Genomic DNA, 115,343 nt, shown 5'->3' on the forward strand with positions numbered 1-115,343 from the left:
CGCCACCTCGCGCGCATGCGGATACGGCGAGCGCGGTTCGGCGTAGGTGTCGTCGCCGTCGTCCCAGATCGCGATCAGTCCGAGGTTTTTCGCGGGTGCGAACACCGCACTGCGGGTACCGACCACCACCAGTGCCGTCCCGCGCAGCACCGCGAGCCAGCGCCGATACCGTGCGGCAGGTCCGAGGCCGGCGGACAGGCCGACCGCCGAATCCCCCATCAGCCGAGTGCATTCCGCCAGCACCCGATCCAGATCTCGCTGATCCGGCACCATCAGAATCGCGCTACGTCCGCGCCCGACCACCGAGGCGGCCAGTTCCGCCAAGCGGCGCGGCCAGTCCTCCCCCGGCAACGCCTGCCACGCCGCCCGTGGTCCCTTGCCTTGCTCCAGTGCGGTCATGAACGCCGGGCCGTGGATATACCGTCCCCACGGGCCGTGGTCGACGGTGACCTGCTGGTCGTCCTGGGCTGTCGCCGACCCAGACACAGGCTCGGCACTGTCGTCCGCTGCGGCTGTGGTTCGACTCGGGTCGGCCGCCGAATCCGCTGCTGTTTCCGCGGCATTCGAGGCGTTCGATTCCGGCGCGGCATCGGTGCCCGATGACACGGACGAATCTTCTTGCGTCCCTGCGGACTCAGCCTTCTCCGAGGGGGCGTCGGCCGAGCTACCCTCGTCTGCCGCACGATCACCGTTCACCGAATCAGCCACTCCACCAGCGGAATTCGCATTCGGCGGCACATCGGAGGACGACTGCATCGGAGGGGTAGCACCATCCGTGCCGGACGACACGGACGAGACATCTTGCGTCGCTACAGGATCGGCCGCGGCCGTCACAGCACCCTCGCGAAACTCCGGAGCGACGGCCGGATCGAGCGCGACGGAATCGGTCTCGATTCGATCCGAAACGGTGGTCGGGGATGCCGACTCCGACGACTGCACTGGCTCATTAACGCCTGCTGGCGTAGTCGAGACACGTTGCGCGGCAACAGAGCTCACCGCGCTGGCAGCACCGGCTGAGGCAGTCGAATCCACCGCCGGTTTATCCTCTACCGAATCAGCTTCGACCCCAGCCGAATCGGCAACCCCCACATCCGACGCCGACTTCACCTTCAGCGGGACACTCGCAGCCGAACCACCGCGCCGCTTCCCAGCCTTCGTCGCAGCCGACGAATCCTCTTGTGCGGCATCTGCTTCGGCAGATTTTTTCTTCGCCCCACCGGTTTCCGTGCGCGCATGCCTCGGCGGAATCGCCAACCGCAACACATCGGCACGAGTACCCGCATACCGGGCAGCCACCGCGGTAGCAAGCTGCAAAATCTCAGGCGTCAGCACCCGCTCACCGGAAACAACCCGCTCCAGCGCGACCAGCTTCCCACCGTGATCACTGTGCGTACGACGCTCCAGCAGATACCCGTCGACCAGCCGCCCCGCAAACCGAACGCGCACCCGAACACCCGGCTGCGCAAGGGCATCCAGTTCAGGCGGCACCAGATAGTCGAAGTCCCGGTCCAAATGCGCCGGAGACAGCAACGGGAGCACCCGAGCGATCGGGTGCTCCACGGCTGCGGGGCCCGCTGGCGGTACCCCCGGGATGGCGGGGGTGTCCGCCGCGGGTTTGTTCACTCGGGTGGCGTCGGCCTACAGGCCGACGGCCGCTCGCAGCTTGTCCGCCCAAATCGGATGGAGCCTCCCAGGGCAGGACGACACGCCCACACCGGCACCGGCCCCATCCCTACAGCCCGACGGCTGCGCGCAATTTATCTGCCCTGTCCGTGTGCTCCCAGGGCAGGTCGACGTCGGTGCGGCCGAAGTGGCCGTAGGCGGCGGTCGGTGCGTAGATCGGGCGCAGCAGGTCCAGGTCGCGGATGATCGCGCCGGGGCGCAGGTCGAAGACCTCGGAGATGGCGGCCGAGATGCGGGCCGGGTCGACCTTCTCGGTGCCGAAGGTCTCCACGAACAGGCCGACGGGCGCGGACTTGCCGATGGCGTAGGCCACCTGGACCTCGACGCGGTCGGACAGGCCGGCCGCGACGACGTTCTTGGCGACCCAGCGCATGGCGTACGCGGCCGAGCGGTCCACCTTCGACGGGTCCTTGCCGGAGAAGGCGCCGCCGCCGTGCCGGGCCATGCCGCCGTAGGTGTCGACGATGATCTTGCGGCCGGTCAGGCCCGCGTCACCCATCGGGCCGCCGAGCACGAACTTGCCGGTCGGGTTGACCAGCAGCCGGATGTTCGAGGTGTCCAGCGAGGGCAGCTCGAGGTCGGCGATCACGGCCTCGACGACCTTTTCCCGGATGTCGGGGGCGAGCAGGTTGTCCAGGTCGATGTCCGCGGCGTGCTGGGTGGAGATGACGACGGTGTCGAGCCGAACCGGGCGGTCGCCGTCGTATTCGATGGTGACCTGGGTCTTGCCGTCGGGCCGCAGGTAGGGCAGCACGCCCGATTTGCGAACCTCGGTGAGCCTGCGGGAGAGCCGGTGCGCGAGCGCGATGGGCAGCGGCATGAGTTCGGGGGTATCGGTGGTCGCGTAGCCGAACATCAGGCCCTGATCGCCCGCGCCCTGCTTCTCGATCTCGTCGTCGGACCCGCCGACGCGCGCCTCGTGCGAGGTGTCCACACCCTGGGCGATGTCGGGCGACTGCGCGCCGATCGCGATGTTCACACCGCAGGAGTTGCCGTCGAAACCCTTTGCCGAGGAGTCGTATCCGATCTCCAGCACCTTTTCCCGGACGATGCGGGGAATATCGGCGTAGGCGGAGGTGGTGACCTCACCGGCGACGTGCACCTGGCCTGTGGTTACGAGAGTTTCCACCGCGACCCGGCTGCGCGGGTCTTCCGCAAGCAACGCGTCGAGAATGGAATCGCTGATGGCGTCACAGATCTTGTCCGGGTGACCTTCGGTCACGGACTCACTGGTGAATAGCCGGCTGCCGGACGTGCGCACAGTTCTTCCCTCTCCCTCAACGGGTATTCCTCTGGTTTGCGACAGTAACGCGATGCCGTCACCCCGCAACCCTTCATCTCAGACTATGGCAAACCACTGACGTTCCGAGCGCCGAGAGACCTCTATCTCAGACAGTTCGTCGCCCGGACCCCCCGGGCACCACGGTGCCGATGGCTTGCCACTCGGATCATTATCCAGTCTTGCAATCGATTTCAGCGCAACAATGGCCCGAGCGCGTCGAGCACCCGGCTGGCGAGCAGCGCCTTCGACCCGTGGTCGAGCGACTGTTCGGTACCGTCCGCACCGAGCAGCCAGCCGTTGTTGGTGTCGACCTCGAACGCCTTGCCCTCGCCGACCGCGTTGACCACCAGCAGGTCACAGCCCTTGCGGGCCAGTTTGGCGCGCGCGTAGGTGAGCACATCGCCGTGCTCGTCACCGGTCTCGGCGGCGAATCCGACGATCGCGGTGCCGGGCAGATGCCCTTCCCGGCGCGCCTGCACCAGACCGGCGAGAATGTCGTCGGTCTTGGTCAGCGCGATGACGTCCGGCTCGCCGGCGCCCTTCTTGATCTTGGCCGCGGCCACATCGGTGGGCCGGAAGTCGGCCACCGCCGCCGCCATGATCACCGCGTCCGCGCCGACGGCGTGCTTGTCGACCGCGGTCTTGAGCTGTTCGGCGGTGGTGATGTGCACCAGGTCGACCGCCGCGGGCGCGGCCATCTCGATGGTGTTGCCCGCGATCAGCGTGACGTGCGCACCGCGCTGGGCCGCGACCCTGGCCAGGGCATAGCCCTGCTTGCCCGAGCTGCGGTTGCCGAGAAAACGCACCGGATCCAGCGGTTCCCTGGTGCCGCCCGCGGTGATGACCACCCGGCGGCCTTCCAGGTCGCGCGGGATGGCGTCGGCGCGTTCGAGCAGCAGCGTGGTGAGCCCGAAGATCTCCTCCGGCTCGGGCAGCCTGCCCGGTCCGGTATCGGTGCCGGTGAGCCTGCCCGCTGCGGGTTCCATGACGATCGCGCCGTGCGCGCGCAGTGTCGCGACATTGGCCACGGTCGCCGGATGCTGCCACATCTCGGTGTGCATCGCGGGCGCGAACACGATCGGACATCGGGCCGTCAGCAGCGTGGCGGTGAGCAGGTCGTCGGCGCGACCGGCGGCCGCGCGCGCCATCAGGTCGGCGGTCGCCGGGGCGATGACCACGAGGTCCGCCTCCTGGCCCAGCCGAACGTGCGGCACCTCCGGCACATCGGTGAACACGTCGGTGTGCACCGGGTTACCGGAGAGCGCTTCGAAGGTTGCCTTGCCGACGAACTGCAGCGCCGACTCGGTGGGGATCACCCTGACCTTGTGCCCGGTCTCGGTGAACCGCCGGACAAGCGCGCAGGCCTTGTACGCGGCGATCCCTCCGCCGACGCCGACGACGATCCGTGTGGTCACTACGACGCCTCCGGCCTAGTTGAATTCACTGCGAGCAGTCCGGCTACTCGCCTTCGACGTGCTCGAGCAGGTCGGAGTGGATCTCGCGCATCGCGACCGAGAGGGGCTTCTCCTGCAGGCCGGGCTCGACCAGCGGGCCGACGTATTCGAGGATGCCGTCGCCGAGCTGGTTGTAGTAGTCGTTGATCTGACGCGCCCGCTTGGCTGCGTAGATGACCAGGGCGTACTTGGACGACGTGCGCTCCAGCAGCTCATCGATCGGGGGGTTGGTCAGGCCGATCGGAGTGTCGTATGCGGGAACGGTCTTGCTGTCCGTACTGCTCACTAGGGGGGCTCCTGCGCGTTGGAAGGGTTACGAACTCGAATTTGTGCTAACGAACAACGATACCAACTGCTCACAGGCGGTGGTCACCTCGTCGTTCACGATGACGATGTCGAACTCGTCACAGGCCGCCAATTCGGTCCTGGCGGTTTCCAGCCTGCGCGCGATCACCTCGGGTGATTCGGTGCCGCGCGACGTGAGCCGGGATACCAATTCCTCCCAGCTGGGCGGGGCGAGGAAGGCGAGCGTGGCTTCGGGAATTGCCTTGCGTACCGCGCGTGCGCCTTCGAGGTCGACCTCGACCAGTACGGGCAGACCCTCCGCGAGGGCGGCCCGTACCGGCGCGGCCGGGGTGCCCGAACGTTGCAAACCACCGTGTATATCCGCCCACTCGAGTAGTTCGCCCGCCGTGATCATGGCGTCGAACTCTTCCCTGGACACGAATCGATAGTCGAGACCGTCGACCTCCCCGGGCCTAGGGGCCCGAGTCGTTGCCGACACACTGAAGATCAGGTGCGGCAGTCGCTCGCGGACACAACGGACCACGGTCGACTTTCCGACGGCCGAGGGGCCGACCAGTACAACCAGCCGACCCTTCCGCGTTTGTTCGACCACCCTCGTTATCAGGCGTCGAAGTCGAACCGGGCGAGCAGCGCCTTGCGCTGCCGATCGCCGAGTCCGCGCAGACGCCGGGTGGGGGCGATCTCCAGTTCGCTCATGATTTCCGCTGCCTTGACCTTGCCCACCTTCGGCAAGGCCTCCAGCAGCGCCGACACCTTCATCTTGCCGAGAATCTCATCGGATTCGGCATCGGTGAGGACCTGCTTCAGGTTGGTGCCGCCTCGCTTCAGGCGCTCCTTGAGCTCCGCCCGAGCGCGGCGAGCGGCAGCCGCCTTCTCCAAAGCAGCGGCGCGCTGCTCGTCAGTCAGCTGGGGAAGGGCCACGGTTCCTCCGTCTCATCGTTCATTGCATCAACTCCTGCCGGTAACCCGGCAGTCTCAGCGACCGTACCCACGACCTCCGCCGATTGCGAACCCACCCCCCAGGTCAGCGCATGATTCCGGATGCCGTAGACGCGAGAGCAGCACGTTCCGCACCGTTCCTCTGTCGCTGCGCAGATCGTACCGCCGAAATCACGAAATGCCTCGTCAGCAGGGGGTTTTCATGATTGACACAGGTTAGCGGAAGGGTTGCTATGACGTGACACGTGTCGCCAGCAAACCTGCGCCCAGCCGACCAGGAACTTTCTCGGAAATGCCCGCGTGTCGCGTTGTCCGTCAGCGTGTCGTGGGCCACAGACAGGTCGAATGACCGATTCGGCAGCACCGCAGCGCCGATCGATTGTCGATCCGCCCGGCCGAGTTGTCGAGAGGCAGGTCAGGAGATCGCCCCGCTGGGCTGATCCAGGCCCGTCAGCTCACCCCGGGCACCAACGGGCCCGGAAACGGGCGTAGCGGGGCACACAGGCCCCGCTACGGGCCGTATGCACACGTGCACATGAGCCCCGGAAAAGCAGCGAGACCGGCGCGGATGCGCCGGTCTCGTTGGTCATTTCCGCAGGAACGCGAACGCGTCCTGCAGTTCGTTCAATCTGGCGCGTAAGGCCGGAACCGACGGCCCGTCGCGCAACACCTCCCGCGAGACGGCAGGCACCGCGGCCGCCAGCATCCCCTCCGAGACCAGGTCACGGATGGTTTCCGGGCCACCGCCCTGGGCTCCGACACCGGGCATCAGGATCGGCCCGTTGAGCGCGGACAGGTCCGGCGCCTCGGTCAACGTCGCGCCGATCACCACGCCGACGGACCCGAATTCCGCGCCCTTGTTCCGCGCGGCGGCCTCGTCGACCATCGTCTGGGCGATGGTGCGGCCGTCCCCCGCGACGACCCGCTGTACCTGCGCCCCTTCGGGATTCGAGGTGGCGGCGAGCACGAAGACCCCGCGGCCGTTGGCCTCGGCCAGGTCCAAAGCCGGTGCCAGCGAGCCGAATCCGAGGTACGGCGAGACCGTCACCGCGTCCGACCCGAGCGGGCCGTCGGCGAGCCAGGCCTGCGCGTAGGCGTCCATGGTGGAGCCGATGTCGCCGCGCTTGGCGTCGGCGAGCACCAGTGTGCCTGAGCCGCGCAGCACCTCGATCGTGCGCTCCAGCACCGCGATTCCGGCCGAGCCGTAGGTCTCGAAGAACGCGACCTGCGGCTTCACCAGCGCGACACAGCCGTCGAAGGCTTCGACGCAGATCTCCGCGAACTTCTCCAGTCCGTCCGCGTCGGCGCCGAGGCCCCAGGACTCCAGCAGGGCGGGGTGCGGATCGATGCCGACGCACACGGGGCCGAATTGCCCCATGGCGTGCTGCAATCGGTCACCGAAGGTCTGCACCGCATCCACTCCGTCCGTCGACCTCGGCTCAGCCACGCAGCACCGAATGCAGTTCCTGCAGCGAACGCACCCCGATCCCGCCGTTGATGCTCGCCTCGATGCCCTGCACCGCGGCGGCCGCGCCCTGCACCGTGGTGATGCACGGGATGTTCACCCCGACCGCGGCGCTGCGGATTTCGTAGCCGTCCACGCGCGGACCGGAGTTGCCGTACGGAGTGTTGAACACCATGTCGATCTCGCCGTCCCTGATCATCTCGACGATGGTCGGCTGCGGCGCGTCGGTGTCGGCGCCCACGGTCTCCGGGTCCGAGTGCTTGCGCACCCGCTCACACGGAATACCGTTGCGGCGCAACATCTCCGCCGTTCCCTCGGTGGCCAGGATGCGGAACCCGAGGTCGTTGAGGCGCTTGACCGGGAAGACCATGGCGCGCTTGTCCCGGTTGGCGATCGAGACGAACACGGTGCCCTCGGTGGGCAGCGAACCGTAGGCCGCGGTCTGGCTCTTGGCGAAGGCGGTGCCGAAGTCGGCGTCGATGCCCATCACCTCGCCGGTGGACTTCATCTCCGGGGAGAGCAGCGAATCCACGCCGGTGCCATCGGCCTTGCGGAACCGGTGGAACGGCAGCACGGCCTCCTTCACCGCCACCGGTGCGTCGAGCGGGACGTGCCCGCCGTCGCCCTCGCTGGGCAGCATGCCTTCCTTGCGCAGCTCGGCGATGGTGGCGCCCAGCGCGATCCGCGCGGCCGCCTTCGCCAGCGGCACCGCGGTGGCCTTGGACACGAACGGAACCGTGCGGCTGGCCCGGGGATTCGCCTCGAGCACGTAGAGCACGTCGTCCTTGAGCGCGTACTGCACGTTCAGCAGGCCCTTGACGCCGATGCCCTTGGCCAGCGCGACCGTCGAGCGGCGGACCGCCTCGATGTCGCTGCGGCCCAGGGTGATCGGGGGCAGTGCGCAGGCGGAGTCACCGGAGTGGATGCCCGCCTCTTCGATGTGTTCCATCACACCGCCGAGGTAGACCTCTTCGCCGTCGCACAGTGCGTCGACGTCGATCTCGATGGCGTCCTCCAGGAACCGGTCGACCAGCACCGGATGCTCGGGGCTGAGCTCGGTGGCCCGAGAGATGTAGCCCTCCAAGGAGTTCTCGTCGTAGACGATCTCCATGCCGCGTCCGCCGAGCACGTAGGACGGGCGAACCAGCACCGGGTAGCCGATGCTCGCGGCGATCTTCTTTGCCTGCGCGAAGGTGGTCGCGGTGCCGTACTTCGGTGCGGGCAGTCCGGCCGCGACCAGCACGTCGCCGAACTCGCCGCGGTCCTCGGCCAGGTCGATGGCGGCGGCGCTGGTGCCGACCACCGGGACGCCCGCGTCGGTGAGCCGCTGCGCGAGGCCGAGCGGGGTCTGCCCGCCCAGCTGCACGATCACGCCCGTGACGTGCCCGGACTCGGTTTCCGCGTGGTACACCTCGAGCACGTCCTCGAAGGTGAGCGGCTCGAAGTAGAGCCGATCGGCGGTGTCGTAGTCGGTGGACACGGTCTCCGGGTTGCAGTTGACCATGACGGTCTCGTACCCGGCCTGCGACAGCGTCTGCGCCGCATGCACGCACGAGTAGTCGAACTCGATGCCCTGGCCGATCCGGTTCGGACCGGAGCCGAGGATGATCACCTTGTCGCGCTCACGCTGCGGCGCTACCTCGGATTCCGCGGCGGGATCGAGCTCGTAGGTCGAGTAGTGGTACGGCGTCTTGGCCTCGAACTCGGCGGCGCAGGTATCGACCGTCTTGAACACCGGACGGACCCCGAGCCGGTGCCGCAGCGACCGAACGCCGGTCTCCCCCGCCAACTCCGGGCGCAGCGCGGCGATCTGACCGTCGGACAGGCCGTAGTGCTTGGACCGGCGCAGCAAGGTCTCGTCGAGCACCGGCGCGTCCATGATCTCCTGGCGCAGCTCGACCAGGCCGGCCACCTCGGCGACGAACCACGGGTCGACACCCGAAGCGGCAGCGACGTCTTCGATGCTCGCGCCGAGTCGCAGCGCCCGCTCGACCTGGTAGATGCGACCCTCGATCGGGGTACGCAGGTCTTCCAGAATCGCTTCGACGTCAGTCCATTTGCCGTCTGCCTGAGTCCAGAAGCCCGCGGCCTTGGTCTCCAGTGAGCGCAGCACCTTGCCGAGCGCCTCGGCGAAGTTGCGGCCCAACGACATTGCCTCGCCGACCGACTTCATGGTGGTGGTCAGCGTCGGGTCGGCACCGGGGAACTTCTCGAACGCGAACCGCGGCGCCTTGACGACCACGTAGTCCAGGGTCGGCTCGAAGCAGGCCGGGGTCTCCTTGGTGATGTCGTTGACGATCTCGTCGAGGGTGTAGCCGATGGCCAGCTTGGCGGCGATCTTGGCGATCGGGAATCCCGTTGCCTTGGAAGCCAATGCGGACGAGCGCGAGACGCGCGGGTTCATCTCGATGACGATCAGGCGACCGTCGGCCGGGTCCACCGCGAACTGGATGTTGCAGCCGCCGGTGTCCACGCCGACCTCGCGCAGGATCGCGATGCCGAGGTCACGCATCTTCTGGTATTCGCGGTCGGTGAGCGTCATGGCCGGGGCCACGGTCATCGAGTCGCCGGTGTGCACGCCCATCGGGTCGACGTTCTCGATGGAGCAGACCACCACGACGTTGTCGCGGCTGTCGCGCATCAGCTCGAGCTCGAATTCCTTCCAGCCCAGGATGGATTCCTCGATGAGCACGTTCGCGGTCGGCGAAGCGGCCAGGCCGCCGCCGGCGATGCGGTCGAGATCCTCGTCGTTGTAAGCCATTCCGGAGCCGAGCCCACCCATGGTGAACGAAGGCCGCACCACGACAGGGAATCCCAGCTCGGCGACCGTCTCGCGCACCTCGTCCATCGTGTAACAGACACGGGAGCGGGCACTTTCGCCGCCGACCTTAGCGACGATGTCCTTGAACTTCTGCCGGTCCTCACCGCGCTGGATGGCGTCGAAGTCGGCGCCGATCATCTCGACGTTGTACTTCTCCAGCACGCCGTTCTCGTGCAGCGCGACCGCGGTGTTCAGCGCGGTCTGGCCGCCGAGGGTGGCCAGAATGGCGTCGGGGCGCTCCTTGGCGATGACCTTCTCGACGAACTCCGGCGTGATCGGCTCCACGTAGGTGGCGTCGGCGAACTCGGGGTCGGTCATGATGGTCGCCGGGTTGGAGTTCACCAGTGAAACCCGCAGGCCCTCGGCCCGCAGGACCCGGCACGCCTGGGTGCCGGAGTAGTCGAACTCGCAGGCCTGGCCGATGACGATCGGCCCGGAGCCGATCACCAGGATGTGCTTCAGATCGGTGCGGCGTGGCATCAGGCCCCTTCCATGAGACCGGCGAAGCGGTCGAAGAGATAAGCAGCGTCGTGGGGTCCGGCGGCGGCCTCCGGGTGGTACTGCACCGAGAACGCGCGGCCGTCGATCAGGCGCACGCCCTCGACGGTGCCGTCGTTGGCGCAGACGTGGCTGACCTCGGCGCGGCCGAACGGGGTGTCGAACTGTTCGCCCTGCTCGCCTTCCAGGGCGAAGCCGTGGTTCTGCGCCGTGATCGCGATGCGACCGGTCCCGTGCTCGATCACCGGGATGTTGATGCCGCGGTGGCCGAACTTCATCTTGTAGGTGTCGCGGCCGAGCGCGCGGCCGAGGATCTGGTTGCCGAAGCAGATGCCGAACAGCGGCACGCCCCGCTCCAGCACGCTCCTGGTCAGCGCGACCGCGCCGTCCTGGGTGGCCGGGTCGCCGGGGCCGTTGGAGAGGAAGACCCCGTTCGGCTTCAGGTCAAGGATCTGCTCGATCGAGGCGTTCGACGGCACCACGTGCACCCGCATGCCGCGCTCGGCGAACATCCGCGGGGTGTTGGTCTTGATGCCGAGATCGACTGCGACAACGGTGAATCGGGGATCGCCGGTCGGCTCGATGGTGTACACCGAGTCGGTGCTCACCTCCTCGGCCAGGTCGGCGCCGAGCATGGACGGCTGGCCGGTGACCCGGCCGAGCAGCTCGTCGGTGTCGGCGAGGGCGGCGCCGGAGAAGATGCCCGCCTTCATCGAGCCGCGGGTGCGCAGGTGCCGCACCAGGGCGCGGGTGTCGATGCCCGCGATGCCGACGATGTCCTGGCGTTGCATCGCCTCGGGCAGCGTGCTGGTGGCGCGCCAGTTGGAGGCGCGGCGGGCGGGGTCGCGGACCACGTAACCGGCGACCCAGATCTTGCCGGACTCGTCGTCCTCGTCGTTCCAGCCGGTGTTGCCGATCTGCGGTGCCGCGGCGACCACGATCTGGCGGTGGTAGCTGGGGTCGGTGAGGGTCTCCTGGTACCCGGTCATCGCGGTGCAGAACACCGCCTCACCGAGCGTCTCGCCCACGGCGCCGTAGGCCGCGCCGCGGAATACCCGGCCGTCCTCCAGCACCAGAGCAGCGTCTTGTTGCGTCGTCGCCCATCCCGTCGCCCGACCTCCACCCCCCATGGAATCGCTGCGCGATACTGCGGTCATTCGTCGTCTCCCGTCGTCGTGCTGGTCTGGTCCGCCTGCAGGCCACGCGTCCAAGCCGGGTACACCGACTTGTCGTCGCCGCGGAAACCGGTATCTATCTCGGTTCCGGTGGGCAGCTTCCAGCGAACTACCAGCACACCATCTTCTGTCATCACTTTGCCCGCATGCCCGCGCTCGGTGCGCACCGCGGTGATGGATTCCTGCGGGATCCAGATCACCGTCGCGCCGTCACGCTCGAGCAGAATTCCTCGTTCGAACCGGGTGAGTTCCGCCGTGGCCCGGAAACCCAAGTCGCCCACCGCGATCCGGTCCTGCCAGCTGGGCGCCATGGTGCTGCCGAGATACAGTCCGGTGGTCGGCTCGAGCAGCTGGGCGCCGAGATCGGCGGGCACGGCGGGCAGTTCGCCGATGCTGCTCACCTGGCGCGCGGCCCGGTTCTGCCAGCCCCGATACATCAGCCAGATGCACAGGGCGAACAGCGCGGCAAGCCCGATTACCCACAGTGTTCTCTCCACTTACGGACCTCCTCGGTTACCCACCGCCTTGCCCTCGCGGGCGGTCACCCGCCCCCTGAGCAACGTCGTTGTCACTCGGGCCGGGAACGTCATGTCCTCGAACGGGGTGTTGTTCGAGATGCTGGCGAGCTCCTTGGCGCGCACCGTCCAGCTGGCCTCGGGGTCGACCAGCGTCAGGTTCGCCGGCTCACCGACCTCGATCGGCCTGCCGTGCTCGTCGAGCCCGACGATCGCGGCGGGCTGCTCGCTCATCACCCTGGCGACACCGCGCCAGTCCAGCAGACCGGGCTGCACCATTGTCTGCACGATGATCGACAGGGCGGTCTCCAGGCCGAGCATGCCGGGGCGGGCCGCGGCGAACTCGCAGCACTTGTCCTGCTCGGCGTGGGGGGCGTGGTCGGTGGCGACGCAGTCGATGATGCCGTCGGCCAGCGCCTGACGCAGCGCGGCGGCGTCGGAGGCCTCGCGCAGCGGCGGGTTGACCTTGTTGACCGCGTCGTAGGTCTCCAGGCGCGAGTCGTCGAGCAGCAGGTGGTGCGGAGTGACCTCGGCGGTGATCGAGATGCCTTGCGCCTTCGCCCATTTCACCAGCTCGACGGTGCCCGCGGTGGAGGCGTGGCAGATGTGCACGCGCGCACCGGCATCGCGGGCCAGCAGCGCGTCGCGCGCCACGATCGACTCCTCGGCGGCGCGCGGCCAACCGGCCAGGCCGAGCCGGGCCGCGGTGGGGCCCTCGTGCGCGATCGCGCCGACGGTGAGCCGCGGCTCCTCCGCGTGCTGGGCGATCAGCACGCCGAGAGTGTTCGCGTACTCCAGCGCGCGACGCATCAGCAGCGGGTCGTAGACGCAGTGGCCGTCGTCGGAGAACATCCGCACCGCGCCGACACCGGCTGCCATCGTGCCCATCTCGGCGAGCTGCTTGCCCTCGAGACCGACGGTGACCGCACCCACCGGGTACACGTCGACCAGGCCGACCTCTTGCCCGCGCCGCCACACGTGATCGGTGACGACCACCGAGTCGGCCACCGGGTTGGTGTTGGCCATCGCGAACACCGCCGTGTAACCGCCCAACGCGGCTGCGGCGGAACCGGATTCGATGGTTTCGGTGTCCTCGCGGCCGGGCTCGCGCAGATGCGTGTGCAGATCGACGAAGCCGGGCAGCAGGATCTGTCCGGCGGCGTCGATGACTTCCACGTCGTCGCCTGCGGCGGGATCGGCGCCGATCTCCCGGATCACACCGTCGGCGACCAGCACGTCGACCGGCTCGCCCTCGCCATAAACCAAGGCGCCCTTGATCAACAGCTCGGTCATGCCACCGCCTCCTGCGTACCGACCAGCAGCCGGAACAGGACGGCCATGCGCATGTGTACTCCGTTCGTCACCTGTTGCAAGATCGCGGCCTGCGCCGAATCGGCCACCGGCGAGGCGATTTCCATGCCGCGCAGCATCGGGCCGGGATGCAGGACCGTCGCGTGCTCGTCCAGCAGCGCGAGCCTGCGTTCGGACAGTCCGTAATTGATCGAGTATTCGCGGGCCGACGGGAAGAAGCCGCCGTTCATCCGCTCGGCCTGCACACGCAGCATGAGAACCGCGTCGGCGCCGGGCAATTCGGCGTCCAGCGAGTGCGCGATCCTGGCGGGCCAGGCGTCCACGCCGACCGGCAGCAGGGTCCGCGGCGCGACCAGCACCACCTCCGCACCGAGGGTCGCCAGCAGGAAGACGTTCGAGCGGGCCACCCGGCTGTGCAGGATGTCACCGACGATGACGACCCGCTTGCCCTCGATATCGCCGAGCCGCTGACGCAGGGTCAGCGCGTCGAGCAGCGCCTGGGTGGGGTGTTCGTGCGTGCCGTCGCCCGCGTTGATGATGGCCGGGCCGGAGGTGCGGCCGGACTGCACCGCCCAGGCGTCCATCCAGCGCGCGATCTGGTGTGCCGCACCGGAAGCCGGATGCCGCACGATCAGCGCGTCGGCACCCGCGGCGTGCAGGGTGAGTGCGGTGTCGCGCAAGGATTCGCCCTTGGAGACCGAGGAGCTGCTGGCGCTGACGTTGATCACGTCGGCGCTCATCCACTTGCCCGCGACCTCGAACGACACCCTGGTGCGGGTGGAGTTCTCGTAGAACACCGTCATCACGGTGCGTCCGCGCAGGGTCGGCAGCTTGTGCACCTCGCGGCCGAGCAGCGCCTGCTCGAAACGTTCGGCCTCGTCCAAGTACTCCGTCGCGGTGGCGCGATCCAAATCGCCGACAGTCAAAAGGTGCCTCACGCGTCCGCCTCCTGGCGCAGATAAACGCCGTCGCGGCCGTCGTGTTCGGTGAGCAGGACCGAGATGTCTTCGGAGCGCGAGGTGGGCACGTTCTTGCCCACGTAGTCGGCGCGGATCGGGAGTTCGCGGTGGCCGCGGTCGATGAGCACCGCGAGTTGCACGGCGCGCGGGCGGCCGAGGTCGCGCAGCCCGTCCAGGGCGGAGCGCACGGTGCGGCCGGAGAAGAGGACGTCGTCGATCAGCACGACCAGCGCGTCTTCGATGCCGCCCTCCGGGACCGAGGTGCGCTCCAGCGGCCGGTGCGGCCGGGTGCGCAGATCGTCGCGGTAGAGGGTGATGTCGAGCGAGCCGAGGGCCGGGCGGACGCCGGAGAACTCCTCGATCTTGTCGGTGAGCCGCGCGGCCAGCGAGGTGCCCCGGGTGGGGATGCCGATCAGCACGACGCGCGGCGCGCCTTGCTCACCCGCGTCCAGCGCGGTCTTCTCGATGATCTGATGCGCGATACGCGCGATGGTCCGGCTCACATCGGAAGCCGACAACAGCTCCCGCCCCGCCTCCACCCCCTCGGGGGTGTGTCGCTGCGATGACTCGGCAGCGCCGGACTTGGCGGCCCGTTCGGGCACGGCCATGCCGACCTCCTTCCCCGCCTCACCGGACGGTCCGTTAAAGGATGTCTTACGGCAAGCAGCGTAACAGCGGTCCAAACCCGACTTTCACCAGGTGTAGCACGGTGTGAGCGGGGCCACGGCCGGGCTGTGAGCGGGGCCACGCTGGATCATGAGCGCACCGCGATGATCGAGTCGGCTGCCCGTCCCACCGGTTGCTCGGGACTCATCTGCACGATGCACGGTCATCGCCGGAAACCTGATGGCGGCACCACCTTTGACAATCCGCGTCGAGCGGAACCGTCGGCTGGGCGGTCGTTGCAGTGCGCCCAGCGAGCTTTCCATCCGGAACCGACATCAGCGACGAATGTATCGCGGAGCCGCTGCGCAATGTCGGCAGCGCTGCATCGATCAGACGTCTGCCGATCGCGCGGAGCCGATATTCCGAAGAGTTCGATCACAACTCGGATTGCTTTACGAAGTGCTGAGCACAGTTGATCCTGGCGATGCCGCGTTATATGCCGCCCCGACCGCCGAGTACGCCGCCGAGGCCGTCGGCTTCACCGATGGTGTCCCCGGTTACGACGCCGACGCCGACTCCGCCGCGATCGCCGCGTGGGCGGCAGCTGACAGAACGCGCGGTACTGCCGATGTGTGCGTGTCCTCGAGGCAGCCGGAACCCACCCTCGCCACCGCCCGGCCGATCAGGCGACAGCAAGAGTGTTCGATGCCGAAATACTTAAGGGGCGACACGGAATTGGTCGCGTAGGTGTGGGTGTTCGAGGTGGATGTAGCTTTCCTGACTGGCGACAGTGGGGGAGCAACGATAGACGCCGTCGTTGAAGACCTTGGAGTAGTAGACGTCGACGTGGCCGTCGTAATCGGCAAGGAAACAGCGCATTGATTCGGGATCGGCGGGTAGTTCGTCGAGTATCTGATCGAAGACGCTTCGGTGATAGGCGATCGCGTGCGTAGTAACCAGGCCAGGTGCGTGGCGTAGGAACGCAGCGTTCGGCGCTGGGTTGTCGATGCCGAGTGGGTTTTCTTGATCGGAGTAGAAGCCACCCAGGTAGAACAGTTTCCACGGCACCCGCATCAGTTCGCGCACGCTGTGGCGCAGGACCCAGATAGTGCCGTTCAGGAAGACAGCGTCGTCCTCGAACACCAGGATGCTCTCCAGACTTTGCACCCGCGCCATTTCTATGGCCCGCCGGTGGGACAAGGCGCAGCCGAGTTGATAGCGCTCCGGTGTGAGGGTCGCGGGCAGACGTTGGACTTTTTCGGCGATCCCTAGGGAGACGAAGCGCGCGCTGATGCGAGTCCATCGTTGGGGTTGATGATCGGAGTTGATGCAGACGATGGCGCCGAATGCGTCGAAGGGATCGTTTCGTTCGGCCAACCAGGTGGCGAGGTGTTGATCGACCCACAAGCCCCCTCGCCCTTCGGTGTAGTGCTCGAGGATCGGTTCGACGGCAGCGCCGATGTCTTCCCAGCACAGCAGGTATGTGAAGAACTGCTGTGCCGACCAGGCAGACTCCGGGCCGTCGTCCAACGCGTTGCGCCACCGCAAGAAGGGCAGCGAGAGGCTGCGTCCGCCCCGGCTACGGAACTTCTTGTGTAGGTAGCCGGGTGGGCCTGAGCTCATGCCGAGCCGCGGATGGATGCCAGGCCAGCAGTCCCTGTGGCAGGCGAAGACTCCCAGATCGTGCATTCCGATCTCGGAGACCTCCCCTGATGGGTGCGGATCCCCGCTGGCAACACCGAAGCGGCCGCGGTGCCAGACCGGCTCGAGATGGGTGAGGTCTGGTTCCGGGCTCCTGTTCAGGGGGCCTTGCAGTAAGTCCCGGTGTTGCGGGTGTGCCGCCGCGAACGCTGCCAGGTCGGTGAGTGCCGAATCTTGCAGGACCGTTCCCGGGCTCAGGCACAAGACCCAATCGGCCCGCGCCTCAGCGAAAATCGAGTTCAAGGCGGCGGTCCCGGGCCGCCATGTCAGCCACCGCAGTACCCAGCGAGAGCTGGTCTGCGAACGCGCCGCATCGAGCAAGACCTGATCTTGCGCTGCGCGGGCGACGATCACGATCTCGATCTGGTCTAGCCCGTCCAACGCACCCAGCGTGACCAAGGTCTGCTGGAGTTGATCGTCCTCGGCCACGATGCCGACGGTGAGTTGCGGGCGGTCGATCCCGGACTCCGCTACCACGGTGCAGGCGCTGCTCTCCCGCACGAGAGCGGTCATCTGATCCACCCCCGCAACGCGAAACGAGCGCCCGCTGGATCGTCGGCGGCGCCGTGCACGGGCTGCAGTTCGACGGGCCGAGTTACCGGTCGCAGCTCGGACCAGAACGAGGAGGGGAAGAACATGATCGTGTCGTGCTCGACCGGGCAGTCGCGGTACCCGGCGTCGATGATCGGCTGCCCATTACCGATCCCGACGTCGTAGAGGCGCAGCTGACCGCCACTGAAGCGGCGAGGCCTGGCATGCAGCCAATAGATGAAGCTCACACAGGCCGAGTCTGTGGCGCCAGCGGGATCCACGGACACCTCTGCGCTGGGCCGCCCGCGGTCGTCGCCCGTAACCAGCGCGAAGGAAAGGCGGGGGCTGGCTGGCGGTTGCACACCCAGGAGGTCACAGACCACGCCGGCGCGCCTGCCGACAGCGTCCGCCAGACCGTCGATGCCGCCAGGCTCCCGGCCGTTGTCCGCACCGAGCCCCTCGATGAGCTGCTGCAGCAGCTGGTCGGCTGCGGCGACGCCGAGCAGGTCATGGAAGCGACAGAGCGGAGCGGCCAACACCGGACCTGCCTGCCCCGACCGCAGTTCCGCTACCGCGCCTACTACTGTCCCGGCGGCCTGCGATCCGGGTGCGGACGGCTCCACTCATTCTCCTTCCCGCCTGCTGATGCCGATGGCCTCGAGACTCAGTTCTGATAGCGGCGCTGCGGGTACCCCGGGGCAATGAAGGAGAACCCGTAATTGACTTCGCCGCTGACTTCTTTCGTGTCTCCCGGGGCGACGGTAATCGCGGTGCCTGAGCAGTCCGTGGATTCATACACTTTCAACGGTTTATCCGTTTCGTTATGAATCTTGGCCTTCCCGTCGCTGCCGACGTCGCCACGGGTACACGGGCCGGACTCCAGCGCATAGGTCATCGTTTCCCTGCCGTCGTCGATCTTGATTTTTCCGTCGGCGGCGGTTGCCGATGCCGGAAGCAGCGCTCCGAGCCCGGAAGCGAGGGTGACCGCCCCAGCCAAAGCTGCGATTCGCTTGTTCAGGTCAGTTCGATTCACGTTTGTTCCTTTCATGGAACGCTCGACGCCCGGCGACTGTCCGCGCAGGGCTGCGGTCACAAGTGCTGTCTTTGCCGAATCAGTATTCGTAGCCGAGGATCTTCTGGATGGAAGCACGGATCGTGCGGCAAGTCCCGGAGCCGCGGTTTATCGATGGTCAAGCCATACCGGTCGGCCTCACATGCCCAGGTTTGTCCGACCGCAGGTGCGGGATATCGCGATGGTCGTCGCTGGCGTGAGCGTAGAGATCGGCGAGTCGGGCGGTGGTGTGCTGGTTGGAGAACCGCGTCAGTGATGCCTGTGCTCGGCGACCGATCGCGGTCAGTGCGGCGCGATCGGTGCTGAGCAGTGTGAGGGTCTCCGTGAGAGCAGCGGCATCGCCGGGCGGAACGAGAAAACCGGTACGACCGTGGTCGATGATTTCGGCACAGCCGCTACCGGTGGTGGAGATGACGGGTTTGGCGTGTGTCATCGCCTCGACCACGGTGTAGGGCAGGTTGTCGTGGTGGGACGGCAGGACGACCAGGTCGGCGGCGGCGATAGTGCGCTGTAGCTGCTCGCCGCGCTGCTCGGGCAGCAACCGGCATCGGGGTGGATCAGCGTGGCGGCCCAGTATCTGCCGTATTCGTGTTTCGGCCAGGTTCTTCCATGGTGCTTCCTGGCTGACGAAGCTCACCGTAGCGTCGGCGCCCTGATCGAACCAGTCCCGCAGTGCCTGAGCGAGTGTGAAGACACCTTTGTGTTCGGTCAGGTGACCGAAGTACAGCACGCGCAGCGGCATGCGCGGGTTGCTCTCCGCATTCGGGGAGGCACCGATGTCCGGCAGACGCGGGATCGGATTGGGGATCACCGGAGGTTGGCGCGGCAAGTCCCACAGGCGGGTGGCGATTTCGGCCAGCCACATACTCGGGCTGGTCACCAAGGCCGAACGCCGAATCTGCTCGCCCTCCAGCGCGAGCACGTCGCGGTCGGTCACGCTCGGCGCACCCCCTCTGCGTTCCAGGAGGTATGTGTAGGGCGTGTGCAGTCGGGTGGCTACCGGGACCGAACGGCCGAGCAGGGCGGCAAACCCCAAATAGTCTGCCGCTTCGACACAGTCGATGGGGTGTCCCTGCTGTATCCAGGAGCCCACCGCGTCGCGGAACGCCTCGGCGTAGCCCCGCGGAGTGGGTGCGGCGACGGGGACCGTGAGGACGCGAACCCGGTCGATCGAGGCGGGTGTGGTGCCACCACCGGGCGCGAACACGGTTACGTCGTGGCCCAGGCTCGCGGCTTGGTCGGCGAAGATATGACAATAGGTGGCGATCCCGCCGGGACTGCCCTCGTACCACCATTCGGGTGTCAGCAACGCGAGATGCACGGCCATCCTCGGATCAGCGTGTCTGATGGCCAAGCCACAGCGACCGGCCCAGAACCGTATTCGTCGCCACGCCCGCTGCGGATGGGGTGCTGCTCTCCCGCCGCGGGATCGCGAACGAGTGGGGTCGGCCTCCTTCAACCGGTAGGCCGAGCGCAGCACCAGCGCCTCGCGAAATGCTGGCTTTGGCTAGGGAGCGCCGCTCCGTTGGTGACATGCCCGACGATCATCCGTCAGCTGGTCGATATTGAGCCCGGTGAAGCTGGACGGCTCTCAGGTCCGAGTAACAGGATGAACGGCGAGCCGACTCAGCTGGCCCGCCCCCTTGGAGCGGAGGCCTAATGGTCTGCGGTGACCTCACCCGGGTCCGGACGTGTCGAAACAGCGGATCGGCAGTTCGGTCGCGAACACCGCACCTCCGAAACACGGGCCGTCGTCCGAAGCGGCTGTGAGCGGGGCACGCTAGATCATGCGCGGACGGCGATGATCAAGCCGACGCCGGGGTTGTCCACCGGACGGTCGAGCGGGGCGACGAGTTCGGACCGGCTGCGGAAGGTGGTGTGCCAGCCGCGGTCCGCGAGCCAGACTGCGGCGTCGGGACCCAAGCCCGCGAGCCGGTCTTCGCCCTCGTGCCCGGCGCGGACGAGCCGGCGGAGTTCGCTGTATTGGGCGGGGTTTTCGTCGACCGCGAATCGGACGACGTCGAAACGGCTTGCCGGAGCGGAGAGTTCGGTCAGTGTTTCGGCGAGCCACAGGGCATCCGCGCGGGACAGGTATCCGAGTACCCCTTCGTCGACCCAGTGCGTCGGGACGTCGGGCTGAAAACCACGTCCGATTAGCGCTAGCACATATGTTCGATCAGAGGTAGATTCGCTGGCATGTCGACACCGCTGCAGGGATCACTGCTCGACGGGTTCGGTGATACCGAATTCGGGTCGCTTCGCGCCGCGCGGCGCACGGTGCTGGACCACGGCGCCTGGGTGGATGTGCTGCCCGGGTGGTTGTCGGGCGCCGACGCGCTGTTCGACCGGCTGGTCGACGATGTGCCGTGGAAGGCCGAACGGCGGCCGATGTACGACCGCGTGGTGGATGTGCCGCGGTTGCTCAAGTTCTACGAGGAGCACGAGCCGCTCCCCGATCCGGCACTGGCCGACGCGCGACGGGCGTTGAGCGAGCACTATCGGCGTGAACTCGGCGAGCCGTTCCGCACGGCCGGGCTGTGCTATTACCGCGACGGACAGGACAGCGTCGCCTGGCACGGCGACAACTTCGGCCGCGGCGCGACCCAGGACACCATGGTCGCGATCGTGTCGATCGGTGCGCCGCGCGCACTGCTGCTGCGCCCGCGCGGGGGCGGCGAGAGCATTCGATACCAGGTGGGGCACGGCGATCTGCTGGTGATGGGCGGCTCCTGCCAGCGCACCTGGGAGCACGCCGTGCCGAAAACACGGAAGCCGACCGGGCCGCGGATCAGCATCCAGTTCCGCACCCGCGGCGTGCGCTGAAACGGGTGCACGCGGCAAGCCTTGACATGAACCATTGTTGAGGTTGGAGGCTGATCCCCATGAGCACGGACACCTTTCAGCCGCCCCTGGTCAGCGACACGACCGTCGACCACACCGCCGATATCGCGGCCATCGAGCAGATCATCGGCAATGCCGAGACCGCGTACAACACCAACGACGCCGAATTGATGACCGCCGACTTCACCGCGAACGCCACAGTCGTCAATGCGGTGGGCGCACTGCTGACCGGACGCGACACACTGCTCGAAGCGAATCGTCGTGGGCTGGCCGGTTTCCTGAAGGACCAGTACGTCCGCTACGAAGTCACCGACATCACCTTCCTGCGCCCCGACGTGGCAGTCGCCCACAAGGTGGCGCGGGCGACCACGGCCGACGGCGGGCTGATCGATATCGACCACGCGATGATCGCGCTCTACGTCCTGGTCAAGGAGGACGGGCGCTGGTGGACCGCGGCCAGGCAGAACACCCTGATTCCCCAGGGCGAATGACCACCTCCCCCCAACGGCGCAGCGCCGCAACAGCACCGAGGGGTGCGGCGCTGCGCCGGTACGTCTGGACGGACCGCGCACCTCCTAGAGACGCCCCGAGGGGGTGCCGATCCCGACAACCGGTGCGACCGTCAGCCCAGCGCCGCGCCAGTAGGTCTGAACAGATCGCGGGACCGCACCCGCTCGCCTGATCAGCACTCTTTCTCGGGAGCCGCACCTCGTAGGGATGCCCCGATCGGGTGCCGATTCCGACAACAGGTGCGGCGGTTGGGCCAGCGCCTCACGCAAGTCCCGCCGGGTGGGACTGTGCGGCAGCCCCTAGTTCGGTGCGGGTTCGGGGAGGCGCGGGAGGCGGTTACGACGCAGGGCTGCGGCGTGGGACCAGATGGCGCATTCGTCATCCTCGGTGATCGGTCCGTGGTGGTCGGGCCCGAGGACGTCAACGCGGGCGCGACGGGCGGTGGTCACGCGGCTGCGGTAGTCCCGAAAGATCTGCACTTCACCGTTGCACTCCGGGTAATCCAGATAGTGATAGTCCATGCCGAAGTAGTCATAGGTGCCCAGCGTGGCGAGAGATTGCGCCAGCTCACGCAATTGGTCGGCCGCGCCGAAAAGGGTGACCAAGCCGCCGATCCGATCCACCCGCAGCCAACCGGTGGGCTGCGGCAGGTAGTGGTCGTATCGTTCGATGACGTCCTTGGCACGCCACGCCCGCACCTCTTCGACCGCCCCGTTCAATCCGAAGGTCTGCCAGCGCACGGTGCCTTCGGAACGTTCACGGAACGGCAACCGGCGCCGCAACGCCACCGCCGCCGCCCTGGTGAAGACGGTGAGCTCGGACGGCACGAACACGATCGGATCCGACGGCGCCCCGTCGAACGGATTCGAGTCCAGCTGCGCCGGATCGAGCACGACGAGGGTGCCCGGCCGCCGCTGATACGCCAGCCCCCACACCAACCGCGCCAGCACCCGCGCACCGCGCCAGTCGGTCAGCACATGCCAGGTGTCGTGAAAACGGTTGGTGGCGAAGCGGAAATCGCTGCCGGGGCGCAGGCTGACGACGGTGTACACCCGTCCGTCGAGCACCATCGTGCGCCGATGCAGCTTCAGCATCTCGTCGGTGGCCGAACGGTGTCGCGGCCGCCTGTCTTGCGCGGCCACGTGTACCTCCGGTTCCTGCCTCGCGTTCCATTCAGGACACCACGGCGCTACCGGCGGCGGCAACGGATTTTTACCGCGACGCCGAGCGCGGTGCGCCGTTAGATTGACAGCATGAGCAATCCTGGGGCGGGGGTCTTGGCCGTGATGCCGCTGCACACGATCAGCGAGGTCTACGGCGAGGCCGGGCTGCGCGAACGATTACTGCTGGAGATCGCGGACCTGCCGGACGCCGACCGGCTCACCGACGCGCTGGACCTGGCCACCGAACTCCACCGCGACGATCGCTACGGGCGCGAGCCGTATCTCAATCATCTACTGCGCGTGGCTATTCGGATCATCAGCCACTACCGGGTCCGCGACGGCGATCTGGTCGCCGCGGGCCTGCTGCACGATGCCGTCGAGGATCATCCGGTGGAACTGGCCGGCGACCGGCCGGGACCGGCCACCGCAGCGGCCCTCGCCGAACTCGCCGACCGCTTCGGCGAGCGGGTGGCCGAGCTGGTCGCGGCCGTCACCAATCCCGAGCCGGACCCGTCGATCGACCGGCACCTCCAATACCGCGAACATGTCGCCGCCAATCTCGAGCAGTCCCCGTGGGCCAGGATCATCAAGCTCTCCGACTTCACCGACAACGGGGTGGGCATCCTGTATGCGACCGAGCCCGCCATGCACAAGCTCGCTGCCAAATACCGTCCCCTCACCGCCATTTACCGTGACCTCGTCACCCGAGCGGACACACCCTTGGACGACGAGGTGAAGCAGCACATCCTCGGCCAACTCGACAGTGCGGACGAACGTTTCGAGGCCATCCTCGCTCCCGAGTGACATCGACGGCCTAGGCTCTGTGTCGAAGTCCGGCCGGATGCATCCGGGGGCTGGATGGGACTTCGACACAGGGCCTAGCCCTTTCGGATGACATCCGGGCCGCCGGGTCGGCAAGGTAGCGCGCCGATGGCATCGTGAGGCGCATGCGACTTCGAAGGACCGGCGGCCTCCTGCTGACAGCGGGAGTCTCGGTGTACCTGGCCGCGGTGGTGACGCTGATCGCGACGGGGCACACGATGATGCGTGTCTCGGCCACCTCCGACGAGACCGTGGCGCTCTGGACGGCCGGCCTGACGGTGGCCGGTGGGCTGGCGGTCGCCTGGCTGGTGCCGCCGAAGCGACGCGACGACGTCCTCTTGCCGACCGCCGATTCGCGTGCGATCGAACGTCAGGCGTGGTGGCTGCTCGCGCTCGGGCTCGGCTTCGCGGTCGCCTTCTACCTCTCCCCCGGCGACCATCTGTGGTTCACCGGTTTGAAACTGCTTCTACTGGTGGCCATTCCGCTGCTGTTCCGGTTGGTGGCGGGGCGCGAGTGGTATCGGGTCGATACGCAAGGCCGATGGCTGCGCCCGATGCCCACGGTCGTGACCTTCCTGGCCTTGTTCACCCTCTTCAAGGGGCCGTATACCGGTGCGCCACCTGATCTCATCGCGGTGCTCGGAGTGTTTCTCCTCAACGCGGTACTGGAGGAGATCTTCTACCGGGTCTGGTTGCAGACCAGGCTGGAAGCCACTGTCGGGCGCTGGCCGGCGATCGTGGTCTCCTCGTTGATATTCGCCGCCTGGCACGTAAAGATCCACGGCGGCAACGGTTTCGGCATCGACCTCGCCGCCACCTTCGTCCACGTCGGCGGTTACGGCCTCTTCCTCGGCTACCTGTGGTCGCGGTACCGGAATCCCTGGTTGCTGTTCCTGGTGCACGGCATCATCAATCTGCCTATCGCGATGATTGCCGCAATGTTCTAGCGCACACCATGTTTCAGGGTTGGCGCAGCACGGATTCGACCAGTTCGCGCACCGCGCCGAGCAGCCGGTCGGTCTCACCGGAGCGGACCATGGTCGGCACCAGTTCGCCGCCGATCGCGGCGAGCAGCAACCTGCCGACCACCTGGGCGTCGACATCGGGGCGCGCTTCGTGCAGTAGCGCGGTGATGTGGTTGTCCCAGAACGCGTGGAACTCCCCGGTGCGCGGGTGCGGCGGCACCGTGCGGTAGGCGACCATCAGCTCCGAGTTCTCGATCACCAGACGCGTCATCGCGTCGAAGTAGGCGAGCAGTCGCGCGTCGGCCGGTGCGCCGGGGCCCAAGGGCGGCGGCCCGCTGGTGATGGCGTCCATCAACGTGAGCGCGCTCTCGGCGACCATCTCGTGCAGCAGTCCCGCGCGGTTGCCGAACCGGTGAAAGATGGTGCCCTTCCCCACCCCGGCCGCGGCGGCGACCCGGTCCATGGTGATCGCCTCGGCGCCGTGTTCGGCCAGCAGCGCGGTCGTCGCGTCGAGAATCGCACGCCGGTTGCGCGCGGCGTCGGCCCGTTCCTTCGGACGCCCGTCGGTCATCACACCCGCTTTCATTGACAAACTTGACCGCCGGTCCATATCGTTGCGGAAGCAACTGGACCGATAGTCAACTTATGGAGTTCACGATGAAGGCAATCGTAATGACGGGGACCGGCGGACCCGAGGTCTTGGTCCTCGAGGAGGTTGCGGGGCCGAAGGCCGGTGCGGGGGAGATCGTGATCCGCGCCGAGGCCATTCCGGTCCTGTTCCCGGAGACCAAGTTGCGCTCCGGGGAGTTCCCGCTCGGTGTCGAGCCGCCGCTGGTCTTCGGTTTCCAGGCAGCCGGCGTGGTCACCGAGGTGGGGGCGGAGGTGGATCCCGCACTGATCGGACGCCGGGTGACGGTGGCCACCATGGGTTTTGGCTCCTACGCCGAATTCGTCAGCGCCCCAGCCGGTTCCGTCACACTGATCCCGGACGGCCTGTCCTCGGTGGACGCGGCGGCGGTGCTGATGAGCGGGTCGGTGGCGTTGCCACTGCTGGAAACGGCCGAGCTCACCGGCACCGAGACGGTGCTGATCGAAGCCGCCGCAACGGGTATCGGCAGCTACCTCACCCAGCTCGCCAAGGAGTACGGCGCCGCGCGCATCATCGCCACAGCGGGCGGACCCGCGAAGATCGAGCAGGCCCGCAAGCTCGGCGCCGACGAGGTGATCGATCACAACGACCCCGAATGGCCGGACCGACTTCGCGAAATCCTCGGCGGCACAACACTCGACGTCGTCTTCGACTCGATCGGCGGCAGCACCACCCGCGACATCCTCGACCTCATGACGCCGCTGCACGGCCGCATGCTCAGCTACGGCTGGCTCTCCGGCACCCCGGCCCAGCTGACCGCCGCCGACCTGATCACCCGCGGCGTGACCCTTACCGGTTGCGCGGGTCCGGCTTGGCTGGCCCGAGTCGCCGCCGCCCACACCGCGACCCTGGACCGCGCCGCCACAGGAGGTCTGGACCCGCTCGTCGAAACAGTGCTCCCACTGGACCAAGCAGCACGGGCTCACCAGCTCATCGAGGGCCGCACACCCCTGGGCAGGATCATCCTCCGCCCGAACCACGAGTCGTAGCGGGCTACCAACCGTCAACTGGGGGTGCGGCGGGCGAAGTCGGGGGCGTGCTCGGGGAGGATGCCGCGGGCGACCAGGAACGGTGGGATGCTGCGCACCACAGGGATTCGGCGCAGTACACGGACCGGCAGCGGCGCCTGCGGGGCGTTGGCGATATTGATGCCGCCCGCGAGCGCCGGACGAAGCACCCGGGCGTGCAGAATCCGTTGCATGCCTTGGGTTACCACGGTCGGCAGGGTGCGGCGGCGCTGCACCCTGGCCAGGTCGCGGGTGCTGACGGTTTTCGAGAGCAGCGGCGCGGCAAGGATTCTCGCGGCGGCGACGGCGTCCTGGACGGCCAGGTTGATGCCGACACCACCGACCGGGGACATGGCGTGCGCGGCATCGCCGATGAACAGCAGTCCCCCGGTGTACCAGGTGGTCAGCCGGTCGAGCTGGACGTCGAGCAGCTTCACCTCGTCCCAGCTGGTGAGCGCGTCGGCCCGGTCCTTCAGCCAGGGCACCGCGTCGGCCATGGTGCGCATGATCTCCTCGACCGGGCCGCGTCGCGCCGCCGGGTCGGTGCCCTTGGCGATGAGGGTGGCGCACTGCCAGTAGTCGCCGCGGTCGAGCAGGACCGCGGCACGATGCGCGGTGACGATCGGTACCGCGCCGGCGGGGTCGATCTCGGTGCGCGGCAAGCGGAACCACCACACATCCATCGGCGTCGGCCAATTCCGCGACGCCAGGCCTGCGGCGGCGCGGAGCACCGAACCGCGCCCGTCGCGGGCAACAGTGAGATCGGCGCGGATCTCCCCGGTGCCACCGTCGGTGGTCCGATAGCCGACACCGGCGACCTTGCCGTCCGACCAGATCAGTTCGGTCGCTTCGGTATTCATCCGCAGCCGGAAGCTCGGCTCCTGCTTGGCGGCGCGCGCCAGCAGGTCGAGCAGGTCCCACTGCGGCACCATGGCGATGTACTTGTGCTTGCCGGGCAGATCCCGCAGCGAGGCGAACGTCTGCAATCCGGAGGCGGTGGCCAGCTGTATCTGTTCCAGTTTGCGCGCCGGCAGTTTCGCGAACTCCGCACCGAGCCCGAGCTCGTCGAGCAGGTCGAGGGTGGTGGGATGCACGGTGTCGCCGCGGAAGTCACGCAGGAAGTCCTTGTGCTTCTCCAGCACGGTCACCTCGACGCCGGCCCGCGCGAGCAGCAGTCCGAGGATCATCCCGGCCGGTCCCCCGCCGACCACCAGGCAGGTCGTGTGCTCCATCGACTGTCCCTCCTCGGTCGGTGCCGCAAGGTATCGCCTGTGCTGGAAATGCTACTGCCTGTGGCTGCGCGCCGGGCCGAGATGCGCTGTCGCGGATCGAAACTCGGTCGTCCCGTTCAGGACGTGGGTTCCTGCCGCAGGATGAAGAAGTACGGCTCGGCCAACCCGCGCATATCCATCACACCGAGCAGCGTGTGCGCGTCGACCCGGCGGAAGTGATCGATGATCGGCAGGTGGTCGTAGATCATCGCCGCACTGAGCACGCCGCGATACTCCACATTGCGCAAACGCGCTGTCGGCCGGTGCGTTTGGAAGGCGAACCGAAGGTAGCCGAGCATCTTCTTCCCGGCCCGCACACCCGCCATCGGCACCCGCCCCGCGAGACCGAGCGGCACCCGCCGCGGATCCACCGGAAACACCACGCCGTCGGCGGCGAACAGCAGCGGATGCACGGTATCCGCGTCGTCGAACTGCTTGCCGTACCACCCCGACGCGACCAGCACCCCGGCGAACGGATGCCCGGTGTCCAGCTCGTCGCCCTGCCAGCGTCCGGTGGTGATCTCGTCGAACGACACCGCGGGCAAGCTGTCGAATAACGCCGAGGCCTGCGCGGGGGTGCAGCGATGAGCGCGGAGTGCCGCCAGCTCGGCCGCTGCCGTTCCGTTCGTGTCGACCATGTCCGATCTCCTCACTGTTGCGATGATGCAACACTAACTCTATCTCTGTGTCTGAACCGCCTGCGTGCGCAGGGCGGAACAGGACTGGTCTGTCGGGTTTATCCGTTGTGCCGCTGCACGAATCGCCGGGCACAGCGACTGGCAGACGATTACTCTGAGGTCGTCTGTCGGGGCCCGCGGGGTGGAAAGAGAGCGCAGATGGGGCGTTTTTCAGCGCAGCTGCGAACCGATCTCGAGTGGATCAAATCCAATGCGGAAAGCGTGGTCGCGGTGGCGCTAGCCGTGACCATGAGCGTATTAGGCCTCGTCGACGTCATTCCCACCGATCTGGTCAGCAAGGTCATTCCGCTCACGCTCGGCGTGGTCGCCTATGCGATGCTCCGGGACCGGTGGCGCCAGGAATCGGTGAACGCGGAAATCCGGCAGACGATCACCGAGGTCGCAGGCACTCTGCGCGATCTCCATGAGCGGGTCGCCACCCTGACACCCGTCGAAGGCGTGCTGGAACGAACCCAGCGCACGCTCGACGACCTGGCCGCCGTGCGCTTCGCCGTCGGCACCGAGGTCTCCGAGGCCCTGGCCAAGGCGCGGCAGGGCACCGAACGCTGGACGTTCAAAGGCGGCACCGGCGCGCACACCCGCGTGGTGACGCTGCCGGACTGCCTCAAACAGGCCCATCACGACGGCCGGGATTTCCACGCGCGCATCGAGATTCTCGATCCCACCGATCTCGATGTCTGCCAACGCTATGCGGCGCTGTATCGGACGCTGGCCGAGGGCGAGAACGACGACGCGCTCACCTGGACCGGCAAGGGCACCCAAATCGAGTTGTACGCAACGATTCTCGCGGTCTGCTGGTACAAACAGCGGCTGCGCCAGTTTCTCGATATCGAGATCGCGCTCACCTCGAGTGTGTCGATGTTTCGCTGGGACATGTCCTCGCGCTATCTGATCGTCACCCAACGCGGACCGCGCTTTCCGGCGATGATCGTGCAACGCGGCCAGCCCTATTACGACTCGTGGCGCACCGAGTTGCAGACCAGCTTCCATGAATGCCGCCGCGTGCCCATCGAACGAGCGCCCCGGGTGCCGCTCGATCAGGAGCCGACCGTGGCGGAGGTACGGACGCTGTTCGAGGTCCTCGGCCTGGACATCCCCGACGATTACGACGACGCCGATGTCCAGGTGATCATCGAAAAGGCGCTGCGCGACAGCAATCCGTTCCTGCGCGGTGCCGGGGACAACCTCGCGCGCGGCGTCGCCTAGCTCAGAAGGGCGCGTCCAACGGTATCTGCCCGACCTCGGGCAGATACGGATCCAGCTCCCCGGATTCGAACCGTGCCATGCCGATCACATGCCAGAACTGACCCGCGGTATTGCCTTCGAACTTGTACCGCCCGTCGGGGGCGAGCGCCGCCCACCCCTCGGACAGTCCGAGCAGTTCCGCGCGAATGGTCGGTGCCGTCTCCTGGTCCGGATAGTCGCCGCCGGGCACGGTCCACAGGATCGTGTTGCCGTCGTCGCCGCCGCTGGCCAGCAGCCGCCCGGACGGGTGGAAGGCCAGCGACCACACCTGCCGCTTGTGCCCCTCCATGGTGTGCAGGTGACGCCCGGTTGCCATGTCCCACAGGCGAACCACCAGATCTTCGCCGCCGGTGGCCAGGATGCCGCTCTGCGGGTCGACCGCCGCCGCCCACACCCGACCGGTGTGCCGGGTGAGCTCGTGCAGGCAGGCCCCGGAGTCGGCGTCCCAGATGCGCACCGTCTTGTCCCAGGAGACACTGGCCACCCGGTCGCCGTGCAGGACGACCGCGTACACCCGATCGCGGTGCCCGTGCAACTCGCGCAGCAGCCTGCCGGATTCGACATCCCAGAGCCGTACCACCGCATCGTCGCAGCCGGTGGCCATGGTTGCGCCTTCGGCGTCGAAGGCGATGGACCGCACTCGTCCGTGGTGCTGCGAGCACACCATGTGCAGCGCGCCGGTGGTCCGGGACCAGATGATCACCGTGTCGTCGTCGTTCGCGGTGGCCACGTACTGATCGGTGGGATCGAAGGCGATCGCCCAGACCGGCGCGGCCTCGACATTGATGTGCCGCTGGAACAGGCCGGTGTCGAGGTTGAGCAGGCTCAACCGCCCGTCGTTGCCGACCACCGCGAGCTGCTGCGGCTGCACCGGACTGAACAGCGCCGTTTCGAAGGTGATCAGCCGGTCCTCGCTGCCGGCCAGGCGCCGGATCTGCTTGGCCGTCACCGGATCCCACAGCCGCACCACGCCGTCGTTGCCGCCGGCCGCCAGCAGCGTGCCGTCCGCGTTGAACGTCACCGACCGGACCTGCCGACCGTGCCCGGTCAGCACGTGCCTGGAGCCGCCCGTCACGGGATCCCAGAGCCGCGTGGTGAATTGGTCGTCGGTGACCGCGAGCTGCCCGCCGTCCGGCCGGAAGGCGAACGGCCAGATCGACCCGGTGTGCGCGGTGATCCGGTGCCGCAGTTCGGCGGTCGCGCTGTCGCGCAGCGTCAGCAGACCCGCGCTGTCACCGGCGGCCAGCAGGTCGCCGGTCGGATCGAAGACCACCCAGTAGATGGCCGCGTTGTGGTCGGACGGCGCGTGCCGCACCTGACCGGTCTCGACATCCCAGAGGCGCAGTCCCCCATCGGTATCCCCGCTGGCCAGCAGCGGCAACCGGGGATGGAAGGCCAGCGTGTACACCCGTCCGGTGTGACCGGGCAGCTCACGAATCAAGGTGCAGCGCACCGGATCCCAGAGTGCGACCAGGCCACGGACATCGCCGACCGCGAGCAGATCGCCGGCCGGGTTGAAGGCGATCCGGAACACCGAACCCGGCGCGCCGACGAATTTGCCGCGCTCCCGACCGGTTTCGGCATCCCACAGCCGCACCACACCGTCGCGGTACGCGGCGGCGACCACGCCGTCGTGAAAAGCCAAGCTGTAGATCAACTCCCGGCTGCCGTCCGCGGGAACGCATTCGTGCCGCAGGTCACCGCCGGGTAGCGACCACAGCCGCAGCATGCCCTCGGCATCGCCGGTGGCCAGCAGATCACCCGCGCGGCTCAGCATGACCGGCCACGGCCATTGGCTGTGGCCGTGCAGGATTCGGCGCAGCTCGCCGGTCGTCACGTCCCAGAGCCCGACGGTGCCGTCGCTGGACCCGCTGATCAGCACGGTCTCGGTGTAGGCGACCGCGAACGAGCGATTGCGGTGCCCCTGCAGCGTGCGCAGCGGCAGCCCGGTCTCGGAGTCACAGATCAGCACACCGCCGTCATCGCTGCCGATGGCCAGGGTGCCGCCGTCCGGGCTGTAGGCGACCGGCTGCGGCAACCGGCCGTGCCTGGCATGGAATCCGTGCCGGACACCGATTGCCGCAGGAGCGAATTCGGTCCTGGCCTCGGAGCCGGGCACCAGGGCGGCGCCGCGCAGATCGGTGCCCGCGGGGGTGCCGACGACATCGAGCAGTGCCGCGCGGTTCCAGCGACTACCCGGCGCACGGGACCCGGTCAGGTCCGCGCGGGCCAGCCGCGCCCTGGTGAAGTCGGCCTCGGTGAGATCCGCGCCGACCAGGCTCGCCTCGTCCAAGCGGGCGCCGACCAGCCGGGCACCACGCAGGATCGCCCGGTCCAGATTCACCCCGACCAGCCGGGCGCCGGACAGATCCGCGCCGGTCAGGTCGACCTGCTGCATATCGCGATAGGACAGGTCCTCGCCGGCCAGCACCGCGCCGCGCAGGTCGGCGGTGGGCGCGGTGCGCAGCCGGGTGGTCAGCCGGATCGCGTTGGTGCGGGAGACCTCGTCGGCGGCCGGGTCGTCGAGCACGCCGTCGGCCCAGGTGCGCGCGAACCGGATATCGGCCAGATCGCACAGGAAGTCGATGGACAGCTGGGACAGCGGCGCGTGCCCGAGCTGCGGCGGCGCGGCGACCCCCGCGGCGAACTGTTCGGCGATGTGGTTGGCCACCAACCATTCCGGCACCGACGAGTGGATGAAGCCGAACAGGTTGTCCTCGGTCCGCACCAGCAGGCTGCCGGACCCGATGGCGTGCGTCGACTGCTGTACCGACATCCGGTTGGCGCCGGTCATCTCCACCAAATGCTGTGCCACCTCGGTCAATTCGGCCAGCCGCAGGTACGGCTCGCCGGTCTCCCAGATGCGCAACGCGAATTCGGTGACCGCGAGCCACAATTCGTGCAGGCCGAGACCGGGCAGCGAGCCCGCCGTCGCGGCGGTGCGATCGGCCTCGTAGGACAGCCAGGATTCGAGGATCTCCCGATACAGTCCGGCCGCGCCGACGGTCTGCTGGGCGCCCGCCGCGGCCCGCAACCGCCGCTCGTCCAGATCGGCGATGAAGCTCAGCATGCGCGGGTTCTGGGCCAGGCCGAGCAGATCCTGGATGCCGGTGATCAGTCGCATCCTGGCGTCGGCGCGCGGCACGTCGCCGCCGTAGCGGTTGGTGAGGAAGGCGTGCACCTGCGCGGGCGCGAACTCCTCGATGCTGAGGATCTGCCGGTCCTGGAGCAGCCCGACCCGCTCCCCCAGCGCGGTAAGCACCTGCGCACGGGACTCGAAATGCTGAGTGCGGCTCGCCACAATGATTTTCGCCTTACCGACCGCGGCTTGCAGCAGTGTCTCCAGATGGTCGGCGGCGAACTCGTAGCTGATCCGGGTGACGAGTTCGTCGAAGCCGTCGAACAGCAGCACCACCCGGCCCTCACGGAGCATGTAGCGCAACGCTTTCAGGTCGATCCGGTCCTCGCCGTGGTTGGCCAGGTGCGCGGCGACCAGCGCGTCCACCGAATGCGTTTTGTCGAGGGTGCGCAGGTCGATCAGGATCGGGATCAGCGCGGGCCTGGTCTCGGTGATGCGGCGGGCCACCTCGTGCAGCGCGAAGGTCTTGCCGCGGCCGAAATCGCCGAGCACCAGCACGAATCGGCCGTGATCGACGGCGACCAGGCGCAGCAGTTCGGCGACTAGGTCGTCGTGCACCGGTTGTTCACCGTGCTCCAGCAGCCGGAAACGCTGCGGCACATAGAGATCCGGCGGGTAGCGGCGGTCGGTGCGCAACCGCTCCACCTGCTTGGCCAGATACTCGTCCAGGTCCAGCAGGCCCTGGAATTCGGTGAAGCTGCGCACCCGCAGGCCGTGGCTGGCGGCTTCGTCGCGCAGCGAACGCGGCGGCGGCGCACCGCGATAGACGAGTTCGGAGCCGTATTCCGGGTCGTGGCCGAGGAATTCCTCGACCACCCGCCTGGTCATGTCGCCGACGTGCACGCCGACGCGCCACTGCGCGGTGACCTCGTCGCGCTGATGGGTGAGCAGCAGGTGCGGCGGGTCGGTCTCCACGCGACGGATCTTGGCTTCCGGATACCGGGATTCGCATACCTCGACCACCCGCTCCAGCAGCCGGCCGTGCGGGTCGAGCACGGCGGGGGCCTCCAGGGCGGCGGGCTCGGTGAGCTCGTCCGGGCCGGTGAGCTCGGCCGGGGTGTCCGAGGCCAGTGCCGCAACGGCATTCGTCCATGGCTCGGCCAGCCGTGCAGTGGGCTCCGCGGGATCCTTTGCGGTCGCGGAGAAACGGGCGAGGCCCTCGTGGGTCAGCTGGATGATCTCGTCGCGGCCGGCCGCGGCGCCGGGAATGACGGGCAGCCTGCCGTCCAGCCGATCCAGGTGCGGCCCACCGGGACCCGGGCCGTGCAGCAGCAGATTCAGCCGGCCGCCGAGCAGCCGCGACAGCGTGTCCGCGTCGCGCAGCAGCGCGGGATCGCGGGGCGAGGCGGCCGGGCCGGGCAGCGGGTCGTGCCGGACCACACCGAGGCGGAGCCAGCCGCTCTCCTCGAACTGCCGCAGCCGCTCGGCGAACCAGGCGGCCTGGGGCTCGCCGATGCTCCCGTAGTCGTCGTCGGGCAGGTGGGTCGCCGCCATGGTCGAGTTCAAACCCGCTACCACCACCCGCAATTCGGGGATCGGGAACAGCGTCCACGGCTGGCCGACGTCGAACACCAGATGGTCCAGGCCCTGGTACAACTCGGCGAACAACCGCGCGTACTGCTCGAGTTTCGGGAAGTACGGCGGCTGCGGTTTGCGGTCGCGCGCTTCGCAATTCAGGAAGTAGGCGTGGCAGGCCACCTTGGAGACATCGTGATTGCCCGGCACCACTATCAGCCGGTCGGGTTCGAGTCCGAGCAACACGCGCAACCCGGTCAGGAAGGTCAGTGCCTCGTCCACCTCGCGCGGACGGCCGGATTCGGTCACATCGCCGGTCACCACGATCAAGTCGGGTTTCGGCACACCCTGACCGACCAGCTGGGTGACGTTCGCGTAGATGCGCGACTGGAGTTCGCGGGCGGTGCTCGGCTCGTCGGACGCGAACAGCCCACGGCCGAAGCGAGGGCCGGCCACGTGCAGCACGCTGACTCCGGAACGGTGCTCGTCCCGGTGCTTGCCGCCCGGAAAGGCCGGGGCCGCAACGGGAGTGCGCCTGCTCATCGGGGACTCGACGGTGCCTGCCGGGTCTTCCTCGCCGTAGCGGTCCGGTAGCGCGCCGACACCGAGTTCGTTCGGGAAGCGGGGTTCGATGTGCGGTTTGCCCCGGCCCGCGAGCAAGTGCCGCACCCGCTCCAGCAGGATGCGGCGGGCTTCCTCGTCGGTCGGCACACCCACCAGGTCGATGTAGGTGATGGTGGCGAGCAGCCCCTCCAGCACGCAGTCGGCGACGCGGATCGGCAGCAGCTTGCCGGGGTCGGTGCGGAACGCGGCCTGCCATTCCATTGTCCCGTAACGCGATTGGAGGTAGTTCTCGGAGAGCACCGCGAGCACGACGGTCGAATCGCGCACGCCGCGGTCCATGAAGTCGATGAAGTTGGTGCCGGGCACGAAGTCCCAGGCCTGGATCAGGGTGCGATATCCGGCGCTCTCCAGCTGCCAGGCCAGCCACGTCGCCCATCGTTCGTCCGCCGGGGAATAGCTGATGAAGAAGTCCCGTGCCCGCCCACCCTGCTGTGTCACGCACCCAGTATGGCCCAGGCCAATAGCATGGCAGCTGTGCCCGAACAGGTCGACTCCTCCGAACGGAACCCTCCGGCGAGCGCCGCGGCGTCGGCCGAACGCCGGTACTGGGGTTTGAGCGTGCTGGACTGGGTCCGGGTCGGGCTGCTGCTCGCCGGGCTGTTGTGCGTGCTCACCGGGCTGTTGCCGCGCGACGAGGCCGCGGACAACATGCGCAGGATCGGCCCGCTGCTGCTGTTTCTCGGCAGCGTGATCGTGCTGGCCGAGCTCACCCGGCAGGCCAAGGTGTTCGACGTGATCGCGCACCGGCTGGCCATTCTCGGACGGGGGTACTACCCGGCGCTGTTCGTGCTCTGCGTGCTGTTCGCCGCCGCCACCACGACACTGTTGAACCTCGATACGACGGCCGTGCTGATCACCCCGGTCATGCTCGCGCTGGCCGCACCTGCGCGCATTCCACCGCTCCCGCTGGCCATGACGACGATTTGGCTCGCCAACACGGCCAGCCTGCTGCTGCCGGTCTCCAATCTGACCAATCTGCTCGCCGCCGATCGGGTCGCGCTGACGGCGCCCGAATTCGCCGCGAAAATGTGGGCACCGCAGCTGGTTTCGCTGGCGGCGACGATGCTGTGCCTCTGGGTCTGGTATTGGCGGCGCGGACGCCGCGACAACGACCGCTACCTGCCGCCCGAGCCGATCCGGCCGCAGAATGCGAAGGAACGGGTGTTGATGTACACCACTGCGGGGGCCTGCCTGCTGTTCATCTTCGCTATCCCGTTCGTCGGCCACCGCATCGGCATCGCCGCGACCATCGCCGCCGCCATCGCGGTGCTCGCCTTCGTCGTCTTCGACCGCTCGTCGCTGCGCTGGGCGCTGTTCCCTTGGCGGCTACTGGTTTTCGTCGTCGGGCTATTCCTCGTGGTGCCCACCCTCGGCCGCCTCGGCCTGTCCGATCTGATGCACACGTTGATCGGATCGGACTCGGGCGCGGCCGGTGCCTTCCGCGCGGCGGGTGCGGGCGCGACGCTGTCGAACATCGCCAACAATCTCCCCGCCTACACCGCGGGTGAAGCGGTCGTGCCGCCGGAGAACCACAATCAACTGCTGGCCTTGCTCATCGGCACCAATATCGGTCCGATCGTCACCCCGTGGGCGTCGCTGGCGACACTGCTCTGCCTGGAATTCTGCCGCACACACAACGTTCGAGTCCCCATGCTGCGCTTCGTGCTGACCGGACTCGGGCTCGCCGTCGTCGGCACCACCGGCGCCGTCGCGGCCCTACTCGTCTTCGGCTAGTCGGGTAATCCGGTGACAGTGACCTCTGCCGCGGACTTCACCAGCAACGTCAGTTCGGGGATCATCTCGGCGCTGCCTGCGATGAAATCCACTTCGCCGACGGGTAATTCGAGGCGCTCGTCGAGGGTGGTGCCGTCGAAGTCGGTGAGGTGCATGCCGGATTCGCGGGCGAGCAGGGCGCCGGCGGGGAGGTCGACGAGGCCGGCGCGGTAGCCGACGAAACCGTCGATGTCACCGTTGCTCAGCATGACCCAGCACAGCAGCGGGGACCAGAGTTGGATCAGACGGCGGGAAGCCGATTCCAGGGTGAGGCGCAGGGCGCGGGCGGTCGGGTCGGCACGGGTGACCGGGTAGCCCTGAAGCCACGCGAGCACCGGGGCGGCCGCGGGACGGTGCGCCGGATGCCAGAGCGGGCCGTTCGGGCCGAAGGCGCCGCGGCCGCGGACGGCGGTCCAGGTGTGGTCGGCGATCGGTTCGTGCACCACGCCGAGGACCGGTGTTCCGTTGTGGCACAGCGCGATACCGACTGTGCAGACCGGCAGGCCGATGGTGATGTTGTTGGTGCCGTCCAGCGGGTCGACGACCCAGCACCAGGTGTCGTCGGTGCTGTCGAGGACGCCGGACTCCTCGGCGAGGATGCGATGGTCCGGGAAGACTCGACGCAGATGGCCCAGGATGATCTGCTCCGCGCGCAGATCCAGGTCGGTGACCACGTCGCCGGTCGCGTCCTTGGTGTGCACGGTCAGCGCGCCGAGCAGCCCGGCGCGGATCGCACGGCCCGCTTCGACCGCCGCCGTGACGGCCACCTCGGCCGCGACATCGAGCAAGGTGTCCGGGAGTACCAGGTTCATTACGTCGCCCGCTCGCATCGGTTCTCCAGTTGCTTCCGTAGCGGCTGATCCCGCAGGTGGGCCAGCACGGTGTGCGCTGCGCGCCGGGTCTCGGTGGGGGTGCACAGCGTTCGATGCACCCAGTGGTCGCTGGTGGCGATCGTACCGAGCGACAGGTCCGGCCGGTCGCGATTGTCCTCGCCGAGCACGACCGTCGCCGCCTCGCCGTGCACATCGGACACGTGGAACGCACCGTTCGGAAGGGTGTATACCTCGCCCGAGTGGAAGTATTCGCGCGAGCGGGTCCGGTAGCTGACCAGCCGCTGTGTCGCCCGCACCAGGTCGCCGTCCGCGGTGCTCTGGATCTCGAACAGACGATGCGTGGGACGAGCCGGCGCACTGTCTATCTCGATGATCTCGTTGCCGACGGTGCCGTACAGCACGGTGCTGAGCAGGTCCCAGCTGTGCGCGTGCACCTTCGAGGTGGTCGAGTCGTCGCGCACCCCCTCGGTCCAGACGTGCACGCAGATACCGAGACCGCCACCGCGCCACGCGGGAAAACACAAGAACCCCAACGGATGCCGGACCGCGGCCAGCTCCGAGCTACCGTCGACGACACCCGCGAGCACGTCGCGGGCCCAGCGGCGCACCGCGGCGCCGGTGGCATCGGAACCGATCAACGTGCGGACGCGGGCATATTCGTTCACTAATACGGGTTCCTCGGCTGGAGCGCGCGACGCACGATGTCGGCGACGTCGCGATCGGTGAAAGCGGCCGGGAGTTCCAGCGAGAGCAACTGGAACAGGCTGCGGACCTGGTCGACGGTCGGCTCGTCGGACAGCGGCAGTTCCTCGCTACGGCTCAGCGGGACCTGCTTGGTCTGCTTGAAGCTGGCGACCAGTTCGCGGTTGAAATCACGGTAATACGGTTTGTCCCGCTCGAACATCAGCGCGGGCGTGTTCGGATTGTCCTGGGTGACGATCACGCAGCTGGACGACAGATCCCAGCGGAACGTCGTCATCACCGTCGACAAGCCGACGTCGATGGTCAGGAAGGTGAACCGCTGCCGGTACCAGCAGGCGGCCAGCACGGTGGCGAAGGCTTCCTTGCGGGTGCGTTCGGTGGTCCACGACTCGCCGGTGCGGTCGGCCTCGGGCGACAGCGACGAACGGAACTGGGCGTAGGTCTTGCACAGCGCTTCGTTGGTCGGGTCGAGAATCTCCAATTGCACACGCAGCGGGCGTTGTTCGCGCCGCGCGTTCTCCACACACTCGCGCAGCGTCACGGCGCGGATGTAGGTTCCGGTGCCGCCCTTGAAGATCCACTGCTCGGTGCCGCGCCTGGCCAGCGTGTGCGCGTGCCCGATCTCCGGTCCGTACAGCAGCTGCACCGAATTCGCGTCGCGCACAGCCTGAGCCGACAGGTGCCGATCGCGCAGCAGGGTGGTCGCCAGCAACGCGAGCACCAGCAGCACCGCCGCGTTGACGTTGTCCACGCTGATCACGTCGAGGACCGCGAGCAGGCCGACCACCACGGCGAGCACCAACGCGACCACACCGTCGACGTTGTTACGCAACCAGATCAGCAACCGCCCCATGCGGCCTCCCCTCTATTCCCCCCAGGATAGAGGCAGCCGTCGACCCGTCGCGAAAGAAAGCGGAAGTCGTGCCGCGCCAACAGGTTGGCAGGGCTGGTGGTTGCCCAGGCACCGAGCCCGCCTGCTGGTCAGCGTGTTCCAGCCCACATCCGGTCCCCTTGACCTCGAGTGCGGTTGAGGAAACAGGATGGGAACCGGTCGCCGAGCACTCGGCGGCAGCAGGCCCGGATGCCTCGGCATCCCGCTCCCGCCGGTCCCGTACACCCCCGGCGGGAGCGCAAGGGTCGGCGCACAAAAAGCGACAGCCGCACGCTTTCCGATGTCCCGCATAGGGAATCGCATGCGATTCGGTATGCGCTCAGTCAGAAGGTGTGCGGCTGGGCGTTAGTTGGGGGTGGTTGGTTCCCACTCGTGGACGGTCACCGTCGAAGAACCGGTGGTGTACACCGGGTCGGCGAACGCGAGTTCCGTTGCGGCGTCGAGGTTTTCGGCGGTGATGAAGTACGCCCCACCGGTGCCGTCGGTGAAGCGCGCGCTCTCCACCAGTTGACCGCGCTCGCTCAGCTGCTTCAGGAAGAGCTTGTGCGGCTCGATCACGGCCGGGTCGAAGCGCGGCGTGCGCATCGCCAGGACCAGGTACTTCTTCACGCCTCGGCCTCGGGGCGCGGCGCGCGGGTGGCGGCCGCCGCGGCACGCACCTGCGGCGCGATCAGCACGACCTGGCCGAGCACGCCGTTCACGAACGACGGGGAGTCGTCGGTGGACAGCTCCTTGGCCAGCTCCACCGCCTCGTCCACCGCGACGACCGGCGGAACATCGTTGGCGTGGAACAACTCCCACACCGCGATCCGCAGAATGGCGCGGTCGACGGCGGGCAGCCGGGACAGCTCCCAGTCCTTCAGGTAGGACTCGATGGTGCCGTCCACCCGGTCGAGGTCGTCGGCGACGCCCTCGACCAGCGTGTGCGTGTAGGCGTGCACTGGCGCGACCGCTTGGTCGCGGGCCGCCAGCTCGACCCGCTCGTCGAGCAGGTCGGCCGGGTCGACGTCGCGTGCCTCTGCCTCGAAGAGCAGATCCACGGCCCGGCGGCGGGCTTTGTGCCGCGTGCCGAGCTTCTTGAACGACTTTTTGTCTAACGGCTGTTCAGCCACAGTCACCATTATCCCAGTCGCTGTATCTATGGCGGTCGGAGCGGGCCCTGCGTGGTTACGCTGCGCTACCGCCTCCGGGCCTGACGCTCCCACCGCGGGGGGCGATCAGGCGTTGACTCGGCCGAGGTAGCTGCCATCACGCGAGTCGATGCGCAGCTTGTCGCCGGTGTTGATGAACAGCGGGACCTGGACCTCGGCGCCGGTCTCCAGTTTGGCGGGCTTGGTGCCGCCGGTGGAGCGGTCGCCCTGCAGGCCGATGTCGGTGTGCTGAACCTCGAGCTCGACGGTGACCGGGAGCTCGACGTACAGCGGCGCGCCCTCGTGCGTGGCGACCTGCACGGTCATGTTCTCCAGCAGGAAGCGCGCGCCGGGGCCGATGGTCTCCTCGGTGATGGAGATCTGGTCGTAGGTGTCGCCGTCCATGAAGACGTAGTCCGAACCGTCGTGGTACAGGTAGGTCATGTCGCGGCGGTCGACCGTCGCGGTCTCCACCTTGACGCCCGCGTTGAAGGTCTTGTCGACGACCTTGCCGGACAGCACGTTCTTCAGCTTGGTCCGCACGAAGGCGGGACCCTTGCCCGGCTTGACGTGCTGGAATTCGACGATCTGCTGGAGCTGACCGTCGATCTTCAGCACAAGGCCGTTCTTGAAGTCGCTGGTGTCCGCCACTGTCCTCGGATCTCCTAATTCGTAAACAACATGGTGGTCGACCGACGTCAATCGACGACGGTCAGGTCTTTGCTGGTGTTGGTGAGCAACTCCGGGCCCCCTTCGCGCACCACGAGCGTGTCCTCGATCCGGACCCCGCCGCGGCCGGGAAAGTACACACCGGGTTCGACGGTCACCGCCACGCCAGCAAGAAGTGTACCGGTTCCGTTTTTCGCGATGCCCGGCGCTTCGTGGATCTGCAATCCCACCCCGTGCCCGAGGCCGTGCACGAACAGCTTGCCGTGTCCGGCCGCCTCGATCACCGCGCGCGACGCCGCGTCCACGTCGGCGACCTTCACTCCCGGACGCAGGGCTTCCCGTCCCGCCCGCTGCGAGGCTTCGACCAGCTCATACACCTCGCGTTGCCAGTCGCTGGGGGTGCCGAGCACGAAGGTGCGGGTCATGTCCGAGTGGTAGCCGCCGATCGTGGCGCCGAAGTCGAGTTTGACGAAATCACCGGCGGCCAGCACCGCCTCGGTCGGCCGATGATGCGGGACAGCCGAATTCACCCCGGTCGCGACGATGGTCTCGAACGACACCGCGTCGGCGCCGTGCTCGTACATCGCCCACTCCAGGTCCCTGGCGACCTGCCGTTCGGTGCGGCCGGGGCGCAGCAGGCCGCGTTCCAGCAGCGTGGCGAGCCCGGCGTCGCCCACCGCACAGGCCGCGCGGAGCTGGGCCACCTCGTAGGCGTCCTTGACCATGCGCAGCTGCTCGACCAGGCCGGGTGTGGGGACGAAATCCAGGCCGGTGCGCTGCTCGACGAAGCCGCGATGTTGCTCGACGGTGACGATGTGGCTCTCGTAGCCGACGCGGCCGAGCTGCCACTCCCCTGCCAACTCGAGGATCCGGCGGGCGGTCGCCCTGGCGATCTCGGCGCGTAGATCCGGCACCTGCTCGGCGACCTGGGTGCGATAGCGGCCGTCGGTGCCGATCACCGTGCGCTCCTCGGCATTGCGCATGTCCCAGGAGTGCACGAGCAGCGCCGCGTTGGATCCGGTGAACCCGGTCAGGTATCTGAGGTTCACCAGATCGGTGACCAGCAGAGCGTCGACCCCGTTCTCCACCAGCAGGCTCCGCAGCGCGCCACGCCGCGCGGCGTAGTCGGGCGCCTGGCCCACGTGATCAGCACACATGGTTCAAAGCTACCGCTGACACGCCGTATCGCCCGCATACAACACGTGCTCCGGCTGCCGCGAGTGCGCTGACCTCGTGCGGAAGATCATGCCTGCGATCGCGGATGCTGTTGGTACTTGCCGATTTACGAACCGGGCGGCATGGGGATCGATCGTTGTCCACATGTCGGAAAGCTATCCACATTCGGGTCGAGCGGGGTTGTCACGTTCCGCGATCGGACGAGAGTGGACGGCATGCCGAATGTTGCCTTCGCCGCCCTCCTCGCGTGGTGTGTTGTGTTGAGCGTCATCGATTTTCGACAGCGGAGATTGCCGAATTCGCTGACCGGAGGGGGTGCCGTCGCGGTGTTCGGTTATGCCTTGTCCACAGATCAATGCACAGCCGCATTCGTGGGTGCGGCGCTGCTCGCGGTGCCGTATCTACTGGTGCATCTGGCGCTACCCGCGGCGTTCGGTGCCGGAGATGTGAAGCTTGCCGTCGGGTTGGGCGCGGCGGCGGCGCTCGGTGGTGGGGACGTGTGGGTTCAGGCGGCGGTGGCCGCGCCGTTGCTCACGGCGTGCGCGGGGATTGCCGTGATTGTTCTGTGCCGGATTCGTGGTCGCATCGATTTCTGCCGCCTGACCCGCGATCCCACCGATCGACCGGCGCCTGATGCTCATGACCGGCACGGGGTGTGGAAGCGAGCGCGAGCACGCCTTGGTCGGATTCCACCGAGCCCTTCGAATGCGCCGCCGCGCGCCGAATTGGTCGCCACGGGCAAGCGCAACAGGCCCGGCCGAATCGCGGTACCGCACGGGCCTGCCATGTGTATAGCCACAGTGTGTGCGCTGGCCACCGCGAGTGCCGGATGATGCGTCTCGCGGTGGGTGCGCCGAACGTGCCCGTCATCACTGCGGGCCGCGTGCCGGAGCAGACGCGCCGACATGGGAAGATGGAGCACGTGTTGCGCTGGATAACTGCCGGAGAATCCCACGGTCCCGCTCTCGTCACCATCCTCGAGGGGATGGTGGCCGGTGTCGAGGTCACGTCCGACGAGATCTCCGCGCAGTTGGCGCGCCGCAGGCTCGGGTACGGCCGCGGCGCCAGGATGAAGTTCGAGGCCGACAAGGTGACGGTCGTCGGCGGTGTCCGGCACGGCCGCACCATGGGCGGACCGGTCGCCATCGAGATCGCCAACTCCGAGTGGCCCAAGTGGACGACGGTCATGTCCGCCGACCCGGTCGACCCGGACGAACTCGCCGAACTGGCCCGCAATGCCCCGCTCACCCGGCCGCGGCCCGGCCACGCCGACTACTCCGGCATGCTCAAGTACGACTTCGACGACGCACGCAACGTGCTGGAACGCGCCAGCGCCCGGGAAACCGCGGCACGCGTCGCGGCGGGCACCGTGGCGCGGAACTTCCTGCGGCAGGCGTTCGGCGTCGAGGTGATCTCGCACGTCGTCTCGATCGGCACCGCCCAGAACACCACGGGCGTCATCCCGGCCGCCGCCGACCTCGCCGCCATCGACGAGAGCCCGGTGCGCGCGTTCGACAAGGACGCCGAGGCCGCGATGATCGCCGAGATCGAGGCGGCCAAGAAGGACGGCGACACCCTCGGTGGCGTCGTAGAGGTGGTCGTCGAGGGTCTTCCGGTCGGACTCGGCTCGTTCACCAGCGGCGAGAACCGTCTCGATTCCCGGCTCGCCGCCGCGCTCATGGGCATCCAGGCCATCAAGGGCGTCGAGGTCGGCGACGGTTTCGAGACCGCGCGCCGACGCGGCAGCCAGGCGCACGACGAGATGCGGCCCGGCAGCGACGGCGTGCTGCGCTCGACGAACCGGGCAGGCGGCCTGGAGGGCGGCATGACCAACGGCGAAGCGCTGCGCGTGCGTGCCGCGATGAAGCCGATCTCCACCGTGCCCCGCGCCCTGGCCACCGTCGACATGACCACCGGCGAGGAAGCCGTCGCCATCCACCAGCGCTCGGACGTGTGCGCAGTGCCCGCCGCGGGCGTCGTCGCGGAGTCCATGGTCGCGCTGGTCGTCGCGCAGGCCGCGCTGGAGAAGTTCGGCGGCGACTCGCTCGGCGAGACCCTGGAGAACATCACCAGCTACGTCAAGCGGATCAGCGCCCGCCCGCACAACGCGCCCGCTGACACCAGCACGCCATGATCGTGCAGACCGATCCGCGCGCGCCGCGCGTGGTGCTGGTCGGACCGCCGGGCGCGGGGAAAACGACGATCGGCCGCAAGCTCGCCAAGGAACTCGGCGTCGAGCTGTACGACACCGACGCGGGCATCGAACGCGAGACCGGGCGCACCATTCCGGAAATCTTCGCCACCGACGGCGAACCCGAGTTCCGCCGGATCGAGGAGCGGGTGGTGCGCCGCGCCATCCTCGCCGAGCGCGGCGTCGTCTCGCTCGGCGGCGGCGCCGTACTGTCCGAGGACACCAGGGCGCTGCTGCGCAACCGCACCGTCGTCTACCTGGAAATCAGTGTCGGCGAAGGACTCCGCCGCACCGGGGCGAGCACCAATCGGCCGCTGCTCAACGGGGCCGACCCCGCCGCCAAGTACCGCGAGCTGATGCGCAAGCGGCGCCCGCTCTACCGCGAGGTCGCCACCGTCCGGGTGCGCACCGACGGCCGCAGCCCGGGACGCGTCGTCAAAATGGTGCTCGCCAAACTCGGTTTCGAACCGGTCACCTCGGACACCGGCGCGGACGGCGACTGTCCGGAGCTCACCGACACCACGACTCCGCCGACCACCGCCGAAGACACCGCAACGCCGCAGGGCAGCAGTCGATCTCGGGCCCGGCGCCGCGCACGTGCGCGTGCTGCCGCGCGCAGGGCAGCCGCCGCGCGGGAGGCCGCAGAGGGATCCGGCGAGCAGGAGACGTCCGCTGCGGTGGAGAAGTCCGTTGCGAACGCGGGACGGAGCTGGCGCACGCGGCGAGGTGGTAGCGAGTCCGCGATAGCGACCAACTCAGCTGCGAATGCCCCGGCGACCGCAGAGTCCGCAGCGACCAACTCAGCTGCGAACGGCCCGTCCACCACTGAGACCGCGGCGCCGAAATCTTCCGGCTCGACTGGAAGAGGCTGGCGCGCTCGCCGGTCGGCCGCCGCGGAGGCCGACGCGACAGCACCGTCGAACGGCACGGAAGATTCCGGCCAAGGCAAGTCGTCGAGCGGGCGGGCCAGACGAGCCCGGGCGCGGCGGGCTCGCGTTCGCGCACGCAAACACCAGGAAGCATCAACAGAATCGGAGCAGCAGACGTGAGTGAGCCGAATCGTCTCGAAGTTCGTACCGCGGACCCGTATCCGGTGATCATCGGCCGTGGGCTGCTCGGTGAGCTCGTCGAGGCGGTCAACGGCGCGACGAAAGGCGTGCGGTCGGTGGCGATCTTCCATCAGCCGCCGCTCGCCGAGACCGCCGAGGCAGTGCGCAAGGCGTTGGCCGACACCGGCATCGACGCCCATCGCATCGAGATCCCGGACGCCGAGGCGGGCAAGGAACTCGCCGTCGCGGGCTTCTGCTGGGAGGTGCTCGGGCGGATCGGCCTGACCCGCAACGATGTCGTGGTGAGCCTCGGCGGCGGTGCCGCAACCGATCTGGCCGGCTTCGTGGCCGCCACCTGGATGCGCGGCGTGCAGATCGTGCACGTGCCGACCACGCTGCTGGCCATGGTGGACGCGGCCGTCGGCGGCAAGACCGGCATCAACACCGAGGCGGGCAAGAACCTGGTCGGCTGCTTCCACGAACCCGCCGCCGTGCTCGTCGACCTCGCGACCCTGGAAACCGTGCCGCGCAACGAGATCGTGGCCGGCATGGCCGAGATCATCAAGGCCGGTTTCATCGCCGACCCGGTGATCCTCGATCTGGTGGAGCGCGACCCCGAGGCCGCCCTCGACCCGACCGGTGACGTGCTGCCCGAGCTGATCCGGCGCGCCATACAGGTGAAGGCCGACGTGGTCGCCGCCGACCTCAAAGAGGCCAGCCTCCGCGAGATCCTCAACTACGGCCACACCCTCGGCCACGCGATCGAGCGCCGCGAGCGCTACCGCTGGCGTCACGGCGCGGCTGTCTCGGTCGGCCTGGTCTTCGCCGCCGAACTCGGCCGCCTCGCAGGCCGTCTCGACGACGCCACCGCCGACCGCCACCGCGCCGTCCTGGAAAGCGTCGGCCTGCCGACCACCTACGACGCCGACGCCCTCCCCCAGCTCCTCGACACCATGCAAACCGACAAGAAAACCCGCTCGGGCGTGCTGCGTTTCGTCGTCCTGGACGGCCTGGCCAAGCCCGGCCGCCTGGAAGGCCCCGACCCCACCCTCCTCGCCGCCGCCTACTCCGCCATCGCCCGCGAAGGCACCCCGAGCACCGGCATCCTTCTGTAATCCGCGCTCGCACAGCAGAAACGGCGCACCCCTACGGGTGCGCCGTTTCTGTCTCCGTGAACCTCTGCCTGATCGCGATCAGCGAGCCACAGACGCCAGCGGCACGAGGCAGACGTCGTAGACGTTCTCGTACCTCGCGCAAGCGGGCTACTCGCTGTGAACGGGGCCCGGGGGACGTTTAGGGGTTCGGGATCCAAAGGTCGTACCGAATGTGATTGTCCATTCGCTCGACACAGACAAAATGGGGAGACCAGTTCGGCCCGTCCTTTGTGCAACTTCCCCACGAAACGTTCGACGCCGAAGCTACGCATACGTAGTTCCATCTCGGCTGGTTCGACGAACAGCCATTCTGCGCGGCCGCCTGTCCGGCGAACACGACCGTCGACGCGGCGAGCGCCATCGCCGCAGCAACCCCAAGTCGAATCAACATACCAATGTCCCCTCCCATTGAAATTCATTGGACAGCAAGAGAATACCGGCGATCCGGGCAGCATCGAGGCCACCGTGCAGCAGGTTGGCAGTGCCACGGTCGAAGGTTGGCAGCCTTGTCACCATGGCAGCGCAATGACGGCAGTGGCGGTCGATGACCACAAAAGCACGGCCCGGCTGGCTGAGGCTTCGGGTCATGCGGGCTGCGGGTCCTTGACGGGCGCGGACTGGCGGCGGCCGGTCGGGCTCGCACAGGTCCGGCAGACGCAGGTCACGCCCGGGTGCCCGATCAAGCCGGGCGTGCTCGGCTCGAGCCGAGCACGGGACAGGCGGGCGGAAGTCGCGCTGGGGCGGGGGGTGGCGCGCCGGTCAGCCGAGAACGGGCAAGGGCGAGCAAATTCGCGCCGTGGATCAAACCGGTGTGGGTGCGGGGGTGGGCTGTTTGTTGTTGGCGCGGTCCGCGAGGATTCGGCCGAGGCCGACGCCGATGAGGGCGGGGATGAAGATGAGCAGGACGATGAATGCGGAGCCAGCGGTGAGTTCGAAGAGAATGCCGTTGTCGCCGAGGTCGAACTTGGGCAGCCAGTCGAGGAGCCATGCGCCGAGACCGCTACCGACGCCACCCGCCACCGCGGCCTTCAACCAGAGCAGGGTCAGGTCGGTGCCGCGTTCGGGATCGGGCTGGGCCGACCGGTCCTTGCGTCCGTCCAGCAATCCCCAGTACAGCACGACGGCGACGAGCAGGAACAGGCCGAACATCCGCATCCACACCCCGTGGGTCGGCCAGTTCACCATCGCGAACCCGAGCGCGGCACGCAGGAAAACGACCAGCGCGCCGAGCACGATGGCCCGCAACACCCAAGCATTCATGCGCACCACCATAACCCTGCCCCTCGCCGAACCAAACTAGAACCGGTATCAGTTTCTGACGAAGTGTTCTCCTACCGACGGCAGCGCCGACTGACCCGACTCCAGCAGCAGAACTATGCCGACGCTCGTCGGCCGCACACGGGCACGCACTCCCTGCTGCACGCCATTCGCCGACAGCACACGAGCACGCGCTGCGGGCTGCATGCCATTCCCGCCCAGGTAGGTCATGGGACCGCGCAAGATCGGTGCGTGCCACCACGTCGGCAGCGGTTGCAGTGGCAGTCATTTCCGTCGAGCGGGCTGGCGAGCCGACGGCGACAGCACCTCGCGTCTACCGGCATCTCGTTGGCACGCGGTCCGCCCGCCCGCCGATCCCGCTCAGGTAAGCCGTGCATCCCGTGTCCGCCGGCATCCTGTGTTCGCCGCCCGAGTCTGCAGCACAACCGTCGTCTGCAGCGACCACCCTGATAACACAAACCAAGGGCACCTTCTCGATCGATCACCCCAGCACCAAGCGCAACCGCACCACCATGTCCCCCTCCACACAATGACTACCCGCGAACGGGACATGACGGCGGCCTCACCCGCAATTCGACGCCACCATGTCCCCCTCGACACGACGACTACATCCGGACGGGACATGATGGCTAGCTCACTCGTGATTGGGCGAAAGGGGCACCGGACCAGCGAGTATTCCGCCGATCCAGGCGCTTCAGGCCGAACTCTCCAACGCCGCAGCCATTTCCGCGCGCGGAGCCGGACGACCAGTAAACAACTCGACCTGCCCATACGCCTGGTTCAACAGCATCTGCAACCCACTGACCACCGTATGCCCAGCCCGCGTAACCGCCTCGGCCAGCGGCGTCGGCCACGGGTTGTAGATCGCGTCGAGCACCACCGGCGCCTTCGCCACCGCCTCCGCAACCACCGCGGCAGCCTCGGCGGGAATCGTGCTCACCACCACGCTCGCCCGCTCGCACAGTCCGACGAGCGCGTCCGGATCGAACGCAGTCACCGCCGCGTTCATGCCGAGTCGTTCAGCGAGATCCAACGCACTACTTGCCCGCCCGGCATCCCGAGCGATCACGGTCACCGTCTTCGCACCGAGTTCGGACAACGCGAGCAGCGCAGGCCGCGCGGTACCACCGGCACCGAGCACGACGGCCTCGTCTAAACCGGCAACCCCACCCCCACGCAACGCACCGAGCACACCGTTCACATCGGTGCAGTCGGCCAGCCACCCACCGTCACGCCGGACAAGCGTGTTGGCCGACCCGACCAGCACCGCCCGCTCGGTGCGCTCAGCGGCATAGGCCAGCGCCGCCTCTTTACCGGGCATGGTCACCGACAACCCGACCCATTCGGGTCCGAGCCCATCGACCAGTCCGGGCAACTGCTCGGCCGTGCACTCGATGCGTTCGTAACTCCAGTCGAGCCCGAGCGCGCGGTACGCGGCCAGATGCAACTGTGGCGAACGGGAGTGCGCGATGGGCTTACCCAGCACCGCCGCTTTGCGTTCAGCGACCACTGTCGAGGATTCCGCTCGCCTGCGCCTGCCGGATGTAGCGCTGATGCTGGTTGTAGTCGTCGGTGAACAGCGTGGTGCCCTGCTTGTCGACCGTCACGAAGTACAACCACGGCCCGGGTTCCGGATTCTCCATGGCGCGCAACGCGTTCAGCGACGGCGCGGCGATCGGCGTCGCGGGCAGGCCGGACATCGCGTAGGTGTTCCACGGCGTTTCCTGGGCGCGGTCCGCATCGGTGGTCTGCACCTCGGTGCGGTCGAGCGCGTAGTTCACCGTCGAGTCGAACTGCAGCATCTGCGGAACCCGCAACCGGTTGACGATCACCCGCGCGACCTTGCCCATGTCCTGCGGCTTGGCCTCACGTTCGACGAGCGACGCGGCGATCAGCGTCTGGTACGGCGTCAGCTTGGTCTCACCGCCGGACTGCAACAGTCCAGTGGATTCATAGGCCTTGGCGCTGGCCGTCACGACCTGCCGCAGCATCTGCTCCGGCGTGCCGCTCGGGTCGAAATCCAAAGTGCCCGCGGCGATCAGGCCTTCCAGCTGCCTGGTCCGGTCCGGGCAGTTCTGCACACCCTGCACGGCCCAGGCGGGCACGCCGAGCGCGGCGAGGTCGACGCTAGAACCCGCGGCCTGGAGTTCTTCGTAGGTCGCGCACTTCTGGTTGGTGCCGGTGCCGATGCAGCTGGCCTCGGCCATCATGCGGTAGATGCCGTCGGTGCGCCTGCCGGAGCCCACCTCGAACTGGTCGTGCAGCAGCCGTCCCTCGGGAATGACGAGGTTGCCGACCCTGGCCTGCTTACCGGTCAACGCGGACACCGCCTGCACGGCGGGACTGCGGCTCGGTATCGCGTAGAAGCCCGGCTGCACCGAGTTCATGTTCGTATTGCGCACGGCCGCTTCGATGAACGCGCCGGTGCTGGCGACGACGCCCTTCTCCTTCATGCTGGCCGCGATCTGCTGCGAGGTGTCGCCGTCGTGCACCTGCACCACGACCAACGGACCGACCGGTCCGGCGAAATCCTCAGGCGGACCGAGCTTCTCGATCAGCTTCATGCCCGCGAACACCGCGGCACCGGCGAACAGCAGCACGAAGACACCGGCGAACAGCCACATGGTGCGCCTGCGCCGCTTGCGCTCCTGCGCCTTGCGCGAGGCCGCACGGGAGCGTTTACCGCGCTGCGCACTGCGCGACCGCCGGCTGCCCTCCTCCGGCTCGTCGTCCTCGTGCCGGGCCGCTTCCCGGCGGCCGACGCGCTTACGCGGCGGGCGCTCCGCGTCGGCTCGCGGGCGTGGCGCGGGTTCGGGCGGCTCCATGTCGTCGGTGTAGCGCGGGATGACGGTGGTGTCGTCCTCGTAGTCGTCCCAGTCGTCCTGCTCCCGGCCGACCACCCGGTTCGTTTTGCCGCGCGTGTCTCTGCTGTTCTGCCCGCCCCAGGCTCGGTCGTCACGCCGGTAACGCCGATCAGCTTCGCGCTGCCGGTACCGTTCCTCGGCTCGTGCCCATCGATCCGTCATGCGTCGTCCTCGGACGACGCGTGCCGCACCGCTTCAACCGACCTCAACACCGCACTCCGTTCGTCCAACCATCCTTGCAGGATCGAGACGGCCGCCGCCTGATCGATCACTTGCCGCTGGCCACGTGCGCGAACTCCACTGTCCCGCAATGCACGTGCAGCTGACACCGTAGTCAAACGTTCGTCGGAAAGTCGTATAGGCACCGGCGACACGGCGGCCCGCAACTGATCGGCGAATGCGGTGGCAATGGTAGCGGCAGTGCCCTTCTCCCCGCGTAATGTTCGGGGCAGACCCACGATCACTTCGACGGCCTCGTACTCCCGCACAATTTCAGCAATTCTGGCGATATCGGGTGCGGGCGCGGCCGAGCGCTTGTTCGGCTTCGCCCGCGGCACGGTCTCCACGGGCGTGGCGAGGACACCGTCGGGGTCGCTCGACGCGACACCGATACGGACACTGCCGACATCGACGGCGATCCGCCGACCGCGACCCGGATCGGTGTCTGGATGGGGCCGATCGGCGCCGTGCACAGCCGACCTCTCGGGATGGTCGGGGTCGGCCACGTCACGTGCCCGACCGCCACCCCCTTCGGAATCGCTCGGCGAAGCCATCACCCGGCCAGTTCGGCCACCCGAGCGCGGACCGCGGCGAGGCCGGCGGGAATCCCCGACGGGTCGGATCCGGCGCCCTGCGCCATTTCCGGCTTCCCACCACCGCGCCCCGCGATGCTCGGGCCGAAGGCGGCGACCAGTTCGCCGGCCTTGAAGCCGAGGTCCTGAGCGCCCTTGTTGACGGTCACCACGAACGGCACCTTGCCGTCGGCATTGCCGAGCAGCACCACCACGGCGGGATTCGTGCCGAACCGGCCGCGGATGTCGGTGGCCAGCGTGCGCAGATCGCCGGCGGCAACGCCCTCGGGCGCCGCGACGGCGACCAGCAGCACGGCACCGATCCGCTCAGCCTCCTCGACGAACTTGCCCGCCGAGGACAGCACGGCGGCCATCTTGGTGCGCTCGAGTTCCTTCTCGGCCACCTTGAGCCGCTCCACCAGTTGCTCGACCCGCGCGGGCACCTCTTCCGAGGGCACCTTCAGCGAGGACGCCACACCGGCCAGCAGCGCGCGCTCCTTGGCCAGGTACTTGTAGGAGTCGAGGCCGACGAAGGCCTCCACGCGGCGGATGCCGGACCCGACCGAGGACTCGCCGAGCACGGTGATCGGGCCGATCTGCGAGGAATGCTGCACGTGCGTACCACCGCACAGCTCCATCGAGAACGGGCCGCCGATCTCCACCACGCGCACCTCGTCGCCGTAGTTCTCGCCGAACAGCGCCATCGCGCCCATCTGCTTGGCCTTGGTCAGGTCGGTCACGAAGGTGTTGACCGGGAAGTCCGCGCCGACCGCGTCGTTGGACACGGCCTCGATATCGGCCTTCTGGCTCTCGGAGAGCTGCCCCTGCCAGTTGAAGTCGAACCGCAGGTAGCCCGGCTTGTTCAGCGAACCCGCCTGCACCGCGTTCGGACCGAGGATCTGCCGCAGCGCGGCATGCACCATGTGCGTGCCGGAGTGGCCCTGGGTGGCACCGCGACGCCACGCCGGATCCGCCTGCGCGAGAACGACATCGCCCTCGGTGATCTGGCCCTGCTCGACGGTGGTCTTGTGCACCCACAGCTTCTTGGCGATCTTCTGCACATCGTTGACGCGCAGTTTCACACCCGAGGCCGTGATGGCGCCGCGGTCGGCGATCTGGCCGCCGGCCTCGGCGTAGAGCGGGCTGCGATCGAGGATCACCTCGACGTCCTGGCCCGCCGAGGCCACGGGCACCCGCACACCGTCGGCGATCAGGGCGAGCACGTTCGCCTCGGAGGTCAGCTCGTCGAAGCCGGTGAACTCGGTGGCACCGCGGTCGACCAGTTCCTTGTAGACGGTCAGGTCGGCGTGGCCGTGCTTGCGTTTGCGCGCGTCTTCCTTGGCGTTGGCCACCTGCTGGGCCATCAGCTCGCGGAAGCCGTTCTCGTCCACCGTCAGCCCGGCCTCGGCCGCCATCTCGAGCGTCAGCTCGATCGGGAAGCCGTAGGTGTCGTGCAGCTTGAAGGCGTCCGATCCGGGAATCGTGTTGCCGCCCTTGGCCTGCACCGCGCTCGCGGTGTTGTCGAACAGCGCGGAGCCGGTGTTCAACGTCTTGAGGAAGGCCGTCTCCTCGCCGACGGCGACGGTCTCGATGCGCTGGAAATCGGTGGCCAGCTCCGGGTACGACGGCGCCATCAGGTCGCTGACGACCTTCATGAACTCCGCCATCACCGGCTTCTCCGCGCCGAGCAGTCGGGCCGAGCGCACGATCCGGCGCAGCAGCCTGCGCAGGACGTAACCTCGCCCGTCGTTGCCGGGGTTCACGCCGTCGGCGATGAGCATGGCGCTGGAACGGGTGTGGTCGGCGATCACCCGGAAGCGGCGATCGTTCTCGTGCTCGACACCGTAGGAGCGGCCGGTGAGTTCCTCGGCCTTGTCGATGATCGGGCGCAGCAGGTCGGTCTCGTAGACGTTCTCGACGCCCTGCAACAGCATGGCGACCCGCTCGACGCCCATGCCGGTGTCGATGTTCTTCTTCGGCAGCGAACCGATCGGCGGGTGGCCCTCCTTCGGGCTCAGCTCACCGCGAACGTCCTGCATGAACACGAGATTCCAGATCTCGAGGTACCGATCCTCGTCGGCCACCGGGCCGCCGTCGCGACCGTACTCGGGGCCACGATCGAAGTAGATCTCCGAGCACGGTCCACCGGGGCCGGGCACGCCCATGTCCCAGTAGTTGTCCTTGCCGTCGCGGAACTGGATCCGCTCCTCGGGAATGCCCGCGACCCGGCGCCAGATCTCGGCCGCCTCCGGATCGGACTCGTACGCGGTCACCCAGATCCGGTCGGGATCGAAGCCGAAACCGCCGTCCTCCTGCGACTTGCTGATCAACTCCCAGGCGAGGCGGATCGCCTCTTCCTTGAAGTAGTCACCGAAGGAGAAGTTGCCCGCCATCTGGAAGAAGGTGTTGTGCCGCGTGGTGACGCCGACCTCTTCGATGTCACCGGTGCGCACACACTTCTGCACGCTCGTCGCGCGCGGGTACGGCGGAGCCTCCTGGCCCAGGAAGTACGGCTTGAACTGGACCATGCCTGCGTTGACGAACAGCAGGTTCGGGTCGGCCAAGATCAGCGAGGCACTCGGCACCTCGGTATGGCCGGCACGGACGAAATGGTCCAGGAAGCGCCGTCGAATCTCGTGGGTCTGCACAGATATCCAGCCTACCGGTGCCGTGCACGTGGTTTTTCATCGAGTGGGGTGCTGTGGGCAAGCCCGCAACCTTGCGGCGATTCGGTCAGTTTTCTGACGAGCTGTTGGCCCTTGTCCCGCTGGCGGGGCGTCGACGGCGGGCGCGAAGTGCGAGCCCGGCCTACCTTCCACGGGTGGTCCGGCGCGGCATGGTCTCGCCGATAGGCCATCGAAGGCGGGTGCGAAGGCTGAACTCCGGCCCCTTCCGCCGATGATCCGGCGCAACATGGTCCCGTCGGCAAAACATCGACGGCAGGCGAAGGCCGAACTCCGCCAACGCCCCGCAGGTGGTCCGGCGCAGCGTGGTCTCGCAGGCTGCCGTCGACGGCGGGTGCGAAAGTCGCGCCCCGCCTACTTTCCCCGGCTCATCCGGCACAACATGGCCCTGCCCGCAGGCCATCGACGGCGGGCACGAAGGCCGAGCGCCGCCAACTTTCCCGGCTCATCCGGCACAACATGGTCCCACCGACAGCCCATCGACGGCGGGCGCGAAGGCCGAGCTCCTACTACTTTCTGCGCATGATCCGGCGCAGTGCGGTCTCGGTGGCAGGCCGTCGAGGTTCATCTGCGCCTACTTTCCGCGGATGATCCGGCGCAGCTTGTCCACCCGCGGACCGACCTCGCGTTCGTTGCCGTGGTCGGTGGGTTGGTAGTAGTCGACGCCGACCAGCTCGTCCCGCGGGTACGTACGCCGGTTCCGACTACTTTCCGCGGATGATCCGGCGCAGCTTGTCCACCCGCGGACCGACCTCGCGTTCGTTGCCGTGGTCGGTGGGTTGGTAGTAGTCGACGCCGACCAGCTGGTCTGGCGGGTACTGCTGGGCGAGCACGCCGTCGCGGTTGTCGTGCGGGTATTTGTAACCCTGGGCGTTGCCGAGTTTCGCGGCGCCCGCGTAGTGCCCGTCGCGCAGGTGCTGCGGGACTGCACCCGCCTTGCCCGCAGCCACGTCGGCCATCGCGGCGCCGAGTGCGGCGATCACGGCGCCGGATTTGGGTGCGCTGGCCAGGTGGATGGTGGCCTGCGCCAAGGCGAGGCGGGCTTCCGGCAGACCGACCAGCTGGACGACCTGCGCGGCAGCGGTGGCGGTTTGCAGGGCGGTCGGGTCGGCCATGCCGATGTCCTCGCTGGCATGAATCATCAGCCTGCGCGCGATGAAGCGCGGGTCCTCACCCGCCGTGAGCATCCGCGCCAGGTAGTGCAGTGCGGCGTCGACGTCGGAGCCGCGGATGGATTTGATGAAGGCGCTGATCACGTCGTAGTGCTGGTCGCCTGCCCGGTCGTAGCGGACGGCGGCCTTGTCCACGCTGGCCTCGACGAGTTCGACGCCGACGGTGCCGTCGAGCGAGGATTCGGCCGAGGCTTCCAGTGCGGTGAGCGCGCGGCGTGCGTCACCGCCCGCGATGCGCACGATGTGGTCGAGCGCCTCGTCGGAGACCGCGTACTGGTCGTCCAGTCCGCGTTTGTCGTGGATCGCGCGCAGGAGGACCTGACGGATGTCGTCCTCGGTGAGCGATTGCAGTTGCAGCACCAGCGAGCGGGACAGCAGCGGCGACACCACCGAGAACGACGGGTTCTCCGTGGTCGCGCCGACGAGCAGCACGATCCGATTCTCCACCGCGGCGAGCAGCGCGTCCTGCTGCGTTTTCGAGAAGCGATGCACCTCATCGATGAACAGGACGGTCTGCTCGCCCGCCGACAGCCTGCGCCGCGCGACATCGATCACCGCCCGCACTTCCTTCACGCCCGCCGACAAGGCGGACAGCGCCTCGAACCGGCGCCCGGTCGAATGCGAAATCAACGAAGCCAACGTCGTCTTACCCGTGCCGGGCGGACCGTACAACAGCACCGACGCCGCCCCCGACCCCTCCACCAACCGCCGCAACGGCGACCCCGGCCCGAGCAAATGCTGCTGCCCGACCACCTCGTCCAACGACGCAGGCCGCATCCGCACCGCAAGCGGCGCCCCGGAATCACGGCGCACCACATTGTCGATGCTGTGCTCTGCAGGCACACCGTCGCCGGGCACGTCGAACAAGCCATCGGTCACATCCGGCAACGTTACCGAGGTACACCGACAAGACCGAACGCGCTGCACCGCCACCCGCACGCTGCCGCGGGACGTGGTGGCTAAGACACGTCGCGCGCAGGCCGCCACAAGGTCCCGCTCGACAGCAGAGTCGTCACCGAAAGGGACATCACGGCGATGACGCACCGCGTCGGCCGCTACGACGTCCCGCTCGGCAGCAAGACCGTTGGTTTAGGGGACATGGCGGCGGTGCAGCGCCGCGTAGGGCGCCGTCGTGTCCCGTCTGACGATCCGGCGGGTGTACGCCGAACCAATCCCCTGCCAGCCGCACAGCCAACACGCCGCCCCGCCGCCACCATGTCCCGGACCACGGCAGCGCCGCCGAAAGCGGCATCGTGGCGGAGACAACGCCTCAGAAGTCGCCACCAGGGCCCGACGGCGATAGACGGGTTGTGCGGCGCGCGGAGCGGGTGTGAACGACGTGATCTCGCTAAGCGCCGCGGTCTCAGTCGCGGTGATCACCGCGTGCCGGGCCGCCGATACGCTGGCGATGTCGCCCCTACCGCCTCGGCGCGGACGAACGGCCTGCGCGGCCCGGGCCGCGCGGCTGGCAATGGGCGATCCCAGTTACAAGGCCGACCAGTCCGCCCTACGACAGCGCTCCATCCGTTATAGACAAAGCGGCGGTGGCACGCGGTGGAGCCACCTCGACCAAGGCCGCCATCACGCCCCGACCAACGCCATCGCTGCCGCCGGACAGGACTTGACGACGAAGATTCGCGGGGTGGGCCACCCCCATATCCCGTTCGACGGCACCGCTATCGCCGATAGGGACATGACGGCTGTGACCAGCCAGGTTGGCCGCCACTGTGTTCGATCGGCGACCCGCGAGAGTGTCGGTGAACCTGCTGCGTGCCGACCACACTGCCAACAGGCTGGTTCGCGCCACCATGATCCCGAACAACCGCACCGCAGCCGTCGACGGGGACAAGACGGTGGGGACACGCCACGTAGGCGACCTTCATGTTCCGTTCGGCGATCTGGGCGGCGCGCGGCGAGCCGATTTGCGTGTCGACCGCACATCGGATGGGATCAATACTCGTGGCTGAAAACACGGTCGTTTCAGATTCTCCGTTCGGGCCCTTCGCGCGGCGCACCCTGCTGAAAGGTGGCGCGGCTGCTACCGCGGCGGCGGTGCTGAGCGCGGCTCCGGCGCGGGCGGCGAGTGCGGTTTTCCGGCATGGGGTCGCCTCCGGTGATCCGTTGCCGAACGGAGTGATCCTCTGGACCCGGGTCACCGTGTCCGACGATGCGACGCCCGCCTCCGGCGTGGGCGAATCGGCAAGTGTGCGTTGGGAAATCGCTGAGGACGAGGGGTTCGGTACCGTCACGGCGTCCGGAAGCGTCACGGCCGCAGCGGCTTCCGATCACACCGTGAAGGTCGATGCCGCAGGTCTCGCGCCGGGTCGCGAGTACTTCTACCGGTTCACTGCCCTCGGCGAAACCTCGCCGATCGGCCGCACCCGGACCGCCCCGGCGCTCGGCGATTCGCCCGAGCGCCTCCGCTTCGGGATCGTCTCCTGCGCGAACTGGGAGGCCGGATACTTCGGCGCCTACCGGCATCTCGCCGTCCGCACCGATCTCGACGCCATCGTGCACCTCGGCGATTACATCTACGAGTACGGCCGCGGCAAGTACGGCGGGCGCAATGGCACTGTGCGGCCGCATGATCCGGCGAACGAGATCGTCAGCCTGGCCGACTATCGAATCCGGCACGCGCAGTACAAGACCGACCCCGATCTGCTGGAACTGCATGCCCGCCAGCCGTTCATCTGCACCTGGGACGACCACGAATCCGCCGACAACTCGTGGTCCGGCGGCGCCAACAACCACAACCCGGCAACCCAGGGCAGCTGGCAGGACCGCCGGGCCGCGTCCGCGCAGGCGTACCTCGAATGGATGCCGGTGCGCGCGCAGGGTTCCGGCGCGGAAGTGCAGATCTACCGCAGGCTCCGTTTCGGCACGCTGGCCGAGCTGTCCATGCTGGACCTGCGCAGCTATCGCGACCAAGAGGCGAAGCCGGGCGCGGGCTGGCGCGAGGCGGACAACCCCGCGCGCACGATCACCGGCAAAGCCCAAATGGACTGGCTCACTGCCGGTTTGGCGTCCGCACCGGTGCGCTGGAAGCTGGTCGGCAATTCGGTGATGATCGCCCCACTCGTCTTCCCGCCGCTCGAACCGGCCACCACCGCCGCCATCACCAGCACCCTCGGCCTCCCACAGTCCGGCCTCACCATCAACGGCGACCAATGGGACGGCTACACCGCCGACCGCCAGCACCTGTTCCGCGCGATCACCGACCAGCAGATCTCCGACGTCGTGTTCCTGACCGGCGACATCCACACCTCTTGGGCCGCCGACCTCCCCATCGACGCCGCCAACTACCCCGCAGGCGCCACCGCAGGCACCGAATTCGTCATCCCCTCGGTCACCTCCACCAGCATCGGCGACCTACTGAAGCTCAACTCGACCCCCATCGCGGACTCGATCAGAAGCGTCAACCGCCACCTGCACTACACCGAACTGGACTCCCACGGCTACGGCGTACTAGAGGTAACCCCAGACCAGACCCAAATGGACTGGTTCTACCTCATCGACGTTACCGACCCGAACTCCGCTGTACGCCACGGAACTTCGCTCGCCGTCCGTTCCGGTGGCCGCCTCGAACCCCGCTCCGCACCGGCAAGCTGACAGTCCGCGCGGCAGGTGGCAGTCCGCGCGGCAGATAGCAGTCCGCGCAGCAGATAGCAGTCCGCGCAGCAGGGTGGCAGTCCACGCAGCAAGGCCACATCCACGCAGCAAGGCCACAGTCCACGCAGCAAAGTGACAGTTCGCGCGGCAAGTGACAGCTGCGGTCGCAAGCAGACCGCCTGCGCACCACGGCGACCGCGTGCGGACTGACCGCGCGGCAAGCCAACTCGCTGCGATGCTACTTCGCCGGCCCTCTGATCCGGCGGACGCCTCGAACCGCGCTCAGCGCACAACGCCTGCGCGCCACGCCAACCGCGTGACGAGCCGCAGCGGCAAATGCTATCCAGCGCGGCCAGGAAGCGACGGCTGCGGCGAGCACAGCGATGGCGACAAGCTGACAGGCGACCAGACTTACCTGCTACGGCGGTAATTGGCCTGCTGCACCGGCAAGGTTGGCCGACTGCGGCGGCAAAACTATCCAGCGGGGCTGCGGCGACAATGCTGATCGGCGACCACTCGCCGGGCTATAGCGGCGAGAACTACCTACTAGGGCGGCGATTGGCGTGTCGCACCGACAAGGTCGACGGACTGCGGCGGTAAAGCCATCGCACCCGGCCACGAGCGACGGACTGCGGCGCGAACCGAGCGTCGGCGGCGCGGTAAGGCCAGGCAGTCAACCACGAGCTGATGGGTTGCGCGGCAATGTATTCGCCACGGCCGGGAGTTTGGGCTGCGGCGAGCTACTCGCCGCCGCCTCCCCCGCCACCGCCGCCGCCTCCGCAGCCACTGCCCCCACCACTGTCGCCGCCGCCGCAACCACCACCGATGCCGATGCCTGCGCCGCTGGCGGCCCAACCGCGGGAGCCTTTCCTGCCGCGCCGACGGTTTCGGCCACCACCGGGGAACTGTCCGCTCAGCTGGGTGCCTGCCTGTTGGGCGCGGGTGAGGGGGTTTCCGGGGTCGTGGCGGTCCGCGTTGCGGCGGCGGATGACCAGGATTGTGAATGCGGCGGCAAGGATGGCCAGCACGGCAATCGCTGATAGCAGGTAACCCATGATGGCCCCCTCGATCAATTCCGACGCTTAAAGTCGGACTCTTACGCATTGTGCCATTTACTATCGGCCCGTCGCTAGCGCTACTTTCGGGGGGCGACCCGCGTGATTCGCCGCAGCGCCAACCCAATTCAGTGACGCTGCAACTCCTGGCAACCTCCTAGAGGTCACCGCCCGCCGAACAGGAATGGTGGCATCAAACGCGAGTGAACCCCACCAGGCTGTCCCGTTCGGCGACAACTCGTCCAGCGAAGCCGTTGCTACCGCGGACCGAAAGGCGTCGGCGTAGCGCTGGTGGTGGCAAAACGTGACGAGCCCGCCGTCACGCGCCACTCGCCCCACAGCCACAGCGCAAACCACCGATCGCTCGACAACCGGAGCGGCCAACGACCGATCGCTCGACAGTGCGAGGTGCGCCATACTTCGGCGCTCGAGCTTCTGCGCAGGCTCGAACGTGACGATCCCACCGAGCGCAACATGGTGGCACCAACCCGCCAGTTGCGACCCCCTAAGCCGCCACCGCCACCGCAAAACCCACAGACCCCCAACGCAACTCCAGCAGAGGGTTCACCACCAAACCCCAGCTCATCTCACTTGACGCAAGTTCCGCACTCTTGACGCATGCTGCAACCTCAGTCAAGAGCACGGAATCTACGTCAAGTCGGCGGTGCGGGGCGCGGTGGGTGCGTTCTGCTACTCGGACCAGCGTTCTTCCAGCATCGCTGAGACGTCTTCGGCGAAGTCGCCGATGATGTCGTCGCCGGTGCAGCGTGCGTCTTCGGCCAGTGCGGCCCAGCGGTTGATCAAGGCTTCCGAGCGCGGGACGGACATGCCGTGTTCGCGCGCGGCGGCGATGCGGGCGTGGTCTGCGGGGAGGAACCAGTAGGTGGACAACCACACCCAGATGAGTCGAGCTTCGAGGATGCGCTCGGACATCAGCTCGTCGTCGGCGAGGGCCGGCCACACGCCGACCACCTCGGAGCGCCATGCTTCAACCATCTGCCTGGCGCGTTCCCTGGACAGTTCGAAGTCGCACAGGCAGCCGGGGAACGACACCAGTGCGTAGGCGATGTCGAGGGTGGCGTCGCGGAACCCGCCCCACTCGTAGTCGAGGAAGCGTGCGCCTTCCTCGTTGAGAATCACGTTGTCGGGGCACAGATCCGACGGACTGAACGCGCGGAATCGCCCGGCGGAGAACAGCCGGTTGCCGCGCACGATCCGTTCGGCGATCTCGCCGGGCACCTCGATGCCGAGTTCGCGCTGCAGCAGTCCGGGCACCTCGGCGATCGCGGATTCGGCCTGCTGGGCAATGCCGTCCACGCGATGCACCACGTCGACGCGGCGCAGCAGGGCGACGAAATCGGCTTCGCGGCCGACGGTGGCGGCGTGCATGCGGCCGAGCGCCTGCGCGAACGCCATCATCCCGTTCCTGGTCGCCGGTTCGGCGCCGGACCGCAACATCTGAGTGAGCAGCGAATTCTCGCCGAGGTCACTGAGGATCAGCAAACGCTCAGGCAAACTGTGCGCGATCAGGTACGCGCCCGGTCGCTGTTCGCGGCTCAGGGCGGTGGTGAACTGGTACGAGACCGCTTCACGGAGGAACGCGGAGTCGATGCTGGCGACTCCGGGCGCGAGACCACCCGTGGTGCGGTCCTGCGAGTGTCCGCGAACTTGTTTGACGATGAGAGTTCGCGGCAACGAGTAGGGGTTTTCCGCTACACGGACACGGAGAACCGTCGTTCTACCACTACCGCTGAGTTCGATCGGATCGCTCAGCTTTACCGGAGCACCCATTCGCTTTGTGAGCAACTGTTGCGCTGCGGACACGACTTCGGCGGCGCGTTCGGCCAATAGTGCGGTCATCGCCCTTCAAGTTACTCGCATCAGGTCACTTCTAGCGAGCGGATACACAACCTTTCCGCGTCGTTCGGCGTGTCTCTCTCGAGGTTACGGGACGGGCGGCCGTTGCTTGACACGATTGCACCCGTCAGGTTTTCTCATCGTCAACTGCTCTGCGCCACACCGCAAACCAGTTGAGTGGAAAGGTCTATGGCATGACCGGCACACCGCCTCCCCCGCCCCACGCATCAGCTGGCGACCCTCCCGAGCACGGAGACGACGAACGCCGCGCGGCGCAGCAGGGTCAGCACGAGAGTCACCCACCGCAGCCGCCGGGCGCGAGCGCCGAGCACGGCAGGCACGAGATGGCGGGGTCGGCCGGGTACCCGCAGTTCGAAGGTCCGGGTGCCGCGCAGTACGGCAGCGAACCCGTCGAGCCACCGCCGCCGGTCGCACCGCCGCAGCCATCAGCACATCCTGAGCAAACGGCGCAGCCGAGTTACGGTCCGCCAGGGACCGGACCGGGAGCGGAACCCGCGGGTATGCCTCCGGGTACTGCGCCACCGGCAGGCACCGGGCCGCAGGGCGCGATGCCCTCGCAGGGGAACGTGCCGTCGGGATCGATGCCGTCCCAAGGAAACATGCCGTCGGGATCACCGCAACAAGGAAACATGCCGTCGGGTTCCATGCCGTCCCAAGGAAACGTACCGCCAGGTGCCATGCCGGAACAGGGGACGATGCCGCCCGGGTCGATGCCGCAACAGGGAACCATGCCACCGGGATCGATGCCGTCACAAGGCGATATGCCTCCGGGATCACCACCACCGGGTTCTATGCCGCCCGGATCCATGCCGCAGCACGGCACCATGCCACCCGGATCAATGCCGCAGCAAGGCACCATGCCACCGGGATCGATGCCGCCACAAGGGAACGTGCCGTCCTACGGTGCGCCACCACAAGGCGGCATGCAACAGCCGGGCATGATGCCCCCGCCGGGAACACCACCCACCTACGGCTACCAGCAGGCCGCCGCTTCCGCACCCGGCACCCTCGATGTGGGCCAGGCGCTCAGCTACGGCTGGGAACGGTTCCGCTCGAATCCAGGGCCGTGGATGGGAGTGATCGCATGCGGGTTGGTCATCTACCTCGGCTTCGTGCTCGTCGTGCAACTCACCGACCCCACGACGTTGCTGCCGGTACTACTGATCTTCCTCGCGGTACTCGCCGCCGTCTGGCTGCTGCAGGCCGCCATGGTACGCGGCGCACTCTATGAAACCGACGGCTACAAACCGCATTTCGGTTCGTACTTCCGTTTCGTGAACGCCGGCAATGTGCTGATCACCGCCCTGTTGGCGTTCCTCCTGACCGTCATCGGTGCAGCGCTCTGCCTCGTCCCCGGACTGATCGCCGGCATCCTGTGCATGTTCTCCCTGCACTTCGTCGTCGACCAGAACGAGGGGCCATTCGAGGCGATCAAGTCCAGCGCCACCCTGGTGGTCACCAACATCTGGCCGGTACTACTGCTCGCCCTTTCCGTCCTGTTCGTCACCTTCGTCGGTGTTCTACTGTGCGGCCTCGGTCTACTCGTGGCAGGACCCGTCGCAGTCATGGCAGTCACCTACGCCTACCGCACCCTCACCGCAGGCACCGTCTCCCCCCTCTAACCCGCCACACGTCGGCACCGCACACCCTTTCGGTAAGCCGCACACAGCCTGTACTGGGTGTGCCGCTTACAGAAAGGGTGTGCAGTTGGCGAAACACAGAGCTGAACACTTGGGCCGCGGTCACCCTTCGCAGGTTGGTCTGCGGACGAACGCAACGCGTGACACCTCAGCCGCCGTCCCGGCAGCCGCACAACTTTTGATGTGGCGCATACGAAATTGCATGCGATTTTGTATGCGCCACATCAGAAAGTGTGCGGCTGTACTCATGCGATCGGGGTAACCGCTTGGTCTGCCGCAGATCGACCGGCGAAGGGACATAGCGCCTGAAACCGGCCACGCTCACCTCGGAAGGCTGACCGGAAAACACACCACCGGACATTCAGCCGCAGCCACCTCCGAGCAGATCAACCGGCGAAGGAACGCCGTGCCGGGGGCACCTGGCAACCGCCACGTCGGCGACAATACTTTCGACCTGGTGCCGTCGCGATAGCACGGAACAACCGGCATACACCTAGGCGCCGGAGCATGCGATAGAGGTAGCCACGATCTCCCCGCAGCTCAGCCGGTGGAGGTACGCACCGCTCCCGGTACAGGGGCTGTACTGGGGTGCGCCGCTCGAAGGAATGGGTGTGCAGCTAACGAAATGCAGCGCCACACTCGGCCGCTCTCACCACCTCGAGTTGGCAGGCGAGGAACGCGCCTGACACCTCAGCCGGGGCCTCACAGACTGACCGATGACGGAACGTAGTGCCCGAGACCTCATCTGCGGCCACCTCCACAGACCGACCAACGACAGAACGCACCGCTCAACACCTCGTCTGCGGCCACCTCCACAGACCGACCAACGACAGAACGCACCGCTCAACACCTCGTCTGCGGCCACCTCCACAGACCGACCAACGACGGAACGCACCGCTCGAGATTCAGCCGCTGTCACACGGCAGATAGACCGGTGCAGTTACGGGCCTGTAGTGCTACTTCTCGACCAACGAGCGCATACCGATCCACCGCTTGAAACGTTCCAACGGACCGAACTCGTTGCCGGCGCGCGGCCGCAGCGCAAGCACGATCACACCGGCCGTAACGATGCCCGCCAGGTTCACCGCAAGCTGACCTGCGGACATGAACGCCGCGTTCCACTCCCCCAAAGTGGCCGCGACAACGGCGAATCCGGCAGCGGGCACGGTGGTCACCGAGATGAACACACCGACCAGTGCCGCCGATTTCGAGGTGACCAGCGACAGCATGCCCGCCGCCCCGGCCAGCAACGCGACGACCAGCGAGAACGGCCCTACCTCATAGATGAAGTCGACGTTGGGCAGACTCTCCACGCCGTTCAGCTTGATCCAGCCGAACTGTTCCCACATCAACGTTGCGAACAGCGTGATCACCATCGCTATCGGGAACCCGACAGCCAACGCGATCGCGGATCGGCGCGCGAGCCGAAAGTCTCTGCGCACCATACCGACCGCGAACGCGGCCAGCGGACCGAACTCCGGCCCGACCACCATCGCCCCCACGATGGTCACCGGAGAATCGGTGGCCACACCTACCGCGGCGAGCAGGCAGGCGATGGTGAGGAAGGCGATGAAGGTGGAGTTGAGCGTCGACTCTTCTTTCGTCTGCGCGAGCAGTTCTTCCCACACCACCGCGTCGGTCGGATCGCCCGGCGCCGCCTTGACCGCCCGGTCCCCCGCTTCCGACAACACCGTCTCGACCGGCCCGAGGGTGATGCCGCCGGATTCACTGATCCCGAGCGCAGTCACCTCGGCCAGCACCTCGTTGGCGGCCTCGCGCGCGACGTCGGCCTGAATCAAGTCGCCGGCGGGTTCCACCGCGACGCCGCGAGCCAGGGTCACATGGGTGGCCCCTGGGTTCGCGGCGAGCACGGCCAGCACCTTGTCGGTGGTGTCCGACGGGCTGATCATGCGCAGATGCAGCAACGGATCCCCTCGTGGTCAGCGTCGCCCGGCGGGTCGACGGATTGAAACTGTCCAGAAGGTACCGTTCCCACCGTTATTCGGCGGGCTTGTCCGCCTTCGCGTCGGCCTTGTCACCCTTCGCGTCAGCCTTGTCGCCCTTGGCTGCGGGCTTGGCGTCCAGTCCCGCCTCCTTGCGCTGCTGCTCGGTGATCGGTGCGGGCGCGTCGGTCAACGGGTCGACGCCGCCGCCGGTCTTCGGGAACGCGATCACCTCACGGATCGAGTCGAGCCCGGCGAGCAGCGCGACGATGCGGTCCCAGCCGAACGCGATGCCGCCGTGCGGCGGAGCGCCGAAGGCGAAGGCGTCCAACAGGAATCCGAACTTCTCCTGCGCCTCCTCCAGGCTGATACCCATCACCTTGAAGACGCGCTCCTGCACATCGCGGCGGTGGATACGGATGCTGCCGCCGCCGATCTCGTTGCCGTTGCAGACGATGTCGTAGGCGTAGGCGAGCGCGGAACCGGGGTCGGTGTCGAAGGTGTCGACGGACTCGGGCTTCGGCGAGGTGAACGCGTGGTGCACCGCCGTCCACGCCGAATGACCAAGTGCCACATCGCCGCTCGCGGTGGCCTCGGCGGCGGGCTCGAACATCGGCGCGTCCACGATCCACACGAACGCCCACGCGTTCTCGTCGATCAGCCCGACCTTGCGGGCGATCTCGCCACGCGCGGCACCGAGCAGCGCGCGCTGCGCCTTGGCCGGACCGGCCGCGAAGAACACGCAGTCACCGGGCACCGCGCCGACGTGCTTGGCCAGCCCGTCGCGCTCGGCGTCGCTCAGGTTCTTGGCGACGGGGCCGCCAAGCGTGCCGTCCTCGTTGATCAGCACGTAAGCCAGACCCTTGGCGCCGCGCTGCTTGGCCCACTCCTGCCAGGCGTCGAGCTGACGCCGCGGCTGGCTCGCGCCGCCCGGCATGACGACGGCGCCGACGTACGGCGCCTGGAACACCCGGAACGGCGTGTCCTTGAAGTACTCGGCGCACTCGGTGATCTCGATGCCGAAACGCAGGTCCGGCTTGTCGGAACCGAAGCGCCGCATGGCTTCCGCGTAGGTCATGTGCGGAATCGGGGTCGGGATGTCGTAGCCGATCAGCTTCCACAGCCCGACCAGGATCTGCTCGGCGAGCAGGATCACATCTTCCTGGCGGACGAAGCTCATCTCGATGTCGAGCTGAGTGAACTCGGGCTGGCGGTCGGCGCGGAAGTCTTCGTCGCGGTAGCAGCGCGCGATCTGGTAGTAGCGCTCGATGCCGCCGACCATGAGCAGCTGCTTGAACAGCTGCGGGCTCTGCGGCAGCGCGTAGAAGCTGCCGGGCTGCAGGCGCGCGGGCACCAGGAAGTCGCGCGCGCCCTCCGGGGTGGAGCGGGTCAGCGTCGGCGTCTCGACCTCGACGAACTCGTGGTTCGCCAGCACCGCGCGGGCGGCGGCGTTCGCCTTGGACCGCAGGCGGATCGCGTGCGCCGGACCTTCGCGGCGCAGGTCCAGGTAGCGGTACTTCAGCCGGGCTTCTTCGCCGGGCTGCTCGTCCAGCTGGAACGGCAGCGGCGCGCTCTCGTTGAGTACCTCGAGCTCGGTGACGTTCACCTCGATGGTGCCGGTCGGCAGTTCCGAGTTCTCGTTGCCGTCCGGGCGCAGCTCCACCACGCCGGTGACGCGCACGCAGTATTCGGCGCGGAGCCGGTGTGCCTGCTCGGCCGGTTCGCCCTCGCGGAACACCGCCTGCGACACACCCGACGCGTCGCGCAGATCGATGAAGATCACGCCACCGTGGTCACGCCGCCTGGCCACCCATCCGGTGAGGGTCACGGTCTGACCGGCGTGCTCGCTTCGCAGCGAACCAGCCAAGTGGGTGCGCAGCACAAGGTTCCTTTCGACGACTTCGCACCGGCAGGCAATGGCCAGGTGCGGTAGTCATCGTAGCCAGCCCGGCCGCTGAGCCGGAAACCGATATCCATGCTGTTCACCTCAGTCGCGACGGCGTGGGTCCGCCGATCCCGCTCGATCCGTCCGCCGCGTCGATTCCGCTGCGCCGCTCACCGGTTGAATCGCCCGGAACGTGGCATCCCGTGCTCGTAGCGAAACACGTCCGCCGGGTGGAAACAGACCTCGCCCCGCCTGTGTCAAGCTTTAGACCACGCGGCGCCCGGGCAGGCGACAACACAGAGAGCGACGACGATGACCTTCAACGAGGGCATGCAGATCGACCCCGACCGGGTTTCGGTAGGTGGCGGACCGGGCAGGGGCGGCAAAATCGCGCTGGGGGGTGGAGCGGGCGGGCTGATCGTGCTGGTGCTGGCACTGCTGCTCGGCGGCGATCCGGGTTCGCTGCTCGGCGATCTCACCGGCGCCCAGGACTCCCAGGTGGCACCGGCGCCCGGTGGCTTGCCGGAACACTGCACAGACGGAGCGAGCGCGAACAAATACGTCGACTGCCGGGTCGCGCTCACCATCCAGAGTCTGGACGCGGTGTGGGCACCCGAACTGCCGAAGCAGACCGGCCAGCGTTATGTGGAGCCGAAGGTCCGGATGTTCTCCGGTGCCATCAGCACCGGATGCGGCAATGCGACCAGCGCGGTCGGCCCGTTCTATTGCCCGGCAGACCAGTCCGCCTACTTCGACGTCAGCTTCTTCCAGGAACTCGTCGACCGCTTCGGTGCCAGCGGCGGACCGCTCGCCCAGGAATACGTGGTGGCGCACGAGATCGGCCATCACATCCAGAACCAGCTCGGCGACATCGACCGCGCCCAACGGGATCCGCAGGGCGCGAACTCCGCCGCCGTGCGCACCGAACTGCAGGCCGACTGCTACGCCGGTCTCTGGGCGCACTACGCGGACAAGACTCCGGCGCCGGGCAGCAACCAGCCATTCCTGAAGCCGCTGTCGGACAACGACATCCGCGACGCGCTCTCGGCCGCGTCGGCCGTCGGCGACGACCGGATCCAGCAGGCGGCCCGGGGACGGGTGAATCCGGAGGCCTGGACACACGGGTCGTCGGAGCAGCGGCAGAAGTGGTTCCTCACCGGGTACAAGACCGGCCAGGTCAAGGCTTGCGACACCTACTCCGCGCCGAGTGTGGACAACCCGCCGGCACTGCGCTGACCGGTCGGATTGCCCAACACGCCAACGGCATTCGCCACGCGCGGATTTGACGCTCCGCTGACATCCCTGTGCGATGTCAGCGGAGCGTTTTCATCGATACGGAGGTTGCGAACTATGCGACGAACGAAAGCCGCACTGCTGGTCGCCATGCTGACGCTCGCGATCAGCACCGGAACCGCGGCAGCCGACCCGCCCGATCAGCCGGCGGCGCACGGTCCCGTCTCCGCTCCACTGGCGCTGCTCACCCTCACCACCATCCCGAACGGCTGGCAGACCCGCATCGATCTGCGCCCCCAACTCGAGGTGTCCGGTGATGGACGCGCTGTGAAAACCCTCGACGCCGTTGCCGCGGAACGAAACCCGGACACGCCCCCGCAAAAGGTCAACGGCCATATTCCGCCCGAGCTCCTGGCCGCTGCCCTCGCCGAAACCAAAGCTCTCGCCGATCTCGATTTCGGCATGCCCACCATCACCGACCAGGGCAGTCAGATCATCGACCTCATGCCACAGCCTCCCGAAGCAGACGCGCACTTGATCGTCTACGCCCCCGGGTCCACCGAAGGCCTGTCCCCCGACCAACAATCGGCCCGCAAACGTTTCGCCGATCTCTACCGCAAGCTCCTCGACGCGTTCACCCCGGGCGGCTGACCCCCGCCCGGCTCCGCCCAGCGGAACATGGCGACGCCACTCGACTTCCCCACCCCCATGCCCCGCTCGGCGAACCACGACCTCGCCAGCTCCGCCGAGCGGGACATAGCGGCACCGCCGCTCGGCATTCCCCGCCACCAGGTCCCGTTCGACCTCGCCAGCTTCACCGGGTGGGACATGACGGCGGCGCCACTCGACACCTCACGCCACCACGCCCCCTTCGACTGCGCCGACTTCACCGAGCAGGACATGACGGCACCGCCGCTCGGCATTCCCCGCCACCACGTCCCATTCGACCTCGCCAGCTTCACCAAGCGGGACATGACGGCGGCGCCACTCGACACCTCACGCCACAGCCCAGCTTTCGCACGCAGTCGGCGGCCCGCTCAACTTACCTGCGCCGAGCGGACATAGCGCTGGCCTCACTTACCCCTCCCCGCCACCACGCCCCATTCGACCTCGCCAGCTCCACCGAGCAGGACAAGCGGCACCGCCACTCGATGTTTCACCGCCGCCATGCCCCATTCGGCGAACCACGACCTCGCCAGCTCCGCCAAGCAGGACAAGCGGCACCGCCACTCAACGTTTCCCGCCACCACGCCCCATTCGACCTCGCCAGATTCACCGGGTGGGACACGACGGCGGCATTACGCGACATCTCACGCCACCATGTCCCGCACGGCGAACCACGATCCCGCCGGCTCTGCCGAAAGGGTAATAGCGGCGGCGCCACTCGGCATTCCTCGCAACCATGTCCCATTCGACCTCGCCGGCTCCGCGCAGCGGGACATCACGGCGCTTCCACTCGACATTCCCCGCCACCACGTCCCGTTCGGTAGAGCGCGGAACATCGGTTCGGCCCAGACCTCGCAGCACCGTACGGATGGCGCTGCTGCGGAGCAGCTTCCATATGCCGACCGCATATCTGGATGCGGCCCAACTATTCTCGGGCAGTACAACCCACTTCCGCCGCGCGCTCGGGCCAACCACCCAGAACAGCAAGTAGCCCGACCCGAGCAACTTCCACTGCTCGAGCCGGGCTACCCCGAACGATCCGTACCTAGAACTGATCCTGCTCGTAGTCGGAGCCGATGATCTCGTCCGAGTGCGTCGCACCGATGACATCCGGCGTGGATTCACCGAGCGGACCGGTGAGATCGTCGTTACCGGTGGCACTTTGGTAAGGCTGCACGTTCCGCGAGTGTTCGTCTTCGTTGCGCTGACCGCCTGCAGCGCCGGGAGCGCCCATGAATCCACTGCCCGCACCTGCCGCAGTAGTGCTCGGCGTGCCGGTAGAGGTCGGGCCGAAACCGGTGGTGCCGGGGACACCGCTGATCGACCGGATCGGTGACATGCTGGTGCCGGGCAGCGCGGTGGCCTTGGGCATCGACGGTGTGCCGGTGCTCGGCCGACTACTCGGACTGCCCGTGCCGGTACGGCTCGACGGGCTGCCGGGCACGCCGACCGGAGTGCCGTGGCTGGTCGTGCTCGGACTGCCGGTGCTGTTCACCGAGGCGGGCGACGTCGAAGTCGGGGCGCCGGTGGACGAGTTCAAGCCTGCGGCCTGGGTCGCGGTCTCCGACGCGGTCGACTGCGCCTGCTCCAGGATCGGCTGGCCGACGTTCTGGGCCAGCGCCTGCGCGATCTCCTGCGGTGCCGGTCCGCCGCCGGGGGCGACCAGCTGCTGCACCATGCCGCTCAGCTCGCCCGTCTTGCCGGCGAGATCGCCGCGGGTGGCGTTGACGATGCCGACGGCTTGACCGAGATGCTCGGTAGCCGACGCCATCAGTGTGGCCTGGGCGGGCGGGGTCAGGATGACCGGCGCCATGGCGGTCGCCTGCGTGGCGAACGACGAAGCGACGGTGAGCAATTGCGCGTTCCCCTGCTGCACCACCGCGGCGGCCCGCTGGGTGAGTTCGGAGATGTCGATGCCGCGCTTGCTGGTTTCCTGGCCTTCGGTGTTGGCCTGCTGGCTGGTGGCCTGCGCGTTGCGGGCGGCCTGGCTCTGCCACAGCTGCTCGACGGTGGTCATGCTGCCCTTGCCGACCTGCATGGCCATGTCGATGACCTTGGAGGACTGGCTCAGGATGGCGGTCGGGTCGAGCGCGCCGATGACGCCGGTGCCGAAGCTGCTGAGCAGGTCGAGGATCGGCTTCATCAACAGGTCGACGCCGGGCAGCGCGGGCACCGCGACGCCCTGCATGAGCGCGGAGACCGGGTCGGCGGGCAGCGCGGGCAGTGCGGTCGGGACGGCGGCGGCCGCCTGGTTCACCGCGGCGGCGGCCGAGCTCGGCGCCGAACCGAGTGCGCCGTTCAGCACGCCGGTCGCCTGATCGAGCGCCTGCGTCACCGGCGCGGACACGTGCTGCAGCGCGGATTGGGTGTCACCGAGCAGGGCCGAGACATCGGACGGCACGCCGACGATGCTCTGCGCGTCCGGCGTGGGATTGCCGTTCATGCCCGGCAGGCCGGCCGGCGTGGCGAGCGCGTTGTTCTGCTCGTCGCTGATCCGCTTGGACAGCACGAACTCCGGCGACTCGATCGGCGGCATATCGTCGGGCACCTGGCCGAGCGGCACGTCGAGCACAGCCTGGGCGGCCGAGTTCTGCGTCGCCTCGAACACGGCCTGCTGACTGATGGCCACGTTCTGATCGGCGGCGTGCGCTATCGCATGCTCCTCCGGCGCGATCACCCCCGTGTCGAGTGGCTTCATACCGCGCCGCCGATCTGGTTGCCGATGGCGTTGAGCGCGGCCGAGCTGGACCAGTCGGTCGCGTCGTAGGCCGCGGCGGCGCTGAACGCCGACTCGGAAAGCTTGGAATACTTGGCGGACAGATCATTGATGTCCTTCGCCTGCAGCACCTGCGCCGCGGCGAACATTGCCAGGTAGTCGACCCCGATCAACCCGAACACCGGCACGAGTGCCGAGACGTTCTTGACCGCGTCGAAATTACCTGCCCCCGCAAGATCACCGGCGATGCCCGCGTTCGTGGCGGCGAACGCCCGGACCGCGTCGGTCTCTACCGAGAGATCACTCATCGAGTTGCCCCCCAAATCGTCGTGCACATCAGTGTCGTGAACTTCTTCGTCGTCACCGTCTGCCCATGCCGAACGGCTTGGCCGCTACGGTTGGGCTCAATATAGCGGACGGTACCGGCAACTTTCGAGCCCATCGCGACGTTCACAAGGGGAATAGGAAGGAAACTGGAACGTGTTGCAAATTAGAACAAGTTCTATATTCTCGATGCCATGAAGGTCGCAGTGACCGGCGCAGCCGGCTACCTTGGCACGAATCTGCTCCGCCTGCTGGTCGCGCGCGGCCATGAGGTGACTGCCATCGATCGGGTGGTGCCACCGACGGCCGACGAGCCGAACGTCACCTGGGTCAGCGGGAACGTGCTGGATCCGGCGTCGATGCGGGAGACGCTGCAGGGCGCCGAGATCGTCTATCACCTGGTCGCGGTGGTCACCCTCGCCGAAAAGAACGATCTGGCGTGGAAGGTGAACACCGAGGGCGTCCGGGTCGTCGCCGAGGCCGCGCTCGCGGTGGGCGCGCGGCGCATGGTGCACACCAGCTCGATCCACGCGTTCAACCAGTACACCTGCGGCGGGCGGATCGACGAGAGTGCGCCTCGCTCCACCGATCCCACCCTCCCCGTCTACGACCGCTCGAAGTGGACCGGCGAGGTGGCGCTGCGCAAGGTGATCGATCAGGGCCTGGACGCGGTGCTCTGCAACCCCACCGGCGTGTTCGGCCCCCTCGACTACAGCAAGCCGCTGTCCCGCATCAACCGCACGCTGCGCGACGCGGCGCAGGGCCGCATTCCGGCGATGATCGGCGGCGGCTTCGACCTGGTCGACGTGCGCGACGTGGCGCAGGGCTTGGTCCTGGCGTCCGAGCGCGGCCGCACCGGCGAGAACTACCTGCTCGGCGGCGAGATGATCTCGATGCTCGAGCTGTGTCGCCTGGCCGCGGCCCACGGCGGCAAGCGCGGCCCCCGATTCGCCATCTCCCCCAAGCTCGTCGGCGCGGCGATTCCGCTGCTCGCGCCGATCGGCAAGGCCTTCAAGTCCGACATCGTCTCGAAAGCCGCACTGGGCGCGCTGATTTCGGCTCCCGTCGTGGACCACGGCAAAGCCGAACGCGAACTCGACTACCGCCCGCGCGCCACCGACGAGACCGTCCGCGATCTCGTCGCGTTCTTCGCCGACCCGACCCCGCTGGCGCCGGATACTCGGCAAATCGCCTGATCGACGGCACCCGGACCGACTAGTCAAGCTTGCCTAGTCGCCCGCCGGGTGCTATTTTTCAGCAGCTAGCCAAATTTGGCTAGATTCTCCGAAAGAGGGTGTTCTCGATGGCCGGCGAAGTGACGATGCCGATACTGCCGTGCAATTCGATCGATGAGGTCGCCGAGTTCTACCGGATGCTCGGCTTCGAACAGACCTACCGGCAGACCCGCCCGAACCCGAGCCTGGTCATGCGATGGGAAGATGTCCACCTGCACTTCGGCGCGATCCCAGGCTTCGTTCCGGCCGATTCCTACGGATCATGCGTGATCTTGGTCCCCGATATCGGCGCGCTGTTCGCCGCTTTCGCCGAGGGGATGCGCGCGGTGCACGGCAAGCTACTGATCTCGGGAATACCGCGGATGACGCGCCCACGCAAGCGCAAGAACGCCGACAACCTCACCGGATTCCTGGTGGTCGATCCGGGCGGGAACTGGATTCGCTTCCACCCCAAGGCCGCAACGCCGGAACAGCCTGTCGACGCGGCCCCGGGCAGGCTGCGCAAGACGCTGGACAACGCGGTCGTCATGGCCGATTCGCACGGCGACAATGCCCACGGCGCAAAGATTCTCGACGGCACCCTGGCGCGCGAGCAGAACACCGCGACACCGGTCGACCTCGTCGACGCACTGACCTATCGAGCCGAATTGGCAGTCCGGATGGGCGACCCGGACTTGGCAGGGCAACTACTCGACCGCAGCCGGGCGATACCGTTGACCGACGCCGACCGCGTCATCCTCGCCGATGCCCTGGCCAATGCCGATGAGCTGCAACGCGTTCTGCGCTCCCCCGCCACCGACTGAAAGGAACGCATGTCCGCGGTTCGCTTGCTCGTCCTCGGTGCCGTCCGGCGCCGGGACCGTGCGCACGGATATCAAGTACGCGCCGACCTGGAATCCTGGGGTGCGCATGAATGGGCGGGCGTGAAGTCCGGCTCCGTCTATCACGCGCTCAAAGCCATGACCGGCGAAGGACTGCTGATCGCGCACGAAATCACCCCGAGCACCACGGGTGGGCCGCCGCGCATCGAATACGAGGTCACCGACGCGGGCGACCAGGCCTACTTCGCGCTGCTGCGCACCGCGCTCTCCCACCAGGATCCGCGGATGGACATGCTCGCCGCCGCCGTGGGTCTCATCGATGACCTCCCCCGCGCCGAAGCCATCGACCTGCTGCGGAAACGCGCCGAGGTGATGGAGCAGTGGCGGCGGAGCGTCACCGGCGAACTCCCGCCCGGCACCGATCTGGACACCTGGGGACCCGTCGGCGAAGTACTCGGACTGTGGTTACACACCGCGGACAGTCGCGCCGAATGGACCCTTCGACTCATTCGCCGCCTCGAAGCGGGCGCGTTCGATATGGCAGACGACAAAACTCGGCAGTGAGACTGGTGCGTTCATGGGCAGCGGGTGGCGAGGACGCAGAACTCGTTCCCTTCCGGATCAGCGAGGGTCACCCAGCTCACGTCACCTTGGCCGACGTCCGCGTACCGAGCACCCAAGTCCAGTAGGCGACGGACCTCGTCGTCCTGATCCCGGTCGGTCGGGTTGACGTCGATATGCAGTCGGTTCTTGATCGTCTTGTCCTCGGGCACGCGCGCGAACCCCAATGTCGGCGGCACCGGACCCGGACGATCCCTCCCTTCCGGCACCAAAGGGGAACCGATGCTGACGAACCCGTCCTCTTCGTCCAGCACCTCGTAACCGAGGACAGCACACCAGAACTGAGCGAGACGCACGGGATCGGCACAGTCGATCGCGAGCTCGGTGAACTTACTGGCCATGTCCGGACCTTTCAGTGGATAACGGCTGTGCTCCCCCACTCAACCCTGCACCGAACAGTTCGGCCACTGGATTTGTGCCTGGCGATGATCCGGACGGTGGCGACCGACCGCATCTTTCGAATAACTGACGGGCGACACGCCCGCTCGAACGCACTCACGTTTCCATCCATGTGGTCGCGTATGACGAATGCTTTTTCGGGGCGACGATGTGGGCGTCCTGCTCGCTACTCGAGTCGTACTGCGTCGGCGGACCGCGCATCCAGCTGCGAGCGGCCGCCGCCAGGTCTGATCAACCAACTTCTGGGTCGACGGCGGCCCGGACAGACGGAAGGTTCGCCATGCGGAAGCTGCATGCCATTTCCCTCTCCACGATCACGCTCGTCATGCTTTCAGGGTTGGCCGGACCGGCCGCCGCGGGCCCGGACCCAGACGAGCAGGAGCTGGCGTCCTATCTGCTCCGGGTGCCGCTGCCCGGCCCCGCCACCGACTTGGCGATCATCACGCCGGAGAAGTACACGAAGCTCAACCAGGCGTTTTGTTCGCCGGATGAGCTCACGGCGAAGATGCTGCAGGACATCGACTTCGTGTACAAGGAGGCACTGCCGGTCGCCTTCGGCACGCCGGAGGTGACCAAGGACCCCATCGCCGACGCCCGCAAGGAAGTTCTGGGAACCACCGAACTCACCAACGAAGTCCGTTGGAAACTGTGTCCCGGCAAAAATGAACGGATCAGCGAAACCCAGGCCGCCTACCACAAGGCCCTGGTACGGCACATCAAGGAGGATGGCACCACTCCTGTAGCCAAGCTGCGAAAAGAGGGACTGACGGCCGAAGACAAGAAAGCCAAGACTGCCAGCATCTGGACGATGCGCCTGGCAGGATTCAAAACCGCCTTCCAAAAATATCTCGGCCCCAACGAGATCTGAGCGTCTCGACGCGATGAAATATTGCAACGTCCGCACTACGGGGCGTTGCAGTGTTGGACCGACCAGACACGGGCACCGCACCGCTGATACGTCGCTCGCTGTCGCTCACCACTCGATCGAGTACGTCGAGCGGCGTACCCGGGCCGCCAATAAGCGGTATCGGCCAGGCTGCCGTTCGTCGAGGACGGGTCCTACCCCTCGATGGCGGTGGCCGCCCGGCCGCATACACAGCGGCGAGCAGCCTACGGTCGGACTCGGCCGGGTTCGTTAATGATGTGGAAGACCATGATGCCGATCGCTGCCGTTTGTATGAACAGCTGCCCCAGTGGGTCGCTCCAGACCGTGCCGGTGCGGACGACCGACGTGGCGATGCCTGCCAGGAGCAAGCCGACCACGATCAGCGCGGCAACCGATCTACGGATTGTCCACCGTTTCCGCGGACCATCTACCGCGCCGGTGTCCAGCCCGACTGTGACCAAGACCAGAAAGGCGGCAACAACACTGGTTATGACGAAGAGGCGAGTCGCCGTCTGGTCGCCCCAGCCCGCGCTGAGAGCCAACCTGGCCACGCCGGCAATGTACAGGCCGATGACGACCAGTGCGGCGACCCCGCTGAACTTCGACCATCGCTTCTTCGGGCCTTCTGCGGCAACCGATCCCACCCCTGTTGTACTCACAGCAGGAGCCTACAAGTCCGATGGCCGCGCGACCCGGTAAGCAGCGCACTTACACCGCGTACTACGGGCCTGGGATTCACGCCATCTGCGGTTTCCCAGCGGGAGTAGTGGATGACTGCGCTGAACCCGGAGTAGAGAAGGGAACTGCGCACAGCATCGCGGACACCCTGGCTGGCAGTCCGTACCGGGGCTAGCGAGATCCATAGCGGGACAGCGCTTTTGACAGTCCCGCTCCGCTCCGCCAGATAACTCCCCCAGTAGGGGGAGCACGAAATCGGTCTCCCGGCCGACGTTTATGGGCACCGACTTTCCATACCGTCGAAGAGCCCTGCCAAGCCGATCCCGCGACACGTGCGGGATTCGCTCGGCTCCTCAGCGTCGCGCCCATCAGGAGCTACTGTGCTTTCCGCCTTCACGTCGGCTGCCCGAACCCCGGACCTCCGGCGGAAGGTGTGCTGGACGCTCGGACTGCTGGCGTTGTTTCGGTTCGGCGCGATACTGCCTTCTCCCGGTGTGGATTTCGCGGCGGTGCGCAGTTGTATCGAGCTGAACTCGGGTGGTGAGTCCGCCGGCATCTATCAGCTGATCAACCTTTTCTCCGGCGGCTCGATGCTGCAACTCTCGGTTTTCGCAGTCGGGATCATGCCCTACATCACCGCGAGCATCATCACGCAGCTGCTGACCGTCGTGATCCCACGCTTCGAGGAATTACGGCAGGAAGGACAGTCCGGCCAAGCCAAAATCACGCAATACACCCGATATCTGGCAATGGCGCTGGCATTGCTGCAAGCCTCGACGCTGGTTGCGTTGGCCGCGCGGGGGCAACTTCTGCGCGGCTGTGCCGAGGACATCTTCGCCGACAGCTCGCTTTTCGCCATGCTCACCGCGGTGCTCGTGATGACCGCGGGCGCGGCGCTGGTCATGTGGTTCGGCGAGTTGATCACCGAGCGGGGTTTCGGCAACGGGATGTCGCTGCTGATCCTCGCGGGCATTGCCTCGCAGATTCCGGCTCAGGGCGGCTCGATCCTGGAAAGCCGGGGCGGAATCGTCTTCGCCGGCGTCTGTTTCGCGATTGCCGCGCTGATCGTCGGCGTGGTCTTCATCGAGCAGGGGCAACGTCGGATTCCGGTGCAATATGCCAAGCGCGTGGTGGGGCGGAAGATGTACGGCGGTTCCGCGACGTACCTGCCACTGAAGGTCAACCAGGCCGGTGTCATCCCGGTCATCTTCGCCTCGTCGCTGCTTTTCCTCCCTAACCTGCTCGCGCAGTTCAGTTCGGGGAACTCCGTTGCGGGGTTCATTCAGAAGTATCTGGCCGACACCGATCATCCGGTCCACGTCACCGGCTATTTCGCCCTGATCGTTTTCTTCTCGTACTTCTACGTCGCGATCACCGTCAACCCGCAGGAGCGTGCTGCGGAGATGAAGAAATTCGGCGGCTTCATCCCCGGCTATCGGCCCGGCAAGCCGACGGCCGATCATCTGAGTCACGTGCTCACTCGGATCACCCTGCCCGGATCGCTGTATCTCGGCGCCGTTGCGGTGCTGCCGAATCTGGTGCTGGGTTTCGGCGCGTCCGGTTCGGCGTCGAGCCTGGCCTTCGGCGGTACCTCCACGCTGATCATGGTGAGCGTCGCCCTGGACACGGTCAAACAGCTCGAAAGCCAAGTGCTGAACCGGAATTACCAGGGGTTTCTGCGATGAACATGCTGCCCGCTGGGCATCGGCGGCCGATGAGCCTACGGTCTGAAACCATGGTTGCGAACCGCTCGACCCATCCGCTGCTGCGCGTGGTGTCCACACTCATTCTCGCGATCACCGCGATGACGCTGTCGGTCGCTACCGCGCACGCGGACACGCGGTCGGCCAACTACTCGGTGGACCAGCAACCGGGAGACGCCGGCCCCACTCGCGGACCGGCGATCTCGGTGCTGCTGGCCGACGGTCAGCTGTTGTTCCGGATGGGTATGCAAGCCGCGATCGCAGGCCAACCGGATATGACCTGCGTCGCGGAGGTCAGCGACGGCCACGCCGCCGTGCGGGAGATCCAACGCCTGCGCCCGGACGTCGCGTTCATCGATCTCGACCTGCCCGGCTTGCCCGACGCCGGGCCGATCGACACCGCCACCACCAGAATCCTCGCCCTCGCCACCGAGCACACCGACGAAAACCTCTACCGCGCATTACATCTCGGTGCGACAGGGTTCCTCGCGCGATCCGGGCCCGTCAACGACCTACTGGCCGCCATCCGCACTGCGGTGCACGGCGCCGCCCTGATCGACCCGGTACTGACCAGGCAGCTGATCACTCGCCTGTCCGCAGGCATCGAACCGTTTCCGGCGACCCCGGAGGTCGAAACCCTCACTCCCCGTGAACATCAGGTCCTCGGATTCATAGCGAAGGGGTACACCAACCCCGAGATCGCCCGCGCCCTCGGCATCGGCGGCCAGACCGTCAAAACCCATGTCTCCCATGTACTCACCAAACTCGGCGTCCGTGACCGCATCCACGCCGCGGTCTACGCACACACCCGCCGGATCGGGTCGATCGACACATAGCAGCGACAGTCGGGGTCCGTGTCCAGGGCATTGCCGTCGACAGTCACGGCACGCATCTATCCGCGCCTCGGCATCACCAGCCGCGTCGAACTCGCCGGAGCCATCTCAGCGATTGTGACGACAGCCTTTATCTGTTCACATACAGGCGCTAGTTTGAACGGGCAGCCCCGACCTGTCGTCACACAACCCGATTACACGCTGCCGGGAACCAACCCCATTACCGCTATGCCGGGACGACGACAGCCAAGGGCACCGACCGAACCGCTTGACACAAAACGCCTTACGCTAATTACCGGACGTCGGGTGACGGCGCCGTCAGCGAGCGCTCTGTTTTTCGGCGTGTGCGATGGCCTCGATCAGTTTCTTGCGTTCCCGGGCGGGGGCGTAGCCGCCGTCGGTGTAGTTCTGGACAAGTGTCCCGACGAATTCGCCCGGGTCCGGCCCGACGATCTCGCGGATCGGGGTGCCCTGGGCCGCGGCCTGCTCGAACCGGTCGGCGAGCTCTTCGAACATTGAGATGCTGGCCTCGCTGTCGGTCGGCACAAAGTGCATCATGTATCGCTCTATCGCTTCCACGGCCGTGCCGTAGTTCGGCGGCAGCTGACTCACACGCGACTTGTATTTGCGCCAGCGCAGTTTGGGGCCGACCACCTTGGAGATGAAGCCGCCCTTTTCGGTATCGGGCATGGTTATTTTCCTCCTTTGGGGGAGCTGTTCGAGCTGTCCTGCAAGGAAGCTCCAGGTCCTCCAGAACTCGTAGAGATATTCCTGCCCTGCCCTTTTCGGCAGCAGGGATCCTGCGGTCACACGTCCCAGGTGACCGGGAGGCTCTTCACCCCGTAGATGTCCGCGGTTTCCGGGCGCAGGGCGACCTCGTCGGCCGGTACGGCCAGACGCAGCGTGGGGAACCTGTTGACCAGGGCGGGGAACGCGACGCGCATTTCGACGCGGGCGAGCTGCGCTCCCAGACAGTGGTGGGCGCCGTGGCCGAAGGCGAGGTGTCCGCCAACCCGCCTGTGGATATCGAACGCGTGGGGATCGGCGAAGCGCTCGGGATCGTGATTGGCGGTGTGGTACGACGCGATCACCACCTGTCCGGCCTTGATCGTCTGGCCGGCCAGCTCGACGTCTTCCAGCGCTGTCCTCATGGAGGTCTTGGCGACGCTCAGATACCGCAGCAACTCCTCCACTGCCTGGTCGGCGAGCGCGGGATCGGCGCGCAGCGCGGCGAGTTGGTCCGGGTGGCGCAGGAGCGCGAAGGTGCCCAGCGCCAACATGTTCGCGGTGGTGTCCAACCCTGCCGCCAGCAGAATCAGGGCCATCCCCCGCAGTTCCTCATCGGTGAGATCGGTATCGGTGAGCTCGCTGAGCACGTCGTCGGTGGGGTTGGCGCGCTTGGTGGCCACCAGTTCCGTGAGGTAGTCGTAGGTCGCGGTCACCGCAACCATCAAGTCTTCATCGCTGGTCTCCCCGCTCATGAACGATTCCACGTTCTCCTGGAAAGCGCCGCGGTCCTGGTAGGGCACCCCCAGCAGTTCGCAGATCATGATGGCAGGGATGGGTCTGGCGAACGCCGTCACCAGATCTGTTGGCGGCCCGGCCTTTTCCATGGCGTCGAGGTGGTCGGCGGTGATTTGCTCGACGCGTTCGGTGAGCAGTCGCATGCGCCGCGCGGTGAACTTGCTCGCCAACGGTTTCCGATAACGCCCGTGCTGCGGTTCGTCCATGAGCAGGAACTCACCGGGCGGCGCCGGCGGGATCTCGAAGCCCGAGTAGTCGATGGTCGGGTGGAGCATGAGCTCCTTCCGTGAACTGAATCGCGAGTCGGACAGGACCGACCGGACCAGGTCGTGCCCGGTGACCAGCCAGCCGGGTTTTCCGCCGGGGAAGGTGTAGTGGCTGATCGGGCCGTGTCGACGGGCCTCGATCAGCTCGGCCGGCGGGTCGAACGGACAGCCGCGCTGGCGCGCCGTCGGTAGCGTGGTCATCGTGTGGAGAGCTTCGCTCATGCTCAGTTCCCTTGCAGCAGTGGACTTTTGGGGAATTCCAGAGATCATTACAGACAAACTGTACGTACATGTATACGTAGACGCAAGGCTGGCTGTCATGATTTGCTGGCGGTCACGCTCGGCTGGAGTCTCGCTAACGCACTGCAGTGGATCACCCGACGCGGTAACCGGATCCGCTGCTACCGCTGCATAATCGGCAGATCCGGACGTTTGCGACCGCGCTATAGGCGGCAGTTGCGGATGTTTACCGGACACAGAACCTCCACACGACAACCGCAGGGCCGCCATAGTGGATGGATATTGTCTGACGCCATGACCAAGAACCGGCCGTTGTTGCCTGCAGTGATCTACATCGTCGGCTCGGTCTTCATTGGACCGGCGATCGCCGTGGCCGGATATGTGATCACCCCGGCCAACGGCGACTACTGCGATGTGAGCCCGCACGGCAGCTCCGGGCAGCGAGACCGGGATTACGCGCTACTCGAGGGCATCCAGGTCACGGGTTCGATAATCATGCTCGCGGTTGGATTGTTCCTGCTGGTCTATGCGTGGGCGAATCACCGCCGCATCAACTCGTTATCACTCGTGCTGACCAGCACCGGGATCCTCGTCATGGTGGCCGGGCATCTCCTCGTTCTCATCGCAGGCACGGCCGCGAACACAAGCTGCTGACGACCAGCACAAGGCCCCCGGCCCATGCCCGGACGGCGGATCAGCCCGCATCCGCTCGTCGGCAGTTGCGGACGCCTCTAAGGGTGGCGGCTGGTGACCGCGCCCGACTTCCCAGCCGAGGTCATCGCCCGACTCGGTGCCGCCCCAGCAATTCGGGGACTGACGATCGCCCGGCGGGGCACAGAATTGGTGGATGAACACGAAAACCGTTCTGGTGCATATGGCCTGCTGGGCGGCAGTGGTGGGCGGCATGGCCGCTGCATGTACCACGCTGCCCGACGAGGACGCGAAGCTCTCCGTGTTCGAGATATGGGCTTCAAGCCCCAACCCGCATTCGCAGCCACCCCACGTCGGCTGTGGCTGCGCTCTCGTAGCGTCCGTCAGATACTCGGCGCAGGCGGACCCGTCGGACGAGGTGAACTTCTACGTCGGCGAACAGCTCGTCGGCACTTCCGGGCCGAATCTCGTTGTCGAGAAGGGGTATGCGAATGTCGGGGTGCCGTGGACTCCAGCGACTGCCGGCCCGCACACGATCGTCGTGAAATTTCGATCCCAGTCCAAGTCGGAAACGGTCACCGTTCTCGCTCAGACGGACAGACGGACACAGTGACGACAGTGGACGATTCGACCTTGCACGATGGAGTACGGAGGACTGCTCGCTCATCGGCGTGTGCATGCGTTCAGGGAATGAGGGCGAGCTACGGCCCGTCTCGGTGACAGAAGCAATCTGCAATCGGTGACAACTGTCGCCTGCAACGATCGTGTGGTACCGAGGTCGGCGACCGCCGCCGGTGACAGATATGACCTGTGGTCACCGCGATCAGCTGAGCGCAGACCGGGAGAAGATTGCGCTCCAGACGAACATATGTTCGACTGGAGTGGTGCGGTGGCAAAGCCAGACCTTGGACGCCGACGATGGCGCGCTGCCCGGGCTGACCCGGGCCGGGTTGACGCGCACTGTGCAGACCCCTGAGTTCGAGGGCATCACCTTCCACGAGGTGCTCTGCAAAAGCGCGCTGAACAAGGTGCCGACGAGTTCTAACCTGCCGTTCCAGTGGACGATCAACCCCATGCGCGGCTGCTCGCACGCCTGCCGCTACTGCTTCGCCCGCCCGACGCACGAGTATCTGGACCTGGACGCGGGCAAGGATTTCGACTCTCAGATCGTGGTGAAGACGAACATCGCCGCGGTGCTGCGCAAGGAACTCGGCCGCCGCTCCTGGCATCGGGAACCGGTCGCGCTCGGCACCAACACCGATCCGTACCAGCGGGCCGAGGGGCGATACCGGTTGATGCCCGGCATCATTCGCGCACTCACCGATTCGGGCACGCCGTTCTCCATCCTGACCAAAGGCACCCTGCTGCGCCGGGACCTCCCGTTGCTCACCCTGGCCGCGCGCGAGGTGCGGGTGAGCGTGGCGGTATCCATCGCGATCCATGATCTGGACCTGCACCGCAGCCTCGAAACCGGCACTCCGGCGCCGAAAGCCCGGCTGGAACTCGTGCGCGCGCTCACCGACGCGGGCTTCGACGTGAATGTCATGGTGGCGCCGGTGATTCCGTGCCTCACCGACAGCAAGGCGCACCTGGACGAGCTGTTCGGCGCGATCGCCGACGCGGGCGCGCGCTCGGCCGTCGCCTTCCCGATGCACCTGCGCGGCAGCACCCGCGACTGGTTCCTCAGCTGGCTCGCCGAGCATCATCCGGCGCTGGTGCGGCGCTACCGTCAGCTCTACGGCCGTGGCGCCTATGTGACGCCCGAGTACTCGACCTGGCTGCGCGAGCGGGTCGACCCGCTGCTGAAGCGACACGCCCTGAAGCCGGAAAAACCGGCCGAACCGGAGACACAGCCGGAAAGTCCGCACGCCGCGGACCCGCAGCTGGCATTGTTCGGCTGAAGCCTCGCGCGATCGACCACCGGTAAACCGCACGCAATACCCATGAACCTCACATATCGGGCGGACGTACCGAGCGGTGCGGAGTAGTTTGGCGATGGCACCCCTCTCATCGACGAGGAAGTGAAGCAGGCAGATGGTTTCGCACCACAACGATGTCGGCACAGCCCAAAACGCCGCCGACGCAGCGAAATTGGAAAAGGTAGTCATTCGGTTCGCCGGTGACTCCGGCGACGGCATGCAGCTGACCGGCGATCGTTTCACGCACGAAGCGGCCGCGTTCGGCAACGACCTCGCCACCCAGCCCAACTTCCCCGCCGAGATCAGAGCGCCCCAGGGCACGCTACCTGGCGTTTCGTCGTTCCAGATTCAGATCGCCGACTACGACATCCTCACCGCGGGCGATCAGCCCGATGTGCTCGTCGCGATGAATCCGGCAGCGCTGAAGGCGAATCTGGAAGATCTACCGCGCGGCGCCACCGTCATTGTGAACACCGACGAGTTCACCAAGCGCAATCTCACCAAGGTCGGCTACCCCGCTGATCCGCTCGACGACGGCACGCTGTCGGACTTCGTGCTGCACCGCGTCCCGATGACCTCGCTCACCCTCGGCGCCACCGAGTCGACCGGGGTCGGCAAGAAGGACGGCCAGCGCGCGAAGAACATGTTCGCGCTCGGCCTGCTGTCCTGGATGTACGGGCGGCCGATCGGCGGCACCGAGAAGTTCATGCGGGAGAAGTTCGCGGCCAAGCCCGACATCGCCGAGGCCAACGTGCTGGCGTTCCGGGCCGGCTGGAACTACGGCGAGACCACCGAAAGTTTCGCGACCACCTATCAAATCGCGCCCGCGAAACTGCCGCCGGGCACCTACCGCCAGATCACCGGCAACACCGCGCTCGCGTACGGACTGGTGGCGGCGGGTCAGCTCGCCGGGCTGCCCGTGTTCCTCGGCACCTACCCGATCACCCCGGCCTCGGACATCCTGCACGAGCTGAGCAAGCACAAGAACTTCGGCGTCACCACCTTCCAGGCCGAGGACGAGATCGCGGGAATCGGTGCGGCACTGGGGGCTTCGCTCGGCGGCGCGCTCGGTGTCACCAGCACTTCCGGGCCGGGGCTCGCGCTCAAGAGCGAAACCATCGGCCTCGCGGTGATGACCGAGTTGCCACTGCTGGTGATCGACGTGCAGCGCGGCGGGCCGTCCACCGGCCTGCCGACCAAGACCGAGCAGGCCGATCTGCTGCAAGCGCTGTACGGGCGCAACGGCGAGTCACCCGTCGCCGTGCTCGCGCCGCGCTCCCCCGCCGACTGCTTCGCCACCGCGGTCGAGGCGGCCAGGATCGCGCTCACCTATCGCACGCCGGTGCTGCTGCTGTCCGACGGCTCGATCGCGAATGGCTCGGAGCCGTGGTCGATTCCGCAGGTCACCGACCTGGCGCCGATCGAAACCGGGTTCGAGCCGGAAGGCGAGGAGAGCGATCCGTTCCAGCCCTACGCCCGCGACCCGGAGACCCTGGCCCGGCCGCTCGCCGTCCCGGGCACCAAGGGTCGCGCGCACCGGATCGGCGGACTGGAGAAGGCCGACGGCAGCGGCAACATCTCCTACGAGCCGGCCAATCACGAACTGATGGTTCGGTTGCGGCAGGCCAAGATCGACGGAATCAGCGTGCCCGATCTCGAGGTCGAGGATCCGGACGGGCGGGCCGAGCTGCTGCTCATCGGCTGGGGTAGCTCGTACGGGCCGATCGGTGAGGCCTGTCGCCGCGCGCGCCGCCGTGGCGTACCGGTCGCGCAGGCGCACCTGCGTCATCTGAATCCGTTGCCCGGCAACCTCGGTGCCGTGCTGCGGCGGTATCGCACGGTGGTCGCGCCGGAGATGAACGGTGGCCAGCTCGCGCTGCTGCTGCGCGGGAAGTACCTGGTCGATGTGCAGCCGTGGACGAAGATCGCCGGGACCGCGTTCTCCGCGCAGGAACTCGTCGGGGTCATCGATGCCGCGTTGGACGGCTCGATCGAGGAGATGGAACAGGACAAGGCCTTCGCCGCCAGAGCGCGGGCCACGTACGTCAGCACTGGGGGTAACGAATGACCATCGTGGAAACCTCGCTCGTCGGCACAGATCTGGGCTTGACCGGACTGTCCGGGGTACCCGCCGCGGCGGGTCCGCAGAAGGTGAAGGACTTCACCACCGATCAGGAGGTGCGCTGGTGCCCCGGCTGCGGTGACTACGTGATCCTGGCGACCGTGCGCGGGTTCCTCGCCGAGCTCGGATTGCGCAGGGAGAACCTGATGTTCGTCTCCGGGATCGGCTGCTCGAGCCGCTTCCCGTATTACCTCGAGGCGTACGGCATCCACTCCATCCACGGCCGCGCGCCCGCCATCGCCACCGGGCTCGCGGTGACCCGCCCCGACCTGTCGGTGTGGGTGGTGACCGGTGACGGTGACGCGCTGTCCATCGGCGGCAACCACCTCATCCACGCGCTGCGCCGCAACGTCAACATGACGATCCTGTTGTTCAACAACCGGATCTACGGACTCACCAAGGGGCAGTACTCGCCGACCTCGGAACAGGGCAAGGTCACCAAGTCGACCCCCATGGGTTCGGTCGACCATCCCTTCAACACCCTGTCAATAGCGCTCGGCGCCGAAGCCACCTTCGCCGCACGCGCATTGGACTCCGATCGCGCGGGACTCACCGAGGTGCTGCGCGCCGCCGCCGAACACCGCGGCACCTCGTTCGTCGAAATCCTGCAGGACTGCCCCATTTTCAACGACGGTTCCTTCGACGCGCTGCGCCGCGACAATGCCGCCGCGCACCTGGTCCCGCTGCACCACGGCGAGCCCGTTCGCTTCGGAGCCCACGGTGAATTCGCCGTTGTCCGAAGCGGTTTCGGACTCGAGGTGACCCGCACCGATGCCGTCGCCGAATCCGACATCGTCGTGCACGACGCCTACACCGACAACCCCGAATACGCCTACGCCCTCTCCCGCCTCTCCGATCAGGCACTCGACCACGTGGTTACAGGTGTGTTCCGCAGTGTCAGTCGGCCCACGTATGACGATGGTGTGCGCGCACAGACGGCGCAGGCGCGTGAACGCAAACCTGTTGACCAGGATTCGCTGCAGTCGCTGCTCAGTGGTCCTGAGACCTGGACTGTCAGTTAGGTCGGGCTATTCCGCTGATCCGTTGGGGGCCACCGGGTTCCGGCCCGACGGTCAGCCATGCTCTCGAACGGGACGTGGTGGCGGCGAAGTGCGAGTAGGTCCGCCCTCATGTCCCGCCCGGGCGACAAGTCAAGGCCAGGTGGGACACGATGGCGACAAAGAGCGAGTAGCCCCGCCGTCATGTCCCACTCAGCGAGGCATCAAGGTCCGCTGAGCGCCAGTTGGGACATAGCGGTGGCCGAACGCGAGTAGCCCCGCCCTCATGCCAACCTGGCGAGAAGTCAAGGGTCGCTACGTACCCAGTGGGACATGGCGGCGACGAAGCGCGAGTAGGCCCGCCCTCATGTCCCGCTGGGCAAGAAGTCAAGGCCAGGCGGACGCCAAGTGAGACATAGCGGCGGAGAAACGTGACCGGCGCGGCCCACACCCACCCGGTGAGAAAGCTCAGACCTACTAAGCGACGAGTAATCAAGACCTGGGTGAGCGGCGCGTGGGACACGGTGGCGGCCAAACGCGACTGGCACCGGGCCCGTACGTCCCGCCCGAGGAGACGCCAAGGCTCGCTCGGCGGACAGTGGTACATGGCGGAGGCAAAACACGAGTAGGCCCCACCACCATGTACCACTCAGCGAGAAATCGAGGTTCGGTGAGCGGCGGGCGGGGCATGGTGGCAGCAACGCGCGAGTGGCCCTGCCGGCATGTCCCGCTCGATGAGTAATCAAGGGCCGCTAGGCGCCGAAGGGGACACGGTCGCGGCGAAAGGCAAGAAGCGCCCGCCCTCATGTTCCGTCCAGCGAAGAATTAAGACCAGCTAGTCGCCGGACGGGATATGGGGCGGCGAAGTGCGAGTGGGCCCGCCCTCATGTCCCGCCTGGGCGAGAAGTCAAGACCAGGTGGGACACGATGGCGACAAAGAGCGAGTAGCACTGCCGTCATGTCCGCTTCAGCGAGGCATCCAGGTCCGCTGAGCGCCAGATCGGACATGGCGGTGGCCAAACGCGAGTAGCACCGCCCTCATGCCCCACCCAACGAGAAGTCCAGGCTCGCTCGGCGGACAGTGGTACATGGCGGAGGGAAAACACGAGTAGGCCCCACCACCATGTACCACTCAGCGAGAAACCGAGGCTCGGTGAGCGGCGGGCGGGACATGGTGGCAACAACGCGCGAGTGGCCCTGCCGGCATGCCCCGCTCGACGAGGAATCAAGGGCCGCTAGGCGCCGAGCGGGACACGGTCGCGGCGAAGATAGCGCCGCCTCATGTCCCGCCCACCGACGAATCAAGGCCAGCTAGGCGCCACGTGGGGCGGCAAAGAGCGAGTGGACCCGCCCTCATGTCCCGCCAGGGCGAGAAGTCAAGGCCAGGCGGGACATGGCGGCGACGAAGCGCGAGTGGGGCCGCCCTCATGTCCCGCTCAAACGCATTGGGCCAGTTGAACGCCGAGTGGGACTCGGTGGCGGCGAAGTGCGAGTAGCGGCGCCCTCATGTCCCGCTCAACATCGAATTCGGGCCAGTTGAACGGTGAGTGGGACGTGGTGACCGGGAAGTGCAGGTAGCGCCGCCGTCATGTCCCACTGCGGTGCGTGCGGCCGAACCTCGGATGATTGTCGGCAGATCCGCACCCTCACTTGGGATCCGCACCGTCTAGGGACACCTAGATCGAGTGCGGATCCCAAGTGAGGGTGCGGATCGATACGGTCAGGGGGCGGCGGGTCGGGTCAGGGGCGCTTGGCGAAGCCCAGGTCGATTACGGCGTCGCGTTCCTGGGTGAGTTCGGCGACGCTGGCGTCGATTCGGGTGCGGGCGAAGTCGTCGAGGGGGAGGTCGGGGACGATCGTGTAGGTGCCGTCGGCGCAGGTGACGGGGAAGGAGCTGATGAGGCCCTCGGGGACGCCGTAGGAGCCGTCGGAGGGGACGGCCATCGAGACCCAGTCGCCGGCGGCGGTGCCGCGTACCCAGTCGTGGATGTGGTCGAGGGCGGCGCTGGCCGCGCTGGCGGCCGAGGAGGCGCCGCGGGCCTGGATGATGGCGGTGCCGCGCTGCTGCACGGTGGGGATGAAATCGTCGGTGAGCCAGGCCGGGTCGTCGATGCGGTCGAGCGCAGGGCGGCCGTCGATGGTGGCGTGCGCGATGTCCGGGAATTGGGTCGCGGAGTGGTTGCCCCAGATGGCAACTCGGGCGATGTCGGCGGCGGGCGCGCCGGTCTTCTTGGCCAGCTGTGCGATCGCGCGGTTGTGGTCCAGGCGGGTCATCGCGGTGAAGCGGGTGGCGGGGACGTCGGGTGCGTTGCTCATCGCGATGAAGGCGTTCGTGTTCGCGGGATTGCCGACCACGAGCACCTTCACGTCATCGGCGGCACTCGCGTTGATCGCGGCCCCCTGCTCGGTGAAGATCGTGCCGTTGGCGGCCAACAGATCCGACCGTTCCATCCCGGCCGTGCGCGGCCGCGCCCCCACCAGCACCGCGACGTTCGCCCCCGAAAACCCTTCCCACGGATCATCACTGATGTCGATGGACTCCAAAAGCGGAAACGCCCCGTCCTCCAACTCCATCGCCAGCCCCTCCAACGAAGCCACCGCCGCCGGAATCTCCAACAGCCGCAACCGCACCGGGGTATCCGCACCGAGCATCGCCCCCGACGCAATCCGGAACAACAACCCATACGCGATCTGCCCGGCCCCACCGGTCACAGCAACAGTCACGGGCGCGGTCCGACCTCCGGTGCTCACGACCGAGCCTCGCTGACGCTCGGCTCAGTCGTGCGCACCCGCGCACTGCGCCGTCGGTTCGCTCGCTGACGCTCGCTCACAGCAAACTCCTAGTAGTTGTGCGGACTCTCAAACTTCACCCTAACGACTCCCCTGCCGCCGAAAACCGCACGGTGAGCAACGCGACAGTCACCCACCGTTCCCGGCGTCCGACGTACCCCGCTGCCCCCCACATCGCGCAGTAGGCGCAAGTTTCGATCACCGCACAACAAGACGCCGATGCGCGCAGCAGGAGCGAGACGCGCAATCGCGCCGGCTGCAGCCATCCGCCCCACCCGCCGCCGCACCCGAATGAGCGGCGGGCGCACGGATGACCCGGACACCCCACGGTCAAACGCATCGCGCCGAGCAAGGCGCGACCACGGCAACCGCCTGCGCACCGACCGCTGCACACGAATACGCCGCGCGCGCAGGGCCTGCGCGTGCGCCGTGCCGTCGCGGCCACGCTCGGCGTGCCGCTGGAGCAGGTGCACCCACAATCGACCGCATCGCGCCGAGCACGACGCGACCACGGCAACCGCCCGCGCACCGACCGCCGCACACGAATACGCCGCGCGCGCACGGATGACCCGGAATGCACCCACGATCGACCGCATCGCGCCGAGCACGGCGTGAGCCCGGCAACCGCCTGCGCATCGACCGCTGCACACGAATTCGCCGCGCGCGCACGGCCTGCGCGTGCGCCGTGCCGTCGCGGCCACGCTCGGCGTGCCGCTGGAGCAGGTGCTCCCGGCACTACTGACTAGTTCCACGCAGCCGACGCGGACATGCGGGCGCGTGCTCGGTAGAACGAGCGTCAGGTCAGGGCGGCGACTTCTCGGTCGGTGAGGACTACCGGGGAAACGGCATCTTTGACCCGGGCCATTTGCACGGCGCGGTACAGCGGACGTTCCGCTAGCCTCGCGTCTCGGGCTTCGGCACGGAGTTGGTGGACCAACAGGGCGGAAACCGCTACGGCGGCGGCAAGTTGGCTGGTGGCCAGGGCGTCGGCCAGGCGGCGCAGACCTAGGAGGTGCAATTCGCGGCCACTGCCTGCGTCGGTGTACATGGCCAAGGGCACGATTTGAGAAAGTTCGCCTGCGGTGACGCGCAGGACGATGCGGCTGAGGCGGGCGGGAAAGATCAGTACCTCTACGCCGGTGGCGGCGGACACCTCGATCCGGCGTTCGCCGAATAGTCGGCGGGCGTGGATCATGGTGCCCGACATCCACATTCGGCGGCGGCGCAGGGCGAAGGCGTAGCCGACGGTCGGTGCGCCGACGACCAGTCCGATGGTGGCCGCGATCGGCCAGCTGACCACGGTCGCGGCCAGTAGTGCGGAGCCGATACCGATTCCGGCCGCGGCCAGCGCCAGCCTGCGCAGCATCGGCGCGTACATCTCCGGTGCCACGAGGTCCAGCCCGACGGGTGGATCCGCGTGCTGCTCACCAGAATTCGACGACACAGGCCCACCTCTCCGCGACTCCGCGCCACCTCGTGCGCGCAGTCACGTTACCCCCGCGCCCCCACTCCGGTGCCCCCTTCCGCGACGTTGCCGCGGTTCCATACACCAACGTGACACGCGGAGGTGCCGGAGAAGGACGATCACCCGCCCGCATAGCTACGGGTTGCGACAGCCCCGCCCACCATCCAACCGCAGCGCTGGCCTCGGCCTGGTCCGCGAATCCGGCCGCATCTTCTTGGAAGCCGCACCCGCCGGCGTGGATCCGGATGCGCTGGGCCGCGGCCTCGGCGAGATCCCCGGCGTCGACGAGGTGCACGACCTGCGCGTCTGGCAGATCACCGTCAACGGACATCGCCACGCCCCTGGGCGAGTGCCGAACCATGGTCCCGCTGAGCATGACCAGACGCCCCGCCCTCATCACCACCGAGACACGATGCGGCATACAACTACTGCCGCCGCCATGACACATCGCAGCGACCCGACACCTGACTGTCGCCACCAGCGGGACATCACGGCGGCATCCGACGAACATCCCGTTCTCAGGCCCGCCGGGTCACCTGCCCCGAGATGCCCAACCCACTCGTCAACGGGACATCGCGGCGGCATTCCGCGAGTAGCACCGCCGCCATGCCCCGCCGAAGAAGCTGAGACCTATCCGGACACGTCCAGCGCTTCGCGAATCGCGACAACCACCTCGTCGATCGGAATCTGACGCTGCTCCCCGGTCGCCATATCCTTCAACCCGATGGTCTCCTCGGTGAGGTCCCGATCCCCGAGCACGAGCGTGAACTTCGCCCCGGATCGATCAGCCGCTTTCATCGCACCCTTGACCCCACGCCCACCGTAGGCGAGGTCCACGCTGATCCCAGCCGCGCGCAAGTGCGCAGCCAGCACCACCATCCGCTGTTTGGCGGCATCACCAAGCGGCACGCCGAACACCTCGCAGCGCGCGGGATCACCGGCGGTCTTGCCTTCGGCTTGCAGAGCCAGCACCGTGCGGTCCACACCGAGCCCGAATCCGATGCCGGACAACGGTTGTCCGCCGAGCTGCGCCATCAGCCCGTCGTAGCGCCCGCCACCACCGATGCCGGATTGCGCGCCGAGGCCGTCGTGCACGAACTCGAAGGTGGTCTTGGTGTAGTAGTCGAGTCCGCGCACCATCCGCGGGTTCACCACGTACGGCACGCCGAGTGCGTCGAGGTAGCCGAGCACCTGCTCGAAGTGCGCTTTGGCGGATTCGGAGAGGTGGTCGATCATCAGCGGCGCGTCGGCGGTCATCGCGCGCACCTCCGGCCGCTTGTCGTCGAGCACGCGCAGCGGGTTCAGCTCCGCCCGCCGCTTGGTTTCCTCGTCGAGTGGCAGCCCGAACAGGAACTCCTGCAACAGTTCCCGATACTGCGGACGGCAGGTGTCGTCGCCGAGCGAGGTGAGTTCCAGCCGGAACCCGTCGAGCCCGAGCCCGCGGAAGCCCGCGTCGGCGATGGCGATCACCTCGGCGTCGAGCGCGGGGTCGTCGACGCCGATCGCCTCGATGCCGACCTGCTGTAGCTGGCGGTAGCGACCGGCCTGTGGTCGCTCGTAACGGAAGAACGGCCCGTTGTAGACCAACTTCACCGGAAGCTGTCCGCGATCGAGCCCGTGCTCGATGACGGCCCGCATCACACCGGCGGTCCCCTCGGGGCGCAGCGTGACGCTGCGGTCGCCGCGATCGGGGAAGGTGTACATCTCCTTGCTGACCACATCGGTCGACTCGCCGACGCCGCGGGCGAACAGCCCGGTGTCCTCGAAGACCGGCAGCTCGATATGTCCGTATCCGGCCAGCCGGGCGGCGCGGATCAGCCCGTCGCGCACGGCGACGAATTCGGCCGAGCCGGGCGGGACGTAGTCCGGTACCCCCTTCGGGGCGGAAAAGCTGCTGGTCTTGGTCACGATGGTCCAGTTTCCACCACCACGCCCCCGCAAGTCCAACTGGTTACGCCTACCTCCTGTCATGGACCCGTTCGTGCCCGTTATGCGCGATTCCGACTACCTGTGAGGCGCACCGCACTCGGGAAGTGTCGGGCAGTCTCAGGAATAAATGGCAGACTCTCATGCCGTAACAACCGGACACGGGAGGAACGTGGTAGTGCCGAGCAACGAACAGCGGCGAGCAGCGGCGAAACGTAAGTTGGAGCGCCAGCTCGCCAACCGGGCCGAGCGCGCACGCAGGCGCAAGCAACTCACGATCGCCGGGTCGGTGCTCGGTGTTGTCGTCGTGGTCGCCGCGGTAACCGGGGTGTACTTCCTGACCAAGAGCGACGACAGCAGCAACGACGCCAAGGATGCGACCCAGTCCAGCAGCGCGCCGTCGGCGGCCGCACCGCCCGCGGCGGTGGCCAAGCCCGCGACGGTCAACTGCCTCTACAAGGACAGTCAGAAACCGGCGGACAAGCCGGCGACCAAGCCGGTGAAGGCGGAGGGCATCCCCACCACCGGCAACGACGCGAAGGTCAGCGTCAGCATGGAGACCAACCAGGGTCCCATCGGCCTGACCCTGAACAACGCCGAATCACCCTGCACGGTGAACAGTTTCGTCAGCCTGGCGTCGCAGAACTTCTTCGACGGCACCAGCTGCCACCGGATGACCGCAGGCGAGGGTCTGAAGGTGCTGCAGTGCGGTGACCCGACCGGCAGCGGCATGGGCGGTCCCGGCTACGAATTCGACAACGAGTACCCGACGGATCAGCTCGATGCCAACGATCCGATGGCCGCGCAGAAACCGATCGCGTACAAGCGTGGCGTGCTCGCCATGGCGAACGCGGGCCCTGGCACCAATGGCAGCCAGTTCTTCGTCGTCTACGGCGATTCGCAGCTGCCGCCGAACTACACCATCTTCGGCACGGTGGACGAGAACAGCATGGGCACCCTGGACAAGATCGCCAAGGGTGGCCAGGACGACTCCAACGGTCCCGGCGACGGCAAGCCGAGTCAGCCGGTCACCATCGAGTCGGTCCGCGTCGACTGAATCGCGAAACCCGTTCGGGCCCTGCACTTGACCGAGTGCGGGGCCCGACACGTGTCGCGGCGAGGAAGGCGACCCTAATACTTCGGTTAGGGTTGGCTCAGACCGGAGATACTCCGGCGAGTTCCCGAGCCTGTCGGAATTGTGCGATATATGCTGATAAGCGGCACAGCCGTACGGTTGGGCCGTGGCTTTCTCGGGTAACCTCGAAAGAAGGAGTTCCCGTAGCGTAGTAACCCCTTCACCTGGGCGACCCCCGAGCAAGGGCGCGCGACGACACGGAGTTCTCCCGGTGTCCAAGTTTGCAGCCGGGGCATCCTCCACGGACTACAGTTCGCGTGGCGGTGTCCAGACAACGCACCACAACAACCATAATGTGATCACTGCAGCATCGGGGAGCAGCCATGTCCGAGGAACTGGACGACATCGGCCGCGAGACAGCGGCCATGATGAGGACTATGTTGCAGCTTGCGACACTGGTCGCACTGCGGACCCGCGAGCGTGGTCAAAAAGAAGCCGAAGCGCGCGTCAAGGTCACTGAGGCTCGCATGAAAGAGGCCCGCGAGATGCAGATCCGCGAGGCCCGCGACTCGAAGGCCAAGGACCCGCGCAACACCGAGCTGGCCAGGATGATCGAGAAGCCGATCCCCGAGCGCGGTGTCTCGCTGGAGAAGGATCGCTTCACGGCGCAGGCCGAGGCCACCCGCATGGCGGGCATCGCCGCCGCGCACGCCAAGCCGGTCCTGCAGTACGACTCGCCCGAACGTCGCATGGCAATCGCCGCGCATCTGGCGAAGATGGGCGTCGCGCCCGAACTCGCCGCGGTACGGATGCTGATCGAGGTAGGCCAGGCCCAGCCCCCCATCGAGGCGGTACGCACCCGCCCCGAGGAAGCACCCGCGGTCACCAGGGCCAGGGAACAGGAATCCCGCGGCCTGGAACGCACCAGGTAGACAGCCGAGAAAACGCCCGCTTATCAAGCGGGCGTTTCTTTTTCGCGCTACGTCACTTCCGCACCGGATCGCTTTGCTCACGCGGGCTCATCCGATGCCCTGCCCGGACACCTACATCCGGAAATCACCGATCGTCGGATCACCGAACATCCCGTGCTGCGGCGACTTCAACGGCAACGGACTGAGCATGTCCTTGTGCCCGTTACGCACACTGCAGTACTTGAACGGCCCCTTCGGGTCGAACAGCTTCGCCATGTGCGGATCGGCGTGATCGAGGAACCACACGCTCAATCCCGTTGCCCCGTCGAGCCGGAAGTGCTCCCACGCCCGCCACATCGCGTCCAGGCGGGCGATCGCCTCGGCATGCTGCCACCACTCCGGGCACCACACCGTGTCGCTGAGATCGGTGACCTGACGCCGGTACACCAGACTCAGATAGTTCTCCACGAACTCGACCACGCTCGCGTAGATCATCGGCTGCTGCTGCTGTTCCGTCACGGCCGCGCCTCACCGGCGCGCGTCGTCACCGAAAGTGCTGCGTCCGAGGCTCGCTCGCTGCGCTCGCTCACAGGGGCCTGACCTCCTCGATCTTCCCGAACTCCGGCGGCGGCGTGCCCTTGCTGAGCGACGGCGTGCCCGGAATCAGGTCGGTGATCTCCGTCTTACGCTGCGGATCATGGTGTGAGATGGACTGCTTCACCTCGGCAGCGTACTCGCCCTCCCACCACGGAACCGTACGAACCAGTACCGGCGGCGCGCCGGACGGGAAGACGATCACCCGGCCGCGCGGCAACTGGGCCAAGGCCTGCACGCTGAACGTCTTCGACGACCCGAGCGAACGCGAATAGCTCTTGCCGCCTTTGGATTCCGACACCGAGGCGGACACGACCTCGTAGTCGCCGATCGCCTCGGAACGCTCGCGCAGGAAGTTCGTATCGTCCACCCCGCTGCCGAGCACCTTGATGTTCGCGGCGGCCCACAGCGCGTTCATGCCGGGCTCACCCCAGCAGCGCACGCCCTGCGCCCACGACTGCAGCACGGTCATCACCACGATGCCGCGCGAGCCGAAGTGGCTGTACTGCTTGGGCAGATCCTTCCAGCGCACCACGTTCGCGGCCTCGTCGAGCACCGCGAGCAGCGGAATGGCCAGCCGGCCACCGGCGGACTGCGACGCCTTGCGCATGGCCACATCGATCACGGCCTCGGTCAGCGCACTCACCAGCGGCGCCGCCGAGCCGCGACCCTCCAGCGAGAGGCTGTAGAGGGTGCCATTGCGTTCGATGAACTCGAGCTCGTCGAACTCCCTGCGGTCACCGCCGCGGGTGATCCACGGGTGCACGTTGGACAGCTTGAGGCAGCGGATCATCTTCTTCGCGGTGCCGAAAATGCCACTGCGCGTACGGGCGTCGGTGTTGTACTGCGACGACAGACCCGACGCGGTGTAGTGATGACGGGCCGCGCGCAACAGCTCGATGGGCTCGGTGTCCTGCGGGTTGGTCACCCATTCCCACACCTGCACGATCGGCCTGCTGCCGTTGCGGTCACCGACCGCCGCGGCCAGGAACAGCCCGGCCAGCAGGTCCTCGGCCTCGGGGTCGAAGAACGCGTCGGTCTTGGCGTCGGAGCCGTCGTCACCGTCGGCGAAGTGCCCGGCCAGTCGCGCCGCCCGCATCTCGCAGCCCTCGCGGCGGGCGTCCACCCAGGCCAGCGGATCCCAGAACCAGCTGGGCTCCTCCCCCGCCACACCCTGCGGGTCGAACACGAAGGTGGGACTTCCCTTGGCCTCCCGCACATCTCGGGTCGCGTCCACCACGTCCCGCTTGTTGGAGGTGGCCAGCACCGGCCCGATGGCGGTGAGGATCGCCGGGATCACCCGGGAGGTCGACTTGCCCTGCCGCGGGCCCCAGATGTCGAGGTGCAGATCCTCGTAGGAGCCGTACAGCATCTGGCCGTCGGCGATGCCGATGCCGATCGGCACGCCGGGCACGTCCTCAGTGCCCAGGCGCACGCCGAGCTGCTGCGCCTTCTCCCGCACACCCTTGCCGGTGAGATGGGCGATGGCACCGCCCTGGCCCATCACATTGGCCTTCTCGTCGACCGGCAGCACACCGACGGACCTGCGCTTCTTCAGCTGCTTGCGGATGAGCACCCACGCCACCACCGCCGCAACCACGATCAGCACGATCACCGTAGACGCGCGCGGCCATCGCAGATCACCTCTGATCAGGTCCGCGACGATGGCAATCGGATTGATCGGGATCGACTGCGTCGGGAACGACAGCATGTTGCCCAGATGCAGCGACAGCCAGAGCGTTCCGAGGATCGCGAACCCGGCGTATAGCAAAATGAGGGTTGCGTCCGGCCCGATCGCGGCCGGATCTTTTACCGGCTTCTTCGCCATGGCTGCCTCCTCTTTCTCTGCGGAAATGTCTTGGGGTTCAGCGGAACGCGTCGAGCCGCCAGCCTTCGGGCGTGCGCACCACGGTGGCGATCACCGTCGCGGGCGGCAACGTCTCCTTGCGGCCGTTCGGGTAGACGACGGTCTGCTCGATGCCGATCTTGAACTGCTGCATGTTCGGGTCGCCGCCGCTGGGCGGCTTCTCCCCGGAGGCGAAGGTGAACGCCTCCACGCGCGCCTTCGCGGCGGCCCAGTCCGCCCACTGCAACGTGGTCCGCGGCGTCTCCAGGCCGGTCGGCGAGCCGTCCAGCATGCGAACCAGGCTGGGGCCCAACCACTTCCGGGCACGCGTGAGCGATGCGCCCTGGGCTTCGGTGGCCGGCTGCCAGGTGTAGATCTCCTTCAGCGCGGCCACCGCGACACCGTCGGGCGTGACCGGATCGGGGGCGGGCACGCCCTCGAGCAACCGGGTCGTTGACGTAGCCGGGGGCGCGCCACCGGATCCGGTGTCCGCACCGTCTCCGCGACCACAGGCCGCGCCCAGCATCGCGACGCTCACCACCAGCATCACCACCAGTTTCGCGCGTACCTGTGCCGTGTCCGATATGCGGCGGGGTTCGCCGCTCCCACCGCTGTTATTCCAGGCTAACCGCATCGACCGATACTTCGGCAGTCCCGAGGTCGCGTGTTCGGATTCGTTGCCCGCGATCACAACACCCTCCTCGCCCGGCTGTCCCCCGGCACCTGCACCTCGCCGACACCGCCGCCGCCACGCGTGCCCGGCACGGCCTGGATCATCCGTCCATTGCCGGAGTAGATGCCCACCTGTGCGGGTCCGCGCGGACCGAACGAGCTGAACACCAGATCCCCCTCCTGAATCTTGCTCATCGGCACCTCGACACCCGCCTCCCACTGCTGTTCCGCGGTGCGCGGCAAGGTCACCGAGCCGGACGAGGCAGCGAATACCGCGGCGGCGGTCAAGCCCGGACCGTCCAGTCCGCCACCGCTGGGCCCCTGCGGGCCACCGCCACCCCACACGTACGGGGTGCCGAGCCAGTCGTGCGCGGCCTCGACGATCTGACTGCCGCCGCCGCCCTCCTCGGGTGCGAACCGGCCGAGCGCGCCCGGCGCGCGGTACTGCGCCTCCATCGCGAGAATGTTCGCCACGTAGGGCTGGGTCTCGGACAGGTGCGCCGCAACCCGATTCGGCATGCCGCCGGACGCGAGCACCGCGCCCTCACCGGCGTTGTAGGCGGCCAGCGACAAGGCGGTGATGTCGCCCTGCACCTTGCCCTCGGCCTGCCACTGCGTGATCTTGTTGGCAATGGCGCACATATAGCGGCCCTGCCCGATGATCGCGTCACCGTCGTCCCACACGCTCGCGCTGCCGTTGCCGTCGGCGTCGATCACATAGGGCTGACCGTCGTCCGGGTTGACGCTGACCGCGGTGGTCGGCAGGAACTGGGCCAGACCCTGCGCGCCGGCGGGCGAGGTGGCGCCGCGGCGGAAGCCGGACTCCTGCTTGCCCTGCGCGGCGAGCAGCGACGGGGTGATCTGCGGGCAGATGGAACCCGCACGGCGATACCAGATTTCGAGCTCCGGCGGCACCTTGCCCGCGGCCAGCGCGCCGCCCGCGCTGCCGAAACCACGGGTGCAGCGCGGATCGTTGGAAAAGGCCTGCGCGCCACCGACATCCGGGGTCGGCGCGCCGTCCAGCCAAGGCAGCGGGTCGATCTGGCGGCCGCCGGTGAACCGGCCGCCGGGGACGATCTCGAAATGCAGGTGCGGGCCGCTGGATTCGCCCGCGGAGCCGACCTGGGCGATCGGCTGGCCCGCGGTCACCGTGTCGCCGACGCGCACGTGCACGCCGGAGTCCCACATGTGGCCGTAGACGGCGGAGTACGCGCGGCCGTTGGTGTCGATCGAGTCGACGACGATCCAGTTGCCGAAACCCGATGCGGGCCCGGCGGCTACCACCCGGCCGTCGGACACCGAGTAGATGGTGGTGCCGTCGGTGGCGGCCAGGTCGATGCCGAGGTGCTTGCCGCCGCGCGCGCCGAAAACGTCCGACACCGTGAAGGTCCCGGTGGCCAGCGGCAGGGTGCGCCGGATCGGTCCGGCACCGGCGGCCAGCGACGGCGCGCCCGAGCTGGTCGGGTTCTGAGTCCCCGACGGCGGCGCCGCTGCGGCGGGATTCGCCTGGGTACCTGAGGGATTCGCGCGCGGATCACCCGGCGCGTAGCCACCCAGCGGCGGCAGATTCGATTGGGTGCCGAGGATCAACGCGCCCTCGCACGGGTCGTCGGCCGAGGGCAGCACGATGACCACCACGAGGGTCATCAACCCGAGCACTGCGATCAGGGCTCCCCACAGCAGCCCCTTCCCGGTCACCGCGGCCTCGCCGGGCCCGGCCCTCCACGCCGGCGCGGCAGCGCAAGGTTCACTGCCCGCGCCGGGATTCGTTGAGGGTGTCGGCCAGGGTGCGGTTCATCTCCGCGGCGGCCGCCAATTGTTGTTGCAGCAGCGCCACTTTGCGGCGCAGCGCGGACGCGTCCAAGCGCTCCAGGCTGGGGCCCTCGGCCGCGCGCACCCAGTTGCGCACCGAGTTCGTATGCACGCCGATCTGTTCGGCGACCACGCGACAGGCTTCCGACTCACTGCGCATCTGCCCGGTGAGCGCGACGACCTGCTGAACAGCGGCCTGACGCACCTCGGGCGACACCCGGCGATAGGAGCGGTGTGGCATCATCCGACGCACCTCCTGGTGGGCAGGTGCCTCGGTAAACCGGATCTCGGCTGATCTGTCATGCGGCGCTCCCGCTCGGCGAATCCGTCCCTCGGGCAGTCGATTCGGTGAATTCGCTGAACCGCTGGTTGGTGTCGTGAATACCGCTCTCCTTCTCCGAGAGCGTGAACTCCATGTGGAACGGAATGCCGGGGCGCCGATCCTCGCCGATCTTCAGCAGGAACTTGCCGGTGCCCGGCGGCGACGGCCGCAGCTGGCCCGGTTTGAGGGCCTCTCCGGTCAACGCCTGCGGCGCGGACCAGCCGGTCACCATCTGTTCCTCGGCGGAGGTGAACGGCACGATGCTGTCCAGCCGCTTGACCTCCTCGCCGGGCAACGCGCCGAAGATCTTGGCGCGCGCGCGTTCCAGGAAGCCGAGCGCCTTGGCGATCGCGGCTTCCGAACCCAGGGCCTGCAAATCCTTGATCGTGTGACTGATCATGATCAGCGAGGTGGCGATGCCACGCTGCAGACGGGTGAGCTCGTCGACGCGGTCGACCATGAAGTCGCCGAGGCCGAGTACCTGCCACAGCTCGTCCATCACCACCTGGAAGTAGCGCTGCGGCCCGAGATCCGCGTCGGAGAGCACGTGCGCGGCCTCGACCGAGGCGAACCCGTCGGCCCAGCAGGCCAGCATCACCGCGGCTTTGAGCTTCTTGTCGCCGGTCGGGATGTGCGAGACGTCGATGCAGACCGCGACCGCACTGGTGTCGATCGGCACCGAGGTCTGCCCGTTGAAGATCGCGCCGAACGGGCCCTGGGTGAGCGCGCGCAACGAGCGACGCAGGTTCTTGATCGCGTTCTGATACTCGTTGGGGTCGTCGGCGCCCGCGTCGAGCATCAATTCCTCGCCGCCCGCGACGATCACCTCGAGCAGGTGCTCCATGATCGGCGGCTGGTCCGGGGTGTAGCCACTGCCCGGCTGGTAGAGGATGCGCAGCGCGGTGGCGATGAGCGTCTCCTCGAAGTCGCGCACCCTGGCGCCGCGGACCAGTTCGACCAGACCCGCGATGAGGGTCACCTGGCGCGCCCGCAGGTCCTGCAGCACCTGAATCTGCAAGGCGGGGTGGTCATCCAGGCGCGGCACCACCGCGCCCAGCACACCCGCGGCGAGCGGGTTGAGCTTGCCGTGGCCGTAACCGAGGTCGATCACCTGGCCGCCGACCAGCTCCACCATCTTGCGATAGTCCGGCTTGACGTCGGCCAGGATCAGCGGCGTGATGCCCTGGGCGATACCGCCGAGCACGATCCGGCGCACCAGCGACGACTTACCGAAGCCGTTGAGTCCCAGCACGAAAAGGCTCGGCGCGGTGATGAAGCTGCCGCGCATGAACCAGTTCATCGGGTCGAAGCAGACCGGGGCGCCGGTATGCAGATGCGAGCCCAGCGGGGTGCCGATCAGCGGCGCACCGGCACCGACCGACCAGGGCCACAGGCCGGCGACCTGCGCTGTGGTGGCCCGGTATTCGACCGGGCGGCCGACCACGTTCATCCGGCCGCCGCCCTCACCGGCGTAGCCGCGATCGGTGAGTTGGGCGGTGCTGCGGTCGAATCCGTCCTCGAAGACCTGCTCGGCGCGCGCGGCGTAGTTGCGGCGCCGGATGTCGTCGGTGCGAATCCGGAACTGCGCGAAGGCCGCCCGCAGGCCGGTCTGCTCGCGGACGATCATCTCCAGCTTGGCGCGGGTCTGCTCGTCGAGCAGCGGCGGGCCGGAGTTCTTGCGCCGGTCGGCCTTGGCCTTGGCGCGCAGCGCCGCCTTGTCCATCACCGGCGTGCCCATGGCCCGGTCGGCGGTGTAGTCGGTCTTGGTGGGGCGCTGTGGATTACGCGCGGCCCGCGAGCCGTTGCGATCTCGCACACCGCGCTCGGGCTTGCCGTTGCGCGCCGCCTTCTGCGCGCGCGGATCCGCCTTCTGGCCGCGCTGCTCCGAACGCGCCGGACGGTCGCCGCGCGCGGCCGCGCCGTCGCGAGTGCGTGCGGGTCGCTCGGCCGCACCGTCGCGAGCGCGCGCAGACCTGGCCGCGTCGCCGCGTGCCCGATCCGAACTGCGCTCGCCCCTGCCGGTTTCGGCCCGTGGCCGATCACCGTCGGGCCGTGGCCGATCACCGTCGGCGCGCACGCGATCGCCGTCGGCGCGCGACCGATCAGAACGCGACCCGTCCGCGTGGGCGCTCTCGGCCCGCGCCCGACGCTCGGCCGCCGCCCTGGCGCGCTCGCGCTCGGACTTCTCGTCGAGTCCCGATCGGTCGTCGCTCACCCGCGCCGCGCCCCTGCCGAATCGCCGTGGCCGGTCCGGCATCTCCTCGATGCCGGAGCGTTCCCGCACGCCGGGACGGCGCCTGCGCTCGGCCGGTGGGCGCTCGCCCCACTCGTCACGTGCCATGAATCGATCACCCCGCCAGTGCCTTCGGAATAGTCGCGTGCTCCGGCAGGATCACCCCGCAACCGAGCGAGGCCGCGAAGGCCGCCGCCTGGTAGCGGTAGCACCGCCGGATCTTCAACCGCGCCTGCGTCGACAGGTCGCGCGTGATGGCTTCGATACGCGGCAGATCGCCGCGCAGGGGCTCGGTGATGGTCACCAACGCCCCGAAGCGGGTCACACCGTGACCCCGGGCTTGCTCCTCACGGGCCTGCTGGGTGGCGCCCACTCGCAGGGTCGCGGCCGCGGAGACCACGCCCCGCTCGCTCTGCTGGGCCACCAGCGCGTTCTTGAAATCGTCGTCGACGATCTCGGCGGCGTCGGCGGCCGAGTGCGGCCGGTACACGATCGCGATGCGCTTGCGCGGCACTTCGGGATTGGGCGCGAGCAGCCGTTGCAGCACCCGCTCGTCCACCGCGCCCTCCGGCGCCGCGTCCATCTCCCAGGTGACCGAGCGGCCACCGTCGTGCACCAGGTGGTCCCACTTCTCGTCGTGCGAAACCGGGCCCGCGTCAGCCCAATCCAGGCCGTGGCCGTCGGGTTCGCTTGCGGCGACTTCCAAGTCGGCCTGCGAGGCCGGGTCGTAGCTGCGCCGGATGAACGAGATCACCTCGTCGGCCGACATCGGCTGGGCACGCACGCCCGCCTCGGCGAGCGCCGCGCAGATGCCGGGCAGGCGACGGCCGATCTCGACCGCCTCCTCAGCGGGGTTCTTGCGGCGCTCGGCGGTGGTGGCCTTGAAGGTGATCGCCACCCGGGGCAGCAGCTGCACCCGCTCCTGCGGCAGCTCGGTGGCGAGCTCGTACATCACCTGCTGGGCCAGCTCCGGCGCGTCCGGCCGGGTGATGGTGGAAACCTCGGTGAGCAAACGGTTTCCGGTCTCCGGCACGGTATCGATCACCGGCACCACCGCGACGATGTCGCTGGTCTGGCCGACCGAGGCGAGGAAGGTGCCCCACGCCGACACCCAGCGGTCGATCACCGGCTGGTCGACCGCCTCGTGGCCTTGCGGCCAGGCCCGCAGCACCACGGTGTACTGGGCGAACTGCGGCAGGTGGATCATGCCGAAGCTGTAACCGCCCGCGTCGATGCCCTCGTACAGCTTCGACGGCGCGAGCAGACCCGGCAATCGGGTGACGCCGCCGGGGATCCGGGAAAACCGGCCACCCCGGTACACGTGCTCGCCGCGCTTGCGCGAGCGCATCCAGTTGAACATCATCAATCCCGTCTCGTAGCCCGAGCGGCCCCCCGTCCGCCACACCAGTGGAACCATCACCACGACGCCGGTGACGCCGACGATCAGACCCCATTTGAAGCCGCCGACCATCGCGGTGATCAGTGCCGTGATCACCACCACGAAGCCGATCACGGTCTCTTCCCAGCGCAGCCCGAAAAGGCCTGCGCTGCGGGGCTTCTGCCACAGCCCGTACGAGCGACGCTCGTAGGTATCGTTCGTCGTCATCGTCATCGCGGAATGGTGCTCCTCCCGAGGTCGGGCGATCGATTCGCCCAACGGTCACCGGCCACATCACCCATTGCCTGATCCGCACGGTTCAGGCTGCTCGTCGCGGCGCGGGCCGCGCCGATCCGGCCCGCCGCACGTGTAGCACCGGACGGTACTCCCGCCGCGCCGCCGGGCCCGGAGGCGCGCGGTGCCGCACCGCCGGCAGGGCCACCACCACCGCGTGGCGGGGTCGGGCGTGGTGCGCCGCTGCCGCGTCCACCCGCGCCACCCGGCGGGCGCGGACCGGTGCCGCTGCCGCCGACGTAGCCCGGTGCGCCCGAGGCCGCAGTGCCTTTGACGCCAACAGCTTTGGTGCCCATGGCGCCAAGTGCCCCGGCGGCGAGCAGGGTGCCGCCGGTCGCGGTGAGACCGGAGCCGCCGCTGCCGACGATCGCGACCGCGGGCGTGACCAATCGCATCAGCGCGGGCAGCACAAACGCGACGCTGCAGAGCAGCACGATGGCGACCAGCATGCGTTGCGCCTGTTCACCATCCGGCAGATTGTTCACCGGGGTCATCGAATCCACATGCCCCGCAGTGGTGAACGCGATCATGTAGACGATCGCGGCCACCGGTTTGTACAGCATGAAAGCGATGATCCAGCCGATCAGCTTCTGGTAGGACTGTTTTCCGACATTCATCCCGGACGCGGCCGCCGCCAACGGCAGTACACCGGCCGCGATGATCAGCAGCCCCTGCCGGACGATGGCGAGCACGATCTGCGCGAGCGCGCCGAGCAGGCCGACGACCGCGATGATCAGCACCAAGCCCGGCGAGAAGGCCTGGAGCTTACTGGTTTTCACCATCAGCTCGGCCAGGTCCTTGGCGTTGCCGTTGGTCGAGTCGTTGATGATCCACTCGGAGAAGCGATCCGAGGCCTGGGTGCCCGCGACGATCACCGCGCCGAGCATCCAGGAGCTGAACACCACTCTGGCGAACATGCGGAACGATTCGGCGGCCTCGTTCATCGTGGCCCCGCGTCTCGCCTCGGCCAGTCGGGCGCCGGACAGGATCACCGAGGCTATCAAGAGCAATATCTGAGCTTGATAGGTGTAGTCGTTGATCTTCGTGAACAACGAACCCGAATCACTGGCCGCCTCGTTGGGCACCTTCATCCAGAAGGTCAGCGCCAGAATGATGGCCTCGCCGAGGCCCTTCATCAGCGAGTCGACCACCTTGCCGAAGGTCGAGTCCCACGCCTTGTCCTTGACCGCGGTGGCCGCCTGACCCGGATGCGAGGCGGCGTTGCCCGCCTTGCACGCGGCGGAGGCGGCGTCGCCCAGCGAGATACCGGGCAGGCCGACATTGTCGAGCGTGTCGTGGATCTCGTTGCACGTCTCGTCGAAGCCGTACTGCTGTCCGTAGGCCACGGTCGGCGTCGCCATCATCACCGTGAAGATGACCGCGAAGATCGTGAGTATCCGCCTCACCATTGTGTGCACCCCTCGCTGCTCCGCAGGACGGCCATCAATTTGTCGTCGAGCCTTTCCGATCGTGCTCACCATTTCGTCCACCCGCCCAGCGATTCGATGTACTCGGTTTGTGCGGAGTTGGACGTCGAGGGCTTGAGTCGCCAGTCACCGGCATCCCAGACCATGACCAGGCGGATCGCCGCCCATAACTGTTTGCCGTCGACCACCGGCCCGCGCGAGGCGAGCCGGACGATGGCCAGGTCGTCGGCGTAGTCATCGACCTTGAACGCGTCCGAGGCGATGAAGTATTTGGTGACCCGCTCGGGCTGCTGTTCGGGCAGCCGGTCGCTGGCGAGCGCCTTGTCGTAGGCGGCGATCTGCTGGGCGGAGACGCGCACCTGGGTGACGTACAGATCGCGATCGGCCGGACGGGCGTTGAGCCGGTAGGTGATCTGCGCCGCGGCCAGCACCGCGCCCTGCGGCGTGTGCGAATAGCCAACGGCCAGACCGTCTTCGATCCGGGTGGGCCCATCCGAGGTGGAGAACGGCACGGAGGCGCCGTACACCCGCTGCCAGCCGCGCGGCCCGGTGGTGCCTTCGGGCGCCTGGGTCAGCCAGTCACCGTCGGACGGCTTGCGCTGCCGCGTGGGATCCTGCGGAAGTGGTTGCCCGGCAGGGTTGTTCGGCACGTCGACGCGCCTGCCGAGGATGTCGACCTCGGGGGCGGCGAAGCCGGTGCCGCCCGCGGCCTCGGCGGGCGCGGGGGTGCTACCCACGGCGCTGCCGCCGTCGTCGCGGCTGATGTAGACGACGATTCCCGCGATCACGATGAGCGCCAGCACGGCTGCGGACGCGACGGCACCGAAGGAGACGCGATCGCGCGCGTAAGACTCCTTCTCTGTCACTGTGGTGCCTCCAATTTCACTGTGCCATCAGGTGTTACATCGATCGAGTCGATCGGTCTCGCGGTAGAGCCCGGGTCGGGCAGCCGTAACAACCAGTCCTGGCCGACCCATTCGACGGTGGTGTGGTTCACCGCCTTCGAACGATCGGAGTACTCGGTGTGCACGTCGACGGTGCTGCGCTGATCGGTGTACCCGGTGATCCGGTAGCCGAGCACCCGCGGCGCGTAGTCGGGGGTGGCGGGCCCGGTGATGGACAGCTGGATCCGGTTGATCGCCCACTCGTCCTTCGCCGGTCCCGGAACCACTTCCCGCGCAGCCACTTTCGCCCACTGACTGTCGGTGGCCACGGCCAGCCGCACCGCATGGTGGATCGCGGCCACGCCCGCACCGCGCGGCGAATGCTCGAAACCCGTTGCGGCGCCGTCGGCCACCGACTTCGGGCCCTGCTCGGTGTGCGGCAGCGGTACGCCCTGGAACGGCTGCCACCGCACGCCGGTCGGTGCCGCCGACAGATCCGGCCCGGCCGGCTCGTCGGTGCCGCCGCAACCGGCCGCCGCGATCAGCAAGACCGCGCCTGCCGCCCCCATGGTCCCCCTGCGCCTGTTCATGTCGGTAGGAACGCCAGCGCGATCCCCGACGCTGCGCTCGCCACTATCGCCCCGAGCAGGCTCATCAATACCCCGTGCGAGGCATCGTTCATCGCGAGGTCGCCGTTGCGCAACTCCAGCCACAGCTTGCCCGCGGAGACGATCAACCACGCAAGACACACCAGGAGGACGAACCAGAGCAGCCAGTTCAGCAGCTGCATGAGCGGCTCCAGTACCTCCGAGGGCATCTGCTTGTACGCCAGCAGCTCCGCTGCCGACACTCGCACGGTAGACATCGCGAACATCAGGTCCCAATAACGGCGTTCATGATGGTGCCGGCGCTGGTCGCGACGACGCCGCCGATCATGGCGCCTGCCACCATCTTCGGCGAGTCCAGCCCGCCGCCAGTCCATTTCTCCCAGGCGAACCTGCCGCCCGCGTAGATGATCCCGCAGATACCCGACAACAAGACGAACCAGGTGAGATAGCGCACGAGCAGCAGGAACTTCTCGGAGCCGGGGGGCGCCTCGGGCGTCGGGTTACCGACCTGCGCGAGTACGGTGCCGTACGTGTCCTGCACGGCGAGGAGAATCATGCTCATCGGGTGCCTTTCTCGAAAGTAGTGGGGTAGTCGCCGATTCGATGCGTACGTTCACTGATCGGGTGGCTTTCTGGCCCGGTCGCGCGCCGGATCGCCGAGTGCTGCCTCCTCCAGTGCCGTTCGAGCCGCCGCGACGATGTCGGCGCCCAGCTCCCTGACATCGAGCGGTACCTCCTCCAGCGGGTCGATCTTGCGTTTCTTCGGTGGCAGTGGGTCACCGGGTGCCCACACCGGCAACTTCTCCGGTTCCACCAGCGTCCATTCCTCATACCACGGGACCTGCCACAGCTGACCGGCCAGCGAGCCGACCACGTCGCGGTAGCGGCGGATCTCGGCGGGCAGCCGGCCGGGGCGCGCGGCGACGGTGATCAGCCCGAGCACCTCGCAGGACCCGGCGAAACCCGAATGATGTTGGCGCAGTAGGTCATGCGCGCGAGTGAGGCCCGCGATGGTCTCTCTGGCCACCAGGACGACGAAGGGGGACTCGCGGTCGAAGACGCCGGGCCAGCGGCGGCCCGAATCCGCCGCGGGCGCAAGCACATGCGCGAGGCTACTGGCTCCGGCACCGCCGTGCACACCCAGCAGCCAGACCAGCGGGGCCCGGCCGACGCCGGGCACCGGACGGTCCCAGATCGGTGCGCGCCGGGACTCCGGCGGGGCGACCACGCCTGCGGGTGCGGATTCGGTGTGACGGCGAAATTTCATGGCGGCGGTCATGATGCCACCCCGGTCAGCAGGCGCCCATAGGCCCGGCGCGTCTCGGCGGCCAACGACGCGTGGCGGACCAGCTCGCCCCTGGCCAGGTGGGGGTCGTACGGTATTTCCCTGATGTCGCGCACCCAGCCGGACAGATGCTCGCGCAAATGCTCGGCAACCCGCGACTCGGTGCCCGGATGTTGGTGTGAGACAACGATTGTGGTGTCGCCGACGATGCCGCCGCCCTGCCCTTCGGTCGAGTCGCCGAACTGGTCGTCGAGCCATTCCAGGGTCACCCGCAGCCGGTTCGCGGCGTCGGCGCGAGCCGGAATGGCAAGCACCAGAGCAACATCCGCGTCATCGAGCAGCGGGCGCAGCTGCCGTCCGGCAATCGGGCTGCCGCCGTCGTAGACCGCCGTGAAGCCCGCGTCGTACACCGCCCGCGCCACCGTGAGGTAGGTCGCCCGCCTGCGCAGCGGCGCGGCGTCGCGCCACAGCAGGCCGATGCCCGAGGTCGCCCGGGACAGGCACTCCTTCAGCGGGGCCGGTTCGTCGTCGCCGCGGCCGTACAGCCAGGACTGCAGGCTGATCGGGTGTAAGTGCTCGTCCGCGCCGCGCAGCGCGAGGTCGCTGCCCGCCGCGGTCGCGTCCACGGCCACCGTCGGGGTGCCCGCCATGCCGAGTTCACCCGCGATGCCCAGCACCGTCGTGGTGGTGCCCGCACCACCGCAGCCACCGACCACCAGGATGGGGCGTTGCAAAGGTTGTTCCGCACCGGAACCGCCGCCCTTGCCGCGCCGCAACCGCACCACCGGAGCCTTGGAGCGCACGGGCCGGCCCGACGGTTCACCCTGGTCGGGTGCCTCGTCGAGCCAGCGGCTCCAGTCCTCTCCCATCGCTTCCTGCTCTCCTCTATCCGGCCGCGATACCCGTGATCAGGGTGCGACCGTCGATCACCGCGGTGGTGACCGTCTGCTTGTTGTACGTGGCGGGCACGCCGCCGGGGCGGTACTCGGTGACCTCCACCGAGTACCGGTTGTCCGAGATGGTCACGATCCGCACGCAGTGCGCGGTGCCCGCCGGGATCGTGTCGATACCGCGCTGGATGGTCGCGGCGGGCGATACGGCGGCGTCCGGGGCGACGACCTCGCGGACCCGCTCGCCGGAGCGCTCCACGTAGTACGCGTACTGGAACGCGAGGATGGCGTCGGGACCCGAAGTGGTGCCGCCCTTTTCGGCCGCACGCACGATCGCCGCGGCGCGCTCGGTCGGGCAGGCGCCGGACGGACGGCTGGTGTTCACCCCGGCCTGCGAGCGGCCGCGCAGGCTGTCGGTACTCACGCCCGCCTGCACGCTGCCCATGGTGAACTGCACCGAGGCCGACGAGGTGGGCAGTCGCGGCGTCGCGGCGCGGTGGGTGGACGAGTTCAGCAGGAACAGCACCCCTGCGGCAGCCGCGCCGAGCAGTAGCACTGCGATGACCAGCACCACGAACACGCGGCTGCGGCGCGAGCGCCGGGCGCGGGCCTCCAGCCGCAAGGCACTGGACGAGCGCGGTCGCGGCTCGTCCAGGTGGTCGTCGTAGTCATCGTCGTCGTCGGGCCAGGGGAAACGCACCAGGTCCGCGTCGCGCGGGGTGTAGTCGTCATCCGGGCCGGGTGCCCGGCCTACCCAGTCCGACCAGCCGCCGGTGAATTCGCTGCGCTGCGCACGGAGGTCGTCGGGGACCTCGGGTTCGCGGATGTAGTGCGGATATCGGGCGGGCCCGTCCTCGTCCAGGTGCTCCGAACTCGGTTCGCCGGGCGGCACCGGTGCCGTCTCCGGCTCGAGCGCGGCGTACCACCGGGACAGCTCTTTGTACGACTTCAACATTCCCCCGTTCCCGCTGAGCGAGGCGCATTGTTCCGCATCGTCGGACCCTCTCGGCGATCAGTTCGTAGAGAACGGGTAGATGTGGGCGGTGCCGGGTCGAACGGTGGGCGGAATCGACGTCGCGCCGCCGGATGAGGCGCCGTCGGCTCCTGTCCCGAACGGAAATTGTCCCGTACCGGACGAATTCGGCGTAGTCGACGCGCCGGATTGCTCGCCGAAGAATCCCGAGGGCGGCTTGTCCGCTCCACCCTGTGGCCTGCTGTTCATGCCGAATGCACCGGCAATATCGCGCGCTACGGCGGCGAGCCAGTCGGCCACGAAAGTGGTGGGCGTGTCGCCGTTGGCAGCGACCGTCGCGGTGTTGTACGCACCGTGCCGCTGCACCGTGTCCCAATACCGCACCCAGGTGGCGGTGTTGAGCAATTCGCTGTTGTCGGTGATGTTCTGCACCACCGCGTCGAACGCCTGATTGACCAAGCGGACGCCGGTGGTCGGCGGGACGAGCTGGGTCACCGCACCGACCAGCTTGGCGCCGAGCGAGAGCAGCGCGGCGGGCGGGTTCGACAGGCCCGCGGTGGCCAGTTCGGCGATGGTCGACGGGTTGAGCACCGTTTTGACCACCGTGACGACCGCGTTCAACCCGATCATGCCGACCTTCAGCAGCGCCTGTAGCGCGCTGGGAAGGTCGAGTGGGGTACGCGGGTCGGCGGCGTCGGCCAAACGCTCGGAGATCGACTTCTTGGGCGAGATGGCCAGGGTGGCGAGCGAGTTGCCCTGCACGTCCTCGTTGACCACCTTGGTCGCGGTCTTGATCGAGGTGTAGGCCAGCGCCTGGGCGATGGAGACCAGCGAGGCGATCGGGTCGCCGCCGCTGAGCTTGGACTGGCCGACGACGTTGGTGACCGCCTTCAGGATCGGCGCGCCCTGCGGTGCGTCGCAGGCGAGATCGCCCGCCGCACAGAAACTGGCCACGCGACCGGTGAGCGCACCGAAGTTGGCCGCCCGGTCCCGGTCGGGGCCGATGCCACCGCCTGCAGCGGGCGGCTGCGGTAGCGCGGCGATGCCGGCGAGCTGATCGCCCGCGGTGCCGGGGGCCGGATCCGGTGATGCCTTGCCCGGCGAGCCGGGGAACAGCGCGGCGCCGGGGTTGCGGGTCGGATCGGCGAACAACGCGACCGCCGCGACCTTCTCGGCCGGGAGTATCCCCTGCCCCTGGCCGATCTCCTGGGCGAACATCGAGGCGACGTGTGCGCCTTGCGAATAGCCGACTACCGCGAACCGGGTTTCCGCGCATCGGTCGGCGACGGCCTTGGCCATGGTGCGCAGCCGGGCCAGCCCGCCGGTGACCGATTCGGCGTAGGGCATCGCGCTGCCGCCGGTCACCCCGCCGAAGCCGGATTCGTATGGCACATAGGCCCGGTCGACCAGTCCGGGGCCGTTGGCCTTGGCCAGCATCGGCCGGAAGACGGTGGACAGCATGCCGGTGTCGGTAGCAGGTGCCGCATCCGGTGACGATTCGCCTGTGCCCTGAATTCCCAAGGCGTACAATGCCGGACACGCGCTGAGCGCGATATCGGTCGAAGGGCCTGCGGGATTCGGTGGACCGGCCACGGCGATACCCGCCGTAGCCACGGTCACGGCGAGTGCTGTCAGCACCACCGTGAGTCTTGCCGAATAATTTGTCATAGCGATCCGCAATCAATCCGTGTTGCCGCAGTTACCCTCAACGCCATGAAACGCAATAGACCGTAACAGATTCCGGCTATTGCTGGGGCATCGCCGAAAACTTTCCGCGAACTGCCGAAACGGGTTTCACACATTCCCGCGTGCCGAGCAACCTCTTCCGGCAACTTTCCGACGGTCTGAAAATGAGAGCAACCACTCGGCGACCCACCGGTCACGCGAATTCCCTACCGGGACTCCATCTTCCGTTCGCCCGATGGCTTCAGCATTCGTGCAGATATCTCCCGCGTCGCTGGCCGTTCGCCGGAAGGTTGCCAGGCGCATGACAATTGACATGTCAAGGGGAGGTGACCGGGTAGGGGTATTCGCTAGGGGTTAATTCAGGCAGCGGAGGTTACGCGGTAGACGTCGTAGACGCCTTCCACATTCCGGACCACATTCAGCAGGTGTCCCAGGTGCTTCGGATCGCCCATCTCGAAGGTGAACTTGCTGATCGCAACCCGGTCGCCGTGGGTGGCGACCGACGCGGACAGGATGTTCACCTTCTCGTCGGCCAGCACCTTCGTCACGTCGGACAGCAGGCGGGTGCGATCGAGCGCCTCGATCTGGATGGCGACCAGGAACACCGAGGATGGGGACGGCGCCCAGGAGACTTCGATGATGCGCTCGGCCTGATCCTGCAACGACCCGGCATTGGTGCAGTCGGTGCGGTGCACGCTCACCGCGCCGCCGCGGGTCACGAAGCCCATGATCTCGTCACCGGGCACCGGGGTACAGCACTTGGCCAGCTTGGCCACGGTGCCCGACGCGCCGGGAATCAGCACACCCGCGTCGCCGGTGGTCCGCTGCCTGCTCGGCGTGGTCGACGGGGTGGACCGCTCGGCCAGCTCGTTCTCCACGTCACCGATGCCGCCCAGCTGCGCCATCAGTCGCTGCACCACGTGGTGCGCCGAGACCTGATGCTCGCCGACCGCGGTGTACAGGGTGGAGATATCGGTGTAGTGCAGCTCGTGCGCGACCGCGGTCATCGCGTCGACGCTCATCAGCCGCTGCAGCGGGAGACCGACGCGGCGGACCTCCTTGGAGATCTGCTCCTTGCCGTTCTCCAGCGCCTCCTCGCGGCGCTCCTTGGCGAACCACTGCCGGATCTTGGCCTTGGCGCGCGGGGACACCACGAAGTTCTGCCAGTCGCGGCTCGGCCCGGCGTTCTGCGCCTTCGAGGTGAACACCTCGACGACCTCGCCGTTCTCCAGCTGCCGTTCCAGCGCGACCAGGCGGCCGTTCACCCTGGCGCCGATGCACTTGTGCCCGACCTCGGTGTGCACCGCGTAGGCGAAGTCGACCGGTGTCGACTTCTGTGGCAACGTGATCACATCACCCTTCGGGGTGAACACGAAGATCTCCGGCGACTTCAGGTCGAAGCGCAGCGACTCCAGGAACTCCGCCGGGTCGGCCGCCTCGCGCTGCCAATCGAGCAGCTGCCGCATCCACGCCATGTCGTCGACCTCGGTCGAGTCGTTGGAGTGCTTGCCGCGGGTCTCCTTGTAGCGCCAGTGCGCGGCGATGCCGAACTCGGCGGTGCGGTGCATGTCCTGGGTGCGGATCTGCACTTCCAGTGGCTTGCCGTCCGGGCCGACGACCGTGGTGTGCAGCGACTGGTAGACGCCGTAGCGCGGCTGGGCGATGTAGTCCTTGAACCGGCCCGCCATCGGCTGCCACAGCGAGTGCACCACGCCGACCGCCGCGTAGCAGTCGCGCACCTCGTCGCAGAGGATGCGGATGCCGACCAGGTCGTGGATGTCGTCGAAGTCCTTACCCTTGACGATCATCTTCTGGTAGATCGACCAGTAGTGCTTGGGCCGACCCTCGACGATCGCGTTGATCCGCGACGCCGCAAGGGTATTCACGATTTCCGCGCGCACCTTCGCCAGGTAGGTGTCGCGCGACGGCGCGCGATCCGCGACCAGCCGCACGATCTCGTCGTACTTCTTCGGGTGCAGGATCGCGAACGCGAGGTCCTCGAGCTCCCACTTGACCGTCGCCATGCCGAGCCGATGGGCAAGGGGCGCAATGACTTCGAGCGTCTCCTTGGCCTTCTTCGCCTGCTTCTCCGGCGGCAGGAAGCGCATGGTGCGCATGTTGTGCAGCCGGTCGGCGACCTTGATCACCAGCACGCGCGGGTCGCGCGCCATCGCGATGATCATCTTGCGGATGGTCTCGGCCTCGGCGGCCGCGCCGAGATTGACCTTGTCCAGCTTGGTGACGCCGTCGACCAGGTGCGCGACCTCGGCGCCGAAGTCCAGGGTGAGCTGCTCGAGCGAGTAGCCGGTGTCCTCGACGGTGTCGTGCAGCAGCGCGGCCACCAGCGTGGTGGTGTCCATGCCGAGCTCGGCCAGGATGTTGGCCACCGCGAGCGGGTGGGTGATGTACGGATCGCCGGACTTGCGGAACTGGTGCTTGTGCCGCTCGTCGGCCACGTCGAACGCGCGCTGCAGCAGCGTCAGGTTGGCCTTCGGGTACAGCTCGCGGTGCACGCTGGCCAGCGGCTCCAGCACCGGCTTCACCGCGGCGATGCCGCGCTGACCGGTCATCCGGCGGGCAAGCCTGGCCCGCACCCGGCGCGAGGCCGAGGTGGGCACGGCGGCCGAGGCGCCCGGCGGGCGTGGTGGGGTCGGCGTTGCGGCCGGGGTGCCGGACTTCGGCTGCTCTCCCCCGGTGGCGGCACCGTTCGACTGCGGGGCGCCTGCCGATTGCTCGACATTCGCCTCGCCCACGTGCTGAGTCATGCCACCACCTCTCAGTGCCCAACTCGCAGCGCTGCCGGACCCTCCGTGGATACGCAGGCTGCCGCCTCCGGGCCGCACGTTCGCGCCGCGTGCCTCGATCGGACCACCCTATCCGACCGCTGCAACCGCCCAGACCACCAACTTTAGTCCCGGGCGCGCGGTGGCGTCGGGCACGAGGTTGCGGCGGGCGCTGCGGCGGCTGTCCGGCCGGGATGACGCGGCGTTAGCCGTGGACTCTGCGGAGTACCGGAAAGCGTGACATATCAGACATCGATCCGGCGGAGGTTGCGACCGAATCGCCGCCGAAGGTCAGGTCCGGTGCCGAGGTACCCGCCTAACGAATGGTGGACGGGTCGGCGGGCTCGCGGCTGATCATGGACCGGCCGTCGAAATCGGAACTCGGTGCGACGTGCAGCAGGTCGACGACGGTGGGGGTGATGTCGACCAGGGTGTAGCGGGAGGTGGTGTCGCCCGCCGTGAAGTCGGGGCCGCGCGCGATGACGAAATTGGTTGTCTCGTCCGGGGATTGGCCGCCGT

General features: G+C 67.6%; 97 protein-coding genes and 3 pseudogenes (2 of these 100 cut by a window edge). 32 read left to right on the forward strand and 68 right to left on the reverse strand.

The genetic code is table 11. The annotated features are described in order from the left end of the window. The 14 genes and pseudogenes from IBX18_RS23225 to pyrR form a co-directional block, all read right to left on the reverse strand. A protein-coding gene (locus IBX18_RS23225) for a primosomal protein N' (protein ID WP_194836024.1) crosses the window boundary here: on the reverse strand, window positions 1-606 show its start. It extends 1,173 nt beyond the left edge of the window; 606 of the gene's 1,779 nt are visible here — the first part of the coding sequence; its start codon is at window positions 604-606; its stop codon lies beyond the left edge, outside the window. Window positions 607-1,221: 615 nt separating this feature from the next. After that, window positions 1,222-1,593: pseudogene (locus IBX18_RS42225) on the reverse strand (primosome assembly protein PriA); the annotation flags it as partial. A 139-nt stretch (window positions 1,594-1,732) separates the two neighbouring features. Further along, window positions 1,733-2,944, reverse strand: a complete 1,212-nt coding sequence (metK, locus tag IBX18_RS23235) for a methionine adenosyltransferase (protein ID WP_107657937.1) — start codon at window positions 2,942-2,944, stop codon at window positions 1,733-1,735. A 212-nt stretch (window positions 2,945-3,156) separates the two neighbouring features. Further along, window positions 3,157-4,380 (reverse strand): bifunctional phosphopantothenoylcysteine decarboxylase/phosphopantothenate--cysteine ligase CoaBC, encoded by a 1,224-nt coding sequence (gene coaBC / locus IBX18_RS23240; protein ID WP_194835670.1) that lies wholly within the window; start codon window positions 4,378-4,380, stop codon window positions 3,157-3,159. Between the two features lie 43 nt (window positions 4,381-4,423). Continuing rightward, window positions 4,424-4,705 carry a DNA-directed RNA polymerase subunit omega gene (gene rpoZ, locus IBX18_RS23245; RefSeq protein ID WP_194835671.1) on the reverse strand — a complete coding sequence of 94 codons (282 nt, stop codon included), beginning with the start codon at window positions 4,703-4,705 and terminating at the stop codon, window positions 4,424-4,426. A 27-nt stretch (window positions 4,706-4,732) separates the two neighbouring features. Further along, window positions 4,733-5,317: a guanylate kinase gene (gene gmk / locus IBX18_RS23250; RefSeq protein ID WP_194835672.1), complete on the reverse strand. Its 585-nt coding sequence runs from the start codon at window positions 5,315-5,317 to the stop codon at window positions 4,733-4,735. A gap of 8 nt (window positions 5,318-5,325) precedes the next feature. Continuing rightward, the gene (gene mihF, locus IBX18_RS23255) at window positions 5,326-5,646 is read right to left on the reverse strand and encodes an integration host factor, actinobacterial type (protein ID WP_014986450.1); all 321 of its coding nucleotides are present in this window, start codon (window positions 5,644-5,646) and stop codon (window positions 5,326-5,328) included. Between the two features lie 604 nt (window positions 5,647-6,250). Next, window positions 6,251-7,075 (reverse strand): orotidine-5'-phosphate decarboxylase, encoded by an 825-nt coding sequence (gene pyrF / locus IBX18_RS23260; protein WP_194835983.1) that lies wholly within the window; start codon window positions 7,073-7,075, stop codon window positions 6,251-6,253. Between the two features lie 28 nt (window positions 7,076-7,103). Then, entirely contained in the window at window positions 7,104-10,430 is a 3,327-nt protein-coding gene (gene carB / locus IBX18_RS23265) for a carbamoyl-phosphate synthase large subunit (protein WP_194835673.1), read from the reverse strand. Continuing rightward, window positions 10,430-11,578 carry a glutamine-hydrolyzing carbamoyl-phosphate synthase small subunit gene (carA, locus tag IBX18_RS23270; RefSeq protein ID WP_194835984.1) on the reverse strand — a complete coding sequence of 383 codons (1,149 nt, stop codon included), beginning with the start codon at window positions 11,576-11,578 and terminating at the stop codon, window positions 10,430-10,432. Before carA ends, carB begins: the two co-directional genes overlap by 1 nt. Before the next feature lie 23 nt (window positions 11,579-11,601). After that, complete coding sequence (locus tag IBX18_RS23275) at window positions 11,602-12,120, reverse strand: transporter (RefSeq protein ID WP_135232042.1); 519 nt, start codon at window positions 12,118-12,120, stop codon at window positions 11,602-11,604. Then, entirely contained in the window at window positions 12,121-13,431 is a 1,311-nt protein-coding gene (locus IBX18_RS23280) for a dihydroorotase (protein WP_194835674.1), read from the reverse strand. It lies immediately after the preceding gene. Next, on the reverse strand, window positions 13,428-14,387 hold the full coding sequence (locus IBX18_RS23285) for an aspartate carbamoyltransferase catalytic subunit (RefSeq protein WP_147139463.1): 960 nt from the start codon (window positions 14,385-14,387) through the stop codon (window positions 13,428-13,430). The genes IBX18_RS23280 and IBX18_RS23285 overlap by 4 nt, the downstream gene beginning before the upstream one ends. Next, window positions 14,384-15,016, reverse strand: a complete 633-nt coding sequence (gene pyrR, locus IBX18_RS23290; protein WP_194835675.1) for a bifunctional pyr operon transcriptional regulator/uracil phosphoribosyltransferase PyrR — start codon at window positions 15,014-15,016, stop codon at window positions 14,384-14,386. Before pyrR ends, IBX18_RS23285 begins: the two co-directional genes overlap by 4 nt. Before the next feature lie 457 nt (window positions 15,017-15,473). On the opposite strand from pyrR, the gene IBX18_RS23295 reads away from it, so the two are divergent. After that, window positions 15,474-15,761, forward strand: a complete 288-nt coding sequence (locus IBX18_RS23295) for a hypothetical protein (protein ID WP_194835676.1) — start codon at window positions 15,474-15,476, stop codon at window positions 15,759-15,761. Here IBX18_RS23295 and IBX18_RS23300 read toward each other — a convergent pair. From IBX18_RS23300 to IBX18_RS23320, 5 genes are all read right to left on the reverse strand, one after another. Beyond that, window positions 15,732-17,228 (reverse strand): hypothetical protein, encoded by a 1,497-nt coding sequence (locus tag IBX18_RS23300; protein ID WP_194835677.1) that lies wholly within the window; start codon window positions 17,226-17,228, stop codon window positions 15,732-15,734. The genes IBX18_RS23295 and IBX18_RS23300 overlap by 30 nt on opposite strands. Continuing rightward, window positions 17,225-17,869: a 2OG-Fe(II) oxygenase gene (locus IBX18_RS23305; RefSeq protein ID WP_194835678.1), complete on the reverse strand. Its 645-nt coding sequence runs from the start codon at window positions 17,867-17,869 to the stop codon at window positions 17,225-17,227. The genes IBX18_RS23300 and IBX18_RS23305 overlap by 4 nt, the downstream gene beginning before the upstream one ends. A 41-nt stretch (window positions 17,870-17,910) precedes the next feature. Beyond that, window positions 17,911-18,339: a hypothetical protein gene (locus tag IBX18_RS23310; RefSeq protein ID WP_194835679.1), complete on the reverse strand. Its 429-nt coding sequence runs from the start codon at window positions 18,337-18,339 to the stop codon at window positions 17,911-17,913. Window positions 18,340-18,436: 97 nt separating this feature from the next. Beyond that, complete coding sequence (locus IBX18_RS23315) at window positions 18,437-19,645, reverse strand: glycosyltransferase family 4 protein (protein WP_194835680.1); 1,209 nt, start codon at window positions 19,643-19,645, stop codon at window positions 18,437-18,439. A 458-nt stretch (window positions 19,646-20,103) separates the two neighbouring features. Next, on the reverse strand, window positions 20,104-20,484 hold the full coding sequence (locus tag IBX18_RS23320; RefSeq protein ID WP_194835681.1) for a hypothetical protein: 381 nt from the start codon (window positions 20,482-20,484) through the stop codon (window positions 20,104-20,106). A gap of 30 nt (window positions 20,485-20,514) precedes the next feature. Between IBX18_RS23320 and IBX18_RS23325 the strand changes: the two genes are divergently transcribed. Together IBX18_RS23325 and IBX18_RS23330 are read left to right on the forward strand one after the other, a co-directional pair. Further along, complete coding sequence (locus IBX18_RS23325; RefSeq protein WP_194835682.1) at window positions 20,515-21,141, forward strand: alpha-ketoglutarate-dependent dioxygenase AlkB; 627 nt, start codon at window positions 20,515-20,517, stop codon at window positions 21,139-21,141. Window positions 21,142-21,200: 59 nt separating this feature from the next. Beyond that, window positions 21,201-21,650 carry an SgcJ/EcaC family oxidoreductase gene (locus tag IBX18_RS23330; protein WP_194835683.1) on the forward strand — a complete coding sequence of 150 codons (450 nt, stop codon included), beginning with the start codon at window positions 21,201-21,203 and terminating at the stop codon, window positions 21,648-21,650. 318 nt (window positions 21,651-21,968) lie between these two features. Here the strand turns inward: IBX18_RS23330 and IBX18_RS23335 are convergent, their stop codons facing one another. Further along, on the reverse strand, window positions 21,969-22,811 hold the full coding sequence (locus IBX18_RS23335; protein ID WP_194835684.1) for a hypothetical protein: 843 nt from the start codon (window positions 22,809-22,811) through the stop codon (window positions 21,969-21,971). A 111-nt stretch (window positions 22,812-22,922) separates the two neighbouring features. Here IBX18_RS23335 and IBX18_RS23340 point away from each other — a divergent pair, with 111 nt between their 5' ends. Both IBX18_RS23340 and IBX18_RS23345 read left to right on the forward strand, forming a co-directional pair. Then, window positions 22,923-23,636 carry an HD domain-containing protein gene (locus IBX18_RS23340; protein ID WP_194835685.1) on the forward strand — a complete coding sequence of 238 codons (714 nt, stop codon included), beginning with the start codon at window positions 22,923-22,925 and terminating at the stop codon, window positions 23,634-23,636. A 143-nt stretch (window positions 23,637-23,779) separates the two neighbouring features. Further along, the gene (locus tag IBX18_RS23345) at window positions 23,780-24,601 is read left to right on the forward strand and encodes a CPBP family intramembrane glutamic endopeptidase (protein WP_194835686.1); all 822 of its coding nucleotides are present in this window, start codon (window positions 23,780-23,782) and stop codon (window positions 24,599-24,601) included. 13 nt (window positions 24,602-24,614) lie between these two features. Here IBX18_RS23345 and IBX18_RS23350 read toward each other — a convergent pair whose 3' ends face one another. After that, window positions 24,615-25,205, reverse strand: a complete 591-nt coding sequence (locus IBX18_RS23350) for a TetR/AcrR family transcriptional regulator (protein ID WP_373889221.1) — start codon at window positions 25,203-25,205, stop codon at window positions 24,615-24,617. A gap of 71 nt (window positions 25,206-25,276) precedes the next feature. Between IBX18_RS23350 and IBX18_RS23355 the strand changes: the two genes are divergently transcribed. Further along, on the forward strand, window positions 25,277-26,257 hold the full coding sequence (locus IBX18_RS23355) for a zinc-binding dehydrogenase (protein ID WP_228541615.1): 981 nt from the start codon (window positions 25,277-25,279) through the stop codon (window positions 26,255-26,257). 14 nt (window positions 26,258-26,271) lie between these two features. Here IBX18_RS23355 and IBX18_RS23360 read toward each other — a convergent pair whose 3' ends face one another. Together IBX18_RS23360 and IBX18_RS23365 are read right to left on the reverse strand one after the other, a co-directional pair. Further along, on the reverse strand, window positions 26,272-27,507 hold the full coding sequence (locus tag IBX18_RS23360; protein WP_194835688.1) for an FAD-dependent oxidoreductase: 1,236 nt from the start codon (window positions 27,505-27,507) through the stop codon (window positions 26,272-26,274). Window positions 27,508-27,623: 116 nt separating this feature from the next. Next, complete coding sequence (locus tag IBX18_RS23365; RefSeq protein WP_194835689.1) at window positions 27,624-28,184, reverse strand: DUF4334 domain-containing protein; 561 nt, start codon at window positions 28,182-28,184, stop codon at window positions 27,624-27,626. Window positions 28,185-28,382: 198 nt separating this feature from the next. On the opposite strand from IBX18_RS23365, the gene IBX18_RS23370 reads away from it, so the two are divergent. Continuing rightward, complete coding sequence (locus IBX18_RS23370) at window positions 28,383-29,450, forward strand: hypothetical protein (RefSeq protein WP_194835690.1); 1,068 nt, start codon at window positions 28,383-28,385, stop codon at window positions 29,448-29,450. A gap of 1 nt (window position 29,451) precedes the next feature. On the opposite strand, the gene IBX18_RS23375 is transcribed toward IBX18_RS23370, so the two are convergent. Beyond that, window positions 29,452-35,205, reverse strand: coding sequence for a TIR domain-containing protein (locus IBX18_RS23375; protein ID WP_194835691.1), 5,754 nt, complete (start codon window positions 35,203-35,205; stop codon window positions 29,452-29,454). Between the two features lie 27 nt (window positions 35,206-35,232). Here IBX18_RS23375 and IBX18_RS23380 point away from each other — a divergent pair, with 27 nt between their 5' ends. After that, a complete protein-coding gene (locus IBX18_RS23380; RefSeq protein WP_194835692.1) occupies window positions 35,233-36,501 on the forward strand; it encodes an SLC13 family permease in 1,269 nt (422 codons plus the stop codon). Here IBX18_RS23380 and IBX18_RS23385 read toward each other — a convergent pair. The 7 genes from IBX18_RS23385 to IBX18_RS23415 all read right to left on the reverse strand — a co-directional run bounded on the left by IBX18_RS23385 (window position 36,498) and on the right by IBX18_RS23415 (window position 41,923). After that, entirely contained in the window at window positions 36,498-37,370 is an 873-nt protein-coding gene (locus tag IBX18_RS23385) for an inositol monophosphatase family protein (protein ID WP_228541616.1), read from the reverse strand. The two genes, IBX18_RS23380 and IBX18_RS23385, sit on opposite strands and share 4 nt — an antisense overlap. Continuing rightward, on the reverse strand, window positions 37,352-38,038 hold the full coding sequence (locus tag IBX18_RS23390; RefSeq protein ID WP_194835694.1) for a hypothetical protein: 687 nt from the start codon (window positions 38,036-38,038) through the stop codon (window positions 37,352-37,354). Before IBX18_RS23390 ends, IBX18_RS23385 begins: the two co-directional genes overlap by 19 nt. Further along, window positions 38,038-38,928 carry a hypothetical protein gene (locus tag IBX18_RS23395; protein ID WP_107657961.1) on the reverse strand — a complete coding sequence of 297 codons (891 nt, stop codon included), beginning with the start codon at window positions 38,926-38,928 and terminating at the stop codon, window positions 38,038-38,040. The genes IBX18_RS23390 and IBX18_RS23395 overlap by 1 nt, the downstream gene beginning before the upstream one ends. Before the next feature lie 384 nt (window positions 38,929-39,312). Beyond that, window positions 39,313-39,576 carry a YciI family protein gene (locus tag IBX18_RS23400; protein WP_194835695.1) on the reverse strand — a complete coding sequence of 88 codons (264 nt, stop codon included), beginning with the start codon at window positions 39,574-39,576 and terminating at the stop codon, window positions 39,313-39,315. Continuing rightward, window positions 39,573-40,079 carry a transcription antitermination factor NusB gene (nusB, locus tag IBX18_RS23405; protein ID WP_194835696.1) on the reverse strand — a complete coding sequence of 169 codons (507 nt, stop codon included), beginning with the start codon at window positions 40,077-40,079 and terminating at the stop codon, window positions 39,573-39,575. Before nusB ends, IBX18_RS23400 begins: the two co-directional genes overlap by 4 nt. A 105-nt stretch (window positions 40,080-40,184) precedes the next feature. Beyond that, the gene (gene efp, locus IBX18_RS23410) at window positions 40,185-40,748 is read right to left on the reverse strand and encodes an elongation factor P (protein WP_194835697.1); all 564 of its coding nucleotides are present in this window, start codon (window positions 40,746-40,748) and stop codon (window positions 40,185-40,187) included. Between the two features lie 47 nt (window positions 40,749-40,795). Continuing rightward, window positions 40,796-41,923, reverse strand: a complete 1,128-nt coding sequence (locus tag IBX18_RS23415; protein WP_194835698.1) for a Xaa-Pro peptidase family protein — start codon at window positions 41,921-41,923, stop codon at window positions 40,796-40,798. Between the two features lie 234 nt (window positions 41,924-42,157). Between IBX18_RS23415 and IBX18_RS23420 the strand changes: the two genes are divergently transcribed. The 4 genes and pseudogenes from IBX18_RS23420 to aroB all read left to right on the forward strand — a co-directional run bounded on the left by IBX18_RS23420 (window position 42,158) and on the right by aroB (window position 46,297). Continuing rightward, on the forward strand, window positions 42,158-42,775 hold the full coding sequence (locus IBX18_RS23420; protein ID WP_194835699.1) for an A24 family peptidase: 618 nt from the start codon (window positions 42,158-42,160) through the stop codon (window positions 42,773-42,775). An 89-nt stretch (window positions 42,776-42,864) separates the two neighbouring features. Then, window positions 42,865-44,076, forward strand: coding sequence for a chorismate synthase (gene aroC, locus IBX18_RS23425; RefSeq protein ID WP_147139473.1), 1,212 nt, complete (start codon window positions 42,865-42,867; stop codon window positions 44,074-44,076). Then, a pseudogene (locus tag IBX18_RS42230) lies at window positions 44,073-44,591 on the forward strand (shikimate kinase); the annotation flags it as partial. The gene aroC and the pseudogene IBX18_RS42230, both read left to right, overlap by 4 nt. A 587-nt stretch (window positions 44,592-45,178) precedes the next feature. Then, window positions 45,179-46,297: a 3-dehydroquinate synthase gene (gene aroB, locus IBX18_RS23435; protein ID WP_107657968.1), complete on the forward strand. Its 1,119-nt coding sequence runs from the start codon at window positions 45,179-45,181 to the stop codon at window positions 46,295-46,297. Window positions 46,298-46,720: 423 nt separating this feature from the next. Here aroB and IBX18_RS23440 read toward each other — a convergent pair whose 3' ends face one another. From IBX18_RS23440 to IBX18_RS23470, 7 genes are all read right to left on the reverse strand, one after another. Next, window positions 46,721-46,924, reverse strand: a complete 204-nt coding sequence (locus IBX18_RS23440; protein ID WP_194835701.1) for a hypothetical protein — start codon at window positions 46,922-46,924, stop codon at window positions 46,721-46,723. Between the two features lie 213 nt (window positions 46,925-47,137). Further along, window positions 47,138-47,596: a B-4DMT family transporter gene (locus tag IBX18_RS23445; RefSeq protein WP_228541617.1), complete on the reverse strand. Its 459-nt coding sequence runs from the start codon at window positions 47,594-47,596 to the stop codon at window positions 47,138-47,140. A gap of 712 nt (window positions 47,597-48,308) precedes the next feature. Next, window positions 48,309-49,124, reverse strand: coding sequence for a shikimate dehydrogenase (locus IBX18_RS23450; protein ID WP_194835703.1), 816 nt, complete (start codon window positions 49,122-49,124; stop codon window positions 48,309-48,311). Next, the gene (gene mltG, locus IBX18_RS23455; protein ID WP_194835704.1) at window positions 49,114-50,640 is read right to left on the reverse strand and encodes an endolytic transglycosylase MltG; all 1,527 of its coding nucleotides are present in this window, start codon (window positions 50,638-50,640) and stop codon (window positions 49,114-49,116) included. Before mltG ends, IBX18_RS23450 begins: the two co-directional genes overlap by 11 nt. Then, on the reverse strand, window positions 50,637-51,251 hold the full coding sequence (ruvX, locus tag IBX18_RS23460; RefSeq protein ID WP_194835705.1) for a Holliday junction resolvase RuvX: 615 nt from the start codon (window positions 51,249-51,251) through the stop codon (window positions 50,637-50,639). Before ruvX ends, mltG begins: the two co-directional genes overlap by 4 nt. Next, window positions 51,251-53,917 (reverse strand): alanine--tRNA ligase, encoded by a 2,667-nt coding sequence (gene alaS, locus IBX18_RS23465; protein ID WP_194835706.1) that lies wholly within the window; start codon window positions 53,915-53,917, stop codon window positions 51,251-51,253. The genes ruvX and alaS overlap by 1 nt, the downstream gene beginning before the upstream one ends. Window positions 53,918-54,657: 740 nt before the next feature. Further along, window positions 54,658-55,968, reverse strand: a complete 1,311-nt coding sequence (locus IBX18_RS23470; RefSeq protein ID WP_306796398.1) for a replication-associated recombination protein A — start codon at window positions 55,966-55,968, stop codon at window positions 54,658-54,660. Window positions 55,969-57,069: 1,101 nt separating this feature from the next. Between IBX18_RS23470 and IBX18_RS23480 the strand changes: the two genes are divergently transcribed. Both IBX18_RS23480 and IBX18_RS23485 read left to right on the forward strand, forming a co-directional pair. Continuing rightward, complete coding sequence (locus IBX18_RS23480; protein WP_194835709.1) at window positions 57,070-58,734, forward strand: alkaline phosphatase; 1,665 nt, start codon at window positions 57,070-57,072, stop codon at window positions 58,732-58,734. Between the two features lie 692 nt (window positions 58,735-59,426). Further along, window positions 59,427-59,774: a hypothetical protein gene (locus IBX18_RS23485; protein WP_194835710.1), complete on the forward strand. Its 348-nt coding sequence runs from the start codon at window positions 59,427-59,429 to the stop codon at window positions 59,772-59,774. A gap of 705 nt (window positions 59,775-60,479) precedes the next feature. Here IBX18_RS23485 and IBX18_RS23490 read toward each other — a convergent pair. Continuing rightward, the gene (locus tag IBX18_RS23490; protein WP_107657975.1) at window positions 60,480-61,649 is read right to left on the reverse strand and encodes a phosphotransferase family protein; all 1,170 of its coding nucleotides are present in this window, start codon (window positions 61,647-61,649) and stop codon (window positions 60,480-60,482) included. A gap of 809 nt (window positions 61,650-62,458) precedes the next feature. On the opposite strand from IBX18_RS23490, the gene IBX18_RS23495 reads away from it, so the two are divergent. After that, window positions 62,459-63,289, forward strand: coding sequence for a hypothetical protein (locus IBX18_RS23495; RefSeq protein WP_228541619.1), 831 nt, complete (start codon window positions 62,459-62,461; stop codon window positions 63,287-63,289). Between the two features lie 974 nt (window positions 63,290-64,263). Here IBX18_RS23495 and IBX18_RS23500 read toward each other — a convergent pair. Both IBX18_RS23500 and aspS read right to left on the reverse strand, forming a co-directional pair. Further along, entirely contained in the window at window positions 64,264-65,232 is a 969-nt protein-coding gene (locus IBX18_RS23500) for a DUF389 domain-containing protein (RefSeq protein ID WP_194835711.1), read from the reverse strand. A 73-nt stretch (window positions 65,233-65,305) separates the two neighbouring features. Next, window positions 65,306-67,132 (reverse strand): aspartate--tRNA ligase, encoded by a 1,827-nt coding sequence (aspS, locus tag IBX18_RS23505; RefSeq protein WP_194835712.1) that lies wholly within the window; start codon window positions 67,130-67,132, stop codon window positions 65,306-65,308. A gap of 315 nt (window positions 67,133-67,447) precedes the next feature. On the opposite strand from aspS, the gene IBX18_RS23510 reads away from it, so the two are divergent. The 3 genes from IBX18_RS23510 to IBX18_RS23520 all read left to right on the forward strand — a co-directional run bounded on the left by IBX18_RS23510 (window position 67,448) and on the right by IBX18_RS23520 (window position 69,433). After that, window positions 67,448-68,371, forward strand: a complete 924-nt coding sequence (locus IBX18_RS23510; protein ID WP_194835713.1) for a neutral zinc metallopeptidase — start codon at window positions 67,448-67,450, stop codon at window positions 68,369-68,371. 114 nt (window positions 68,372-68,485) lie between these two features. Next, window positions 68,486-69,019, forward strand: coding sequence for a hypothetical protein (locus IBX18_RS23515; RefSeq protein ID WP_194835714.1), 534 nt, complete (start codon window positions 68,486-68,488; stop codon window positions 69,017-69,019). Between the two features lie 27 nt (window positions 69,020-69,046). Then, complete coding sequence (locus IBX18_RS23520; protein ID WP_194835715.1) at window positions 69,047-69,433, forward strand: hypothetical protein; 387 nt, start codon at window positions 69,047-69,049, stop codon at window positions 69,431-69,433. Between the two features lie 646 nt (window positions 69,434-70,079). Here the strand turns inward: IBX18_RS23520 and IBX18_RS23525 are convergent. Next, complete coding sequence (locus tag IBX18_RS23525; RefSeq protein ID WP_194835716.1) at window positions 70,080-71,732, reverse strand: hypothetical protein; 1,653 nt, start codon at window positions 71,730-71,732, stop codon at window positions 70,080-70,082. After that, the gene (locus IBX18_RS23530) at window positions 71,729-72,058 is read right to left on the reverse strand and encodes a type VII secretion target (protein WP_167768771.1); all 330 of its coding nucleotides are present in this window, start codon (window positions 72,056-72,058) and stop codon (window positions 71,729-71,731) included. The genes IBX18_RS23525 and IBX18_RS23530 overlap by 4 nt, the downstream gene beginning before the upstream one ends. A gap of 210 nt (window positions 72,059-72,268) precedes the next feature. Here IBX18_RS23530 and IBX18_RS23535 point away from each other — a divergent pair, with 210 nt between their 5' ends. From IBX18_RS23535 to IBX18_RS23545, 3 genes are all read left to right on the forward strand, one after another. Continuing rightward, window positions 72,269-73,270, forward strand: a complete 1,002-nt coding sequence (locus IBX18_RS23535; protein ID WP_194835717.1) for an NAD-dependent epimerase/dehydratase family protein — start codon at window positions 72,269-72,271, stop codon at window positions 73,268-73,270. Between the two features lie 107 nt (window positions 73,271-73,377). Next, the gene (locus IBX18_RS23540) at window positions 73,378-74,112 is read left to right on the forward strand and encodes a VOC family protein (RefSeq protein ID WP_194835718.1); all 735 of its coding nucleotides are present in this window, start codon (window positions 73,378-73,380) and stop codon (window positions 74,110-74,112) included. Between the two features lie 9 nt (window positions 74,113-74,121). Continuing rightward, window positions 74,122-74,694, forward strand: coding sequence for a PadR family transcriptional regulator (locus IBX18_RS23545; RefSeq protein ID WP_194835719.1), 573 nt, complete (start codon window positions 74,122-74,124; stop codon window positions 74,692-74,694). A gap of 11 nt (window positions 74,695-74,705) precedes the next feature. On the opposite strand, the gene IBX18_RS23550 is transcribed toward IBX18_RS23545, so the two are convergent. Further along, window positions 74,706-75,092 carry a VOC family protein gene (locus tag IBX18_RS23550; protein ID WP_194835720.1) on the reverse strand — a complete coding sequence of 129 codons (387 nt, stop codon included), beginning with the start codon at window positions 75,090-75,092 and terminating at the stop codon, window positions 74,706-74,708. A gap of 338 nt (window positions 75,093-75,430) precedes the next feature. Between IBX18_RS23550 and IBX18_RS23555 the strand changes: the two genes are divergently transcribed. Further along, on the forward strand, window positions 75,431-76,018 hold the full coding sequence (locus IBX18_RS23555) for a hypothetical protein (protein WP_194835721.1): 588 nt from the start codon (window positions 75,431-75,433) through the stop codon (window positions 76,016-76,018). A gap of 242 nt (window positions 76,019-76,260) precedes the next feature. Here the strand turns inward: IBX18_RS23555 and IBX18_RS23560 are convergent, their stop codons facing one another. Continuing rightward, window positions 76,261-76,695 carry a hypothetical protein gene (locus tag IBX18_RS23560; RefSeq protein WP_194835722.1) on the reverse strand — a complete coding sequence of 145 codons (435 nt, stop codon included), beginning with the start codon at window positions 76,693-76,695 and terminating at the stop codon, window positions 76,261-76,263. Between the two features lie 399 nt (window positions 76,696-77,094). Between IBX18_RS23560 and secY the strand changes: the two genes are divergently transcribed. Together secY and IBX18_RS23570 are read left to right on the forward strand one after the other, a co-directional pair. After that, the gene (gene secY, locus IBX18_RS23565; RefSeq protein WP_194835723.1) at window positions 77,095-78,399 is read left to right on the forward strand and encodes a preprotein translocase subunit SecY; all 1,305 of its coding nucleotides are present in this window, start codon (window positions 77,095-77,097) and stop codon (window positions 78,397-78,399) included. A 50-nt stretch (window positions 78,400-78,449) separates the two neighbouring features. Further along, a complete protein-coding gene (locus IBX18_RS23570) occupies window positions 78,450-79,253 on the forward strand; it encodes a response regulator transcription factor (protein ID WP_228541620.1) in 804 nt (267 codons plus the stop codon). A gap of 315 nt (window positions 79,254-79,568) precedes the next feature. Here the strand turns inward: IBX18_RS23570 and IBX18_RS23575 are convergent, their stop codons facing one another. After that, a complete protein-coding gene (locus IBX18_RS23575; RefSeq protein WP_194835724.1) occupies window positions 79,569-79,940 on the reverse strand; it encodes a DUF1048 domain-containing protein in 372 nt (123 codons plus the stop codon). Between the two features lie 116 nt (window positions 79,941-80,056). Continuing rightward, on the reverse strand, window positions 80,057-81,262 hold the full coding sequence (locus tag IBX18_RS23580) for a cytochrome P450 (protein ID WP_194835725.1): 1,206 nt from the start codon (window positions 81,260-81,262) through the stop codon (window positions 80,057-80,059). A 312-nt stretch (window positions 81,263-81,574) separates the two neighbouring features. Here IBX18_RS23580 and IBX18_RS23585 point away from each other — a divergent pair, with 312 nt between their 5' ends. From IBX18_RS23585 to IBX18_RS23605, 5 genes are all read left to right on the forward strand, one after another. Continuing rightward, window positions 81,575-81,934, forward strand: coding sequence for a hypothetical protein (locus IBX18_RS23585; RefSeq protein ID WP_194835726.1), 360 nt, complete (start codon window positions 81,575-81,577; stop codon window positions 81,932-81,934). A gap of 193 nt (window positions 81,935-82,127) precedes the next feature. Then, complete coding sequence (locus IBX18_RS23590) at window positions 82,128-82,544, forward strand: Ig-like domain-containing protein (RefSeq protein WP_194835727.1); 417 nt, start codon at window positions 82,128-82,130, stop codon at window positions 82,542-82,544. A gap of 271 nt (window positions 82,545-82,815) precedes the next feature. After that, window positions 82,816-83,832 carry an Rv2578c family radical SAM protein gene (locus tag IBX18_RS23595; protein WP_194835728.1) on the forward strand — a complete coding sequence of 339 codons (1,017 nt, stop codon included), beginning with the start codon at window positions 82,816-82,818 and terminating at the stop codon, window positions 83,830-83,832. Window positions 83,833-83,965: 133 nt separating this feature from the next. Continuing rightward, complete coding sequence (locus IBX18_RS23600; protein WP_194835729.1) at window positions 83,966-85,918, forward strand: 2-oxoacid:acceptor oxidoreductase subunit alpha; 1,953 nt, start codon at window positions 83,966-83,968, stop codon at window positions 85,916-85,918. Next, window positions 85,915-86,994: a 2-oxoacid:ferredoxin oxidoreductase subunit beta gene (locus IBX18_RS23605; protein WP_194835730.1), complete on the forward strand. Its 1,080-nt coding sequence runs from the start codon at window positions 85,915-85,917 to the stop codon at window positions 86,992-86,994. The genes IBX18_RS23600 and IBX18_RS23605 overlap by 4 nt, the downstream gene beginning before the upstream one ends. Before the next feature lie 1,716 nt (window positions 86,995-88,710). Here IBX18_RS23605 and IBX18_RS23610 read toward each other — a convergent pair. Then, the gene (locus IBX18_RS23610) at window positions 88,711-89,721 is read right to left on the reverse strand and encodes a malate dehydrogenase (protein ID WP_194835731.1); all 1,011 of its coding nucleotides are present in this window, start codon (window positions 89,719-89,721) and stop codon (window positions 88,711-88,713) included. An 835-nt stretch (window positions 89,722-90,556) separates the two neighbouring features. After that, window positions 90,557-91,204 (reverse strand): hypothetical protein, encoded by a 648-nt coding sequence (locus IBX18_RS23615; RefSeq protein ID WP_194835732.1) that lies wholly within the window; start codon window positions 91,202-91,204, stop codon window positions 90,557-90,559. Window positions 91,205-91,400: 196 nt separating this feature from the next. On the opposite strand from IBX18_RS23615, the pseudogene IBX18_RS42235 reads away from it, so the two are divergent. After that, a pseudogene (locus IBX18_RS42235) lies at window positions 91,401-91,544 on the forward strand (cation transporter); the annotation flags it as partial. Window positions 91,545-91,855: 311 nt separating this feature from the next. Here IBX18_RS42235 and hisS read toward each other — a convergent pair. Continuing rightward, on the reverse strand, window positions 91,856-93,133 hold the full coding sequence (gene hisS / locus IBX18_RS23620) for a histidine--tRNA ligase (RefSeq protein WP_194835733.1): 1,278 nt from the start codon (window positions 93,131-93,133) through the stop codon (window positions 91,856-91,858). A gap of 196 nt (window positions 93,134-93,329) precedes the next feature. Between hisS and IBX18_RS23625 the strand changes: the two genes are divergently transcribed. Both IBX18_RS23625 and IBX18_RS23630 read left to right on the forward strand, forming a co-directional pair. Then, a complete protein-coding gene (locus IBX18_RS23625; RefSeq protein WP_194835734.1) occupies window positions 93,330-94,208 on the forward strand; it encodes a peptidylprolyl isomerase in 879 nt (292 codons plus the stop codon). Window positions 94,209-94,609: 401 nt separating this feature from the next. Next, the gene (locus tag IBX18_RS23630) at window positions 94,610-95,158 is read left to right on the forward strand and encodes a hypothetical protein (protein ID WP_135232095.1); all 549 of its coding nucleotides are present in this window, start codon (window positions 94,610-94,612) and stop codon (window positions 95,156-95,158) included. A gap of 111 nt (window positions 95,159-95,269) precedes the next feature. On the opposite strand, the gene IBX18_RS23635 is transcribed toward IBX18_RS23630, so the two are convergent. The 18 genes from IBX18_RS23635 to IBX18_RS23720 form a co-directional block, all read right to left on the reverse strand. Further along, window positions 95,270-95,656 carry a DUF4913 domain-containing protein gene (locus tag IBX18_RS23635; RefSeq protein WP_223885542.1) on the reverse strand — a complete coding sequence of 129 codons (387 nt, stop codon included), beginning with the start codon at window positions 95,654-95,656 and terminating at the stop codon, window positions 95,270-95,272. A 67-nt stretch (window positions 95,657-95,723) separates the two neighbouring features. After that, the gene (locus tag IBX18_RS23640; protein WP_194835735.1) at window positions 95,724-97,559 is read right to left on the reverse strand and encodes a type IV secretory system conjugative DNA transfer family protein; all 1,836 of its coding nucleotides are present in this window, start codon (window positions 97,557-97,559) and stop codon (window positions 95,724-95,726) included. Window positions 97,560-97,596: 37 nt separating this feature from the next. Then, window positions 97,597-98,268, reverse strand: a complete 672-nt coding sequence (locus IBX18_RS23645) for a hypothetical protein (protein WP_306796373.1) — start codon at window positions 98,266-98,268, stop codon at window positions 97,597-97,599. Next, window positions 98,265-99,947, reverse strand: a complete 1,683-nt coding sequence (locus IBX18_RS23650) for a peptidoglycan DD-metalloendopeptidase family protein (protein WP_194835736.1) — start codon at window positions 99,945-99,947, stop codon at window positions 98,265-98,267. The genes IBX18_RS23645 and IBX18_RS23650 overlap by 4 nt, the downstream gene beginning before the upstream one ends. 49 nt (window positions 99,948-99,996) lie before the next feature. Then, complete coding sequence (locus tag IBX18_RS23655) at window positions 99,997-100,305, reverse strand: transposase (RefSeq protein ID WP_135232097.1); 309 nt, start codon at window positions 100,303-100,305, stop codon at window positions 99,997-99,999. A gap of 55 nt (window positions 100,306-100,360) precedes the next feature. Then, on the reverse strand, window positions 100,361-102,724 hold the full coding sequence (locus IBX18_RS23660) for a hypothetical protein (RefSeq protein ID WP_228541622.1): 2,364 nt from the start codon (window positions 102,722-102,724) through the stop codon (window positions 100,361-100,363). Window positions 102,725-102,731: 7 nt separating this feature from the next. Next, window positions 102,732-104,228: an SCO6880 family protein gene (locus IBX18_RS23665; RefSeq protein WP_370465349.1), complete on the reverse strand. Its 1,497-nt coding sequence runs from the start codon at window positions 104,226-104,228 to the stop codon at window positions 102,732-102,734. Then, window positions 104,225-105,697, reverse strand: a complete 1,473-nt coding sequence (locus IBX18_RS23670) for a hypothetical protein (protein ID WP_194835737.1) — start codon at window positions 105,695-105,697, stop codon at window positions 104,225-104,227. Before IBX18_RS23670 ends, IBX18_RS23665 begins: the two co-directional genes overlap by 4 nt. Before the next feature lie 65 nt (window positions 105,698-105,762). Then, complete coding sequence (locus IBX18_RS23675; protein WP_194835738.1) at window positions 105,763-106,581, reverse strand: hypothetical protein; 819 nt, start codon at window positions 106,579-106,581, stop codon at window positions 105,763-105,765. Continuing rightward, window positions 106,578-107,189 carry a hypothetical protein gene (locus tag IBX18_RS23680; RefSeq protein WP_194835739.1) on the reverse strand — a complete coding sequence of 204 codons (612 nt, stop codon included), beginning with the start codon at window positions 107,187-107,189 and terminating at the stop codon, window positions 106,578-106,580. Before IBX18_RS23680 ends, IBX18_RS23675 begins: the two co-directional genes overlap by 4 nt. Further along, window positions 107,186-107,464 carry a hypothetical protein gene (locus tag IBX18_RS23685; protein ID WP_228541623.1) on the reverse strand — a complete coding sequence of 93 codons (279 nt, stop codon included), beginning with the start codon at window positions 107,462-107,464 and terminating at the stop codon, window positions 107,186-107,188. Before IBX18_RS23685 ends, IBX18_RS23680 begins: the two co-directional genes overlap by 4 nt. 8 nt (window positions 107,465-107,472) lie before the next feature. Beyond that, window positions 107,473-107,769: a hypothetical protein gene (locus tag IBX18_RS23690; protein ID WP_194835741.1), complete on the reverse strand. Its 297-nt coding sequence runs from the start codon at window positions 107,767-107,769 to the stop codon at window positions 107,473-107,475. Between the two features lie 51 nt (window positions 107,770-107,820). After that, window positions 107,821-108,486, reverse strand: coding sequence for a hypothetical protein (locus IBX18_RS23695; protein ID WP_194835742.1), 666 nt, complete (start codon window positions 108,484-108,486; stop codon window positions 107,821-107,823). Next, window positions 108,483-109,361 (reverse strand): hypothetical protein, encoded by an 879-nt coding sequence (locus IBX18_RS23700; protein WP_194835743.1) that lies wholly within the window; start codon window positions 109,359-109,361, stop codon window positions 108,483-108,485. The genes IBX18_RS23695 and IBX18_RS23700 overlap by 4 nt, the downstream gene beginning before the upstream one ends. A 16-nt stretch (window positions 109,362-109,377) precedes the next feature. Continuing rightward, window positions 109,378-110,337, reverse strand: a complete 960-nt coding sequence (locus tag IBX18_RS23705) for a hypothetical protein (protein ID WP_135232105.1) — start codon at window positions 110,335-110,337, stop codon at window positions 109,378-109,380. Window positions 110,338-110,394: 57 nt separating this feature from the next. Further along, window positions 110,395-112,023, reverse strand: coding sequence for a cutinase family protein (locus tag IBX18_RS23710; RefSeq protein WP_194835744.1), 1,629 nt, complete (start codon window positions 112,021-112,023; stop codon window positions 110,395-110,397). Between the two features lie 377 nt (window positions 112,024-112,400). Next, entirely contained in the window at window positions 112,401-114,806 is a 2,406-nt protein-coding gene (locus IBX18_RS23715) for a bifunctional (p)ppGpp synthetase/guanosine-3',5'-bis(diphosphate) 3'-pyrophosphohydrolase (RefSeq protein ID WP_194835745.1), read from the reverse strand. Between the two features lie 334 nt (window positions 114,807-115,140). After that, window positions 115,141-115,343, reverse strand: partial view of an alkaline phosphatase family protein gene (locus tag IBX18_RS23720; RefSeq protein WP_194835746.1) — the final stretch only. It continues 691 nt past the right edge of the window; 203 of the gene's 894 nt are visible here — the last part of the coding sequence; the start codon falls outside the window, past its right edge — the gene reads right to left on this strand; it ends in the stop codon at window positions 115,141-115,143.

It is taken from the genome of Nocardia sp. XZ_19_369 (genome assembly GCF_015355715.1).
Classification (GTDB): Bacteria; Actinomycetota; Actinomycetes; order Mycobacteriales; family Mycobacteriaceae; genus Nocardia.

Excerpts from the sequence above, each read along its gene's own strand:
- IBX18_RS23440 (WP_194835701.1), bottom strand. The coding sequence starts at position 46,924 with ATGACCCGAAGCCTCAGCCAGCCGGGCCGTGCTTTTGTGGTCATCGAC.
- IBX18_RS23510 (WP_194835713.1), top strand. The coding sequence starts at position 67,448 with ATGACCTTCAACGAGGGCATGCAGATCGACCCCGACCGGGTTTCGGTA.
- IBX18_RS23300 (WP_194835677.1), bottom strand. The coding sequence starts at position 17,228 with ATGACCGCTCTCGTGCGGGAGAGCAGCGCCTGCACCGTGGTAGCGGAG.
- IBX18_RS23590 (WP_194835727.1), top strand. The coding sequence starts at position 82,128 with ATGAACACGAAAACCGTTCTGGTGCATATGGCCTGCTGGGCGGCAGTG.
- IBX18_RS23415 (WP_194835698.1), bottom strand. The coding sequence starts at position 41,923 with ATGTGTGCTGATCACGTGGGCCAGGCGCCCGACTACGCCGCGCGGCGT.
- IBX18_RS23525 (WP_194835716.1), bottom strand. The coding sequence starts at position 71,732 with ATGAAGCCACTCGACACGGGGGTGATCGCGCCGGAGGAGCATGCGATA.
- IBX18_RS23360 (WP_194835688.1), bottom strand. The coding sequence starts at position 27,507 with ATGGAGCACACGACCTGCCTGGTGGTCGGCGGGGGACCGGCCGGGATG.
- IBX18_RS23660 (WP_228541622.1), bottom strand. The coding sequence starts at position 102,724 with ATGGCACGTGACGAGTGGGGCGAGCGCCCACCGGCCGAGCGCAGGCGC.
- IBX18_RS23580 (WP_194835725.1), bottom strand. The coding sequence starts at position 81,262 with ATGAGCGAAGCTCTCCACACGATGACCACGCTACCGACGGCGCGCCAG.
- IBX18_RS23480 (WP_194835709.1), top strand. The coding sequence starts at position 57,070 with ATGGGATCAATACTCGTGGCTGAAAACACGGTCGTTTCAGATTCTCCG.
- IBX18_RS23695 (WP_194835742.1), bottom strand. The coding sequence starts at position 108,486 with ATGACCGCCGCCATGAAATTTCGCCGTCACACCGAATCCGCACCCGCA.
- IBX18_RS23640 (WP_194835735.1), bottom strand. The coding sequence starts at position 97,559 with ATGGCGAAGAAGCCGGTAAAAGATCCGGCCGCGATCGGGCCGGACGCA.
- IBX18_RS23280 (WP_194835674.1), bottom strand. The coding sequence starts at position 13,431 with ATGACCGAGCTGTTGATCAAGGGCGCCTTGGTTTATGGCGAGGGCGAG.
- IBX18_RS23420 (WP_194835699.1), top strand. The coding sequence starts at position 42,158 with ATGCCGAATGTTGCCTTCGCCGCCCTCCTCGCGTGGTGTGTTGTGTTG.
- IBX18_RS23365 (WP_194835689.1), bottom strand. The coding sequence starts at position 28,184 with ATGGTCGACACGAACGGAACGGCAGCGGCCGAGCTGGCGGCACTCCGC.
- IBX18_RS23665 (WP_370465349.1), bottom strand. The coding sequence starts at position 104,228 with ATGACGATGACGACGAACGATACCTACGAGCGTCGCTCGTACGGGCTG.
- IBX18_RS23520 (WP_194835715.1), top strand. The coding sequence starts at position 69,047 with ATGGCGACGCCACTCGACTTCCCCACCCCCATGCCCCGCTCGGCGAAC.
- IBX18_RS23490 (WP_107657975.1), bottom strand. The coding sequence starts at position 61,649 with ATGACCGCACTATTGGCCGAACGCGCCGCCGAAGTCGTGTCCGCAGCG.
- IBX18_RS23555 (WP_194835721.1), top strand. The coding sequence starts at position 75,431 with ATGCGGAAGCTGCATGCCATTTCCCTCTCCACGATCACGCTCGTCATG.
- IBX18_RS23630 (WP_135232095.1), top strand. The coding sequence starts at position 94,610 with ATGTCCGAGGAACTGGACGACATCGGCCGCGAGACAGCGGCCATGATG.
- IBX18_RS23605 (WP_194835730.1), top strand. The coding sequence starts at position 85,915 with ATGACCATCGTGGAAACCTCGCTCGTCGGCACAGATCTGGGCTTGACC.
- IBX18_RS23685 (WP_228541623.1), bottom strand. The coding sequence starts at position 107,464 with ATGTCTACCGTGCGAGTGTCGGCAGCGGAGCTGCTGGCGTACAAGCAG.
- IBX18_RS23670 (WP_194835737.1), bottom strand. The coding sequence starts at position 105,697 with ATGGTGAGGCGGATACTCACGATCTTCGCGGTCATCTTCACGGTGATG.
- pyrR (WP_194835675.1), bottom strand. The coding sequence starts at position 15,016 with ATGGCCGTGCCCGAACGGGCCGCCAAGTCCGGCGCTGCCGAGTCATCG.
- IBX18_RS23690 (WP_194835741.1), bottom strand. The coding sequence starts at position 107,769 with ATGAGCATGATTCTCCTCGCCGTGCAGGACACGTACGGCACCGTACTC.
- IBX18_RS23445 (WP_228541617.1), bottom strand. The coding sequence starts at position 47,596 with ATGAATGCTTGGGTGTTGCGGGCCATCGTGCTCGGCGCGCTGGTCGTT.
- IBX18_RS23655 (WP_135232097.1), bottom strand. The coding sequence starts at position 100,305 with ATGATGCCACACCGCTCCTATCGCCGGGTGTCGCCCGAGGTGCGTCAG.
- IBX18_RS23340 (WP_194835685.1), top strand. The coding sequence starts at position 22,923 with ATGAGCAATCCTGGGGCGGGGGTCTTGGCCGTGATGCCGCTGCACACG.
- IBX18_RS23325 (WP_194835682.1), top strand. The coding sequence starts at position 20,515 with ATGTCGACACCGCTGCAGGGATCACTGCTCGACGGGTTCGGTGATACC.
- IBX18_RS23355 (WP_228541615.1), top strand. The coding sequence starts at position 25,277 with ATGAAGGCAATCGTAATGACGGGGACCGGCGGACCCGAGGTCTTGGTC.
- IBX18_RS23575 (WP_194835724.1), bottom strand. The coding sequence starts at position 79,940 with ATGCCCGATACCGAAAAGGGCGGCTTCATCTCCAAGGTGGTCGGCCCC.
- IBX18_RS23540 (WP_194835718.1), top strand. The coding sequence starts at position 73,378 with ATGGCCGGCGAAGTGACGATGCCGATACTGCCGTGCAATTCGATCGAT.
- IBX18_RS23495 (WP_228541619.1), top strand. The coding sequence starts at position 62,459 with ATGCCGCCCGGATCCATGCCGCAGCACGGCACCATGCCACCCGGATCA.
- IBX18_RS23350 (WP_373889221.1), bottom strand. The coding sequence starts at position 25,205 with ATGAAAGCGGGTGTGATGACCGACGGGCGTCCGAAGGAACGGGCCGAC.
- IBX18_RS23330 (WP_194835683.1), top strand. The coding sequence starts at position 21,201 with ATGAGCACGGACACCTTTCAGCCGCCCCTGGTCAGCGACACGACCGTC.
- IBX18_RS23380 (WP_194835692.1), top strand. The coding sequence starts at position 35,233 with ATGGCAGCTGTGCCCGAACAGGTCGACTCCTCCGAACGGAACCCTCCG.
- IBX18_RS23385 (WP_228541616.1), bottom strand. The coding sequence starts at position 37,370 with ATGCGAGCGGGCGACGTAATGAACCTGGTACTCCCGGACACCTTGCTC.
- IBX18_RS23370 (WP_194835690.1), top strand. The coding sequence starts at position 28,383 with ATGGGGCGTTTTTCAGCGCAGCTGCGAACCGATCTCGAGTGGATCAAA.
- IBX18_RS23600 (WP_194835729.1), top strand. The coding sequence starts at position 83,966 with ATGGTTTCGCACCACAACGATGTCGGCACAGCCCAAAACGCCGCCGAC.
- IBX18_RS23530 (WP_167768771.1), bottom strand. The coding sequence starts at position 72,058 with ATGAGTGATCTCTCGGTAGAGACCGACGCGGTCCGGGCGTTCGCCGCC.
- IBX18_RS23315 (WP_194835680.1), bottom strand. The coding sequence starts at position 19,645 with ATGGCCGTGCATCTCGCGTTGCTGACACCCGAATGGTGGTACGAGGGC.
- mltG (WP_194835704.1), bottom strand. The coding sequence starts at position 50,640 with ATGACGGATCGATGGGCACGAGCCGAGGAACGGTACCGGCAGCGCGAA.
- IBX18_RS23715 (WP_194835745.1), bottom strand. The coding sequence starts at position 114,806 with ATGACTCAGCACGTGGGCGAGGCGAATGTCGAGCAATCGGCAGGCGCC.
- IBX18_RS23535 (WP_194835717.1), top strand. The coding sequence starts at position 72,269 with ATGAAGGTCGCAGTGACCGGCGCAGCCGGCTACCTTGGCACGAATCTG.
- IBX18_RS23700 (WP_194835743.1), bottom strand. The coding sequence starts at position 109,361 with ATGGGAGAGGACTGGAGCCGCTGGCTCGACGAGGCACCCGACCAGGGT.
- IBX18_RS23550 (WP_194835720.1), bottom strand. The coding sequence starts at position 75,092 with ATGGCCAGTAAGTTCACCGAGCTCGCGATCGACTGTGCCGATCCCGTG.
- IBX18_RS23570 (WP_228541620.1), top strand. The coding sequence starts at position 78,450 with ATGGTTGCGAACCGCTCGACCCATCCGCTGCTGCGCGTGGTGTCCACA.
- IBX18_RS23705 (WP_135232105.1), bottom strand. The coding sequence starts at position 110,337 with ATGTTGAAGTCGTACAAAGAGCTGTCCCGGTGGTACGCCGCGCTCGAG.
- IBX18_RS23585 (WP_194835726.1), top strand. The coding sequence starts at position 81,575 with ATGACCAAGAACCGGCCGTTGTTGCCTGCAGTGATCTACATCGTCGGC.
- IBX18_RS23545 (WP_194835719.1), top strand. The coding sequence starts at position 74,122 with ATGTCCGCGGTTCGCTTGCTCGTCCTCGGTGCCGTCCGGCGCCGGGAC.
- IBX18_RS23345 (WP_194835686.1), top strand. The coding sequence starts at position 23,780 with ATGCGACTTCGAAGGACCGGCGGCCTCCTGCTGACAGCGGGAGTCTCG.
- IBX18_RS23395 (WP_107657961.1), bottom strand. The coding sequence starts at position 38,928 with ATGGGGCGGTTGCTGATCTGGTTGCGTAACAACGTCGACGGTGTGGTC.
- ruvX (WP_194835705.1), bottom strand. The coding sequence starts at position 51,251 with ATGGCTTCGCCGAGCGATTCCGAAGGGGGTGGCGGTCGGGCACGTGAC.
- IBX18_RS23710 (WP_194835744.1), bottom strand. The coding sequence starts at position 112,023 with ATGACAAATTATTCGGCAAGACTCACGGTGGTGCTGACAGCACTCGCC.
- IBX18_RS23680 (WP_194835739.1), bottom strand. The coding sequence starts at position 107,189 with ATGAACAGGCGCAGGGGGACCATGGGGGCGGCAGGCGCGGTCTTGCTG.
- IBX18_RS23515 (WP_194835714.1), top strand. The coding sequence starts at position 68,486 with ATGCGACGAACGAAAGCCGCACTGCTGGTCGCCATGCTGACGCTCGCG.
- carB (WP_194835673.1), bottom strand. The coding sequence starts at position 10,430 with ATGCCACGCCGCACCGATCTGAAGCACATCCTGGTGATCGGCTCCGGG.
- carA (WP_194835984.1), bottom strand. The coding sequence starts at position 11,578 with ATGGGGGGTGGAGGTCGGGCGACGGGATGGGCGACGACGCAACAAGAC.